109 protein-coding genes (2 of these 109 cut by a window edge) are annotated in these 115,343 nt (G+C 37.9%); 16 read left to right on the forward strand and 93 right to left on the reverse strand.

Translation table 11 applies throughout. From position 1 onward, the window contains the following. Positions 1-1,221: the 3' portion of a two-component system histidine kinase PnpS gene (gene pnpS / locus IGK03_RS07380; protein ID WP_010713362.1), read on the forward strand. The gene continues 555 nt to the left of window position 1, outside the view; the window shows 1,221 of its 1,776 coding nt (coding positions 556-1,776); the start codon falls outside the window, past its left edge; its stop codon occupies positions 1,219-1,221. 41 nt (positions 1,222-1,262) lie between these two features. Here the strand turns inward: pnpS and IGK03_RS07385 are convergent, their stop codons facing one another. The 4 genes from IGK03_RS07385 to IGK03_RS07400 form a co-directional block, all read right to left on the reverse strand. Beyond that, positions 1,263-2,153, reverse strand: a complete 891-nt coding sequence (locus IGK03_RS07385) for a phosphate ABC transporter substrate-binding protein PstS family protein (RefSeq protein WP_002374731.1) — start codon at positions 2,151-2,153, stop codon at positions 1,263-1,265. 110 nt (positions 2,154-2,263) lie between these two features. Continuing rightward, entirely contained in the window at positions 2,264-3,442 is a 1,179-nt protein-coding gene (locus tag IGK03_RS07390; RefSeq protein WP_002365726.1) for a pyridoxal phosphate-dependent aminotransferase, read from the reverse strand. 161 nt (positions 3,443-3,603) lie between these two features. Beyond that, positions 3,604-6,294: an alpha-mannosidase gene (locus IGK03_RS07395; protein WP_202334839.1), complete on the reverse strand. Its 2,691-nt coding sequence runs from the start codon at positions 6,292-6,294 to the stop codon at positions 3,604-3,606. A gap of 11 nt (positions 6,295-6,305) precedes the next feature. Continuing rightward, the gene (locus IGK03_RS07400; RefSeq protein WP_002357422.1) at positions 6,306-7,595 is read right to left on the reverse strand and encodes a glycoside hydrolase family 125 protein; all 1,290 of its coding nucleotides are present in this window, start codon (positions 7,593-7,595) and stop codon (positions 6,306-6,308) included. A gap of 156 nt (positions 7,596-7,751) precedes the next feature. On the opposite strand from IGK03_RS07400, the gene IGK03_RS07405 reads away from it, so the two are divergent. Continuing rightward, entirely contained in the window at positions 7,752-8,798 is a 1,047-nt protein-coding gene (locus IGK03_RS07405; RefSeq protein WP_016618346.1) for a GntR family transcriptional regulator, read from the forward strand. 48 nt (positions 8,799-8,846) lie between these two features. Here IGK03_RS07405 and IGK03_RS07410 read toward each other — a convergent pair whose 3' ends face one another. The 16 genes from IGK03_RS07410 to IGK03_RS07485 form a co-directional block, all read right to left on the reverse strand. Further along, a complete protein-coding gene (locus IGK03_RS07410) occupies positions 8,847-9,776 on the reverse strand; it encodes a LysR family transcriptional regulator (protein ID WP_002361904.1) in 930 nt (309 codons plus the stop codon). An 18-nt stretch (positions 9,777-9,794) separates the two neighbouring features. Continuing rightward, on the reverse strand, positions 9,795-10,508 hold the full coding sequence (locus IGK03_RS07415) for a carbonic anhydrase (RefSeq protein WP_002382382.1): 714 nt from the start codon (positions 10,506-10,508) through the stop codon (positions 9,795-9,797). Positions 10,509-10,690: 182 nt separating this feature from the next. After that, positions 10,691-11,323 (reverse strand): orotate phosphoribosyltransferase, encoded by a 633-nt coding sequence (gene pyrE, locus IGK03_RS07420; RefSeq protein ID WP_002357418.1) that lies wholly within the window; start codon positions 11,321-11,323, stop codon positions 10,691-10,693. 1 nt (position 11,324) lies between these two features. Next, positions 11,325-12,038, reverse strand: coding sequence for an orotidine-5'-phosphate decarboxylase (pyrF, locus tag IGK03_RS07425; protein ID WP_002357417.1), 714 nt, complete (start codon positions 12,036-12,038; stop codon positions 11,325-11,327). Further along, a complete protein-coding gene (locus tag IGK03_RS07430) occupies positions 12,028-12,966 on the reverse strand; it encodes a dihydroorotate dehydrogenase (RefSeq protein ID WP_002379493.1) in 939 nt (312 codons plus the stop codon). Before IGK03_RS07430 ends, pyrF begins: the two co-directional genes overlap by 11 nt. Continuing rightward, the gene (locus IGK03_RS07435; protein ID WP_002365731.1) at positions 12,963-13,754 is read right to left on the reverse strand and encodes a dihydroorotate dehydrogenase electron transfer subunit; all 792 of its coding nucleotides are present in this window, start codon (positions 13,752-13,754) and stop codon (positions 12,963-12,965) included. Before IGK03_RS07435 ends, IGK03_RS07430 begins: the two co-directional genes overlap by 4 nt. Positions 13,755-13,861: 107 nt before the next feature. Further along, positions 13,862-17,044 carry a carbamoyl-phosphate synthase large subunit gene (gene carB / locus IGK03_RS07440; RefSeq protein WP_202334840.1) on the reverse strand — a complete coding sequence of 1,061 codons (3,183 nt, stop codon included), beginning with the start codon at positions 17,042-17,044 and terminating at the stop codon, positions 13,862-13,864. Further along, entirely contained in the window at positions 17,044-18,123 is a 1,080-nt protein-coding gene (locus tag IGK03_RS07445) for a carbamoyl phosphate synthase small subunit (protein ID WP_002360175.1), read from the reverse strand. The genes carB and IGK03_RS07445 overlap by 1 nt, the downstream gene beginning before the upstream one ends. 2 nt (positions 18,124-18,125) lie before the next feature. Next, positions 18,126-19,409 (reverse strand): dihydroorotase, encoded by a 1,284-nt coding sequence (locus IGK03_RS07450; RefSeq protein ID WP_016618342.1) that lies wholly within the window; start codon positions 19,407-19,409, stop codon positions 18,126-18,128. Positions 19,410-19,417: 8 nt separating this feature from the next. Beyond that, positions 19,418-20,344: an aspartate carbamoyltransferase catalytic subunit gene (locus tag IGK03_RS07455; RefSeq protein WP_202334841.1), complete on the reverse strand. Its 927-nt coding sequence runs from the start codon at positions 20,342-20,344 to the stop codon at positions 19,418-19,420. A 13-nt stretch (positions 20,345-20,357) separates the two neighbouring features. Further along, entirely contained in the window at positions 20,358-21,641 is a 1,284-nt protein-coding gene (locus IGK03_RS07460) for a solute carrier family 23 protein (RefSeq protein ID WP_202334842.1), read from the reverse strand. 13 nt (positions 21,642-21,654) lie between these two features. Continuing rightward, a complete protein-coding gene (gene pyrR, locus IGK03_RS07465) occupies positions 21,655-22,194 on the reverse strand; it encodes a bifunctional pyr operon transcriptional regulator/uracil phosphoribosyltransferase PyrR (protein WP_301280621.1) in 540 nt (179 codons plus the stop codon). Positions 22,195-22,532: 338 nt separating this feature from the next. Further along, on the reverse strand, positions 22,533-23,438 hold the full coding sequence (locus tag IGK03_RS07470; protein ID WP_002371061.1) for an RluA family pseudouridine synthase: 906 nt from the start codon (positions 23,436-23,438) through the stop codon (positions 22,533-22,535). After that, positions 23,425-23,901: a signal peptidase II gene (gene lspA, locus IGK03_RS07475; RefSeq protein ID WP_002366774.1), complete on the reverse strand. Its 477-nt coding sequence runs from the start codon at positions 23,899-23,901 to the stop codon at positions 23,425-23,427. The genes IGK03_RS07470 and lspA overlap by 14 nt, the downstream gene beginning before the upstream one ends. A gap of 5 nt (positions 23,902-23,906) precedes the next feature. Next, entirely contained in the window at positions 23,907-24,611 is a 705-nt protein-coding gene (locus IGK03_RS07480; protein ID WP_002360173.1) for a CBS domain-containing protein, read from the reverse strand. Positions 24,612-24,715: 104 nt separating this feature from the next. Continuing rightward, positions 24,716-26,386 carry a formate--tetrahydrofolate ligase gene (locus IGK03_RS07485; RefSeq protein ID WP_002365735.1) on the reverse strand — a complete coding sequence of 557 codons (1,671 nt, stop codon included), beginning with the start codon at positions 26,384-26,386 and terminating at the stop codon, positions 24,716-24,718. Positions 26,387-26,564: 178 nt separating this feature from the next. Here IGK03_RS07485 and IGK03_RS07490 point away from each other — a divergent pair, with 178 nt between their 5' ends. After that, positions 26,565-26,771, forward strand: a complete 207-nt coding sequence (locus tag IGK03_RS07490) for a cold-shock protein (protein WP_002357404.1) — start codon at positions 26,565-26,567, stop codon at positions 26,769-26,771. 104 nt (positions 26,772-26,875) lie between these two features. Here the strand turns inward: IGK03_RS07490 and IGK03_RS07495 are convergent, their stop codons facing one another. Beyond that, the gene (locus IGK03_RS07495) at positions 26,876-27,337 is read right to left on the reverse strand and encodes an EbsA family protein (RefSeq protein ID WP_002357403.1); all 462 of its coding nucleotides are present in this window, start codon (positions 27,335-27,337) and stop codon (positions 26,876-26,878) included. Between the two features lie 100 nt (positions 27,338-27,437). On the opposite strand from IGK03_RS07495, the gene IGK03_RS07500 reads away from it, so the two are divergent. Next, on the forward strand, positions 27,438-27,845 hold the full coding sequence (locus tag IGK03_RS07500) for a ribonuclease HI family protein (protein ID WP_002357402.1): 408 nt from the start codon (positions 27,438-27,440) through the stop codon (positions 27,843-27,845). 129 nt (positions 27,846-27,974) lie between these two features. Here IGK03_RS07500 and ybaK read toward each other — a convergent pair whose 3' ends face one another. The 8 genes from ybaK to IGK03_RS07540 form a co-directional block, all read right to left on the reverse strand. Continuing rightward, positions 27,975-28,490 carry a Cys-tRNA(Pro) deacylase gene (ybaK, locus tag IGK03_RS07505; RefSeq protein WP_025186625.1) on the reverse strand — a complete coding sequence of 172 codons (516 nt, stop codon included), beginning with the start codon at positions 28,488-28,490 and terminating at the stop codon, positions 27,975-27,977. Then, a complete protein-coding gene (gene aroD / locus IGK03_RS07510; protein WP_010712514.1) occupies positions 28,487-29,248 on the reverse strand; it encodes a type I 3-dehydroquinate dehydratase in 762 nt (253 codons plus the stop codon). Before aroD ends, ybaK begins: the two co-directional genes overlap by 4 nt. A 155-nt stretch (positions 29,249-29,403) precedes the next feature. Further along, positions 29,404-31,188: an ABC transporter ATP-binding protein gene (locus IGK03_RS07515; protein ID WP_002374713.1), complete on the reverse strand. Its 1,785-nt coding sequence runs from the start codon at positions 31,186-31,188 to the stop codon at positions 29,404-29,406. Continuing rightward, entirely contained in the window at positions 31,188-32,939 is a 1,752-nt protein-coding gene (locus IGK03_RS07520) for an ABC transporter ATP-binding protein (RefSeq protein WP_010713354.1), read from the reverse strand. Before IGK03_RS07520 ends, IGK03_RS07515 begins: the two co-directional genes overlap by 1 nt. A 197-nt stretch (positions 32,940-33,136) precedes the next feature. Beyond that, positions 33,137-33,355, reverse strand: coding sequence for a YneF family protein (locus IGK03_RS07525; protein WP_002357397.1), 219 nt, complete (start codon positions 33,353-33,355; stop codon positions 33,137-33,139). Between the two features lie 193 nt (positions 33,356-33,548). Continuing rightward, the gene (locus tag IGK03_RS07530; RefSeq protein WP_075578534.1) at positions 33,549-34,442 is read right to left on the reverse strand and encodes a deoxyribonuclease IV; all 894 of its coding nucleotides are present in this window, start codon (positions 34,440-34,442) and stop codon (positions 33,549-33,551) included. A gap of 10 nt (positions 34,443-34,452) precedes the next feature. Continuing rightward, entirely contained in the window at positions 34,453-34,920 is a 468-nt protein-coding gene (locus IGK03_RS07535; protein ID WP_010707518.1) for a DUF1801 domain-containing protein, read from the reverse strand. Then, positions 34,920-35,582, reverse strand: a complete 663-nt coding sequence (locus tag IGK03_RS07540; protein WP_010713352.1) for a YdeI/OmpD-associated family protein — start codon at positions 35,580-35,582, stop codon at positions 34,920-34,922. Before IGK03_RS07540 ends, IGK03_RS07535 begins: the two co-directional genes overlap by 1 nt. Positions 35,583-36,018: 436 nt before the next feature. Here IGK03_RS07540 and IGK03_RS07545 point away from each other — a divergent pair, with 436 nt between their 5' ends. Beyond that, complete coding sequence (locus IGK03_RS07545; RefSeq protein WP_002393362.1) at positions 36,019-36,309, forward strand: hypothetical protein; 291 nt, start codon at positions 36,019-36,021, stop codon at positions 36,307-36,309. Positions 36,310-36,564: 255 nt separating this feature from the next. On the opposite strand, the gene tyrS is transcribed toward IGK03_RS07545, so the two are convergent. Beyond that, positions 36,565-37,827, reverse strand: coding sequence for a tyrosine--tRNA ligase (tyrS, locus tag IGK03_RS07550; protein ID WP_002357324.1), 1,263 nt, complete (start codon positions 37,825-37,827; stop codon positions 36,565-36,567). Between the two features lie 184 nt (positions 37,828-38,011). On the opposite strand from tyrS, the gene IGK03_RS07555 reads away from it, so the two are divergent. Then, positions 38,012-40,414 carry a transglycosylase domain-containing protein gene (locus tag IGK03_RS07555; RefSeq protein WP_202334843.1) on the forward strand — a complete coding sequence of 801 codons (2,403 nt, stop codon included), beginning with the start codon at positions 38,012-38,014 and terminating at the stop codon, positions 40,412-40,414. A gap of 186 nt (positions 40,415-40,600) precedes the next feature. On the opposite strand, the gene IGK03_RS07560 is transcribed toward IGK03_RS07555, so the two are convergent. The 3 genes from IGK03_RS07560 to ccpA all read right to left on the reverse strand — a co-directional run bounded on the left by IGK03_RS07560 (position 40,601) and on the right by ccpA (position 43,577). Continuing rightward, positions 40,601-41,701, reverse strand: coding sequence for an ABC transporter permease (locus IGK03_RS07560; RefSeq protein WP_010713350.1), 1,101 nt, complete (start codon positions 41,699-41,701; stop codon positions 40,601-40,603). Next, positions 41,694-42,386, reverse strand: a complete 693-nt coding sequence (locus tag IGK03_RS07565) for an ATP-binding cassette domain-containing protein (RefSeq protein ID WP_010713349.1) — start codon at positions 42,384-42,386, stop codon at positions 41,694-41,696. The genes IGK03_RS07560 and IGK03_RS07565 overlap by 8 nt, the downstream gene beginning before the upstream one ends. 189 nt (positions 42,387-42,575) lie before the next feature. After that, on the reverse strand, positions 42,576-43,577 hold the full coding sequence (gene ccpA / locus IGK03_RS07570) for a catabolite control protein A (RefSeq protein ID WP_002357319.1): 1,002 nt from the start codon (positions 43,575-43,577) through the stop codon (positions 42,576-42,578). Between the two features lie 214 nt (positions 43,578-43,791). Here ccpA and IGK03_RS07575 point away from each other — a divergent pair, with 214 nt between their 5' ends. Then, entirely contained in the window at positions 43,792-44,895 is a 1,104-nt protein-coding gene (locus tag IGK03_RS07575) for an aminopeptidase P family protein (RefSeq protein ID WP_202334844.1), read from the forward strand. A gap of 120 nt (positions 44,896-45,015) precedes the next feature. On the opposite strand, the gene IGK03_RS07580 is transcribed toward IGK03_RS07575, so the two are convergent. The 6 genes from IGK03_RS07580 to hprK all read right to left on the reverse strand — a co-directional run bounded on the left by IGK03_RS07580 (position 45,016) and on the right by hprK (position 50,013). Beyond that, positions 45,016-45,603 carry a YtxH domain-containing protein gene (locus IGK03_RS07580; protein WP_002381831.1) on the reverse strand — a complete coding sequence of 196 codons (588 nt, stop codon included), beginning with the start codon at positions 45,601-45,603 and terminating at the stop codon, positions 45,016-45,018. A 15-nt stretch (positions 45,604-45,618) separates the two neighbouring features. Next, the gene (locus tag IGK03_RS07585; protein WP_002357316.1) at positions 45,619-46,050 is read right to left on the reverse strand and encodes a DUF948 domain-containing protein; all 432 of its coding nucleotides are present in this window, start codon (positions 46,048-46,050) and stop codon (positions 45,619-45,621) included. 177 nt (positions 46,051-46,227) lie between these two features. Beyond that, positions 46,228-47,124, reverse strand: a complete 897-nt coding sequence (gene galU, locus IGK03_RS07590; protein WP_002357314.1) for a UTP--glucose-1-phosphate uridylyltransferase GalU — start codon at positions 47,122-47,124, stop codon at positions 46,228-46,230. Positions 47,125-47,135: 11 nt separating this feature from the next. Next, positions 47,136-48,158, reverse strand: a complete 1,023-nt coding sequence (locus tag IGK03_RS07595; protein ID WP_010713347.1) for an NAD(P)H-dependent glycerol-3-phosphate dehydrogenase — start codon at positions 48,156-48,158, stop codon at positions 47,136-47,138. Between the two features lie 68 nt (positions 48,159-48,226). After that, on the reverse strand, positions 48,227-49,060 hold the full coding sequence (gene lgt / locus IGK03_RS07600) for a prolipoprotein diacylglyceryl transferase (protein ID WP_016618333.1): 834 nt from the start codon (positions 49,058-49,060) through the stop codon (positions 48,227-48,229). Positions 49,061-49,077: 17 nt separating this feature from the next. Further along, positions 49,078-50,013 carry an HPr(Ser) kinase/phosphatase gene (gene hprK / locus IGK03_RS07605; RefSeq protein WP_002357309.1) on the reverse strand — a complete coding sequence of 312 codons (936 nt, stop codon included), beginning with the start codon at positions 50,011-50,013 and terminating at the stop codon, positions 49,078-49,080. A 209-nt stretch (positions 50,014-50,222) separates the two neighbouring features. Between hprK and IGK03_RS07610 the strand changes: the two genes are divergently transcribed. Further along, a complete protein-coding gene (locus tag IGK03_RS07610) occupies positions 50,223-51,185 on the forward strand; it encodes a GIY-YIG nuclease family protein (protein WP_202334845.1) in 963 nt (320 codons plus the stop codon). A 34-nt stretch (positions 51,186-51,219) separates the two neighbouring features. Here the strand turns inward: IGK03_RS07610 and IGK03_RS07615 are convergent, their stop codons facing one another. The 16 genes from IGK03_RS07615 to IGK03_RS07690 form a co-directional block, all read right to left on the reverse strand. After that, positions 51,220-51,576: a phage holin family protein gene (locus tag IGK03_RS07615; protein ID WP_002357307.1), complete on the reverse strand. Its 357-nt coding sequence runs from the start codon at positions 51,574-51,576 to the stop codon at positions 51,220-51,222. Beyond that, positions 51,576-51,899, reverse strand: a complete 324-nt coding sequence (locus tag IGK03_RS07620) for a PspC domain-containing protein (protein WP_002357306.1) — start codon at positions 51,897-51,899, stop codon at positions 51,576-51,578. Before IGK03_RS07620 ends, IGK03_RS07615 begins: the two co-directional genes overlap by 1 nt. 74 nt (positions 51,900-51,973) lie before the next feature. After that, positions 51,974-53,575, reverse strand: coding sequence for a daptomycin-sensing surface protein LiaX (liaX, locus tag IGK03_RS07625; protein WP_002360155.1), 1,602 nt, complete (start codon positions 53,573-53,575; stop codon positions 51,974-51,976). 208 nt (positions 53,576-53,783) lie between these two features. Continuing rightward, positions 53,784-54,461 carry a phosphate signaling complex protein PhoU gene (gene phoU, locus IGK03_RS07630; RefSeq protein ID WP_002357304.1) on the reverse strand — a complete coding sequence of 226 codons (678 nt, stop codon included), beginning with the start codon at positions 54,459-54,461 and terminating at the stop codon, positions 53,784-53,786. Between the two features lie 14 nt (positions 54,462-54,475). Further along, on the reverse strand, positions 54,476-55,234 hold the full coding sequence (pstB, locus tag IGK03_RS07635) for a phosphate ABC transporter ATP-binding protein PstB (RefSeq protein ID WP_002357303.1): 759 nt from the start codon (positions 55,232-55,234) through the stop codon (positions 54,476-54,478). A gap of 10 nt (positions 55,235-55,244) precedes the next feature. Beyond that, on the reverse strand, positions 55,245-56,054 hold the full coding sequence (gene pstB, locus IGK03_RS07640; RefSeq protein ID WP_002357302.1) for a phosphate ABC transporter ATP-binding protein PstB: 810 nt from the start codon (positions 56,052-56,054) through the stop codon (positions 55,245-55,247). A 16-nt stretch (positions 56,055-56,070) separates the two neighbouring features. Next, positions 56,071-56,955: a phosphate ABC transporter permease PstA gene (pstA, locus tag IGK03_RS07645; RefSeq protein ID WP_002357300.1), complete on the reverse strand. Its 885-nt coding sequence runs from the start codon at positions 56,953-56,955 to the stop codon at positions 56,071-56,073. Then, positions 56,955-57,875 (reverse strand): phosphate ABC transporter permease subunit PstC, encoded by a 921-nt coding sequence (gene pstC / locus IGK03_RS07650; RefSeq protein ID WP_002357299.1) that lies wholly within the window; start codon positions 57,873-57,875, stop codon positions 56,955-56,957. The genes pstA and pstC overlap by 1 nt, the downstream gene beginning before the upstream one ends. Before the next feature lie 122 nt (positions 57,876-57,997). Beyond that, complete coding sequence (locus IGK03_RS07655) at positions 57,998-58,852, reverse strand: phosphate ABC transporter substrate-binding protein PstS (RefSeq protein WP_002357298.1); 855 nt, start codon at positions 58,850-58,852, stop codon at positions 57,998-58,000. Positions 58,853-59,027: 175 nt separating this feature from the next. Then, a complete protein-coding gene (gene ftsX / locus IGK03_RS07660; protein ID WP_002360154.1) occupies positions 59,028-59,912 on the reverse strand; it encodes a permease-like cell division protein FtsX in 885 nt (294 codons plus the stop codon). After that, positions 59,905-60,591: a cell division ATP-binding protein FtsE gene (gene ftsE / locus IGK03_RS07665; protein WP_002361935.1), complete on the reverse strand. Its 687-nt coding sequence runs from the start codon at positions 60,589-60,591 to the stop codon at positions 59,905-59,907. Before ftsE ends, ftsX begins: the two co-directional genes overlap by 8 nt. Positions 60,592-60,696: 105 nt before the next feature. Further along, positions 60,697-61,798, reverse strand: a protein-coding gene (gene prfB, locus IGK03_RS07670; protein ID WP_100068981.1) for a peptide chain release factor 2 whose coding sequence is annotated in 2 segments (ribosomal slippage) — positions 60,697-61,725 and positions 61,727-61,798 — 1,101 coding nt in all. Because the reading frame shifts where the segments join, the coding sequence is not laid out codon by codon here. Between the two features lie 76 nt (positions 61,799-61,874). Further along, the gene (secA, locus tag IGK03_RS07675; RefSeq protein WP_002381826.1) at positions 61,875-64,412 is read right to left on the reverse strand and encodes a preprotein translocase subunit SecA; all 2,538 of its coding nucleotides are present in this window, start codon (positions 64,410-64,412) and stop codon (positions 61,875-61,877) included. Between the two features lie 255 nt (positions 64,413-64,667). Beyond that, positions 64,668-65,219, reverse strand: a complete 552-nt coding sequence (gene hpf, locus IGK03_RS07680; protein ID WP_002357293.1) for a ribosome hibernation-promoting factor, HPF/YfiA family — start codon at positions 65,217-65,219, stop codon at positions 64,668-64,670. A gap of 138 nt (positions 65,220-65,357) precedes the next feature. After that, positions 65,358-66,044 (reverse strand): ComF family protein, encoded by a 687-nt coding sequence (locus IGK03_RS07685; RefSeq protein WP_033596563.1) that lies wholly within the window; start codon positions 66,042-66,044, stop codon positions 65,358-65,360. Beyond that, positions 66,034-67,350, reverse strand: coding sequence for a DEAD/DEAH box helicase (locus IGK03_RS07690; RefSeq protein ID WP_049096032.1), 1,317 nt, complete (start codon positions 67,348-67,350; stop codon positions 66,034-66,036). Before IGK03_RS07690 ends, IGK03_RS07685 begins: the two co-directional genes overlap by 11 nt. A gap of 271 nt (positions 67,351-67,621) precedes the next feature. Between IGK03_RS07690 and IGK03_RS07695 the strand changes: the two genes are divergently transcribed. Further along, positions 67,622-68,338 carry an AAA family ATPase gene (locus tag IGK03_RS07695; RefSeq protein WP_049096030.1) on the forward strand — a complete coding sequence of 239 codons (717 nt, stop codon included), beginning with the start codon at positions 67,622-67,624 and terminating at the stop codon, positions 68,336-68,338. Between the two features lie 324 nt (positions 68,339-68,662). Here IGK03_RS07695 and IGK03_RS07700 read toward each other — a convergent pair whose 3' ends face one another. After that, positions 68,663-68,998, reverse strand: a complete 336-nt coding sequence (locus IGK03_RS07700) for a PTS sugar transporter subunit IIB (protein ID WP_002360150.1) — start codon at positions 68,996-68,998, stop codon at positions 68,663-68,665. A gap of 120 nt (positions 68,999-69,118) precedes the next feature. Further along, complete coding sequence (locus tag IGK03_RS07705; protein WP_002357286.1) at positions 69,119-69,406, reverse strand: DUF7662 domain-containing protein; 288 nt, start codon at positions 69,404-69,406, stop codon at positions 69,119-69,121. A gap of 69 nt (positions 69,407-69,475) precedes the next feature. Here IGK03_RS07705 and IGK03_RS07710 point away from each other — a divergent pair, with 69 nt between their 5' ends. From IGK03_RS07710 to IGK03_RS07725, 4 genes are all read left to right on the forward strand, one after another. After that, the gene (locus tag IGK03_RS07710; RefSeq protein ID WP_016616883.1) at positions 69,476-70,210 is read left to right on the forward strand and encodes a YigZ family protein; all 735 of its coding nucleotides are present in this window, start codon (positions 69,476-69,478) and stop codon (positions 70,208-70,210) included. After that, entirely contained in the window at positions 70,200-70,433 is a 234-nt protein-coding gene (locus IGK03_RS07715) for a DUF2829 domain-containing protein (RefSeq protein ID WP_002357284.1), read from the forward strand. Before IGK03_RS07710 ends, IGK03_RS07715 begins: the two co-directional genes overlap by 11 nt. Before the next feature lie 62 nt (positions 70,434-70,495). Then, on the forward strand, positions 70,496-71,281 hold the full coding sequence (locus IGK03_RS07720; protein WP_025188830.1) for a 3-oxoacyl-ACP reductase: 786 nt from the start codon (positions 70,496-70,498) through the stop codon (positions 71,279-71,281). 145 nt (positions 71,282-71,426) lie between these two features. Then, positions 71,427-71,948: a QueT transporter family protein gene (locus IGK03_RS07725; protein WP_010707505.1), complete on the forward strand. Its 522-nt coding sequence runs from the start codon at positions 71,427-71,429 to the stop codon at positions 71,946-71,948. A gap of 39 nt (positions 71,949-71,987) precedes the next feature. Here the strand turns inward: IGK03_RS07725 and IGK03_RS07730 are convergent, their stop codons facing one another. From IGK03_RS07730 to IGK03_RS07795, 14 genes are all read right to left on the reverse strand, one after another. Next, a complete protein-coding gene (locus IGK03_RS07730) occupies positions 71,988-72,722 on the reverse strand; it encodes a hypothetical protein (RefSeq protein WP_078127096.1) in 735 nt (244 codons plus the stop codon). Between the two features lie 20 nt (positions 72,723-72,742). Beyond that, on the reverse strand, positions 72,743-73,072 hold the full coding sequence (locus IGK03_RS07735) for a DUF1648 domain-containing protein (protein WP_002380370.1): 330 nt from the start codon (positions 73,070-73,072) through the stop codon (positions 72,743-72,745). A gap of 128 nt (positions 73,073-73,200) precedes the next feature. Further along, positions 73,201-74,448, reverse strand: coding sequence for a phosphoribosylamine--glycine ligase (gene purD / locus IGK03_RS07740; protein WP_010823738.1), 1,248 nt, complete (start codon positions 74,446-74,448; stop codon positions 73,201-73,203). Between the two features lie 18 nt (positions 74,449-74,466). Further along, positions 74,467-76,053 (reverse strand): bifunctional phosphoribosylaminoimidazolecarboxamide formyltransferase/IMP cyclohydrolase, encoded by a 1,587-nt coding sequence (purH, locus tag IGK03_RS07745; RefSeq protein WP_373888167.1) that lies wholly within the window; start codon positions 76,051-76,053, stop codon positions 74,467-74,469. Next, positions 76,005-76,577: a phosphoribosylglycinamide formyltransferase gene (gene purN / locus IGK03_RS07750; RefSeq protein WP_002366811.1), complete on the reverse strand. Its 573-nt coding sequence runs from the start codon at positions 76,575-76,577 to the stop codon at positions 76,005-76,007. The genes purH and purN overlap by 49 nt, the downstream gene beginning before the upstream one ends. Beyond that, positions 76,574-77,605, reverse strand: a complete 1,032-nt coding sequence (gene purM, locus IGK03_RS07755; RefSeq protein ID WP_049096018.1) for a phosphoribosylformylglycinamidine cyclo-ligase — start codon at positions 77,603-77,605, stop codon at positions 76,574-76,576. The genes purN and purM overlap by 4 nt, the downstream gene beginning before the upstream one ends. Position 77,606: 1 nt before the next feature. Next, entirely contained in the window at positions 77,607-79,046 is a 1,440-nt protein-coding gene (gene purF, locus IGK03_RS07760) for an amidophosphoribosyltransferase (protein WP_002382407.1), read from the reverse strand. Beyond that, on the reverse strand, positions 79,022-81,241 hold the full coding sequence (gene purL / locus IGK03_RS07765) for a phosphoribosylformylglycinamidine synthase subunit PurL (protein ID WP_033625008.1): 2,220 nt from the start codon (positions 81,239-81,241) through the stop codon (positions 79,022-79,024). Before purL ends, purF begins: the two co-directional genes overlap by 25 nt. After that, positions 81,238-81,912, reverse strand: a complete 675-nt coding sequence (gene purQ, locus IGK03_RS07770; RefSeq protein WP_033625010.1) for a phosphoribosylformylglycinamidine synthase subunit PurQ — start codon at positions 81,910-81,912, stop codon at positions 81,238-81,240. The genes purL and purQ overlap by 4 nt, the downstream gene beginning before the upstream one ends. Further along, the gene (purS, locus tag IGK03_RS07775) at positions 81,913-82,164 is read right to left on the reverse strand and encodes a phosphoribosylformylglycinamidine synthase subunit PurS (protein ID WP_002357271.1); all 252 of its coding nucleotides are present in this window, start codon (positions 82,162-82,164) and stop codon (positions 81,913-81,915) included. Between the two features lie 13 nt (positions 82,165-82,177). After that, positions 82,178-82,891 (reverse strand): phosphoribosylaminoimidazolesuccinocarboxamide synthase, encoded by a 714-nt coding sequence (gene purC / locus IGK03_RS07780; RefSeq protein WP_002357270.1) that lies wholly within the window; start codon positions 82,889-82,891, stop codon positions 82,178-82,180. A gap of 151 nt (positions 82,892-83,042) precedes the next feature. After that, positions 83,043-84,167: a 5-(carboxyamino)imidazole ribonucleotide synthase gene (purK, locus tag IGK03_RS07785; protein WP_033625011.1), complete on the reverse strand. Its 1,125-nt coding sequence runs from the start codon at positions 84,165-84,167 to the stop codon at positions 83,043-83,045. Next, a complete protein-coding gene (gene purE / locus IGK03_RS07790; RefSeq protein ID WP_033625012.1) occupies positions 84,160-84,648 on the reverse strand; it encodes a 5-(carboxyamino)imidazole ribonucleotide mutase in 489 nt (162 codons plus the stop codon). The genes purK and purE overlap by 8 nt, the downstream gene beginning before the upstream one ends. A 172-nt stretch (positions 84,649-84,820) precedes the next feature. Next, entirely contained in the window at positions 84,821-85,687 is an 867-nt protein-coding gene (locus IGK03_RS07795) for an SPFH domain-containing protein (protein ID WP_002366818.1), read from the reverse strand. A gap of 149 nt (positions 85,688-85,836) precedes the next feature. On the opposite strand from IGK03_RS07795, the gene IGK03_RS07800 reads away from it, so the two are divergent. Further along, complete coding sequence (locus IGK03_RS07800; RefSeq protein WP_202334846.1) at positions 85,837-86,712, forward strand: NAD(P)H-hydrate dehydratase; 876 nt, start codon at positions 85,837-85,839, stop codon at positions 86,710-86,712. A 97-nt stretch (positions 86,713-86,809) separates the two neighbouring features. On the opposite strand, the gene IGK03_RS07805 is transcribed toward IGK03_RS07800, so the two are convergent. From IGK03_RS07805 to IGK03_RS07820, 4 genes are all read right to left on the reverse strand, one after another. Next, on the reverse strand, positions 86,810-88,450 hold the full coding sequence (locus tag IGK03_RS07805; RefSeq protein WP_430602195.1) for a peptide ABC transporter substrate-binding protein: 1,641 nt from the start codon (positions 88,448-88,450) through the stop codon (positions 86,810-86,812). Between the two features lie 61 nt (positions 88,451-88,511). Then, a complete protein-coding gene (locus IGK03_RS07810) occupies positions 88,512-88,832 on the reverse strand; it encodes a cupin domain-containing protein (protein ID WP_430602197.1) in 321 nt (106 codons plus the stop codon). A gap of 133 nt (positions 88,833-88,965) precedes the next feature. After that, positions 88,966-89,985, reverse strand: a complete 1,020-nt coding sequence (locus IGK03_RS07815; protein ID WP_049096011.1) for a branched-chain amino acid aminotransferase — start codon at positions 89,983-89,985, stop codon at positions 88,966-88,968. A gap of 192 nt (positions 89,986-90,177) precedes the next feature. Beyond that, positions 90,178-90,630, reverse strand: a complete 453-nt coding sequence (locus tag IGK03_RS07820) for a DUF2188 domain-containing protein (RefSeq protein ID WP_010707489.1) — start codon at positions 90,628-90,630, stop codon at positions 90,178-90,180. A gap of 178 nt (positions 90,631-90,808) precedes the next feature. On the opposite strand from IGK03_RS07820, the gene IGK03_RS07825 reads away from it, so the two are divergent. Continuing rightward, positions 90,809-91,420 (forward strand): lipoprotein, encoded by a 612-nt coding sequence (locus IGK03_RS07825; protein ID WP_002382413.1) that lies wholly within the window; start codon positions 90,809-90,811, stop codon positions 91,418-91,420. Between the two features lie 46 nt (positions 91,421-91,466). Here IGK03_RS07825 and IGK03_RS07830 read toward each other — a convergent pair whose 3' ends face one another. The 17 genes from IGK03_RS07830 to IGK03_RS07910 all read right to left on the reverse strand — a co-directional run bounded on the left by IGK03_RS07830 (position 91,467) and on the right by IGK03_RS07910 (position 113,450). Next, positions 91,467-92,111, reverse strand: a complete 645-nt coding sequence (locus IGK03_RS07830; RefSeq protein WP_049096009.1) for a DUF998 domain-containing protein — start codon at positions 92,109-92,111, stop codon at positions 91,467-91,469. Between the two features lie 120 nt (positions 92,112-92,231). Further along, positions 92,232-93,386 (reverse strand): AI-2E family transporter, encoded by a 1,155-nt coding sequence (locus IGK03_RS07835; RefSeq protein WP_430602200.1) that lies wholly within the window; start codon positions 93,384-93,386, stop codon positions 92,232-92,234. A gap of 240 nt (positions 93,387-93,626) precedes the next feature. Beyond that, positions 93,627-97,601 carry an endo-alpha-N-acetylgalactosaminidase family protein gene (locus IGK03_RS07840; RefSeq protein ID WP_154052160.1) on the reverse strand — a complete coding sequence of 1,325 codons (3,975 nt, stop codon included), beginning with the start codon at positions 97,599-97,601 and terminating at the stop codon, positions 93,627-93,629. 150 nt (positions 97,602-97,751) lie between these two features. Continuing rightward, positions 97,752-98,159, reverse strand: coding sequence for a PTS sugar transporter subunit IIA (locus IGK03_RS07845; protein WP_002361967.1), 408 nt, complete (start codon positions 98,157-98,159; stop codon positions 97,752-97,754). Between the two features lie 19 nt (positions 98,160-98,178). Continuing rightward, entirely contained in the window at positions 98,179-98,988 is an 810-nt protein-coding gene (locus IGK03_RS07850) for a PTS system mannose/fructose/sorbose family transporter subunit IID (protein WP_002357254.1), read from the reverse strand. Then, positions 98,975-99,874: a PTS mannose/fructose/sorbose/N-acetylgalactosamine transporter subunit IIC gene (locus tag IGK03_RS07855; protein WP_002357253.1), complete on the reverse strand. Its 900-nt coding sequence runs from the start codon at positions 99,872-99,874 to the stop codon at positions 98,975-98,977. The genes IGK03_RS07850 and IGK03_RS07855 overlap by 14 nt, the downstream gene beginning before the upstream one ends. A 13-nt stretch (positions 99,875-99,887) precedes the next feature. Then, positions 99,888-100,367: a PTS system mannose/fructose/N-acetylgalactosamine-transporter subunit IIB gene (locus IGK03_RS07860; RefSeq protein ID WP_202334847.1), complete on the reverse strand. Its 480-nt coding sequence runs from the start codon at positions 100,365-100,367 to the stop codon at positions 99,888-99,890. Then, positions 100,364-102,178 carry a glycoside hydrolase family 35 protein gene (locus IGK03_RS07865; RefSeq protein ID WP_025188927.1) on the reverse strand — a complete coding sequence of 605 codons (1,815 nt, stop codon included), beginning with the start codon at positions 102,176-102,178 and terminating at the stop codon, positions 100,364-100,366. Before IGK03_RS07865 ends, IGK03_RS07860 begins: the two co-directional genes overlap by 4 nt. Positions 102,179-102,210: 32 nt before the next feature. Then, positions 102,211-103,152 (reverse strand): hexose kinase, encoded by a 942-nt coding sequence (locus IGK03_RS07870; RefSeq protein ID WP_010706669.1) that lies wholly within the window; start codon positions 103,150-103,152, stop codon positions 102,211-102,213. Positions 103,153-103,167: 15 nt separating this feature from the next. Continuing rightward, entirely contained in the window at positions 103,168-104,163 is a 996-nt protein-coding gene (gene lacD / locus IGK03_RS07875; RefSeq protein ID WP_002357245.1) for a tagatose-bisphosphate aldolase, read from the reverse strand. 22 nt (positions 104,164-104,185) lie between these two features. Further along, positions 104,186-105,358 (reverse strand): SIS domain-containing protein, encoded by a 1,173-nt coding sequence (agaS, locus tag IGK03_RS07880; protein WP_010707482.1) that lies wholly within the window; start codon positions 105,356-105,358, stop codon positions 104,186-104,188. A gap of 11 nt (positions 105,359-105,369) precedes the next feature. Further along, positions 105,370-106,101, reverse strand: a complete 732-nt coding sequence (locus tag IGK03_RS07885; protein ID WP_002360115.1) for a GntR family transcriptional regulator — start codon at positions 106,099-106,101, stop codon at positions 105,370-105,372. A gap of 384 nt (positions 106,102-106,485) precedes the next feature. Next, positions 106,486-107,388: a glycosyltransferase family 8 protein gene (locus tag IGK03_RS07890; protein WP_202334848.1), complete on the reverse strand. Its 903-nt coding sequence runs from the start codon at positions 107,386-107,388 to the stop codon at positions 106,486-106,488. Further along, positions 107,378-108,223 (reverse strand): glycosyltransferase family 8 protein, encoded by an 846-nt coding sequence (locus IGK03_RS07895; protein WP_010823749.1) that lies wholly within the window; start codon positions 108,221-108,223, stop codon positions 107,378-107,380. Before IGK03_RS07895 ends, IGK03_RS07890 begins: the two co-directional genes overlap by 11 nt. A 499-nt stretch (positions 108,224-108,722) precedes the next feature. Then, positions 108,723-110,783 carry an LTA synthase family protein gene (locus IGK03_RS07900; protein WP_202334849.1) on the reverse strand — a complete coding sequence of 687 codons (2,061 nt, stop codon included), beginning with the start codon at positions 110,781-110,783 and terminating at the stop codon, positions 108,723-108,725. Positions 110,784-110,825: 42 nt separating this feature from the next. Beyond that, entirely contained in the window at positions 110,826-112,214 is a 1,389-nt protein-coding gene (locus IGK03_RS07905; protein ID WP_289857967.1) for an MFS transporter, read from the reverse strand. Positions 112,215-112,595: 381 nt separating this feature from the next. Beyond that, positions 112,596-113,450: a LysR family transcriptional regulator gene (locus IGK03_RS07910; RefSeq protein ID WP_075578544.1), complete on the reverse strand. Its 855-nt coding sequence runs from the start codon at positions 113,448-113,450 to the stop codon at positions 112,596-112,598. 391 nt (positions 113,451-113,841) lie between these two features. On the opposite strand from IGK03_RS07910, the gene IGK03_RS07915 reads away from it, so the two are divergent. Then, positions 113,842-114,672, forward strand: coding sequence for an MBL fold metallo-hydrolase (locus tag IGK03_RS07915; protein WP_070415799.1), 831 nt, complete (start codon positions 113,842-113,844; stop codon positions 114,670-114,672). Between the two features lie 147 nt (positions 114,673-114,819). Here the strand turns inward: IGK03_RS07915 and sprE are convergent, their stop codons facing one another. Further along, on the reverse strand, positions 114,820-115,343 hold the 3' portion of the coding sequence (sprE, locus tag IGK03_RS07920) for a serine proteinase SprE (protein ID WP_202334850.1). Its footprint extends 331 nt past the window's final position; only the last 524 of its 855 coding nucleotides appear in the window; its start codon lies beyond the right edge, outside the window — the gene reads right to left on this strand; the stop codon is at positions 114,820-114,822.

Genomic DNA, 115,343 nt, shown 5'->3' on the forward strand with positions numbered 1-115,343 from the left:
ATCTTTTTATTGTTACGGCAAAAAAATCAACCGCTAGTGACTGTCTTACCGATTCTTAAACGAATGCTTAAACATCCAGATGAAAATCGATCCATTATCCAGCAATCTTCTGAATGGAATGAACTTTACGAAACTATTAACTTACTGAGTCAACAAGTAAGTCAAACGTATAAAGCGTATACGTCTGCGGATGAACAATTTCACGAACTTTTAGATGAGTTGATGATTGGTGTCTTTATCATTGATACGCAAGGACGGCTTCGTCTGTTGAACCCTAAAATGCAGGAAATGTTAGGACTCTCTGCTAAAAATATGCAAAGCAATTATCTTGAAGTGATTCAAGACGCCGATTTGATTCATTTAATCCATCAAGTCGTTGCTGAAAAAAACAGTTTACATCAAGAAATCACTGTGACACAAGGACCCACACCTTTACGCTTAGATCTTTCTCTTCGTTACTTGGATGATCAAAGCGCCAATGATTATCAAGTGTTAGGAATTGCCTATGATTTAACGCGCGTTCGCCAACTAGAAAAAATGCAAAAAGATTTTGTATCAAACGTGTCTCATGAATTAAAAACGCCTGTCACTTCTCTTTTGGGCTTTACCGAGACACTCATAGACGGTGCCAAAGAAGATCCGGAAGTCCTTGATCAATTTTTGCACATCATGCAAAAAGATGCCCAGCGTCTGCAACAATTAATTCAAGAAATTTTAGAACTTTCTCGGGGCAGCGCAACAATTCCTTATGCAGAACAAGAAATTACTTTAGAAAAATTTATTACAGAAATTCTCGGCTCTTATCAGCAACAATTGGTAGCAAAACAGCTGAAAACAGTCGTTCATGGTCTGCCAGAGAGCCAGTTTTTCACCAAATACGAATTGTTTTATCCAATCGTGAAGAATCTAATTGAAAATGCCATTCAGTATTCCCAAGAAAATGGTCAGATTACTATTTCTTATGCTATAGAAAATCAGCAATTACGTTTATCTGTTCAAGATACTGGCATTGGCATTAGTCAAAAAGACCAAGAACGGATCTTTGAACGGTTCTATCGTGTCGATAAAGCACGTAGCCGTCATTCTGGTGGCACCGGTCTAGGTCTAGCTATTGTCCAAAATTACACAGAATTATTAGGCGGTAAAATCGCCATTGATAGTCACCTAGGCTTAGGGACCACTTTTACAATCACCTTGCCTTTAACAAAAAAAGAAGCCTAAAAAAACTCAGCCAATCCTGTTTATTGGCTGAGTTTTTTTGTTTATTTTTCAGTTACTTTTCCATTTACATCACGTTCTACTTGCATATCTGTGATGGCTAAATAACCTAAGTCTTTGACAATTGTTTTTTGAACATCATCGGTGACCATATAGTCTAAGAAGGCTTTTACATCTTTATTAGGCTCCCCTTTTGTATACATATGTTCATAAGACCAGATTTTCCATGAATTGTCTTTCACGTGTTCTTCTTTTGGTTCAACACCATCAATGCTTAAGGCAACGGTGGAATCATCCATATAAGAAAAAGCTAAATAGCTGATTGCTCCTGGTGTTTGTTCAACAATTTTACGAACTGTTCCCGAAGAATCTTGTTCTTGTGATTGAACTGGTTTAGCTCCATCTAAGCCCCATTTTTCAAATGTTGCTCGGGTGCCACTTCCGTTTGCGCGGTTTATTACGACGATTTCTTGATCTTTGCCGCCCACTTCTTTCCAGTTTTTGACTTTGCCAGTAAAGACATCAATCAATTGTTGCTTCGTTAAATTCTTCACGCCGACTTCTTTGTTGACCACTGGTCCCATACCGACCACGGCCACCCGATGATCGACTAATTTAGAGGCATCCACGCCATCTTTCTCTTCGGCAAACACATCGGAATTTCCAATGGTCACTGCGCCATCTGCAACTTGCGAAAGTCCTGTTCCGCTGCCGCCACCTTGGACAGAAACTGTATAATTAGGATGTTCTTGTGTAAATTGATCTTTCGCAGCATCTACTAACGGTTGTAAAGCGGTGGAACCAACAGCGACAATTTTAACTGGTTTGTTACTATCCGCTTCGCTGGATTTTTCAGTTGTGCCTCCTTGAGCTCCGCACCCAGTTAATAATAACCCTAGACTCAGCATAGTTGCTGCAATTACACGTTTTTTCATCTTTGCACTTCCTTTTCAATTAGTTACAAGTTTAGTCTACCAAGACTCTGTTAATTCTGTTTCAATTAAATGTAAATAAAAGGTAAAGGTGTGTAAAGAATCTATAAAGGCTAGTGCGTTACACGTTGTGTCGCCATGTAATGTGCAATTCGTTCCATGGCCGTTGTTAATTTATCCATATCGGACGCATAACTAATTCGGACGTATCCTTCTGCTTCTGGACCAAAAGAAATACCTGGAATCAACGCTACTGCTTCTTTTTGCGCTAAATCAATACAAAATTTCATAGAATCTTGTTCATAACCAGTAGGAATCTTAGCAAAAATATAAAAGGCGCCATTTGGACGTGCAACCTCAAACCCCAATTGAGTCATCTGTTCATAAACAAAATCGCGCCGTTTCCGATACTCTTCTTTCATAATTTCAGCATCATGCATTCCTTCGATTAAGGCACGAACAGCCGCTTTTTGAGACACTGTTGCAGCCGCAGTAACTAAATACTGATGAACTTTAATGATCTCCGCTGTTAAAATCGCTGGTGCAAAAATAAAGCCAATCCGCCAGCCTGTCATGGCATGTGATTTCGACAAACCGTTAATTAAAATCGTTTGGTCACGTAACATTTCAGCAATCGAAACATGACTCTCATCATAAGTTAACTCACTATAAATTTCATCGCTGATCACAAAAATGTCGTATTTTTTTAGAACATCAGCAATTGCTTGCAACTCTTGGCGATTATAGGTGACACCAGTTGGGTTGCTAGGATAATTTAAAATAATTGCTTTGACTTGTTCCCCATGCTCGGCCATTGCCGCTTCAATCATTTCAGGGGTCAAGACAAAATCGTTGTCTCGTGTGTCCAAATATACCGGCTCCGCCCCCGCCAATGTAATAATTGGTTCATACCCTGGGTAAATAGGTGCTGGCAATAGCACTTTGTCACCTTGTTCTAAAATTGCTAATAACGAAGCTGAAATCGCTTCTGTTGCTCCAACTGTTACTAAAATTTCTGTCGCAGGCTGGTAAGTCAAATGGTACTTTTCTTTCATAAAATAAGCGGCTGCTTCACGGACATCTAACAAACCAGACATCCCTGTATAATGAGAAAAATTCGCATCAATTGCTTCTTTGGCTGCTTTTTTGACATGCTCAGGTGTGTTAAAATCCGGCTCTCCTAGCGTTAATTTTAAAATACCTTCAATTCCTGAGACTTGTTCGTCAAATTGACGAATTAAAGAAACAGCAATTTTATTTACTTGACGATTAAAACGATTGGTTAAATCCATTTAGCTTCACTCCTTCAGTTGACGTTATAGTAGCACAAATTGACCGTAAAATGAATGATTTTCTCATTGTTTCGCTAGATTTTTATTATAAATATCTCAAAAAAACGACAGAGAAGAAAATAGGAGAACTTTGTCCTTTTCAACAAAGTTCTCCTATTTATTTATTTTTCGAAACGCCATGTCCGAATTTCAAACGGACGTAATGGTGCATCAACTTCTATCGCCGGTGTCAACGGTTCTTCTAATACATTTGTTAAACAAGTCGCTGGTTGTGTCTCTTTGTGAAGTTCACAAGGAATATTTTGCGCTGTTAGATTAAAGCCACGAACGACTAAATGATTCGTTTGCTCTTGACGTTTAACGGCTGTCCAACCAATTGGTCCTTCTGCCGTTGTCAAATAAACATGGTTCGGTGCTAGTTTACCTTCATGACGCGCAGTAGTAGCTGCAGTAAAAGGAATTTGTGCACTATAGGCTTGTTGATACGTAGCAAAGCGTTCTTCTGGTTTTCCATGCAATGACAAACCATATTTAAAGGTATATTCTCCTTGGCATTGTGCTTCTGGTGTCGCAAAATAGCCCCAATCACCTAGTTCGCCAACACAACGAATTAATGTGACCGCAATGGTTCCATCTGCTAAGACTTCATACTCATTTAAGCCTTCATTGAAGATAGTCACGCCTTTGTTTTGGTCATGAACATTCACAAACGCTTGTTGGTGCTGCGGGTTTGTTGGATTTTCCCATGTGTCGCTTACTTGATTTGGTCGTGTCACGACTTCATAAATACTATCCGCTTCATGTGTTTCTGTGACCATGCCAGTTGGGAAAAGCACGCGTAAACGATGATCTTTGATTTGATTGTTAATGGTTGTTTCAAAAAATAATTGGTTACTTTCTTTGATCATTGTAACCACTGTCGTTATTTCGAACGGGCGAAGCGTCGTTGAACGTTGTGCTTGGCGTTCTCTAAACTCACGAACAGCCTTTTGTTCTTCTTCTAATCGTTCATCTGCTGAAACTGGTAACATGACGGTTTGTTTAATTTGATAACTTGCTTTTACAGGGGAATTTTCTTTATTCGTAATTTCAGCAGTTACATTTTCGGTTGTAATTCCTTGGTCTTCGATCGGTTTGAAAAAGATATATTCATTCCCAATGTCGCCAGTATCTTCAAATGTTAACAATTTTGAAAATGTTTCTCCTGTTTTTTTGTCAGCAATGGTTAAGCTACCATTGTTTTCAATTTTCACTTGAATAAATTCGTTTTCCATTTCATTTGTTGCTGGTTGAGCCAAAAGACTTCCTTCAAAAGCTTTCGTTTCTCCTTGAATCAATGCAAAGCTATCCCAAGAGAATGGCGCCATTTCTTTGACAGATAATTCGACCGTTAAGTATTTAGCCATGTACGGTTGGCGGAAAGCATCTTTAGGTAAATCGTAACCAAAACGAACATCTTCTTTGACAATACGGCTTGCAACGGCTTGTCCTGTTGGATCAATCACTTGATAATCTGGGGTGGCTTTTTGTTTTAATTCATGATAAAGATCTTCAGGTTTTCCTGTATAAAATGGCAATCGTTCAATCTCCACTTCCACAGTGACAACCTCCGTTTTCTGATAGCCACTAGTATTAAATAAAACAAACGGGTGCGCTTTTTCTGGGAAAACACTTGTATCAATTGCTTCTGTTAATTGTCGTGTTGCTTCATCTGCTAAGAAATGCCCGACATCATTGGCATTTTCAAAGCGAGTCATCATGCCTCGGTGAACCTCGTCGACAGAACAGCCACAAATACTATCGTGCGGATGGTTTTGAAGCAATGTTTTCCAAGCATAATCAAATTGGTCATGTGGGTAGTCGCCAGTTACTTCGTAAGCCATCGCTGCTAAAGGTTCTGAGATATTTTCTAATTGGCGTTGGACTTTTGTGTTCCACTGTTTTAAATAGACGCGAGCAGAAGAAGTATTGGCTAATGTGTACCAGCCATCCGTTTCTTGACTCGTTAATTCACCTGTTACTGTTCCTAAATCTTCTGGTAACTCCTCTTGAACAGCTTTCAAATAGTCATCGAAATTGGAATGAATAAATTCATATTCTGGGAATAGTTCATTGGCTAAAGCGATGGCCTTAGTAATATCTCTTTGTACCGGTTGGTGGTCGACCCCATTCATCATCAATAAATGGTTTGTGGAAGCGTAACGTTCCACATCAGCCAATTTTTGTTTCCAAAAAGCGATTGCCGCTTCTTTTTCTGAAGGAATTTCGTTCCCGTTACTATACCAGTTTGCAAAAAGCAAGCCGAAAATTTTGGTTTGGTCCGGACCTTCCCACCACATTTCAGAATATTGTGAGCTATAGTCGCTTTCTAAGACTTGATTATCAAAGCCAATCGGTTTCACCCCGCGTCCAAAGGCAGCCGCAGGCAGATTTGCTAATTGCATCATTTGAGGTGTTTGACCCATGTTACCAAATGTATCTGGGAAGTAACCTAATTGAACTGGTGCTCCCCATTTTTGACTTTCTAAATGCCCAATCAGCATGTTTCGAACATTGGATTCAGAGCTAATTAAAAAGTCATCTTGTAAAATATAAAATGGTCCGATTTTTAGTTTGCCTGCTTGGACAGCTTTTTTCACGGCTTCTTTTTTCTCTGGGCGAACTTGTAAATAGTCGTCTAAGATAATCGTTTGTCCATCTAAATGGAAACTGTTAAACTCTGGATCATTTTCAATTAAATCTAATACATTATCCACTAATTCAATTAAGCGCATATGATGTTCTTCATAAGGAAGATACCATTCACGATCCCAATGACTATGGGAAACAATATAGACTTTTTTCTTTGTCATCACTTTTCCTCCTATTTTTCCACTCGGATGTCAAAATAATCCATAACTAATTCACAAAACATCATATTAGCCCATGAAAACCATTCTCTTGTATAATTTTCAGGATTATCTACATCAAAACCTTCATGCATCAAATGAGTCCCCGCATCTGTGGCAACCAATAAATCTAAAATTCGTTCTTTTTCTGCTTTATCTTTGGTTGTCATTCCTTCCATTGCTAAAGCAATCGGCCACACGTAATTTTCTGGTGTATGCGAGCTACCAATCCCTTTTGCGTATTTGCCTTCATAGAAGTAAGGATTTTCTTTACTTAATAAGGTTTGACGCGTTGTTAAATATTGTTCATCCTCTGTTGAACAATAACCCAGATAAGGGGCTGCTACTAAATTGGGAACATTACTGTCATCCATCACGCTTGCATTGCCTAAGCCATCCACTTCATACGCATAAATCGTTTCGTTATTTTGATTTTTTGTTCGTCCAAATGTTTGAATGCCTTCTTCAATCTCTTCTTGTAATTTTTTAGCAATCGCCACAATCGTAGCATCTTCTAAAACATCCGAGAAAATTTCTTGAATATAGCCTAAAATTACGACTGCAAACATATTAGAAGGAACTAAGTAACCATATTGGCAGGCATCATCACTAGGACGGAAGCCTGACCATGTCATCCCTGTTTTGCCAACTGGCGTTCCTTTCCCTGCTTCAACCAACGTATCTTCTTGACGCCACGTATCTCGTTCAAATAAATAAGGTGACTGTGCGTGATCTTGTTCTGTTGTGAAAACGTTGAGAATTTTTTTGACGCCTTCCACAAAATCTGAATTAAATTGTTCGGTCATCCCAGTATTTTTATAAAGTAAATAGGCTAATTGGACCGGGTAACATAATGAATCAATTTCATATTTCCGTTCCCAAATCCAGCCATTCATTTCGGTCTTATCAGTTTGATGGCCTGCATGATTATCTGTTTCATTAAACGCATTGGCATAAGGATCAATGCAAATATAACGAAACTGGCGTTTAACCAAACCAGCAATCATTTGAGCAAGGTCTTCGTCTTCTTTCGCAATCACTAAATAGGGACGAACTTGTGCTGTTGAGTCTCTCAACCACATTGCTGGAATATCGCCTGTTAATAAAAAGGTAGTACCATCTTCTTGACGTTTCACTGTTGTTAGTAAAGTATTGGCAAAGGCCGCCTGAAAGTTTTTTGCCCAATCTTGATGTGCTTCACCGCATTTTTCTGTAATTGTCTCCATAAATGTTGCTACGGATTTTGGAACTTCTGTATAAACCATTCTCGTCACCTCTTAAATTTGATATATCATTTCACAATTGAATTATAGCGTTTACATTTCACTTTGTCTAGTGATTTCGATCATTTTTTTCATTTTAAAACCAATTAATTTATGGTAAACTATAAATAAGATATATCTTATTGTGAGGTGAAATGAATGAAGCAACCATTATATCAACAAATTATTGATTATTTACAAAATGAAATTGATTCAGGGCGATTGCCTGTTGGAGCGCAAGTGCCTACCGAAAAAGAATTATCGGCTCAGTTTAACGTCAGTAGAATTACGTCCAAACGAGCGCTAACTGAGTTGGAAACGCAAGGCGTAATCCAACGTCACCAAGGAAAAGGAAGTTTTGTTCAAGCACCAAAGCATCCTCTTCATACCTCTTTAAATAAAGTTCTTTTTTTATTGCCATTTGCAGACGATTTATCAGTAGGAAATTTCTATAGCGGTTTGGCCCCTACTATTCAAGCAGCTGGTTTAGAAGTCTTTATGACCTCGCCTAATTTTTTGAGAGAGAAAAATGCTGCGGACATTGTGAATGAGTTTGCCGGGCTTGTCTATTATGCTGCTACTAGTAATGACTACCTCGACTTACTGTTCGAGTTGGCTTTGATGAATTTTCCAGTCGTTGTCTTGGATAAAAAGATCCATGATTTGCCTTTTGCAACCATTCAATCAGACAACTTTGCTGGTGGTAAAACAGCAACCGAACGCTTAATTGGCTTAGGACATACAAAAATTGGATATATCCTTTCAGGAAGTCCGGCCCTACAATCCGTTCGGCAACGTTATTTAGGTTATCTCCAAGCTTTAAAAGAAGCCAATCTGGCGTTTCATACAGCAATCACGGAAACCAATCTCTTAGATGAACACAACTTTAAACAGTATTTTGAGGCGCACCAACTCACAGCCGTGGTCTGCGATAATGACTTCAGCGCGTTACATTGTTTACGAAACTGTAAAAACATAGGTATTCATGTGCCAAAAGAATTATCGATTATTGGTTTTGACGATATTCAAGCAGCAGCATTTGTCGAACCGCCATTAACAACCATGGCGCAAGACTTTAAAGAAATGGGAAAACTAGCTGGCGAAGTGTTATTACAAACGATGCAACAAGATCTTCAAATCATAGAAGACATTCAAGTGCCTGTCACATTAATTGAAAGAGAAACCATTTCTACTGTTTCAAAATGAGCCAAAAAAGAAGGAACTATCAGTCAAATCACTGATAGTTCCTTCTTTTTATTCCTTAGTGCTAAATGTTTTGGTATCTACCTCTTTTTTAAACAACGCTTTTAGTTCTTTGATAAAGTAGCGACCAATCGGACTGATTTCCCGATTTTTGGGAAAGAGTAAACAAATACGATTTTCCAAAGCTGGCGCCAATGGCACTAACCGAATTTCTTTCTTCGTAAAACCCGTTACGACTCCTGAACCAGAAGCATAAGCATTGGTTTCTACCAACAAATTCATCAAGGTTCCACGATCTGTAGTATGAATGACCGATTCCTGTTCAGGAATTTCAACTAAATCTTCAGAAAAATAGGAAAAATTGCTTCCTTCTTGATTAAAGCGGACTTGTGGATAGGGAACTAATTCCTCTAAATGAATTTCTTTTTGCTTGGCTAAAGGATGATGATTTCCTAAAAAAATGTGTGTATTAAAAGTACTAATTACCTCGTAGGCTAGATTAGCTTGTTCTAAATACCGTTCAATACTGACACTATTTTGTTCATTTAAATAAATAATCCCCAACTCACTGTGAAATCCTTTGACGTCTTCAATTACTTTTAAGGTCGTGGTTTCAAAGACACGAAAATCTTTATATTGATCCCCATACTTTTTAAGAACTTTGGCAATTACCTCACCTAAAAAATCGTAATGTTGCGAAGAGATGGAGAATCGTTCGCTGGTCACTGTCTCGCGATAGCGATTTTCCAATAACTCCATTTGAACTAAGACTTTCTCTGCTTGTTCTAAAAAAACCATTCCTTCTTCTGTTAAAAAAGCGCCCTTATTGGTACGTAAAAAGAGGGAAATCCCTAGTTCTTCTTCTAATTCCCGAATACTATTTGACAAGCTAGGTTGTGTAATAAATAGTTTTTTGGCTGCTTCCCGAAAACTCCCATTGTTAGCTATGGCAGCAACATACTTCATTTGTTGAATATTCAACACTTTTTCCTCCACACACTAATCATTTGAAAAATAAATCTTACGCCCATTCAACGGCTGAAGGGGCCGATTGTTAAAGGCCAACATACCTTCCTTGATCTTATTTAAAAAGGCTTGATCCATTTTTTGAATGGTATCAAATACAAACCATTTCACTGGACCCTTAGTTGGCGGTGTTGTTAACGAGCCTACATAATGGTAGTGTAGACGCTCCTCTGGTAAAAAGATTGACGGATTAAACCATTGTTGGTGCGTGCCGTTTTCCCAGTCCATCGGATGATTCGCTTCTGAAAAACGATTTTCTTCCTCAGTGATGGTAAACAGGCAACCGACAACTAAATTTTCGCCAGCATCATTCATATGAACCAAATGGAATTCTAGCGGATACTGCTTTCCCGACAGCAAATGTTCGCTAGGCATATGAAAATGGATATCGGTTAAATGATACGCAACATTTTCAAACATTACGTAACTTTCCGTATTTGGTGGTACAAAATGAAACGTATTTTTGAATTCCTTTTCAGTGAATTCTTCTTTTTTATAATGAAACGTAATCTGAGAATTTACTGTCTCAGCACTTTCTTTTTCTAAAGCAATTGGCGATTGATAAGCAAACTTAGCACCTTCTGCAAACCAGTCACATAGCGTATGCCAATGTTCTGGTCCATCGTTGCCTGTATAGCTCCATTCAACGTCCATATTTTTTATTTTTTTCATACACTCTTCCTTCATTTCCACATAGTAATCAGGTAAAACTCATGTTAAAACTCTATCCTAACATCTTTTCTACGTCAAACAAAAGAACTTAGATCATTACGCTCCTCGGCAAATGACCTAAGTTCTCCTACCGTTAAATCTGGTTACCGAAAATGACACTAAAAATCAGACGACAAGAACCATCTTTAGTGCAACGGTTATTTGCCCCAGTTTTCAGGATCTTTTTTCCATTCTTGTAATAAGGTAACATCTTTTTCTTCGATATAGTTTGCTTCTAATGCAGCATCAATTAAAGTTGAATAATTGGTTAACGTTAGTAACGTCATCTGTTTATCTGCAAAATTTGCCGTTCCTTTGGGTAACTCATAAGTGAAGATTGCCGCAACGCCTAAAACCGTTGCTCCTTCACGTTCCGCCGCTTCTGCCGCTTCTAACACGCTACCGCCTGTTGAAATTAAATCCTCGATAACTACCATTTTTTGTCCTTCAGAAATTCGGCCTTCAATTTGATTCCCTTTGCCGTGATCTTTGGCTTTACTGCGGATATAAACCATTGGTAATCCTAAAATATCGGCTACCCATGCCGCATGTGGAATCCCTGCGGTAGCTGTCCCAGCAATCACTTCGACTTCTGGGAAAGTCTCTTTAATTTTTGCCGCTAAGCCTTCTGCAATTTCTTTACGCACAGCAGGATAACTCATCGTGATACGGTTATCACAATAAATCGGGCTTTTTATGCCACTAGCCCAAGTAAAAGGCTCATTAGGGTTTAAAAATACCGCTTCAATATCTAATAAATCTTTGGCAATCTTTTTTGCTACTTTTGTCATGTTACTTTCCGCTCCAGTCTTTTTTGATTTCTTGATAGGCTTCATAAGGATTTTCTGCTTGGGTAATAGGTCGGCCAACAACGATATATGTGGACCCGATTTCGCGAGCATGTTGCGGCGTAACGACCCGTTGTTGGTCACCTACTGCACTTCCTGCTGGACGAATACCAGGTGTTAAACAAATAAACGTCTGCTTGGTTGCTTCTTGAATACCACGTGCTTCTAATGCTGAACAAACCACGCCATCCAGACCCGCTTTTTCCGCACATTTAGCATAATGAATGACACTTGTCTCTAAAGGAACGTTGATTAATTGATCATGGTGCATCTCTTCTTCACTAGTAGAAGTCAACTGGGTTACAGCAATTAACTCAGGAACCTTAGCGCCTGGCTGAGTCCCTTTGATTAGACCTTCCTTAGCTGCTTGCATCATTCGAACGCCCCCTGCTGCATGGACATTGGTAATGGCAACGCCTAATTTTGCTAAATTTGTCATCGCTTTTTCCACAGTATTCGGAATATCATGTAATTTTAAATCCAAGAAAACATCGTGCCCTTGTTCTTTAAGCCAGCGAACAATCGCTGGTCCTTCTGCGTAAAAAAGTTCCATCCCCACTTTAACAAACAAGGCTTCTTCCTTAGGAAATTTTTCTAAAAAAACAGCCACTTCTTTTTGCGTGGGAAAATCTAACGCAATAATTGGTCTATCGTGCATTTTGCTGCCCCTCTCTCACTTCTTTAATTAATTGTTCCAACGATTCAATACCTAACTCTTCCATTCGCTTAGGTAATCCGTCAATCAACTTCGGACAAATGTATGGATCTGTAAAGTTGGCCGTACCAACCCCGACAGCGCTAGCACCTGCCATGAACATTTCCAAGACATCATCCACTGTTTGAACACCACCCATTCCAATAATTGGCAACTGAGAAACACTGGCTACTTGTCGGATTAAGCGAATGGCAACAGGTTTAATGGCTGGGCCAGATAGTCCACCAGTTTGATTGGCTAAAATAGGTTTTCTCGTTTTTAAATCAATGCGCATCCCTAGCAATGTATTAATCATAGAAAAACCGTCTGCACCCCCTGCTTCAATTGCTTGGGCGATTGGCACAATGTCCGTTACGTTTGGTGATAGTTTAACATAAATCGGAACAGAGGCGACTTTTTTGACTGCTTGTGTTAATTGAAAAGCAACCTCTGGATCTGTACCAAAAGCTATGCCGCCATGTTTCACATTAGGACAGGAAATATTCAGTTCAATTGCTTTGACGTTAGGCGCTTGCCCAATTTTTGCGCAAACAGCCACATAGTCCTCTTCGCAAGCACCTGCAACATTTGCGATAATCGGTAAGTTAGGGTATTTTTCTAATTTCGGTAATTTTTCTTGCATAACCACGTCTAAGCCTGGATTCTGCAATCCAATGGCATTTAGCATACCACTAGGTGTTTCAGCTACACGTGGTGTGGGATTTCCATATCGTGCTTGGGGCGTTGTTGCCTTAATCATAATTGAACCTAATTGATCAAGGTCATAATAGTTAGCATATTCTTCCCCGAACCCAAAGCAACCACTGGCGGGAATAATTGGATTTTTTAATGTTAAACCTGGAATTGAAACAGCTAAAGGATTTTTCATCATAAGATAACCTCACTTGCTTTAAAAATCGGACCTTCATCACAGACCTTGACACTTTTTGCTCCAGTAGTGTCTCCTTTTTTATGGCAAACGCAGGCATAGCAAGCCCCAATTCCACAGGCCATCCGTTCTTCTAAAGAAAGGTAAACGTGTGGATGTGTTGGAAATAAAGAATCAATTGCTTTTAACATACCATTCGCACCGCAAGCATACACTGCATCAGGGATCCGTCCTTTTGCTAACGCTTCTGACAATAAACGGCCCACGTTGCCATGAGCGCCAAACGAGCCGTCATCTGTGGCAAAATGTGTTTCTCCTAATGCCATAAATTCTTGTTGGTAATAAGCAACCTCTTTTGATGCATAACCAAGAAAATGAATCACTTTCACGCCTTTTTCATTGAGTTGTTTTGATAATTCATACAATGGGGGAATCCCGATTCCTCCGCCAACGATAAAAGCAGTTTGACCAGCTGCTACGGTAGTTATATCAAAGCCGTTTCCTAAAGGACCTAAAATATCTAATTGTTCACCAGCCTTCATGGTGGCAAACACTTCCGTTCCAGCGCCTTCGACTCGATAAATCAAACGACAGGTTTCATTCGAATGATCAATTTGGTTGATGCTAATCGGTCGCCGCAAAAGTAAATCTGCACGCGGAACCTTGATATGCACAAACTGTCCAGGTCGTGTCATCTCTTTCACTAACTCGCCTTGTAAGTCTAACTGATAAATCCGTGGCGCTAACTGTTTTTGAGCTACAATGGTCATCATTTCTTGCTTTCTCTGCATCAGTATCCTTCACTCCTTTATTCTCTGATTCCCCTATAAATGATTTTCTATTTCTTCGTAAAAGAATCTGGAACAGTCCTCCTCAGACGATTGTTCCAGATTTTTGCTTAAATGGCTTCTGTCGTAAAGGCTCTTGATTCTAAAACTTTTAAAATCGCATTCGCTGTGTCAAGTGAGGTAAACAATGGAATCCCATGTTCGACTGCTTCCCGACGGATTGAAAAACCATCTTGGTTGGCACTGGAACGATTTTTATCCATGGTATTGATTACCACTTGTGCATTCCCATTACGAATGACATCCAGCACGGTTTCCCCTTCAGGATTAGAAATTTTCGTCACTTTCTTAACAGGCAACTGATGCTTCGCTAAAAAGTCAGCGGTTCCTTCCGTTGCGACTAAACTATAGCCAATTGCTGAAAAACGCTTAGCAATTTCTAAAGCCTCTTCTTTTGTTTCATCAGCAATGGTGAAAAGTACAGCCCCATAACTTGGCAAATGCAAGCCAGATGCTTCAAAGGCTTTATACAAGGCTTTTTCTAAATAATAATCACTACCCATAACTTCCCCAGTTGATTTCATTTCAGGCCCTAAGTACGTATCTACTTTTTGTAGTTTCGTAAAGGAGAACACAGGGGCTTTCACATGAACTTGTTTACTTTCAGGATATAATCCATCTTGATATCCTAGGTCAGTCAGTTTCTCACCAAGAATCGCTTTTGTAGCAACTTGGGCCATCGGAATCCCTGTGATTTTACTTAAGAAAGGAACTGTTCGACTCGCACGAGGATTCACTTCAATCACATAAACACGATTTTCATGAATAACAAATTGAATATTCATCATACCTACACAGTTTAAACCAAGTGCCAGTTTTTTTGTATAATCGGCAATCGTTGCTTGAATTTCTTGAGAAAGATACTGCGGTGGATAAACCGCCATTGAATCACCAGAATGAACGCCAGCTCGTTCAATATGTTCCATAATCCCTGGAATTAGTACTGTTTCACCATCACAAATGGCATCAACTTCACATTCTTGTCCCAATAAATAGCTATCAACCAAGACAGGATGTTCTGGAGAAGCTTTGACTGCATGTCGCATATAATCTTCCAAATCCTTTTGATTTTCGACAATTTCCATTGCACGACCACCTAAAACATAACTTGGACGCACTAAAACGGGATAGCCGATACGATCAGCAATCACGACTGCTTCTTCTGCACTTGTGGCCGTATCTCCTGGTGGTTGAGGAATCGCTAACTCTTGCAAAGCTTGTTCAAATAAATCACGATTTTCCGCACGATCTAAATCTTCAATCGTTGTTCCAAGAATTTTAACGCCTTGTTTTGTGAGCGGCTCAGCTAAATTAATCGCTGTTTGTCCACCAAATTGGACGATCACGCCAATCGGATTTTCTAAATCAATCACATTCATGACGTCTTCTAAAGTTAATGGCTCAAAGTATAATTTATCAGAAACAGAGAAATCTGTTGAAACTGTTTCAGGATTACTATTCATAATAATTGCTTCATAACCAGCCGCTTGGATCGCTTTGACAGAATGAACCGTTGCATAATCAAACTCGACCCCTTGACCAATGCGAATGGGACCAGAACCTAATACTAGTACAGAAGGCTTTTTCGAAACATTGCTTTCGTTTTCCACTTCATACGTGCTATAAAAATAAGGCGTGTGTGATTCAAACTCTGCAGCACACGTATCCACCATTTTATAGACGGGCACAATTTGATTGGCTCTGCGGAAGTCAGCGATGGCTTGTTCTGTTTGTCCCCAAAGTGCTGCGATTTTCCGATCAGAAAAACCATTTTGTTTGGCTTCTTTCAAGACAGCTACGTTGTCCACGTGACTTTCAAGGGTCGTTTCAATTTCGATAATGTGTAAAAGTTTATCCAAGAAGAATAAATCAATTTTCGTTAAACTTTGTAATTCTTCGATGCTATATCCTCTACGAATGGCTTCTGATAAGTAGAACAATCGATCATCTTGCGCATAGACCATTTTCTTCGTTAATTCTAAATCACTGACATGACTTAGTTCTGCTAACTCGTTGTGATAAGCACCAATTTCTAAAGAACGAACTGCTTTTAATAAGGATTCTTCAATATTGCGGCCAATTGCCATGACTTCCCCGGTTGCTTTCATTTGTGTTCCTAGTTCTCGAGCACCTTTTTCAAATTTGTCAAAAGGCCAACGAGGAATTTTGGAAACAACATAGTCCAAAGCGGGTTCAAATTCGGCATAAGTGGTTCCAGTAACTGGATTTTTCATTTCATCTAATGTTAAACCAACAGCAATTTTTGCAGCTAACTTCGCAATGGGATACCCTGTGGCTTTACTAGCAAGTGCAGATGAGCGAGAAACACGAGGATTCACTTCAATCACATAATAATTAAAGCTATGCGGGTCCAAAGCTAATTGAACATTACAGCCACCTTCAATTTTTAATGCACGAATAATTTTCAAAGACGCATCTCGCAACATTTGGTATTCATAATCTGATAGGGTTTGACTCGGAGCAAAAACAATCGAATCCCCAGTGTGAATGCCGACAGGATCAAAGTTTTCCATGTTACAAACCACAATCGCATTATCAGCCGAATCACGCATCACTTCATATTCAATTTCTTTAAAACCAGCAATACTTTTTTCAATTAAACATTGTGTAACTGGTGATAATTTCAGACCATTTTCAGCAATTTGGCGGAGTTCTTCTTCCGTATCGCACATGCCGCCGCCTGTTCCACCTAAAGTAAATGCGGGACGAACGATAATTGGATAGCCAATTCGTTTGGCAAAAGCCACGGCTTGTTCCACCGTATTGACAATTTCACTTTCTGGAATCGGTTGTTCTAATTCTTCCATCAATTGTTTAAATAAATCACGGTCTTCCGCTTGGTCAATCGCACTGAGCTTTGTTCCTAGCAATTCTACATTTAGCTCATCTAAAATTCCTGATTCCGATAATTCCATCGCCATATTTAATCCAGTTTGACCACCTAATGTTGGTAGAAGAGCATCAGGACGTTCTTTTCGCAAAATTCTTGAAACAAATTCTAAAGTAATCGGTTCGATATAAACATGATCCGCGATTTCCTTATCGGTCATGATAGTCGCTGGATTTGAGTTTACTAAGACAACTTCATACCCTTCTTCTTTTAGCGCTAAACAGGCTTGTGTGCCTGCATAGTCAAATTCTGCTGCTTGTCCAATAATGATTGGTCCTGAACCAATCACCATGATTTTCTTGATGTCCGTTCGTTTTGGCATTAGTTTTGCTCCTTCCATGCATCCATTAATTCCATAAATTCGTCAAATAAATGAAGACCATCGTGCGGTCCTGGAGCCGCATCTGGGTGATATTGCACAGTAAAAGCTGGATAATCTCGATGACGCACGCCTTCAACCGTTCCATCATTGACTTCCACGTGGGTCACAAGTAATTTTTCTGGATCAATTGTTGCTTCATCTACGGCATATCCGTGGTTTTGTGAAGTGAAATCAATGCGTCCTGTTGCAATTTCTCGTACAGGATGATTCAAACCGCGATGTCCAAACTTCATCTTATACGTATCCGCACCATTTGCTAATGAAAATAACTGATGACCTAAGCAGATGCCGAAAATTGGAACTTTTCCTTGGATTGCTTGAATCATTTCAATAGCTTCAGGCACATCTTTGGGATCTCCAGGCCCATTTGTCAACATGACACCATCGGGACTTAATTCTAAAATCTCTTCGGCCGTTGTATTATAAGGCAACACGGTTAAGTTGCATTGCCGTTTTGATAATTCTCGCAAAATACTATGTTTCAACCCAAAATCAACGACGACCACATTACGCCCAATACCTGGACTCGGATAAGGCTTAGTGGTGGAGACTTGTGCCACTTGATTTTTCGGCATGACTGTCGCTTTTAATTGATCAAACGCATGCGGCAAATCATCCACGGCATCAATGATGCTCCCTTTCATTGTTCCAGCTGATCGTAACTTACGAGTCAGCGCACGCGTATCAATTCCTGAAATTCCCGGAATCCCTTTGCGCTTTAAAAATTCATCCAAGGTCATTTGTTGACGCCAATTTGAAGCAACCCGCGCATGCTCTTTAACAATGACACCTTTACAGGTTGGTGCAATGGATTCATAATCATCTCGGTTGACCCCGTAATTTCCAACTAATGGATACGTAAAAGTAATCATTTGTCCATTAAAACTTTGGTCAGTAATTGCTTCTTGGTAACCTGTCATGCCAGTAGTAAAAACAACTTCTCCTACTACATTGCCTTCTGCACCAAACGCTTTCCCTTCAAATACTGTTCCGTCTTCTAAAATCAATAACCTTTTCAAACCTACTGCGCCTCCTCCGACCAAGCTAATGCTCCGTCAACAAATGTCATAAGTGTCTTTCCTTTGACTGTCCACCCTGTAAATGGTGTATTGACAGCCATTGATTCAAATGCTTCTGCATCAATTGGTGCAGCTGTTGCTAAGTCAAAAACTGCAATATCTGCTGGTGCACCAATTGTTAGTGTTCCTGCGTTTAATCCAAAAATTTCTGCCGGTTTCTCTGCCATCCAATCAATCACTTGTTCTAATGTGAAAATGCCTGTTTCGACAAAGTTCGTATAAATCAATTGGAAGGCCGTTTCACTACCGACAATACCAAAAGGTGCGTTTAAAAATGATTGTTGTTTTTCTTCTAAACCATGGGGCGCATGGTCGGTAGCAATACAATCAATCGTGCCATCTAACAAACCGTCAATCAATGCTTGTCGATCTGCTAAACCACGTAATGGCGGGTTCATTTTCCAAAACCCTTCGTCACCAGGAATATCCTCATCGACTAAAATTAAATGGTGTGGCGAAACTTCGGCTGTTACGTGAATCCCTGCTTTTTTAGCATCCCGAATAACGCGCACGCTTTCTTCTGTTGAAACATGACAAACATGATAATGAACGCCTGTTTCTTTTGCTAAAGTAATATCCCGAGCAATTTGTGAAGCTTCCGTTGCACTTAAAATCCCTGGTAGGCCTAATTTCTTAGAAACTTCTCCTTCATGCATCACACCACCAAATAATAAAGATTCATCTTCCGTGTGCGCAACAAGTGCCATATCTAATGCAGCCGCTTCTTTCATGGCTAAGTACATCGTTCCTGCCGTTTGGACACCAACACCATCATTCGTAAATGCAAAGGCGCCCGCTTCTTTTAAGGCCTTCTGATTGGTTAAAACTTCACTCCGTAGCTCTTCTGTAATGGGGGCATATTGTAAAACTTTCACGACTGCATCTTTTTGAATTAAGTCGTAAACCTCACTTAATTTTTCAGCCGTATCTGGTACTGGATTCAAATTGGGCATTGCGCAAACCGTAGTAAAACCACCGCGAGCAGCAGCTTTACTACCCGTTTTAATCGTTTCTTTATACGTAAAGCCTGGTTCTCTAAAGTGAACATGCACATCGACCAAGCCTGGCGTGATTAGTTGCCCGTTCGCATCAAACACTTGCTCAAAATCTGCTTCGTCAAACGATTCTCCGATTGCGTGAATCACACCATTTTCTAGCCAAAGTGCTGCCTCAATCAATTGATTCTCTTTTTTGATGATTTTCCCATTCTTAATTAACGTCTTCATTTCTCCACCTAGGCCTTTCCATGTAAAATTGCTTCTAAAATTGCCATGCGCATAAAGACTCCGTTACTCATTTGCGCGACGATTCTTGATTGCAGACTTTCCACTAATTCATCTGCCAGTTCAACATCCCGATTGACTGGCGCTGGATGCATAATAATTGCGTGTTTCTGTAAACGAGTTGCCCGTTCGTTGGTTAAACCATATTCCAAATGATAGCCTTCTTTTGAAAAACTTTCCTTACCATCATGACGTTCGTGCTGCACGCGAAGCAACATCATCACATCGACTTTTTCAACAATTTCATCTAATGGCACATATTGTCCATAGACATCAAACTGATGATCGTACCACTCTTCTGGACCTGAAAAATAAATTTCAGCGCCTAAACGGTTTAATAACTGCATATTTGATTTAGCAACGCGAGAATGTGTAATATCTCCCACAATCGCCACTTTCAAGCCTTCAAATCCACCAAATTCTTCATAAATGGTCATCAGATCCAATAAACATTGTGTAGGGTGTTGTCCACTCCCGTCCCCACCGTTAATAATAGAACATTGAATCGTTTTACTTTGAATCAATTCATCGTAATAATTTTCTTTACCATGACGAATGACTGCTACATCTACACCAATTGCCGACATCGTTAGTACTGTGTCGTATAACGTTTCTCCTTTTTGAACAGAACTTCTACTTGCTTCAAACTCAATCACTTCTAAGCCTAATTTTTTCTCAGCTACCTCAAAACTTTTATGTGTTCGAGTACTATTTTCAAAAAACAAGTTTGTTGCAAAATATTGACGTTCTTCTGGGTGCCATTTTGTCCCCTGTTTAAATTCTCCTGCGCGACGGATTAACCCCATGACTTCACGGTCGGTTAAAGCCTCAGCAGTTAAAAGATGTTTTAAACTAATTCGTTCAGATGTAATAATCATTCGTCCAGTCCTCCTACTGTTCTTCGCTACGTGCGTTTTCCGGTAAAATTAAATTCAAAACAATTCCTAAGACGGTTGCTAATGCCATTGAAGACAATTCAAAGGTTCCTACTTTGAAGACTAAGCCACCAATGCCGATGACTAAAATTACTGAAGCAATCAATAAATTCTTTTTCTTATCAAAATTAATCTTATTATCGATTAAGATTTTCAAACCACTTGCGGCAATCACACCGAACAAGACGAAACTAATTCCTGAAATAACTGGTCCTGGGATACTTAGAATCAAGGCACTTAATTTTCCAACAAATCCTAAAGCTACAGCGAACACCGCGGCTCCACCAATCACGAAGACACTGTGTACTCTTGTAATTGCCAGCACGCCGATATTTTCACCATAACTTGTAACTGGCGGTCCACCAACAAAACCTGCTACAATTTGCGCTAAGCCATCTCCCATTAAAGTTTTAGATAAGCCTGGGTCTTGGAAAAAGTTGCGCTTGGTTAACTTATTCAAGACCATTAAATGACCAATATGTTCTGTCATTGTTACAAAAGCAATTGGTGCCATTGTTGTAATGGCATTTAAATACAATTTCGGTTCATATTGAACAAAAGGTACTTCAAAATTCGGTAAAGCAAACCAAGCAGCTTCTTTAATAGGGGTTAAGTCAATAATTCCGAAAGCTAAAGCGACTAGGTACCCACTGACAATTCCCAAAAGAATTGGAATTAATCCTAAGAAGCCTTTGAAAAACATGTTGTAAAAAATGGTTAAGCCTAAAGTAATCAAGGCTACGGCAATATATTTAAAATCATAAACGTTGTTGTTATACATTGCGTTATTTGCGGCATTAGCTGCCAAGCCTAAACCGATAACCATCACGACAGGTCCTACAACGATAGGCGGTAAAATTTTATCCAACCAGTCAGAACCAATTTTTTTAATGATTAATGAAACGATTAGGTATACCAAACCAGTTGTCATAGCACCTTGGGCAATGGCTGGATAACCATCACTCTTCATTAACATCTGCATCGCTGCAATAAAAGCAAAGCTACTGCCAAGATAAGCGGGGATTTTTCCTTTTGTAGTAATCAGATAGACCATTGTTCCTAATCCTGAACTGACTAACGCAATCCCTGGGTCAATTCCCACTAAGATTGGTACTAAAACCGTTGCGCCAAACATCGTAAATAAATGTTGTAAACTTAGGCCAACCCAGTGAAAAGCTTGCGGTCTGTCTTTAATATCTAAGACTGCATCCTCATTTCGAAATTCTTTTTCTGACAACATTGTTCACTCCTTTTTATTCGTTTCCTTTACTGATCATAATACGATCTGCGCCGTCACGCTCTTCCATTTCCACAATAATTTCCTCAGTTTTTGATGTTGGAATATTTTTTCCTACATAATCGGCACGAATCGGTAGTTCCCGATGCCCACGATCTACTAAGACTGCTAAAGAGATTTTTCTTGGACGACCTAAATCCATAACAGCGTCCATCGCAGCACGAATGGTCCGGCCCGTGTACAAGACATCATCCACTAAAATAACTTCTTTACCTTCAATTGAGACTGGTACGTCAGAAGAATGTAATTCAGGTTCCTCCATATCTTTCACATCATCACGATACAAAGTAATATCTAATTCACCAACTGGCACGTCAATGTCTTCTAATTGTTTTAAGCGTTCGGCTAGACGCTGTGCAATGTATATCCCACGCGTTTTAATTCCTACTAAAACAATGTCTTGAATTCCTTTGTTTCTTTCAATAATTTCATACGAGATTCGAGTAAGCGCTCGTTTCATTGTGACTGCGTCAACAACTTCTTTCTTTGGCATAATAATTTCCTCCTCATTTCTTTTTTATCTACGTCCTCGCTGTCTTGGGGTCAGCGATTCTTCCTTCAATTGAGCAGCTGAAAAATAAGTGGATTTTTATTGAAATTGTCCTGTTATTTTTTCCAACAAAAAATCCTCCTACCCGTATGAGGATAGGAGGATGTTGGTTACAGTTTAAAAAGGTACAAGGGTACCATGTAGCCCACACAACTTACTAACTAAGCGCACCTAGTGTTCTTTTGCATGATTCCTTCTTAGCCTCACGGGACTAAACTTAAAGGTTACAGTTATTTAGTTATTTTTCTTCTTAAAAAAGAGTTTACCTCTTCTTCAGAAAAAAATCAATGATTATTTCTTAATTGGTGTAAAGTTTTTTCAAAAACTTCTGGTAAAGGTGCTTCAAAGACTAATTGTTCACCTGTAGTAGGATGTGTAAAGCCTAATAACTTCGCATGTAAAAATTGTCCATTGCCAGGCAATGTTTTTTTCGGTCCATATAATGGATCTCCAGCTAATGGATAACCGATATATTTCATGTGAACACGGATTTGATGTGTCCGGCCTGTTTCTAGTTGTAATTCAACTAAGGTAAATGCATCAAAACGCTCTAAAACAGTAAAATGCGTGACTGCTTCTTTACCGCCTTCAATGACCGCTTGCATTTTTCGGTCAACCTTGGAACGACCAATAGGCGCATTTATCTCTCCCTTATCGTGAGGAATAACACCGTGGACCAAGGCGACGTATTTGCGTAACGATGTTTTTTCTTTTAGCTGTTTCGCTAATGATTCATGGGCTTGATCATTTTTAGCCACCATCAATAGCCCCGAAGTATCTTTATCAATTCGATGAACAATTCCGGGTCGCACCACATCATTAATCGCCGATAAGTGATCCGCATGATGAAGTAACGCGTTCACTAATGTACCATTGGGATGCCCTGCCGAAGGATGAACAACCATGCCTTGAGGTTTGTTGACGACAATCACATCATTGTCTTCATAAACAATGGTCAAAGGAATATCCTCTGCTACCATATCTAGAACTTCTGGTTCAGGAATTGTTACAACAATTTCATCGCCTGCTGTAACTTTGTAATTTGCGCGGACCGTTTCACCGTTAACTGTTACGTGTTTTTCTTTTAACCATTGTTGAATTTGCGAGCGGGAATGATTGGGTAAATGTTCACTTAATACTTTGTCAATCCGGCCTTTTTCTGTTTGAATCGTTACGTTAATTTGTTCCATTTTTGCCTTCCTTTGCTGCTTTTTCATCTAAAATCAAATAAATAAATATACAAATAACGCCGACCACTAACGTACTATCTGCAACATTAAAAATAGGAAAATTCATAAAATCCGTTTGGAGCATGTCCACCACGTAGCCTAAACGTACACGATCAATAAAATTTCCAATGGCACCTGCTAAGACAAAAGATAAACCTACAGAATACCAGACACTCTTTTTATAATTCTTAATTAATAAATAAATAATCACGACACTAACAATTACTGTGATGACATAAAAGAATATCATCTTTCCTTCTAATAAGCTCCAAGCAGCTCCGGTATTTCTTAAATGGGTCAGCGACAAAAATCCAGGAATGAATTCTTTTGTTTCACCCAAAGAAATGTTTTGGACCGTCAAATATTTGCTCCATTGGTCAAGCCCTACTAATAAGGCACTGATTAAAAAATATACTACTAACAATCGCGTCATTCCTTTTCTCTATGAATACTTGCTAAATCTCTTGGTCGAACAATGCCTACTAACTCACCATTAGGATGGCCACTTTTACTAATAAGCACAGCTTCTAAGCGTGGCTGCTCCCGAAACATTTGTTCAACTTCAAAAACGGTTGCTTCAATTGAAACAAATTGATAGTTGCTGCGTTTATAATTTGATGCCAACAATTCTCGCACCGTTCGGTTGGCAATGTGAACTTCGCCTTTGGTGCTCTCAATGGCAAACCATACACCAATCCCTCGAACCGTGATTAATCCTTTAAATACACCTTTTTCATAAATCGGAAATTGAGAATATTGTTTTTTTGCAATAATCGTTAATAACGTTTCTAAAGAAGTGGTGATTTCAAAAGCTGTAACACGTTTCGCAAATTTAGGCACTACTTTTTCTGGTTTTGTTAAAGCTTGTTCAATCGTTTCAATTCGTTGAACTGCCCATTCGTTTGGCTCTGCAATTACAAAATCATCAGCAATTCGCTCATGAACGATGGCATTTCTTAACTGAGCCATTTGAAGCAAATCCTCTTCAAATTGAGCAATCTGTCCTTTTTCTTTTCGGGAAAGACGTCTTGTCATTTCACTGAATCCCATATTGACAGGATTATTCAGTCTCTCTCTCATCCACTTTTCAATGCGATTAAAGTGTGCTAAAAATGTATCTGCTCGTTCCCCCATAGTCGTTGCTCCTTATAATAAACTACGCAATAAATTTCCGTCATTATTTTTTATTGAGCTACTTTCAAGTATATACTAAAAATAGGTCTCAGGAAAGAGTGGCTTTAAAAGAGACCGCTCGCTTGACCCGTTTCGTCCACATCCATATTTAACGCAGCAGGAACTTTCGGCAAGCCAGGCATCGTTAAAATGTCACCCGTTAACGCCACGATAAACCCTGCACCGATTTTTGGAACTAGCTCACGAATCGTAATCGTAAATCCTTCTGGCCGTCCTAATTTTTGAGGATCGTCAGAAAGTGAATACTGTGTCTTCGCCATGCAGATTGGTAATTGATCCCAACCATTTTTTGTAAAGTCTGCAATTTGCTTTTGTGCTTTCGGAGAAAAAATCGCCTGTTCCCCGCCATAAATCGTTTGTACAATGGCTTGAATTTTTTCTTCAATTGTTTGGCGAGGATTATATAAAGGTTGAAACTGTTTTGTATTGGCTTCAATCTCTGCTACTACTGTTTTCGCTAGATTCGTGCCACCTGCGCCACCTTGCGCCCAAACACTTGTTAACTCGACGGGCACGCCTAACGCTTGGCATGCTTCTTTCAATAGTTGAATTTCTTTTTCTGTATCCTGTGTAAACTCATTAATTGCAACAACTACTGGTACATCATAACGTTGCATGTTTTGAATATGTTTTTCTAAGTTGGCAAAGCCTTTTTGTAACGCTGGTAAATTTTCTTCTGCTAACTGATCTTTCGCCAAACCGCCATGCATTTTCAACGCGCGAATCGTTGCCACAATCACAACGGCATCGGGTGCTTTCCCTAAAGAAGGTACTTTAATATCTAAAAATTTTTCGCCACCCAAGTCGCCACCAAAACCTGCTTCTGTTACGACATAATCCCCTAGATGCAAAGCCGTTTTTGTCGCTAAAATACTGTTACATCCATGAGCGATATTGGCAAAAGGACCACCGTGAACAAAAGCTGGAGTTCCTTCAATCGTTTGAACTAAATTAGGTTTTAAGGCGTCTTTTAATAATAAAGTCAGCGCACCTGCCACGTTTAAATCTTTAACCGTCACCGGCTCTCTTTGGTCATTATAGGCGACAATAATCCGACTTAAGCGTTCTTTTAAGTCCGTTAAATTTTGCGCTAAACAAAGAATCGCCATAATTTCGCTTGCCACAGTAATATCGAAACCGTCTTCTCTTGGTACACCTTGGAAAGGACCGCCTAAACCAACAACGACCTGTCTGAGCGCACGATCATTTAGATCCACTGCCCGTTTCCAAATCACCCGTCGAGAATCAATCTTTAATTCATTTCCTTGCTGTAAATGATTATCTAGTAACGCAGCTAAGGCATTATTGGCTGTCGTAATCGCATGCATATCACCAGTAAAATGCAAATTGATTTCTTCCATTGGTAATACTTGTGCGTAACCGCCACCTGTTGCGCCACCTTTAATCCCCATCACAGGACCTAATGATGGTTCTCTTAGGGCAATAACTGTTTTTTTATTGATTTGATTTAATGCATCTCCTAAACCAATGGTCACGGTTGACTTTCCTTCTCCTGCTGGCGTTGGATTAATCGACGTAACGAGGATTAATTTACCTTCTGGTTGCGCTTCTAAGGATTGAAGCGTTGGAAAATCTATTTTCGCTTTGTATTTTCCATAAAGTTCGAGCGAATCTTCTGAAAGACCGATTGTTTCGGCAATCTCTTGAATAGGTTTTAATGTTGCTGCTTGTGCAATGTTAATATCTGTCTTCATAACGGACCCCTTTTCAATTCTTTATCGTCTTTGTGACACATTGTTTCTTTTAAATTATAGCTTGTATTGAATAGAATGGCTAGAATAACCTTTTTTAAACAACCCAACCATTGACGTTTGGTAGCCTTTTCTCGTATAATGAAAGTGTCTTTACAAATCTAAAAGGAGCGTGAATTGGATGCAAAAAGGAATTGTCAAATGGTTCGATAACAGAAAAGGTTATGGTTTTATCGTTTACAACGAAGAAGATGAGATTTTTGTCCACTTCACTGCTATAGAAGGTGACGGATTCAAATCACTTGATGAGAATCAATCTGTAGAATTCGAGATAATGGAAGGCAATCGTGGGCTACAAGCAGCACATGTCAAAAAAATAGATAACTAAAAAAGCTGAACCAACAGCGCTTAGCTCCAAAAAGTAAGTAAACGTAGCGTTTGTTTCAGCTGATTATTTTAAGATTTTGAGAGTGGGTCACCAGTCGTTTCGACTTATGACTCACTCTTGTTTTTTTCTTCTTTTTTATGAAGGCCCAAAGAATGATCTTCTGCTACCTTCAATTCAGGCTTTTTTACCTTAAGTGCCTCAAGAAATAACGGAATCGTTTTCTTTTTCATTAAAAAGACTTTTGAGCCTTCCTTAAATTCTGAGGAAAAAATTTCGATGCTTTTTTCATTGTAGGTTACTTTTTCTATCTGAGAAAGCGGAAGTGCTTTTTTGCGAAACCACAAAACATCTCTGACAATTAAAGATGTTTCTGTCATATTAAAAGACCGCGCAATTCCTAGATAAGCAAACACAAAAAATGGAACCATCACCAGATTACTAATCAAGTAAGGACCATTATTTTCCAATGCTAAAATTAAACTAATAAATAATATACAAAATGTGCAAGACCAGTAAATAATTGTTGATGCTAATTCTGGCTGCCAATAAAATTTCTGTTTTTTCATAAAGTGCCCTCACTACTTCTGGATCAACGCCGCTAAATTTAAATATGTTATAATAGTAACATACTTTTTTTAAGAACAAAAAGAAATTAGGAGTAATTTTATGTTAAGAATTTATGTAGATGCGGCAACAAAAGGCAATCCAGGTGAATCTGGCGGCGGTATCGTTTACCTCACCGACCAATCGCGGCAACAATTGCATGTGCCTTTAGGCATTGTTAGTAATCACGAAGCCGAATTTAAAGTGCTGATTGAAGCTTTAAAACAAGCGATTGCCAATGAAGACAATCAACAAACCGTTCTTCTCCACTCAGATAGTAAAATTGTTGTCCAAACAATTGAAAAAAACTATGCTAAAAATGAAAAGTACCAGCCTTATTTAGCAGAATATCAACAACTAGAAAAGAATTTCCCTTTGCTCTTAATCAAATGGCTACCTGAAAGTCAAAACAAAGCGGCCGATATGCTCGCACGGCAAGCATTACAAAAATTTTATCCCAATAAAAAGTAGCACTGTTTACTTAATGCTTTTCCTTTATTAATTTGATAATTAAACACGTGGAGCAAAAATCCCTAGTGATTTTTGCTCCACGTTTAAAAACAGATAAACGGTTCTGTCTCAACCTCTTCTTATAACCACTTATTCTTCTGTCGTTATTCCCGCAAATTGTCCATTGGTTAGCGAAAGGATTGCTTCAGGAGCTAATTCAATTTGCATGCCACGTTTGCCTGCAGAAACAATAATTGCAGAATATTGTTGAGCTTCTTCAGCTAAATAGGTGGGAAATTGTTTTTTCATCCCAATTGGTGAACAGCCCCCACGAATATAGCCTGTGGTTGCTTCTAAATCTTTTAAGTGAAGCATTTCTACCTTTTTATTGCCACTAGCTTTCGCTAATTTTTTTAAATCTAATTCTTGATTACCAGGAATGACAGCCACGACTGGACCTGTTTTATTACCTACTGTAACCAAGGTTTTAAAAATTCGTCCTTTATCAATACCTAAACTTTCAGCGACACTTTCTGCACTTAAATGATCTTCACTCCAAGCGAATTCATATTCTTTATATGGTACTTTATGTTGTTCCACCATGCGCATCGCATTCGTTTTTTGTTGTGTTTTTTTCTTTGCCACTTTTTTCACCTTCTGAATCACTTGTTTTGTTCGAATGTCTTTAAATAATTTCTTAATACTTGTACGGATAGTTGGCCTGGTGCAGACGCTTGCTGGGCGGAGCCAAAAGTTAGTGCCGATCCGAACAGTTGACCTGTTACGCGACTAATCATCCCTAACTGTCCCATTGACATAGTAACGATTGGGACGGATGCATAATGGGTGTACATTTCATTGGTTGCTGAAAGTAACGTAAGTACATCTGTCGCATCTTGTGGCATCACAGCTATTTTACAAATATCCGCCTGACGCATTTGCATTTGGCGTAACCGTGCGACAATCTCCTCTTGCGACGGTGTTTTCTGAAAGTCGTGATTACAGAGAACAATTTTAATCCCCGCCTTTTTAGCTTCGTGAATTAACGTATCTGCCGCCAGCGGATTCGCAAATAATTCAATATCTAATAAATCCAACGCACCTTTTTTCACTAATTCATGATACAAAGCAAAATAATTTTCCTCGGAAAAAGCCATTTCGCCGCCTTCTTTTTGTGTACGAAAAGTTAACAATAACGGTTTTTGCCCCAACCGTTCCATTACTTGTTGTGAAAGATTACATACATCGGAAAAATCAGCGACATTTTCATAATAGTCTAAACGCCATTCCACCAAATCACAATCTAGTGTTTGGCTCGCCGTTGCTTCGGCCAAAATATCCTCGGCTGTTCGAGCAACAATGGGCACCACAATTTTGGGATTGCCTTCACCTATTCGCACATTTTTGACTATAACTGGCTTCACAGTTCCACCTAACTTCCTCGTTTATTTTTCTCTCTTCATATCATACCATTTCTCTTCTTTTTTGCAATTTAAAGAGCTACAAAGACACCTAGAATTAGGAATTTCCTAACACTAAATGCCTTTGTTTGGGTTATTTAACTCTTTCTGTTGTTACGTTAAACTTCCGTACTTTGTAACTGATACATATCCGCATAAAGGCCCCCTTCTGCCAGTAACGTTTCGTGCGTTCCTCGTTCTACAATCTGCCCTTTGTCTAAAACTAAAATCAAGTTTGCATCACGAATCGTCGAAAGGCGATGCGCAATCGCAATTGTCGTTCTTCCTTGTCGCATTTTGGCTAATCCTTCTTGAATCAATCCTTCTGTTTCTGTATCAATATTAGCGGTTGCTTCATCTAAAACTAAAATTTTGGGATCAGTTACAATTGTTCGTGCAAACGAAATTAATTGACGTTGTCCGCTAGAATAACTCGCTCCTCGTTCAATGACTTTCGCATGATAGGTATTGGGTAACGTGTGAATAAATTTATCCGCCTGAACAAATTCCGCAGCCTGTTTAATTTGTTCATCTGTGATGTTTGGATTCAGTAAACGGATATTTCCAGCAATATCTCCATAAAACATGAAAGCATCCTGTAATACCAAGCCCATCTTTTCCCGTAATTCTGTCATGGGAAAATCACGAATGTCACGATCATCAATTAAAATCTGCCCTTCATAAAATTCATAGAAACGCATGAGTACATTAATAATTGAACTTTTACCACTTCCAGTATGACCGACTAAAGCGACGGTTTCCCCGGGATTTGCAACAAAGCTAATATTTTTCAATACTTCGTTTTTGCCGTCATAAGAAAAAGTAACATTACGAAATTCAATTTTCCCGCGAATAATTTCCCCATTCGCACCTACTGATTGTTGCGGTGTTAATTCTTCCGTATCCATAATTTTTAAAATACGACTACCTGCGACAATCCCATCTGTAAAGATACTTAGGAAGTCCATCATTTGTGTCATCGGATTAAAAAAAGCTTGGACATACGTTACAAAAGCATAAATCATTCCCGCTTCTACAGGAGAATGTAAAGCATCGATGCCAAACATAGTTAAGGCCAATGCAATCGCCAACGTATACAACAAATTAATGATGGGACTTAATAATAACGAATTCATACGAATCATTGCTACTCGTGTTTTTAAATAGTCATCATTGGTTTCTTCAAATTCTTTTTCCAAACGTTTTTCTTGGCGAAATTGTTGAATGATTTGCATACCAGAGATGTATTCATTTAGTTTGGTGTTTAATTGACTTAATTTTTCCCGCATACTGCGATATAATTTTGAACTAAATTTTTGGTAATACCAAATTACAACTAATAAAATTGGCAAGAAAATTAGACAATAAAATGAAATTTCTGGACTGAGTTGAAACATTGCAAAAAATGACGAGATTACGGCAAAAATTCCTGTAATCACCATTAGGAATACATACCAGAATTCAAACAATGTTTCTGTATCGTTGGTAACACGAGACACCGTCGAACCCGCTGGTGTTTGATCAAAATAACGCATACCTAAAGTGTGTAATTTTTCAAATAATTTCACTCGTATATATTGATACGTTTTTAAAGAAGCCATCGAATACAAATACCATTGGAAAAACCAAACAATACTTTTGACAATGACACCAAAAAAATAAATAGCAGCAAAAGTTAGAATCACTTGCATTGTAGCAGTTTTAGGCGTTAAATAATTATCCATAAAAACTTGAATGACTCTAGGCAAAAGAATATTGATAATTGATAAGCCAAATGCAAAGAGAATAGCTGTGTAAAACATGCGTCGAAACGGTTTGGCAAAACGAAACAAACGCTGAACAATCGTTAATTGTTCTTTCAGCGGTAACTCTCTGGACCATTCGGATTGATACTTTTCTTCCATTAACTCTCACTCCCTTCAATTTTCGCTTCTAATTGCTGTTTTTCCCACATCCGCTGATACCAACCCTTCTGAGTCAGTAACTCCTGATGTGTCCCCCGTTCAATAATTTTCCCTTCATCCAACACTAAGATTTCTTTTGCATGCATGACACTACTTAAACGATGCGCTGTAATAATAGTGGTTTTTTCTTGGCGCGTTTCTTTTAGATTTGATAAAATCGCCTCTTCAGTCTTCGCATCGACTGCAGATAAGGCATCATCTAAAATTAACAATTCTGGTTCAACAATCAAGGCCCGTGCAATAGAAATCCGTTGTTTTTGTCCTCCAGAAAGCGAAACGCCACGTTCCCCAACCATTGTGTCATAGCCTTCAGGGAATGCTTTAATTTCTTGGTTAATAAATGCTAATGCTGCCGCTTGTTCAACTGCTGCTTGTTCCAAGTCTGGTTTAGCAAAACGAATGTTATCTCGTACCGTCATGGAAAAGAGAAAATGGTCCTGTGGCACGTACCCCATTGCACCCATCAATGCATCTAATGTGTAATTTTTAATGTTATGTTTTCCAAAGAAAATCGTTCCTTGGTATTGGTCATATTCACGCATCAACAATTTCAAAATAGTGGTTTTACCAGCGCCTGTTTTGCCAACAATCCCCAAGGTTTCTCCTTCTTGCAACGAAAATTGGATATTTTCCAAAGCCACCGTCTCTTCTTTTGGATAAGAAAAAGAATCAATCTTCATTGAAATTGTCCCTTGCGCCATTGTTTTGATGGCATCTTTTCGTTCGATAATATGCGTTTTTTCATGTAATAATTCGTTCACACGATCGTAACTAGCATTCCCACGTTCTAACACATTAAATAAGCGCCCAATCGCAAACATTGGCCAAACTAGCATCCCAATATAGGCAATGAAAGAGACCAACTGACCTAAACTAATCGTTCCTTCCATGATGAAACGACCACCAATAATAATTGTCAAAACATAAGAAACACCAATAATCAGCGTAATAAACGGATCAAATAGTGCATCTAAAAAGTTCGTTCGTTTATTTTTGACGATAGCATCATCAATTTTCTCTGTAAAATCAGCAAGATCTTCTTTTTCTTGCCCAAATGTTTTAATGACTTTAATTCCAGTGATACTTTCTTGTGTTTTATCATTAATCGCTGAAAAAGCAGCTTGTGAATCTCGAAAGGCATCATGCAACTTAGAACCTAGAACTCGTGAGGTGACCGCTAATAAAGGCAGCGGTAATAAAGCAATTAATGTTAAGCGCCAATCGACAAATAGAACCATTGCGATAATCGTTGTTCCTCCCGTAATCACAGAGTCAGCAAATGTTAAAATCCCAGCTCCAGCCACATTTTGGATGGCATTTAAATCATTGGTTGCATGCGCCATCAAGTCACCTGTCCGATATTTCTGATAAAAGATGCTATCCATTTTTGTGAAATGATGAAATAATTGAGTCCGTAGCTCTTTTTCCAAACGAGCGGCACTCCCCCAAATATGCATCCGCCAAATATATCGAAAAAGATATTGGGCAAGCCCAGCACCAATCAAGAGTGCAACCCACACGATAATTTTCGTTAAGCGAATTTCTTTGTTAACGATTTCATCTACAACGACGCCAATAACTTTGGGCGGGACTAATTGAACAAGAGCGACCATCATTAATGAGAAAACCCCAATAATATAACTTTTTTTCTCTTGCTTAAAAAACCAGCCTAATTTTTTGAATATGGACATTCAGTTGTCCCTCCTTTTACTTTGTTGTTCTACGAAGACTACTTTCGAGCTAGAAGGTTTCTTCGTTATTGTTGTTTTTGATTAAACGTCTCGCTCTTTTCCTCCTAGATTATCCTATTCTCCCGCAAAACAACAAAAAAACGGACTGAAAATCAGCCCGTTTTTACACTTATTCATGATTACCTGAATAACCTTTACTATTTTCCTTGGTTTTTCATTTGTTGCATCATTTGTCTAACCTTTTTCTCTGACGGTTTTTGACCCATTGATGCCATCATCATGCGTAACATATCCTCATTAACGGGAGGATTTTTTTTGAAATAATCTTGCATATATTTGCGTGCAAGGAAAAAGCCCCCTGCAGCGCCTACTAATAAAGCGATTACTGCGATTAATACTACCCAACCTGTTGCCATTGAAACTCTCTCCTCTCCGTATAGTTTTGCTCTCAATGAATTATTTTACTAGAAATAGCAAAAAAAGAAAAGTTCTTTTTGCGGGATTTCTCTTAAATAATGAAAAAAGTCTGATTTTTTTGCAAAATAGTGATTAAAAGTCAAAAATATACGCTCTTAAAGGTCAATAGGACCTTTAAGAGCGATTGTTGCTTTAGTTTTGTCCTTGAATTTTTTCTAATAATTCTGGATCAAATGTTTGATTTTTTAACATCGCAATTTCAAAGCCGTAAGGGGCCTTTTTATTTTTTTTGTCTTCTCCGACATAAGGTGTTTCTAAAATTTTTGGTAAAGCAGTTAATTTTTCATGGTGAACCACACCGTTTAAAGATTCAAAACCAATAGTGCCAAAACCAATATTGGCATGACGATCTTTATGTGAGCCCATAGGATTTTTAGAATCATTCACATGAATGACTTTTAAACGATCCAATCCGATAATTTTATCAAATTCAACTAATACGCCATCAAAATCATCTTTTACATTATAACCTGCATCATTAATGTGGCAAGTATCCAGAGTGACAGAAAGTTTATCATTTAGCGTAACTCCGTCAATAATCGCAGCTAGTTCGTCAAACGTACGGCCGATTTCGGTCCCTTTACCAGCCATTGTTTCTAAAGCGATTTGAGGGATTTGCTCTTTCCACAAGACTTCGTTTAGACCTTTAACAATTTGTTTGATGCCGGCTTCTGGACCTGCGCCAACATGCGCACCTGGGTGTAACGTGATTTGCGTTGCTCCCAACGCTTGTGCTCGCTCAATTTCTTGTCGCAAAAAGTCAACGGCAAAACCGAAATTTTCCGTTTTGATTGTATTGCCTAAATTAATAATATACGGGGCATGAACGACGATATTACTTAAATTGTGTTCCTTCATAAACGCTTGCCCAGCTTCAATATTCATTTCTTCAATCGGTTTCCGGCGCGTGTTTTGTGGCGCACCTGTATAAATCATAAAGGTTGTTGAGCCATAACTAGCCGCTTCCTCGGCAGAGCCTAATAGCATTTTCTTGCCACTCATACTAACGTGTGATCCTAATAACATGTGGTTCCTCCTAATAATTCTTCTTTTTCTTTTGGTAGTGTTGATACTGTTGCAGCCATTCTTCAAGCGTGATTTTTGTTACTAATTCGCCAATTAGTTCATAGGGTATTCGCTTAGGATTAGTGAAGCGAAGACAACTTTTCCCCATGTTTAGCTTTGTTGACACTTGTTCCTGATAGGCTTCTTGAAACCAACTTCGGACGGCTTCATTTCCCATTAATCCCATGTGATATAAAGCTACTTGCCTTTTAGTAGCGCCTAAACTGATAAATGGTAACGGCTCATCACCACGGTTGAGATAGCCTTCTGGAAATACTGAAAGCGGCACAACAAAGGTTGGCATGCCATATTGCATTGTTAATTCAAATCCTGCTGGCAAATTTTGCGAAACGGCGTCTAATACTTGCTGATAAGCAATTCGCCATTTTGGTTCGACTGTTTCGATGTATGCTGTAACTGTTTCAATTAACTGCGCCATTATTTCTTCCTTTGCTGATAAAGAGCTTTGGTTTTATAGCCTTCTTTTAAAATGGCTAACATTTCAGTTTGCCGCTTTTTCCGTGTCTCCGCTCGCTTTGCACTAAATACATACCGCGCCCACTCTTTTTGATAACCAGGCGTTAATGCAGCGAATGTCGCTGCAGCAGCTGGTTCTGTTTGTACCAACGCTTCAATTTCTGGTAAATATTGAACATAATCCCCAACAGCAGAACTGGTCTGATTCTTCGCTGGCTTTTTAAGAACATTCTTCATGCCGACAACCGTAAAAGTCTCATCTAAACTAACCATGCGATTAAATTTTAAGGTTGAGCCTTTAATATACCCATCTGCCTCGTTTACTTGTAATGTTGGAAAAATTTCATCTCGGTGGACAAAGGTTGGATACATTTTATTGCCTTTTTTCGGATAAGCCACATATAACAACCCATTTTCTACTAAATGTTGACCTTCAATCACCATTGAAACAATCTCTTGAAATTCCGCCATCGTTTTCACAAATGCAAAAATCAGCTCAACTGGTTCTGAGGGTAATTGCTGCGCGGCTGAAGCAAATTCAGATAGATACTCTCCCTGTGGTCTATTTAAAGTAACTAGTTGCTGATACTTCGTTAAGTTTAACTTTTCGACAATTGATTTCATAACCTACTCCTTATAGCGACTGCACTTTTTATTCTAGCATAGCACAAGTTATCTGTAATTGAATATGCCCAATAGTAAAAAAGAGTTTTTTGTAACATTTGTCCTTTTGATTTTCAGCTTTTTATTTCAATACTATCTTGACAAAGGACTTTTCTTACAGTCCTCCTTATTGTTGATACAACAATACCCACCCATTACTTTTCTAATATAGTCTATAACAAATTTGAATTTTTATTGTAGACTTTTGTGAACATTGATATACTATCTTTATCGTCTATATGCTTTAACCAATACTTTTCCTTAATGAATCACCATAGAGAGGAATAATAGTCTAACTTTATTAGTGATTAACACTTTGGACATTCACAAAAAGCTTGAAGCAATAAATATATTAGCAATAATAATTTTACTGGAAAGGTGGTGAAATAGAGTGGGAATGTTTACAAAAGGACAAAAAAGTGCTGCAGAATCTATTTATCAAAAAGAAATAAAAAAATTTTTAAAACCTAAAGATGGTTTAACTCATCTAGTTATGGTAAATAGTTTTAGTAAATGGATTAATCAAAATTTTGGCTGTGAGGACAAATACACTACGCAAATTGATGAAATAATATCTTCTATGCAGTTAGATGGTTATGAAATTGTTGATATAAAAATTGATTCACTACAAAATCAAGGTCTGTCAGGATCTATGGAAGGTTTCCATACAGTAATATTATACAAGTAAGGATTGGCTATCTGTAGTGAGACTTAAAAATTAGACAGAATACCGACCAGAGAAACTTGGTCGGTATTTTTATATAATAAACCGTTCAAGATAATGTTGGTGACTATTGATTCTAGTACTATAAGCAAAACTTTATAAAAAGACTTGCTTACATTAAGGTAAACAAGTCTTCCTAAAGCAAAATATTAAGCTAGTATTAACTGTTAACTATTATTTTTAATTTATAAACCGTATAAGATTGAAGTTCACAGTGTTTTAGTATTTTAACAAGAAATATTTTTTCTTCCCGCGACGAATCACAGTAAATTGTCCTTCAATTTTATCAGTTTCTGTCAATTCAGCTGCTAAATCTTGTCTACGTTCTCCATTGACGTAAATCGCTCCATTTTGAACATCTTCACGGGCTTGACGTTTGGATGGTTCTATTTTTGAGGTAACTAATAAGTCGACTAAACTTAATTGATCCTCTGGTTGCACCTCGTACGTTGGTACATCTTTAAAGCCTTGTTTAATTTCTTCTGCTGTTAAGCTTTGGATATCCCCGCTGAATAAAGCTTCTGAAATTTTAACCGCTTGATGATAGGCTGCTTCACCGTGGACTAAAGTAGTCACTTCTTTGGCTAACGCTTTTTGCGCAGCACGTTGACCTGGGTTCGCTGTAAATTCTTCTTCAATTGTTGCAATTTCATCCAATGTTAAGAAAGTAAAGTATTTCAAGAATTTCACGACATCACGATCATCTGTGTTAATCCAGAATTGATAAAATTCATATGGCGAAGTTTTTTCCGCATCTAACCAAACTGCGTTTCCTTCTGTTTTACCAAATTTGGTACCATCTGCTTTTGTAATTAAAGGCATAGTTAAGCCAAATCCTTGAACTTCTTGTTCTCGGCGTAATAATTCAATCCCTGAAGTAATGTTCCCCCATTGATCACTGCCGCCTAATTGCAATAAACAACCTTCTGTTTCGTACAATTTCAAGAAATCATACGCTTGTAATAATTGATACGCAAATTCAGTATAAGAAATTCCTGTTTCGATTCGGCGTTTCACGCTTTCTTTACTCATCATATAGTTAATTGTAAAGTTTTTTCCAACATCACGTAAGAAATCAATTAATGAAAGCTCTCCAAGCCAATCATAGTTATTTGCTAGAATCGCTGGATTTTTTTCATCTTCAAAATCGATAAAACGTGACAACTGGCCTTTAATACTTTCAGACCAAGCTTTCACTGTATCAAGTGTGTTTAAACTACGTTCTGCATCTTTGAATGATGGATCACCAATCATGCCAGTTCCGCCACCAACTAAAGCAATGGGCACATGGCCATTTTGTTGGAAACGACGTAACATAAGAATTGGCAGTAGATGCCCGATGTGTAAACTGTCTGCCGTTGGATCAAAGCCGATATATAATTTAACAGATTCTTCATTTAATTGTTTTTGTAAGGCTTCTTCATCTGTGACTTGGTAGACCAACCCACGGGCTTTTAATTCTTCAAAAAAAGCTGAATTCATGATTTTCCTCCTATAGTAAAACATAATAATAGATCAAATTCCCCTATTCATAGTAACCGATTCTGTCACACTTGAAAAGTCAAAAAATGAGATTTCCCTATTTTCTCTTAAGTTTTTTCAACAAAAAATGGCAATTGGTGTAGAAACTATTCATAGAAGCTTTTTTTTGCTATAATAACACAGAATGTATCATTTTATTGAGGTGAAGCTTTTGAAAAATAATTCAAGTAACAATAAGCAAAAACCAACGACCTCTTCTGGCGGCAATGTCTTTTTACTTATTTTAAATGTCATTATTCGCGTTTTTCAGTCATTAGTGGTTTTTGGGGTTATTCTGATTGTCTTAGGTGGCTCTCTTGGCTTAGGTATCGGAATGGGATATTTTGCTTTTCTAGTTGAAGATACACAGCCCCCAACGAAGGAAGAATTGCAAAAAGAAATCAGTGATATTACCGAAGTGTCAAAAATGACTTACGCAGACGGTACCCCGATTGCTAACATCAAATCAGATTTAATTCGGACACGAATTAATGGCGATCAAATGTCTCCATTGCTAAAAAAAGCCATTATTTCAACAGAAGATGAATATTTTGAAGAACATCATGGGGTGGTACCAAAAGCGCTAGTTCGAGCGCTGATTTCTGATGCGACAGGTATCGGCGGTTCTTCTGGTGGTTCAACATTGACTCAGCAATTGGTCAAGCAACAGATTTTAACTGACGAAACGACTTTTAAACGGAAAGCCAACGAAATTTTATTAGCTTTACGTATTGAAAAATACTTTTCTAAGGACGAAATCGTGACAACTTATCTAAATGTCTCCCCTTTTGGTCGTAATAACAAAGGTGAAAATATTGCAGGCGTGGAAGAAGCAGCCAAAGGACTCTTTGGTAAAAGTGCCAAGGACTTGAATCTTCCTCAAGCGGCCTTTATCGCAGGACTTCCCCAAAGTCCCATTGTTTACACGCCCTATACTAACACCGGTGCCTTGAAAGACGATTTGTCTTTAGGCATGAAGAGAAAAGATTTTGTTCTTTTCAGTATGTACCGAGAAAAAGCTATTTCGCAAAAGGAATATGAAGAAGCCAAAGCTTACGACTTGAAAAAAGACTTTTTACCAACTGAGCAGGCCAATGTCAATACAGAAGGCTATCTATACTACACGGTGTTAGATAAAGCAGTTGAGATTGTCATGGATTTAGATATGAAGAAAGCTAAAGTTAATCGTGATGATTTAGATCAAGTTGGTTTAAATCAATATAAAGAACAAGCACGTCGCGAAATCCAGTCGCAAGGCTATACAATCCAATCGACCATTGATCAGAATATTTACAACACGATGCAAACCGCTGTCGCAAATTATGGTTATTTGCTTGATGATGGCACTGCAGATGTCAATGGGAATACAATGATTGAAACTGGCAATATTTTAATGGATAACGCTACTGGTCGTATCCTCGGTTTTATCGGCGGCAGAAACTTCGATATTAATCAAAACAACCATGCCTTTAATGCCGATCGTCAAGTTGGTTCTACGATTAAACCAATTTCTGTCTATGGCCCTGCGATTGATCAAGGACTCATTGGTTCTGAAAGTCGTCTGGCCAACTACCCAACGACTTATGCTGATGGTCGTGAATTTGTTAACTCAACAACTGTGGATTTAAATCAATTCGTGACTGTTCGGAATGCCTTGAATTGGTCTTTCAATATCCCTGTCGTTCATGTTAATAATGAGCTAAGGAAAAAAATGGGTGATGATAATTTTTCTTACAATCACTACTTAAGTAAAATGAACTATCCAGCTTCAGATGCTTGGGCTTACGAATCTGCGCCATTGGGTCCAGTAGAAACAAATGTTGTAACTCAAACAAACGGTTTCCAAGCGCTTGCTAACAAAGGGAAATATCAAAAAGCCTACATGATTGAAAAAATTACAGACAATAGCGGACATGTGGTCTACGAACACAAAGATGAAGGAACGCAAGTTTATTCACCGGCGACCGCTTCTATTATGAATGACTTGTTGCGTTCAGTGGTGGATTCTGCGAATACGACAAAATTCAAACCAACGTTAGCTGGCTTGAATCCTCATTTAGCCAGTGCTGATTGGGTCGGAAAAACTGGGACAACTGATGAGTTTAAAGATTCATGGCTGATTGTCTCTACTCCAACTGTGACACTAAGTTCTTGGACGGGACATGATCTACCAGCGCCAATGACGACAACCAGCGGCGACAATAACGGGAATTATATGGCGAACTTAGCTAATGCGCTGTACTATGCGAATCCAGAATTGTTTGGCATTGGTCAAAAATTTGAATTAGACCCAAGTGTCATTAAATCAAAAGTTTCTGAATTTACTGGTGAAAAACCTGGCTCAATTACCTATAATGGTGCTAAGTTCAATACACCTGGCAAAACAACGACTTCATACTATGCCAAAGATGGTGCACCACAAAGTACCTATAAATTTGGGATCGGCGGAACAGACAGCAATTACGCTTCTTACTGGGGAAATCTTGCTCCACGTGCCACTACAAATAATAATAACAATAAAAACAACGATAATAAAAAGAACAACTAAAGAATTTGGTAAGTTAAGCTTGCAACCAAAATTATGTAAAAAAGTAGAGACGTAATCCATCAATTGATGAATTACGTCTCTACTTTTATTGCTTCTCTTATTCTTTACCATCGATACTAGCTCTAGCTATTCAAAAAATAGCTCCTACATCTAATGAAATAATATGCAGCAATCAACCTATTTTAACTAAAATAATCCCTTTCTGTTTCTCAAAACAATAGCAGATACTATTAAACTTATTAATACATAGACAACTATCATCTTTAAAGAAAAATCAAATGTAAGACTTATCTCATCCATCGGCTCATACCCATTTCCTCCATTAATAATTTTAGGAAAATTCATATAAGCTGTAAAGAAAAATTTATTGGAAATCAGGCTAACTCCTGAAGATAATACCACACCAACAATTAGCAAGCTATGAACAATCAAATTTCCAGTAAATAGTGAAAGCAAGAAACTGAATACTGTCAATGCTAATAACAGCATACCAAACATAATTAGGCTTCTCGACAAATAGTTAGAAAGAGAAATGATTGTAACACTTTGTCCCTTTTCAATAATCGCGACTGGATAATCAGGGTTTCCCAGACCATTTTTGAAAAATGCACTGATTACAGAAAGAAAGATTGACAGATAAGAAACTAATCCGATTGTAAACAAAATACTACTTATTTTAATAGAATATTTTTTCCATAGTTTTAAGGGAAGGCCATTCCATAAAGAAACAGTATTTTTTCTTTTTTCTAAAGTTGCGAGCGCTATAATCATTAAACTAGGGATAATTAATAATAATGTGTATGGAAAATCCATCGATAAAAGAAAACCTAGGTAATTCAAAGCAGGCATTTTAGCAACTTCAGAAGAATCCACTTGTTTGATCCTGTTTTCAGATAAATATTGTAATTCTTTGACTCTTTTTTGTTGCTCAATAATTGGTATACTATACAACGTTCCTTTTAACATTGCATTTAAATTACTTTCTTCCAATTTTTTCTCAGCTTCTAATAAAGCCCATTCATCACCAATTTTGATGGCATTAATTGCTTTCCTTAATTGCTCACTTTCATCTTCTATCTCATTTAAAGTTTCTTTTGCTGCAGGTTCATTTTTCATTTTTTCTTTCGCTTGTTCGTTATTTTTGATTCGGTTTTCATATTGCATTTCTTTAAAAGAAAGTTGTTGGGGTTGAGCTAGCAACGGATAAATTAACATTAAAATAAAGGCTACAAACACAAACCACAGACTCTTCTCTTTCAATATTTTTATCGTTTCTATCTTAAGCATTTCTCTCTTCTCCTCTTAAATATAAGTTATCATATTGTTCACGTAAAGAAAGGTTACGTTGATCATTCTCAACCAACTTTTTATTTTTCATAAATAAAATACGTGTACATGTGTGTTCAACATTATACAAATCATGAGAAGATAAAATAACTATTTTATCTTTGGAAACTATTTCTTTTAAGCACATTATGAATAAACTAACACTAGTAGGATCCAAGCCATTAAAAGGTTCGTCTAACAAAAGTATTGTTGCATCACTTGCTAGGTACATCGCTAATAATACATGTTGTTTCATTCCGAGAGATAATTTTTTTATTGTTCTATTTTGATATTCTTTCATCTTTAATTGTTCAAAAATATGCTCTATATCGCTATTACTTTTCCAAGCGGCTTTAATATATTCAAGATGTTCTTTCGGCGTCAAATAATCATATAAATTTTTACTACTTTCAAGAAAAAATAGTTCTTTTAAATACGTTGCACTTCTACTATTGTAATCAATCTTATTTAAACTAATATTTCCATTTTTTCTAGGGATTAAACCAGATATAGCATTAAAGAACGTGGTTTTTCCAGTTCCATTAGGAGCAACTAAGCCAATTATTTCACCAAATTCAGCGTGCATAGATAAATTTTCTATAATTGTTCTATTACCATACTCGACAGTTAATTCTTTTACCTTCACAGAAACACCTCTTTTTTTAATCTAAAGATACCATAAGCAATGCTTTACCGACCGATTTTCTAATCAACTTAATCTTATTTTAATTTTCAATCTTACTGTGTATTAATAGCAGAATGCAAAAAAGGACAAGAAGAAATCATTTTCATGATTTCTTCTTGTCCTTTTTTGCATTTCTAGTAGAATTTTCTCTTATTTTGTTGAACCTTTTTGATCAATTCCATAAGGTAAAACAACTGTTTTTTCTTCAATTTCTTCTTTGTTCATTAGTTTTGTTAATAAGCGCATTGACACGGCACCGATATCATATAAAGGTTGTGTAATACTTGATAGACGTGGACGAGAGACTTCTGTAAGCAATGAGTTATTGCTTGTAATGATTTCAAATTCTTCTGGAACTTTCACACCAGCATCTAGCATCCCATCTAATAAACCAATCGCTAGCTCATCATCTGTAACAAAGGCAGCTGTTGCTCCACTGTTACGGACACGCTCAGCCAAATTAATACCTGCTTTAAATTTATATTCAGATTCAAAAACTAAGCCTTCATTATAAGACAAGCCATTTTCCGCTAAGGCTTCTTTGTAGCCTTTCATTCGGTTTTGACCATTAATTGGATCGATTAATGCACCACTAACAAAAGCAATTTTTTTGTTCCCATTTTTCGCTAAAGTCGCTGTTGCATCTTTCGTTGCTTCTGTGTAATCAATATTAACGCTACCAACTTGTTCGTCTGGATCAATTGAACCTGCTAAGACAACAGGTGTTTTTGAACGTGAAAATTCACCACGAATATCATCTGTAATGCGATGACCCATAAAGATAATCCCATCTACTTGCTTGGCAAGTAAATTGTTTAATACAGTAACTTCTTTTTGATCGTCTCCATCTGAATTAGCTAAAATGATATTATATTTATACATTGTAGCCACGTCGTCAATGCCACGTGCTAATGAAGCAAAAAATGCATTACTAACATCTGGAATAATGACACCCACTGTTGTCGTTTTTTTACTTGCTAAACCACGTGCGACTGCGTTAGGACGGTAATCTAAGCGATCAATCACTTCTAAGACTTTTTTACGCGTTGCTGGTTTTACATTGGGATTACCATTGACAACACGAGAAACAGTAGCCATAGATACATTTGCCTCTCTAGCAACATCATAAATTGTAATTGTTTGTTTTTCCATGTTTCTTCTCCTATAAATATGAATTTGTTCTCATTTTCTGAAAACACTGTTTACATTTCTTTCCTAGCCTAGAATATCAAAATTCTTCTATTTTTGCAACCGTTTTATCGTTTTTTCATGAAAATTTACTTTCCATTTCAAAAGGAACTTTTTGTCATTTCATGTTATGATAGTACTGTGATTCACTTCAGAATAAAAGAAAGAAGGATGTTTTATGAATCAAGAAAAAATTGCCGATTTAAAAAATTGGATGCACCAAGAAAAGATTGACTTCACTTATATTAGTGATCCTGGTCATATCGCTTACTTTTCCGGTTACGAAAGCGAACCTCATGAGCGCGTGTTAGCTTTGTTTATCGCTGCGGACGACCAATCATTTTTATTTACACCTGCATTAGAAGTCGAAGATGCCGAAAATAGTAGTTGGACTTATCCCGTTTATGGTTATTTAGATAGCGAAAATCCTTGGGAAAAAATTGCGGCTTTATTAAATAAACGGACACAAGGCACACCACGCTTTGCTTTAGAAAAACAAGCTCTTTCTTTAGCTCGTTTCGATCAATTGAAAACCTATTTCCCAGCTAGCGATTTTTCGCATGATGTTACGCATTTAATTGAAAAACTTCAATTAATTAAAACAGAACCTGAAATTCAACGTTTACTAGAAGCTGGTAGTTGGGCTGATGTCGCTTTTGAGATTGGCTTCAAAGCAATTCAAGCAGGCGTTGCGGAACAAGAAATTGTTGCAGAAATCGAGTATCAATTAAAACGTCAAGGTATTCGCTCAATGAGTTTTGATACGTTAGTCTTAACAGGAAAAAACGGAGCTAGTCCTCACGGGGTACCTGGCGAAACAAAAATTGAGCCCCATGACTTAGTGCTATTTGATTTAGGTGTTGTTCATAATGGCTATTGTAGTGATGCCACACGAACAGTCAGCTACTTGGAACCTTCTGATTTCCAAAAAGAAATTTATGGAATTGTTTTAGAAGCACAATTAGCAGCAACTGAAGCGGTGAAACCTGGTGTTACAGCAGGCGAATTAGATGATATTGCCCGAGGTGTAATTACAAAAGCTGGTTATGGTGAATACTTTAACCATCGCTTAGGCCATGGCATTGGAACCACTGTCCATGAATACCCATCGCTAGTTCATGGCAATGATTTAGTCATTGAAGAAGGTATGTGTTTCTCTATTGAGCCCGGTATTTACATTCCTGGAAAAGTAGGCGTTCGTATTGAAGATTGTTTACACGTAACGAAAACAGGCTCCGAACCATTCACTAAGACAACCAAAGAATTGCAAATTATTCAATAGCATAAAAATAAAATGAGGCCATCAGTCAACCGGACTGATGGCCTCATTTCTAAATTTTAAGGTAAGCCGCTGAACAAAAGCAACACGATCCGTTGCTAACTTTCATAAGCTAAACACTTGTTACCCTTTAAATTCTTTTTTTACGTCTTTCGCTGCATCTTTAACATCTTCTTTTGCTTCTGCAGCTTTTTCAGGAACATCTTTGGTGGTTTCTTTTGCTTCATCGACACCAGCAGAAACAGTTTCTTTGGCCGCTGCCGCAGAATCTTTAACGTCAATATAGATATCTTCTGCTGCATCTTCGGCAATTTCACCTAAATCTTCTGCGTGATCTTGAGCATCGTCAGCTGCTTTTTTAAATTGATCAGATAAATCACCTGTTTGTTTTTTAAAGTTATCAAGCATGTCGCCAGAAACACCTTGTGCTTTATCCAATGAATCTTTTGTTTTTTCTTTGACAGAACCTGCCAAATCAGAGGCTTGATCTGATAAAACGCCGGCTTTTTGTTTTGCGATTTCTGTTAATTCTGTTCCTTTTTGAACAGCATAATCTGTGTAATCTTGCGCTTTGTTTTTTAAATCATCTGTTTGATTTGATAAATCATCACGTAATTCTTTACCTGATTTTGGTGCAAGTAATAATGCGGCAACGGCTGCTGCTGTTCCACCAATTACTGCTCCTAAGAAAAATCCGCCTTTTTTAGCCATAAAAATCTCCTCCAATTAGTTATTTGTTTTTTTATTTTTTGAACGCATTGCTCTAAAAGCAGAACCGCCTACTTTACTCACTAAACCAGCTTTCGCTGTGCCTTTCCCTACGGTTCCTACCTTTGTAATCAAATGTTTACTTGAGGTGTTCAATTCAGAGACACTTTCGCTTAAATCAGCAACGGCCGTAAACAACGGATCAATCGTTGCCACTTTTTGATTCACATCTGTCAATAGTTCATTACTTTTAACAAGCAAGCCTTCCACTTGGCGACTCAATACATTCACATCGCTAGTCACGACTTTGATTGTTGTATTTGTTTCATCAATTGTATCTTCAATTTTTGAAACAACTTGAGAGACTTTATATAACACAAGTACTAAAAAGATGACTAAAACAACAAATGCTACCGCTGCAATTAAGGCAGCAATTTCCCCACCTGACATATCATTACTCCCCTCTGAAATTTTATTTATAATCTTAGGATAACACCAACTTATATTTTTCACAACTCATAAAGCTAAGAATGACAATTTATTTTATAAAATTCTCATGCCCTTTTCTTTAAGAAAAAAAGCGTAAAATTTCCTTCTAACGAATTGAAATTTTACGCTTATTTTTATTTATTTTTCTTTTGGTTGCTCTTTTTTCGCTAATTGAGCACCTAAATTAATAATGTATTCTCGTAAATTATCTTTTACTTCTGGATGAGTCAAACCATATTCAATGCTTGTTTTCATAAACCCAAATTTATCGCCAACGTCGTAACGTTCTCCTTTAAACTCACGAGCAAAAACGCGTTGTGTTTTATTTAAAGTGTCAATCGCATCTGTTAACTGAATTTCGTTACCAGCGCCTGGTTTTTGATTTTCAAGTACATCAAAAATTTCAGGGGTTAATAAATAACGGCCGATAATCGCTAAATCACTTGGTGCTTCCTCGGGTTTTGGTTTTTCAACAAAATTCTCGACATTGTATAGTCCTTTTTCGATTTCTTTTTCTGGGTTGATAATACCATATTTTGAAGTATCTTCATGGGGTACTTTCATTACCGCAATTGTCGAAGCATGTGTTTGTTCGTAATCATCCATTAATTGTTTCGTTAATGGCACTTTATCTTCCATTAAATCGTCGCCTAACATCACGACAAAAGGTTCATTGCCAACAAATGCTTTCGCTTGTAAAACAGCGTGTCCTAAGCCTTTCGGATGGGATTGACGAATAAAATGTAAATTAACATCCGTTGTTTCTTCGACTAATTTCAATAAATCGGTTTTATTTTTTTCTTTTAAATTATTTTCTAGTTCAACATTTGAATCGAAATGATCTTCAATCGGACGTTTGGCTTTGCCTGTCACAATTAAAATATCTTCGATTCCTGAAGCTAGTGCTTCTTCTACAATAAATTGAATCGTTGGTTTATCAACAATCGGTAACATTTCTTTTGCCATCGCTTTGGTAGCCGGCAAGAAACGTGTTCCTAACCCAGCTGCTGGAATAACTGCCTTTTTAACTTTCATCTTTTTTCCTCCTAAAAATCAAGTGTAAATTCGTTTTCGGTTTTGCCATCGCGCAACATGATTTCTTTTGCTGCTTGTTGTACATCTTCGTCATTGTACAAGACATTGTAGATTGTTTCTGTGATTGGCATTTCGACTTCTAGTTGTTGTGCCAATTCATAGGCTGCTTTAGTTGTTGAAACACCTTCCACAATCATGCCCATGTTTTCTAAGACTTCATCTAACTTATGGCCTTTTCCTAATAAATTACCCGCACGCCAATTTCGAGAATGGACACTTGTACAAGTAACAATTAAATCCCCAACACCACTTAAACCAATAAATGTTAATGGGTTTGCTCCCATCGCAACCCCTAAACGACTAATTTCTGCTAAACCACGAGTCATAATTGCCGCTTTGGCATTATCACCAAAGCCTAAGCCATGAATCGCTCCGGCGCCCAAAGCAATAATATTTTTTAAGGCCGCCCCTGTTTCTACACCAATCACATCATCATTCGTATAAATTCTAAAGTAATCATTCATAAACAACTCTTGCACATACACAGCGTCTGCTAAATTTTCGCTTGCTGCTGTAATGGTTGTAATGTCATGAACAGCGACTTCTTCTGCATGGCTTGGACCAGATAAAACCACAATCCCTTGCCGTTTTTCTGCTGGAATCTCTTCCGCTATCACTTCTGAAATCCGCTTATGTGTACCTTGTTCGAGCCCTTTACTTGCATGAATAATAATTGGTTTTGTTTTTAAATATTGGGCCACTTCTTGTGCTACTGAACGAATGGCTTTAGTTGGTACCACAAACAGTACCGCATCCACATCTACTAAAGCAGTGGCTAAATCAGTGGTTGCCTGAATTGAAGTAGGTAAGATTAATTCTGGTAAATAATGTTTGTTGGTATGTTTTGTATTTATTTCATCGATTTGCTCTGGTTTATTTCCCCAAATACAGACCTCGTGTCCATTTTCGGCTAATACTTGAGCTAAAGCTGTCCCCCAGGAACCTGGTCCTAAAACAGCGACTTTTTGTTTCATCGGTGAAACTCTCCTTTCGCTAAACAACGTTGCTTCTCTAGTTTACCATATTCTTCGATCAAGTTGGATTAAGAAGTTGTTATTTTTTTCTTTTGTTTCTCCCGATTGTAAAATTTCAAATTGGGATTTCTTCTACGAACGATCACAATAACAATTGCTGCCACGAACATCACTAAAGACAACAATTGTGAGACACGAATATTACTAAACGCATACAAACTGTCCATCCGTAACCCTTCGATGAAGAAGCGGCCGAAAGAATACCATATTATATAACCTAAAAAGACTTCGCCTTCTTTTAAAAAGTGTGGCTTTTTGCGTAATAACACTAAAACGATAAAGCCTAAAACATTCCAGACAGATTCATATAAAAATGTTGGTTGATGATACGTTCCGTTGATATTCATGTTATCAATGATAAACGATGGTAAATGAAGATTTTCTAAAAATTGTCTGGTGGTCGCTGGCCCATAGGCTTCATGATTCATAAAGTTGCCCCAGCGACCAATTGCTTGCGCTAAAATCACACTTGGTGCGGCAATATCTAAAAAAGTCCATGTAGAAATGAAACGATGACGCGTAAAGAAAAACAGCGCCAGTCCCCCACCAATAAGACCACCATAAATCGCTAAGCCACCATTTCGAGTAAAGAAAATTTCAATCGGATTGTCTACATAATCTTGCCATTGAAAAGCGACGTAATACAAGCGCGCGCCAACAATTGCTGCAGGTAATCCCCAGAGCATAAAGTCAAAGACATCATCTTCTTTTAAACCAACACGAACGGCTTCACGACTACTTAGCCAAACAGCTAAAGCAATCCCTGAAACAATAATAATTGCATACCAATAGACGGGAATACCGAAAAGGCGAAATGCAATTGAATTTACTTGAGCTAACATCATCACATCTTCTCCTTCTATTCTCCTGAATTTTCTTCAATCAAACGGGTTAAGCGCTCTTCGAACGTTTTTGTTGCATCATAGCCCATTGTTTTCGCGCGGAAGTTCATTGCTGCCACTTCAATAATAATGGCCACATTTCGGCCGGTCTTAACAGGAATACGAATCTGAGGGACATCAACGTTAGCTATTTCAACCATTGCATCATCACTACCGAGGCGATCATATTTCTTGTCTTTTTCCCACGCCTCTAAATAAACGACCAATTGAACTTGCATAAAGCCACGGACCGCACTAGCTCCAAACAGGTTCATGACGTCAATAATTCCAATACCACGAATTTCAATTAAATGCTGCAAAATTTTTGGTGGCTCTCCCACCACGGTTAATTCATCTTGCTGATAAACATCGACACGATCGTCTGCGATTAGCCGATGTCCACGTTTAATAAGCTCTAAAGCTGTTTCACTTTTACCAATACCGCTATCTCCTTGAATCAAAACACCAAGTCCGTAAACATCAACTAAAACCCCATGGACACTTGTCCGAACAGCTAAACGGCCATCTAAATAACTGGATAGTTCCCCTAGTAAACGGGAAGTTGAAATCGGTGAACGTAATACAGAAACCCCATTTTCTTTTGCTGCTGTAATTAATTCTTCGGGGATTTCTAGTCCTCTGGATACTATAAAGGCTGGAGTATCTTTCGCACATAAACGGCGCATCACTAATAAACGCTCTTCAGGCATCATTCGTTCCGCAAAGGTAATTTCTTTGCTCCCAAATAATTGTAAACGGTCATGGGAATAATAATTAAAATACCCAGTTAATTCTAAACCTGGCCGGGAAATTTCACCAGTTTTAATTGTTCTATTTAAGCTTTCTTCATCTCCATATACTACTTCTAAAGAAAGATTTTCTACCAGTTGATAAATCTTTACCACTTCTGTCATATCGAATGTCAGTCCTTTCTGCTACTTGTTATATTTTATCATTTAAAAATACAAGTTTCTAGCTATTCACTAGATAATTCCTAGAATTATCATATTTCAAAAAAATGAAACTATTTTTCAGTGAAATTACCTATGCTATTTCTGTTACTTGACTATTTCAGAAAACTTTGTATACTTGAAGCCGATCCTTTTAAGAAAGGAGGAAACTTATGAAAGAATATTTAAAGGAAAAAGCCCATCAATTACCGTTAACGCCTGGTGTTTATTTAATGAAAGACGCAACCGACACAATTATTTATGTGGGTAAAGCCAAAAAATTAAAAAATCGCGTGTCGAGCTATTTTATTAATAGTCATCAACATTCTCGAAAGACGATGCGTTTAGTCAAACAAATTATAGACTTCGATGTTCTCCATACTGACACAGAATTGGATGCGCTCCTCCTAGAATGTCAACTGATTCAACAGTATCGGCCGCGCTACAATCGCCAAATGAATGCTTATGAACAATATTCTTATGTATCGGTAGCCGTTAATGAGCGGCAATTAGAGATTAAACTCTTAAATATTCCCACTAAAGAGAACTGTTTTGGTCCTTATTCGATTCGCCGAAAATTAAACCGTTTAAAAATAATTTTGGATAGTATCTACGATCTCGTCCCAACCAACTATTGGCATCAAACCTTTCAAAAAGAGAGTGCCATTCCGACCGAACTATTTCAACAAGAATTGTTCGACTTTTTCCATAATCAAGGACGAGAACCAATCAAACGAATTGCTCAACAAATGCAAGAAGCTGCTGAAAAACAAGCCTTCGAAAAAGCGGCAAAACTCAAAGAAGATTGGCTCTTTTTGAAGCGCTTTGCAAACCAAAATCAACGAATTAGTCAAGCTAACCAACGAGATTGGCAACTGATGTGGTTACCTTGTCAGAAAAAAATCAAATACTATTTAATTTACCAAGGCTTGGTGGTAGCAACACGTGTTGTTACTAAACAAACGTTTCAAAAATATCCACCGCTTGAACTAGCAAAAAAAATCATGCCCAAAAAACCACCGAAAACAATTGAGCATTACTCGAAGCAACAAGTTGATTTTTTAAACATTTTATATGGCTATATCAGCCGCCATCCAGAATGTCACCTAGAAAATTTAACCATCGAAAAAGCCTGAAGAACGCATTTTATGCTACGTTCTTCAGGCTTTTTTATTCATATTTAGATAAATTGTGATCCGTAACGATCGTATTGACAATTGACATAATTACAGCCATTAGCACCGCTGCCCAAAAACTTGAGAAGCCAAAGTTCATTTCCCCCACAAAAAACGAGGTCATTTGTAAAATCGCTGCATTGACGACAAAGCTAAATAGACCAAACGTTAATAAAGTAAATGGGAGCGACAAGATTGTTAAGACTGGTTTCACCAACATATTTAGGATTGAGAGAACAAAGGCGGCAATAATTGCAGGCATTATGCCTCTCACATGAATCATGCCAGGAAAAACAACTGATAAAGAAATGAATGTCAGTGTATTAACAACCAATCGCTGAAAATATGTCATTAAAAGTCACTCCATTCGTCATCATCAATTTTTTCCGCTTCTTTACGTTGCTTTTTATTGGCAGCATAAGGATTTTCATTGCGAACATTTCTATTATAAGGATTTTGATGGCCGTAGCCGCGATCGCTTCCTGTTCTTCCAGAAGGGATCAAGACTGCTAAGGCAATGTATAAGAGAATGCCTGGAAATCCTGCTGAGAAAAAGCTGAGCAAGACATAAACAACACGAATAATTGTTGGGTCAATTCCTAGCCAATCAGCAATCCCAGCTAAGCTTCCTGTTAAAACCACGTTATTCGGAGATTTTGTTAGTTTTCTTTTCATATGTTTTCACCTCGTCTACTAAATTTTACACTAGAAAGGCTGATTCGTCAGCCCATCTAGCTTAAAATTGTTAATTATTTATCCGTATCTTTTAGGAAAATACTTCCCGTTGTTGTAGAAGCATTAATTTGAGCCATTGATTCTTCCAGTACACGTCTAAAATGTAATTGTTGATTGCCGCGATCTTTCTTTTCACGAACAACTTCAATATCTGTTAAACGGCTGTTAATACTACCTAAATTCGTTTTCACTTGCCCTTCAACACCTAAGTCATTTGGCAAGGCCAATTTGATATTCCCATTTGCAGAGCTTGCTTCAACACGGCGAAGCGTTTTTTCTTTAGCTGTAATGCGGATATCTCCATTAATCAGAGAGACACTTAGACTTTCTGGTGCCGCGGAAATAGACACATCACCATTGACTGTTTCAATAATGTTATCTAAAATCGTTCCTTCTAGGACTTTAATTTCACCATTCACGCCTTCAATTTCTAACATAGTTGCATCAATTTTTTTAAACGTAATCGTCCCATTCGTTGATTTTGTGTAAACATCTTTCGCTGTTAACTCTTCTACTAAGACATTTCCGTTTAATAATTTAACAGATACATGATCGTAAGTGCGTTTTGGTAAATAGAACGTTAAATCTGCTTTCACCCGTTTGTTTGGCACTTGGAAAGAAATCGTTTCATCATCCACATCAATGTCACTTCGTTCTAAGAAAGCTTCCATTGGTGAATCTCCTGCCATTTTACCATATAATTTGATTTTTGCTTCGACTTTCACATCTTCTTGATCCCAAGTTTTGAAAACCACGGTACCATTTGCTACCTTGACATCAATTAAACTTGCTTGTGGATTTGGATAGTTAAACTCATGTTCAAACTTAGTTGTTGCCACACCAGGAACTTTCATTTTAATGTCTTTCCATTCCACATTATCATTCATGGTATCACTGAAAGAATTAAATGTTTTTTTCAAGAATTCTCCCACTTGGCCGCCAACTTCGGCAACTTTGCCGCCGACTTGGTTAAAGGTGTCTGTGGCTTGATCTTTCCACTCTTCAGAGAATTGAGAAGAAACTTTTTCTTTTGTATCATTCCATTGACCTTTCCATTGTTCTTTACGAATGTTTTTTAGTTCTTCTTCCAGTGCTGTTTTTTCAGTACTTTGAGTCGCTAATTTTTCTTCTAATTGTGCAAGTAAAACGTGCAAGTCTTTTCGTTGAACTTGTTCATCTTCTGTTAATGCATCTAATTCTTCTTTTGTATCTAATGTTCCAATTTCTTCTGCGACTTCTTTAATTTCTTCTTTGATGCCGGCAATTTCTGCGTTGACTTCGTCCAATTCAGCCGAAGCACGATTGGCTTTTGTTGCTAACTCATCAAGAATTCTTTCTAAGTTTTCACGATCTTTTTCTGCACTGTCCTGTGTATTTTCTTCAAACGAATCAACAGTAGGTCCTTCTGATTCGCCTTTTTCTAATGCATCCATTAAATCTGCGACTTGATCTTCTTTATTTGTTGTTCCAATATTTTGTGTATCAACTTTTTCAGCAGCTTTTTCGATTTGTTTTTCATCTTTTTCAGTTGCCATATTTTCTAATAAAATTAACGCTTCTTCTGACGTTAGAATACCTTTTTTCACTAATTCTAATACGCGTTCTCTTTCTTTCATGGATATTGCCTCCTTAGCAAATTTTTCACTCAATAGTGTTTTCCTTACATGCATTATTATGCCTTGTTTTTGATCATTTGTCATAGGACTTAAGAACGATTTCTTCTCATTAGTAAGGACTAGTTTTATAAAATCAGTTCATTTTATGCTAAAAAAACTAGGAATTGGTCTAAAAAAGGCCGTCTCCTAGTTTTTTTATTTGTTTTTCTTAAAATTGTTCGTCACGATTACTATTCAATTCGGTAATTTTACCAGTTGCCAAGTAAACAATCCACTCACAAATATTTGTGACATAGTCGCCAATTCTTTCCAAGTATTGTGCCACATGTAGATAATCAGTTCCGCTAATGACCGTTTCTGGATTAGCTTTCATTGCTTCTACGGCATGTTTGTAAATACTATCGAAATATTCATTAGTACGATCATCCATTTGTGCAATCATTCGTGCATCTTTTTGATCCGTTTTAACATAGGCGATTAAAACATTATCCACCATTTTTTTCACATAATCAGACATATCTGAAATTTCTTTTTCGATTTCAGGAATACGTGTTTCTCCTTTTAAGCGAATCGTTGATTTAGCAATTGAAACGGCATGGTCCGCCATTCTTTCTAAATCCGAACTAGCTTTCATAACAGTAATAATCATACGTAAGTCTGTTGTCACTGGTTGTTGTAACGCAATCATTTCAAAACTCTTTTTCTCAAGTTTGACTTCCATATCATTAATTTCAATATCGCGATCAATCACTTCTTGAGCCAATTTTTTATCATGATTAATATATGCCTTAACAGATTTATGGACGGCACTACTAACCATCATACCCATTTCATAAAATTGATTGTGCAGATTCAATAGTTCTTCTTCAAATTGTGTCCGTAACATTCTTTTTCCCCCTTTTAACCAAATTTACCAGAAATGTAATCTTCTGTTTGTTTTTCTTTTGGATTTAAAAATACTTTTTTCGTGTCATTAAATTCAATTAAATCACCTTGTAAAAAGAAGGCCGTTTTATCAGAGATCCGTGATGCTTGTGACATATTATGTGTCACCATAATCATGGTATATTTCTCTTTTAATGTTAACAGCATGTTTTCAATTTTACCACTAGAAACTGGGTCCAAGGCGCTAGTTGGTTCATCTAATAAAATAATATCCGGTTCCACAGCTAAAACACGAGCGATACAAACCCGCTGTTGTTGTCCACCAGAAAGTGAAAGTGCACTTTTGTGAAGTTTATCTTTGACATCCTCCCAAACGGCAGCAGCTTTCAAACTGGTTTCAACTGCTTCATCTAAGACTTGCTTGTCTTTGACTCCTTTTAGGCGCAAGCCATAAATCACATTTTCATAAACTGAAAATGGAAATGGATTAGGTTGTTGGAAAACCATGCCAATTTCTTTACGTAATTCAACGTTATCTGTTTTCGGTCCATAAATATCTTTTCCTTTATAGACAACACTTCCAGTAATAGTTACGTCTGGGATTAAATCATTCATACGATTCAAGCAACGTAAATACGTTGACTTCCCGCAACCAGAAGGACCAATCATGGCAGTTAATTCTCCTTGATTAAAAGTTAAATCAATGCCTTTCAATGCTTCTTTTTTCCCGTAATATAAATGTAAATCTTTTGATGAAATAATTTCTTTGCCCATCTTGCTCCTCCTAACCAAAATGTCCTGAAACGTAGTCTTCCGTTGCTTGAATTTTTGGTCGTGTAAAGATTTTTCTTGTATGGTCGTATTCAATGACTTTACCCATATAGAAGAAAGCTGTATAGTCACTAATCCGCGCCGCTTGTTGCATGTTATGTGTCACAATGATGATCGTGTAATCATCTTTTAAATTCACTAACGTTTCTTCAACCGTTCCTGTTGAAATCGGATCTAACGCGCTTGCCGGTTCATCTAACAATAAAATATCTGGTTTCATCGCAATTGCCCGAGCGATACACAAACGTTGTTGTTGCCCACCAGACAGAGCTAAGGCGCTTTTGTTTAAGTTATCTTTCACTTGATCCCAAAGTGCGGCTTGCTTCAAACTTGTTTCAACGATTTCATCTAATTTTTTCTTATCCTTTTCACCATGCTGTTTCAATGCGAATGTGATATTTTCATAGATAGATTTACTAAATGGATTGGGCCGCTGAAAAACCATGCCAATGCGTTTTCTCATTTCGTAGACGTCAACTTCTTTCGTATTGACATCGACATCTTTATACATGATTTTTCCAGTAACACGTGAATTGGCAATGCCATCGTTCATACGATTTAGCGAACGTAAATACGTGGATTTACCGCAACCAGAAGGTCCAATTAAGGCGGTTATTTTGTTCTTTTCAAATTGCAAATCAACACCTTTGATAGCCTCATTGTCCCCGTAAAAGACATGTAAGTCTTCCGTGTGTAACGCAATCGGGTCTTTTTGGCTATCTAGTTGAAGTAAATGGGTATCATTTAAATTGTATTCTTTCATGCTAATTCCCCTAACATTAAGCTGATGTCATTCTCTTATAAAGACGGTTGCCGATAAAGCGAGCGCCGAAATTGAAAAGTAAAACTACTAAAATTAACACAGCGGAGGCACCTGCTGAGACCGCAGCGCCATCTGGCATCGTTCCTTCGGTATTAATTTTCCAAATATGCACAGCCAACGTTTCCGCTTGACGGAAAATACTAATTGGACTTGAAACGCTCAATGGATTCCAATTACTGAAATCTAAGGCAGGTGCGCTTTGTCCTGCTGTATAAATTAGCGCAGCGGCTTCACCGAAAATCCGACCAGAACTCAAAATAACACCTGTCAAAATTCCTGGTAACGCTTCTGGCAAAATAACTTTTTTAACTGTTTCCCAACGTGAAAGACCTAAGGCTAACCCCGCTTCACGCTGTGTATAATGAATGGCTTTCAAAGATTCCTCAACATTTCTAGTCAATAATGGTAAGTTAAAAAATGTTAATGCTAACGCACCTGATAAGATTGAAAAGCCATATCCGATTTGTACAACGAAAATCAAGAAGCCGAACAGCCCGACAACAACGGAAGGCAATGAACTTAAAATTTCAATCGAGGTACGAATTAAATCAGTTAACCAATTCTTTTTCGCATATTCCGATAAGTAAATTCCAGCACCCAATGAAATTGGAATACTAATAATCATTGTAATCAATAGTAAATATAGTGAGTTGAAAAGCTGAATACCAATCCCACCACCAACTTGATAGGCTCTGGATGGTTGTGTTAAAAATTCCCACGAAATATGTGGAATTCCTCTAGCTAAAATGTAAATCAGTAAGGCCGCCAAAATTAAAACAATGACGCCAGATACGGCATATAAGATACCTGTTGCGATTTTATCTGCTTTTTTTGCATTCATTATTTTAAGGCTCCTCTCTTACCGATAATTCGGATAACAATGTTGAATAGTAAAGACATCAACAATAGAATCAAGGCTAAAGACCAAAGAACGTTGTTTTCTACTGTTCCCATAATTGTATTCCCAATCCCCATTGTCAAAATACTTGTTAGTGTCGAAGCTGGTGTCGTCAAACTAGTTGGCATCACAGCTGCATTTCCGATTACCATTTGGATTGCTAAGGCTTCACCAAACGCACGAGCCATACCAAAGACAACCGCAGTTAAAATACCAGGCACAGCTGCCCGCAAGACAACTTTATAAATCGTTTGCCAACGCGTAGCACCAAGCGCCAACGACGCTTCACGATAATGTCGAGGTACGGCTTTTAATGCATCTACGGTCATTGTAGTAACCGTTGGTAAAATCATGACAAATAGCACAAACGTACCAGCTAAAATACCGAAGCCAGTTCCGCCAAAGATTGAACGGACAAAAGGAACAATGACAGATAAACCAATAAATCCATAAACAACAGAGGGAATCCCTACAAGTAATTCAATAACTGGTTGTAAAAATTTTGCTCCTTTTTTAGGTGAAATTTCTGTCATAAAAACAGCCGCTCCAATCGCAAATGGCGTCGCAACAATCGCTGACAAAAACGTTACAATAAAGGAACCCGCAATCATCGGTAAAGCCCCAACCATGGGTTTACCGTCTGCGCCGATATCACTTGGGTTCCAGTTTGTTCCAAATAAGAAATCAAACACGTTAATCTTATCTTTAAAGAATGTAGCAAGTCCTTTACTTGCAACAAAATAGAAAATTGAAACAACCACTGCTACAATTAAGGCAATACATAGGAAACTAATAAATTTCCCTCGTTGCTCCATCTTGGCTCTTTTCGATTTTGTTAATAATTTTTTCTGTACATCTTCCAAGAATATTTCCTCCTCAAACAATCCAACTTTTACAGATAAAAATAGTGTACCTTTTTTACATCAATTTGTTTTTAATAACATGTAAATTTTATGTTAAGTTTGTAAATTTTGTGTTAAGAGAATTATTTAATGACATTTCCTTGCCAATCCCGTTCAATTTCCATTTTCGAAACAGGAATATACCCTAATTGACCAATCACACGTTCTTGGATATCATCTGACAACATAAAGTCTAAAAACTCTTTGGTTAAATCACTTGGATTTTTACGAGTGTACATGTGTTCATAAGACCAAATAATCCATTTATTGTTCATTACATTTTCATCTGTTGGCTGAACACCATCAATACTTAACGTAGCTACTTCATCAGTAACATATGAAAATGCGGTATAACTAATCGCTCCTGGTGTATCAGAAACAATGGAACGAACCATGCCGCTGGAATCTTGTTCTTGCGCACGAATGGCTGTTTTATCTCCCAAGACCCACTTTTCAAAAGTAGCGCGCGTACCACTACCGGCCGCTCTGTTCAAAATAACAATTTTTTGGTCTTTCCCGCCAAGTTCTTTCCAGTTTGTTACTTCACCTAAAAAGATTTTCTTTAAATTTTCCATTGAGATATCTTTGACACCGACATTTTTGTTAACGATTGGTGTAATCCCAACGACAGCAACTTTATGATCAATTAAGTCTTCCGCTTTGATGCCCTTTTTCTCTTCTGCAAATAAATCAGAATTACCAATGTCTACCGCGCCAGATTGGACTTGACTCAGACCTGTTCCGCTTCCGCCACCTTGGACATTAATAAATCTTCCCGGATTTTGGCTTTGATATTCCTCACTCGCTGTCTCTACTAATGGTTGTAAAGCTGATGAGCCTACCGCTGTGATGGATTCACCACGATCAATCCATTTTGCACATCCTGTTAAAGTAAGTATACTTGCCAAACCAATAAATAATAGCAATCTTTTTTTCATCGATTCATTATTCCTCCAATTAATTTCAATCTATTCTATTTTACCATTATATGTAGGACTTGAAAATTATAAGTTATCAATTTGTTGGTACAACTGAGAAAACTCTTAAATTAAATAACAAGTATTTTAAAACTAAAACAAAAAAAACTCTCCAAAATGGAGAGCTTTTTTTCGTTTAAATTTTCAAGAAACGACGCATTGAAATAACTGAACCTAGTGATCCAATAATCATTCCTGTTGCAATCATTAATAGATTGACTTTCCAGATAAAATCTTCTGGACGAATTAATGAATAATTCGAACGCAATAACTGCGGGTTAAACATGTTATAAACTTGATGGTAGCCTAACGTCATAATGATGACTGGCACGATTGCGCCAATCAACCCAATCCAAGCACCTTCTAAGAAGAACGGCCAACGAATGAAACTGTTTTTCGCTCCTACAAGACGCATAATTTGGATTTCTTTTTGACGAGATAAAATCGTAATCCGAATGGTGTTGGAAATTAAGAACACTGCAACGAATAAAAGTAATGCAGCAGCTGCTAAGCCCCAAGTTCGAACGGTTTGAGCGATTTTAAAGATTTTGTCTGAGTTTACACCACCGTAATCGGCTTTAAAAACACTTGGGAATTTAGCTGCTTGTTTCGCAATATCTTTCGTGTCTTCTGGTGTTTTTGCACGGACATAATACACATCGTATAATGGGTTACTGTCGCCTTCGAAAAGATTCCAGGCATCCCCCATTTGTTCTTGGATTTTTTTCAATTGTTGATCTTTGTTTGAATAAGAAATATCTTCAACATTGTCTAATCCTTTAAGTTGTTTTTCTAATGTTTTCATTTCATTTTGTTTTGTACCAATATCGACAAAAACTGACACTGTCACGTTTTTTTCGACATCATCAGCAAGTTTCGTTGCATTAAAAATAACGCCCATAAAAATACCAACTAAAACTAATGTAATTGTAACCGCACTTGCTGAGGCAACAGTCATCCAACCGTTCCGTTTTAAACTTTTGATACTTTCAAATAAATGAGAAAAGAATGTTCTAATCATCGTAGCCGTATTCTCCTTCCACTTGGTCACGGATAATGCGACCATTTTCAATGGCAATAACACGGTGACGAATCGTATTTACAATTGTACTATTATGCGTTGCCATCACGACTGTTGTTCCTTGTGCGTTAATCCGGTCCAACAATTTCATGATTTCCCATGAATTCTCTGGATCTAAGTTCCCAGTTGGTTCATCGGCAATTAAAACTTTCGGTGTATTTACGATTGCTCGTGCAATGGATACCCGTTGCTGTTCCCCACCAGAAAGTTCGCTTGGAAAAACACGTACCTTATGTTTTAGACCGACTAAATCTAAAACTTCCATCACGCGTTTTTTGATTTCGCGAGGACGTCGTCCGATAACTTGCATCGCATAGGCCACGTTCTCATACACAGTTTTCTTTGGTAATAGTTTATAGTCTTGGAAAACGATGCCGATTTCACGACGTAAATAAGGAACTTCTTTATTTTTTATTTTCATTAAATCATGACCTGCAACTGTCAAATTACCTTTTGTTGCTTTTTCTTCACGATACATTAATCTAATAAAGGTTGATTTCCCTGCACCTGAGGGACCAACCACATAGACGAACTCGCCTTGGTCAATCTCTACTGAAATATTCCGAATCGCTGTTGTACCATTCGAATATTTCTTCATTACATCTTTCATTTCAATCATGGCGTTCTCTCCATCTCTTTTTTCTTCAATCCTACTTATTATAACATGTGAATATTGCAAACTTCTTGCATTAAGTTACATTTTTATTTCAATTTAATGAAGAGCTTAACTTAAGCGCTGTTTTAAGTAGGCATCAATGAAACCATCAAGGTCCCCATCCATCACAGCTTGTACATTGCCGGTTTCGTAATTTGTCCGATGGTCTTTGACCATTGAATACGGATGGAACACGTAAGAACGGATTTGTGAGCCCCAGCCAATTTCCATTTGTTCACCACGTAAACTTGCTGCTTCTTGGGCTTTCTTTTCCATTTCCAATTGATATAATTTGGCTTTTAACATACTCATTGCTTGCTCACGGTTTTTTAATTGAGAACGTTGTGCTTGGCTTGCGACAACGGTACCTGTTGGAATATGTGTGATTCGAACAGCCGATTCTGTTTTATTAATATGCTGACCACCGGCACCACTTGCTCGATAGGTATCAATTTTTAAGTCATCTGGATTGATTGCAATCTCTATTGTATCGTCTAATTCAGGCATTACATCAACTGAACAAAACGAAGTATGACGGCGTTTAGCGGAATCAAAGGGCGAAATCCGCACAAGACGATGGACACCTTTTTCAGATTTTAGGTAACCATAAGCATTGTAACCTTTGATTAATAAGGTGACACTTTTAATCCCTGCTTCATCTCCAGCTTGGTAATCCAACGTTTCAACTTGGAAACCGTGACTTTCTGCCCAACGTGTATACATTCGTAAAAGCATACTTCCCCAGTCTTGTGACTCAGTACCACCGGCACCAGGGTGTAATTCAATTAGGGCATTATTATGATCATATGGCTCATTTAGTAGTAAGGATAGCTCATACGTTGTTAAACGTTCTTGCAAGAGATGAATTCTTTCTTCCAATTCTTCTTGAATCTCTGTATCATATTCTTCTTGTTGTAATTCAAACATCACCGTTAATTCGTCAAGTTCCTCAGAGAGCTGATGAAATTGTTGATATTTTTCTTTCAAACTATTGGTTTCGTTAATTAGCTTTTGAGCCGTTTCTGTGTTGTCCCAAAAACCAGGTTCTCCCATCCGATTTTCCGCCTCGGCAATGTCTTCTTCTAACTGGTCTAAGTCAAAGAGACCTCCTGAAGCTAGTAATTTTTTGTGTCATTTCGTCTAATAATGTACGAATTTCTGGGTTTTCCAAAATGATTCCTTCTTTCTCTTTATTGTAAAAAGAGCAAAGGCGGGACAAATTGCCCCACCCTGCGTTTTTTCTTTAATTAAGCGTTTCTTCCATGACAATTTTTGAATTTTTTGCCACTTCCGCATGGGCATAAATCATTACGGCCCACTTTTTTATCTACACGCACAGGTTGACGCTTCGCACTTGTGTTGCTTTGTGCAGCTGCATCTTGTTCTGTTTCTGGATGTTCCGCTTGTCCTTGAGCTACTTGCTCACGTTGGACATTTTGGCGAATTTCCGATTTCATGAATAAACGTGTTACTTCATATTCGATTGAACCCACCATATTGTTATACATAGAATAACCTTCTGTTTGATATTCTACTAATGGGTTGTTTTGACCGTACGCACGTAAGCCGACAGATTGGCGTAATTGATCCATTGCATCAATGTGATCTGTCCATTTAGTATCGACGACACGCAAGATGACAACTTTTTCAAATTCTAGCAGTTGTTCTTGACCATTCAATTGTTGAGATTTTTCTTCAAATACTTCTTGCGCACGTGCCACTAAGTAGTCTTTGATTTCTTCAGCTGATTTATTTTCTAAATCTTTTTTAGAAATCGTATCTTCATGGACAAGTGTTGAGGCTGCAAAATCGACAATCCCATCTAAATTCCATTCTTCTTTTTCTAATTGTGTATGGCTATCCACCACTCGGCCAATCGTCCGTTTTACCATGCCCATCAATACATCAGACAAGTCATTTTCTTCCATAATTACTTCTTGTCGTTGCGCATAAATAACTTCACGTTGCTCGCGCATCACGTCATCGTATTGTAAGACATTTTTACGTGTGTCATAGTTATTTCCTTCCACACGTTTTTGAGCAGACTCTACTTGGCGAGTAAACATTTTACTTTGAATAACTGCATCTTCTTCTTGCACATTCATTCGTTCTAAGAATGTTTTAATTCGTTCTGAACCAAAGCGTTTCATTAAGTCATCTTCTAAAGATAAATAAAATTGTGAAACCCCTGGATCCCCTTGACGTCCTGCACGTCCACGCAACTGATTATCAATACGACGTGACTCATGACGTTCTGTCCCGATAACCGCTAGACCACCTAGTTCAAGTACACCTAAACCAAGTTTAATATCCGTTCCACGACCAGCCATATTTGTTGCAATTGTAACTGCGCCTTTTTGACCGGCATTCATAATGATTTCGGCTTCTTTAAAGTGATTTTTCGCATTTAATACTTCATGAGGAATTTTAGCTGCGTTTAATTTATCCGAAAGTAATTCTGACGTTTCTACCGCAACAGTCCCCACCAACACTGGTTGTCCTTTGTGGTAACGTTCTTTAATATCTTCCACCACTGCATTAAATTTACTTTCTAAGGTTGGATAAAGTAAATCTGGACGATCGTCACGGATAATTGGACGATTGGTTGGAATTTGAATGACTTGAATATTGTAAATTTCACGGAATTCTTCTTCTTCTGTTTTAGCAGTACCAGTCATCCCGGCTAGTTTTTTGTACATCCGGAAGTAGTTTTGGAACGTAATCGTCGCCATTGTTTTTGTTTCATCTTCAATTTCGACGCCTTCTTTTGCTTCAATCGCTTGATGCAAGCCATCAGAATAACGACGACCATCCATGATACGACCAGTAAATTGGTCAACAATTAAGACTTTATTGTCTTGAACCACGTAATCAATGTCTAATAACATGATATAGTTTGCCCGTAACGCTTGATCTAAATGGTGCGTTAATGCTGTATTTTCAATATCGTACAGGTTATCCAATCCGAAAGTTTGTTCCGCTTTTTCAATCCCTGCTTCTGTTAAACCAATTGTTTTAGACTGAATATCAATTTTGTAATCTTCGTCTTCTTTTAAGCGTTTGACAAAATTATCGGCACGCGTATAGAGTGCTGTCGATTTTTCAGCTTGTCCAGAAATAATTAATGGGGTTCTTGCTTCATCAATTAAGATTGAATCCACTTCATCGACAATTGCATAGTTTAATGGACGTTGAACCATTTGGCTGCGATAAACAACCATGTTATCACGCAAATAGTCAAATCCTAATTCGTTATTTGTACTATAAGTGATATCACAGTTATACGCTTCACGTTTTTCATCAGAAGATTTAGAGTTAATGTTTAAGCCAACGCTTAAGCCTAAGAAATTATATAATTCTCCCATTTCGTTAGAGTCACGGGTTGCTAAGTATTCATTAACTGTAACAACGTGTACTCCTTCGCCAGATAGTGCATTCAAGTATACAGGCATTGTGGCAGTCAAGGTTTTCCCTTCACCTGTTCTCATTTCAGGAATGTTCCCGTCATGAAGCACAATCCCACCCATTAATTGGACACGGTATGGGAATAAACCTAGTACACGTTTAGCAGCTTCACGGACAACCGCAAACGCTTCTGGTAATAGTTCGTCTAAGGTTTCCCCTTTTTGATAACGGGCTTTAAATTCATCTGTTTTTTCACGTAATTGTTCATCGCTTAGTTGTTCCATTGCACTTGCATGTGCATCAATTTTATCGGCGATTTTTTCTAATCGTCTTAATTCTTTTTTATCGTTTTCAATCATTTTTTTCAAAAAATTTGCCATTGGTATCTGTGTTCCTTTCAATTACCTCTTTTTATTTTTGTATCCTTTTTGTACAAGAAGCACAATCTATCCGTTTTATTTTATCATTACTTGACGAGAAAGAAAACCATTTCTCTCTATTTTACAGACATTTTCCTTTAAAAGAGGAACTTTTAAAGTTATTTTATGTATTTCTTTATTTTTTCTTTACTCCGTGCTTTAAAGATGTTTAAAGAGCTGAAATGCACGAAGGCATTTCAGCTCTTATTTTAAGCTTTAGTCTGTTTCAATCAAGCCATATTTGCCATCTTTACGACGGTAAACAATGCTTGTTCCATTTGTTTCAGCATCTTCAAAAATGAAGAAGTTGTGTCCTAACATGTTCATTTGTAAAACAGCTTCTTCACTGTCCATCGGTTTTAATGATAGACGTTTTGTACGAACGATGTCTAATTCTGAAGGTGTTTCTTCTGTTTCTTCACCAACTAAGAAGACAGCGGCTTTTGTATTGTTACGTCCTGTTTCACGAGATTTTCTGTTGATTTTTGTTTTAAATTTACGAATTTGTCGTTCTAATTTATCGACAACCAAATCAATACTTGCGTATAAATCAGGTGACGTTTCTTCAGCTCGTAAAACTAGATAAGGAAGAGGAATAGTAACCTCGACTTTGGCTGTTTTTTCAGTGTACACTTTCAAATTCACGTGAACCGTTGCTTCAGGTGAATCGCTGAAATATCTTTCTAATTTACCGACTTTTTTCTCAACATAGTCTCGAATCGCTTCGGTTACCTCGATATTTTCTCCACGTACATTATATCTAAACATAACAATTACCCCTTTCATCTACCAGTAAAGAAAAGATTAAAGGACCACTCTTTAATTCCCTTCTTCTTAATTTCATTATATCGAATAATCTGGGTTTTGCCAACAAAATAGTCATCAAATTTATGAATTCTTTTCTTTTTATCGCGCGAGAGTAAACGTATTCAAACTTTTAGGATAACAGTCATTGATAACAGCCGCTGCGTGAAAAAGAGTTCGTCCAGTGGTATAGATGTCATCCACCAAAATAACAGAACATTTTTTTAATTTTTTTTGGTTTTCTTTTTGGATGGCAAATGGTTGTTGCAACCGCATTCTTTCCTTTCTAGTTTTCTTAGATTGCGGAACATTTTCCTCTTTTCTAATTAAAAAAGGGCTGTACGGAACATCAGCCGCTTCTAGTAAGCCAATTACTTGGTTGAAGCCTCGTTCTTGCATTCGTTTTTCGGATAAGGGCACCGGAATAATATAGTCCGCAGATTGTTGCTGAAAGTAAAAGTTGATTTCCTCGTTAAAACACATTCTTAAGCGATAGTCTCCTTGAAATTTATAGCGTTCCATCCACTCTTGCATTCCTTCATCATAATGAAACAACGCTGCATTATGAAAAGAATACTCTGGATAAAGCAGCTGCCACCTTTGACAATCAAAACAATAGCGCTCTTGGCTGACGCGACTACAGCCAAAACAAGTGCCTGTCATTGGCAGTTTCTGGAACTTTGCTTGGCAGTGCTGGCAAAGTGAAGGCCTCGCCCATTTTTTAAAACGTAAGAGCATTTTTAATGTTATCTCCAAACGAATGGGGCTTGCGCAATTTTTACAATCCATCTAACATCCCTCGTTTGTTAGCCAAGCGATTCATTTGCTTTATTTGCCGAATTGCCTCTTTCATGTCTCTTGTTTCCCCATCATGTAAAAATAAAACTTCGCCGTAATTGAATTCTTGTCTTCGATCGACTCGACCCGCAATTTGGACAAGTGTTGAAGAAGTGAAGACTCGATGATTGGCACCATAAACAATAACTGAGACTGCATCAAAAGTCACACCACGTTCTAAAATGGTTGTAGTGATCAAAATATCCGTTTTCTGCTGACGCATTGCTTGAACTTTTTCTAGACGAAGCTCATCACTACCATAAACGGCGACAACTTTTTTGTCGGAAAATCGCTCAGCTATTAATGCATGCAATTGGTGAATTAATGAAATACTTGAGCAAAATAGTAAAACTGAATTACGCACCAATAAACGTTTCAAATGATGTGCAATGATTTTAATATTTTTGCTAGAAAGACGTTGCCACGACTGAACCCAAAATCGGCGTGGCACAGGTAATGGCCTACGATGATATCTTGCTGGCAAAATACTGGCTGCTAACTTCTTTTGCTGTAAAAGCTTCCGCAATTCTTTCGTAGGCGTTGCTGTTAAGTACACCAAACTACTTCTTTTTTTTCGTGCGTTACGCACTCCATAATAAAGATGTTCGTTATTAACAAAAGGAAAAGAGTCGACTTCATCAACGATAAGTAAATCAAACGCTTGATGGAATTTCAATAATTGATGGGTGGTGCAAATCACTAGTTTCGTATAACGATACGCTTCTTGACTGTTTCCGTGGAGTAAAGCAATTGCTTCATGAGGAAAAACCGCTTGGATTCTGGGAAACAGTTCTAAGCAAACATCGACACGCGGCGAAGCCAGCGCAATCCGCCCCCCTTCTTGTAAGGTTTGGTGTAAAACAGCAAATAACATTTCTGTTTTGCCTGCACCTGTAACTGCCCACACTAAGCGATTCTCTCTTATTTTTGCTGTCTCACAAAGTTCAACCGAGATCGCTTGCTGTCCCTTTGTTAATTGTCCAGACCACTCAAAAAAGACAGTTCTTGGGCTATTGGGCCTTTCTGGTAAATGACAAAATTTTTGACAAGAAGTCACACGGCCTAATTGAATGCATGCATGACAGTAGTATGCATTTATCGCCAATCTGTTTTCTTTTTTGGATACGACTTCCCCGCACCGCTGACATTGAATTGTTAGGGGGGAACGCTCTAACATTGTTGGTAAATAAACCAGTTTTGTCTGTATTGAAGGTTCTGTTTCTTCAATAATTATTTTACGTCCATGCAAATCTTCCATGTTAACCACCTCAATTATAAAATACGCATTTCTCTAGCTTTTTTACGAAAAAGGAAATCTCCCACCGTTATCTTTCTATTCTTATCTAGTCGCTACCTACTAAACAAACTCTTGATACGCTTTATTGTTTACACGAATCTTCCACTTTCGACTTATCTATATGCAGATTTTTTATAACAAATTTATCTACCTTTAAAGAAAAATTAATGTTAAAGTATATCTAGTAATCCAAGCTTTAATTTGAAAAGACTAGAAAGGAGCAAGCTTTATCATGGAAAATATTTTTTTAAAAAGACTAGAATTCAAAGCTTTTGAAGAAGATTCTGTTTTTTCAAAAATTGAAGGGCTGAATAAATTTAATTCACTAAATTTTAAAAAACCTATTACTTTTTTTTCAGGTGAAAATGGAACTGGAAAATCCACTTTACTAGAAGCAATCGCAGTCAATTGGGGATTTAATCCTGAAGGCGGTAGTATTAATTTTAATTTCTCTACAAACGATACTCACTTGGATTTACATAATTATTTAACTGTTGCAAAAAGTGTAAAGCGTGCTACGGATGGCTTCTTTTTAAGAGCTGAAAGTTTCTACAATGTTGCTACATATGCAGAAAATATAGACTTAGATTTTTCTGAATATGGCGATAAATCCCTACATCATCAATCACACGGCGAAAGTTTTTTGAATCTGGTGAACCATCGGTTTAGAGGAAATGGTCTGTACCTGTTAGATGAACCTGAAGCGGCTCTCTCACCTCAACGCCAACTAACCTTAATGATATCTATAAAAAAACTAATTGATGAGGGGTCTCAGTTTATTATTGTCTCTCATTCACCTATATTACTTGCAATGCCTGACTCACAAATTATTTCTTTTGATAAAGATAGTCCTTTAGAAATCACGTATGAAGAAAGTATGCCTTATGAAATAACCTCATTATTTTTAAACAACAAAAACAGAATTCTCTCTCATTTATTTGCTGAATAAGTCTGTTATTCGAAATGCTTATGCCATACTATAATGACTCGTATATAAAAATATTGTTAATCATTCTTTGAATTACAACTTTCAGACTACGTAAAAAGGCGTTCATTATTCAGAAAATAGATTGTTAAGTATGTTTTTTTAGTATCTAGATTAAAGTAAAAAATTAAAGACAGTTGTCTTTCTCTAGCTCACAGGACTAATTTCGGCTCTATAATTTATGGAACTGATAAACTAGAATGACTGTTTCAGCTCAATTCCAATTAACTAAAGTCATAAAAAAAGACAAGTTGCTTTTTCGAAAATTCTCGAAAAAACAACTTGTTTTTACTCTTTTTTATCTGCTTGTGCTAACAAACCCAAGGCTTGTTCCAACACTTTTTCCCCGTTCATTAAGCCGTAATCAGACATGCTAATGACATCTGTTGGGATACCTTTAGGTGATAGACGCTTTTCAAAATCACTCTTCATATAACGAACTTGTGGACCTAACAATAACACATCGACTGGATTATTTTCTAAATTTGTTTCTGCTTCCGATGCAGAAGCCGCAAATATATGGGCATCTAAGCCTTGATTAAATGCTGCTTTTTGCATTTTTGTAACAAGTAAACTAGTACTCATTCCAGCGGAGCAAACTAACATAATTGTTTTTTTTGACATTTTAACAGCCCCTTTTACCATTGCCTTTTTCAATTTTCAACATTATCTATTAAAAATATTATAGTGTAAAGTTAATTTTTGTCAATCATTCTTGTTTTTTAAAGCGGATACAATCCTGGTTTAAACGTACCATGCTGACTTCAGCAATTTATTAAATACCACATATTCTTTTTCCAAATTCACTTGAACTACTTGGTAACTCGCATTCAACCAACCATAAGCGCCCTTTTCTGGATGCTTATAATCGTTCGCCCACCAATCGACATCTGTCTTAGCAGTTTTTGGTAAACCAGAATGAGGGAATAACAATTCATCAAACTGGGTAAAGGTCAAGGTAACTTGGGAACCGCCATTCGTTTTCAAATAATGAGTAATTGTATCATATTTTTTCTGTCGTGTATGTACCATTTCCAGCGCCTCCCTTTTCTCTATCATACCTTATTATAACGTTTTTTTCCAAAAAATCTCACAAAAAAGATGAGAGAAAAAGTTGCTATTCAGTTGATTCTTTTTTATACTGACTTTATTACGAGAGAAAAGGATGCCCATATGTTAGAAAGCTATATTACAGTCAAACAAGATGGTTTCAGCGAGATTGAAATCAAGAAATCGCGGTTTATCTGTTCTGTAAAGCGCGTAACATCAGAAGAAGAAGCAAAAGCCTTTATCGCCGCAATAAAAAAAGAACATTGGAAAGCCAATCATAATTGTAGTGCTTTTGTGATCGGCGAAAAAAATGACATTCAGCGGAGCAGCGATGACGGCGAACCTAGTGGCACTGCTGGTGTTCCAATGCTAGAAGTCTTAAAGAAAAAAGAGTTAATCAACGTAGTGGCTGTTGTCACTCGTTATTTTGGCGGAATAAAATTAGGCGCTGGCGGTTTAATCCGAGCATATAGTCATGCTCTTTCCCACACTTTAGATGAAATTGGTTTAGTCATTGGCAAATTGCAACAAGAACTATTGATTACGATCGCCTATCCTTTATTAGGAAAAGCCCAAGCCTTTTTGGAACATAGTCCCTACACGCTTAAAGAAACTATTTACACAGAGTCTATTCAGTTAATTTGTTTAGTAGATGAACAAGCAACAGAAACATTTATAGCTGAAATGACGGATCTACTTAACGGTCAGTTGACAATTGAAAAAGGCGCAACGAGCTATCACGAACTACCATTTAACGAAAAAGGAGCACAATCAAATGACATTTGAAGAAGTATTGCCACAGATTAAAGCAGGAAAAAAAGCCGTACGTAAAGGCTGGAGCGGTTTCGAACTTTTTATTGAATTACGTGATGAAATTGGCACCTCCGAAGGTGAATTTTTACAAGTTACCCCGTATTTTTTAATCAAAACTTCTGATGAAGGCTACAGCATGTTTTCACCAACACCTTGTGATGTCTTAGCAGAAGATTGGGTGATTGTTGAAGCATAACTACACACATAAGGTCTGGCAGATTACGGCGATTGCTCGTTCTTCCAGACCTTAATTTTTAAATGTTTAAAGGAGTTTTTCTTATGCCAAAAGAATTTGAAACAAAACGGGTGCTTGTAACTGGTGCAGCTTCAGGGATTGGCCAAGCACAAGCAATTGCCTTTGCTGAGCAAGGTGCTGAAGTTATTGGCATCGACCTAGACGAAACGGGGTTAAAGCAGACAGCCGCACTGGTTAACCCAGATTCTACTAAGCCATTTACTTATTTTGTCGGTGATGTGTCTTCTCCCTCATTTGTGCAAGCCACGATGAAACAAATTGTGAAAAACAACGGCCAAATTGATATTTTATTAAATACGGCAGGTATTTTAGATGATTATCGTCCTTCTCTAGAAACTTCGGAAGCTTTATGGGATCAAATTTTAGCAACCAATTTAAAAAGTGTCTTTTTAGTGACCAATGCTCTATTACCTTATTTCCTCCAACAAAAAAAAGGAGTAATCGTTAATATGGCATCTATCGCTGGCTTAGTAGCTGGGGGCGGCGGCGCAGCGTACACTGCCTCCAAACACGCAATCATCGGGTATACAAAACAACTTTCCTACGATTATGCCAAATTAGGCATTCGAGCAAATGCGATTGCGCCAGGTGCCATCCAAACACCCATGAACGCAGCTGATTTTGCAGGAGAAGGCGAAATGGCTACTTGGGTAGCACGTGAAACACCCGCGGGCCGTTGGGCGCAGCCACAAGAAGTAGCAAAACTTTCATTATTTCTAGCTAGTGATGACTCTGATTATATCCATGGCACAGTTATGACCATCGATGGTGGTTGGACCATGAAATAAAAAGACTTTACAGAGTGTCTGTTCTTCAGTAACATGTAACACAGTGAGGCAACTCACACCATAACACTTCAGTTGGCTTTACTGCCCTTCCTTTGGTTATGGTTATCACTAAAACACGTCGTTGTTTTATAAAGGAGAATCTTAAATGAATCATTCATCAAATCCACAAACCAGTACGTGGTCAGCTACGGCTTTGGCTAAAATGGCGCTAGTTACCGCTTTGTATGTCGTTGTCACTGTACTTCTCGCTCCGCTTAGTTTTGGTCCGATACAGCTTCGTCTTGCCGAATTATTTAATTATTTAGGCGTTTTTAACAAGCGATATATCTGGTCCATTACGTTAGGGGTTGCGATTGCCAATACCGCTTCGCCTCTTGGTATCATCGATATAGTCATCGGTAGCGCTGGGACGTGCGTAGTCTTATGGATTGCCTATTTTGCGACAAAAAATCAGCAAAATTTATTGATTAAACTAATGCTGACGGCCATTCTTTTTGCTTTGTCCATGTTCACTGTCGCCGGACCCTTAACGTTCTTTTATCAGTTACCTTTTTGGTACACATGGTTGACCGTTGGACTTGGTGAACTTCTTTCAATGACCGTCGGCGGCATCCTGATTTACGTATTAAATAAAAAAATACAGCTTGTAAAACGCATCGAAGAATAAAAAAGCGCTTGGGGTTTAAATCCCAAGCGCTTTTTAGCACTATCCTTTAGGTTGAATGAAGTCTGCTTGCCATTTTCCAAGAGATGGATTGTAATCAAAATACCAAAGTTGTGAAAAATATTGTTTTTGATGCTTGTATCCCGATAAAACACAACCGCTTTGAGTATCTTCCTCGTAGTCAATACAAGAAAAATGAAGCATCAGTGAAAAACTGTTTTCACTAATAGGATGATAATTCGAAGCTGGCGCTACTTTCACTTTTTTTACATAATTTCTGATGCCCGCTTGTTGATTTGCTTGTAATACTGCAAGATGTTTTTGATAAAGTTTTTCTGTATAGTTATCTTTGACTACAGACAAGTTTTCTTGATCCCACGCTTGTTGTATTTCTAAAAACGTTTGTTGTATTTCTTTTAAGAGTGCCTTTTTTTCTTTTGATGTTCCAGGTAATGCTGCCCACATTTCTTGAAAAGCGCCTTCATCAACTGGTTGATTTCTACGGCGTCTTTGCCAAATCATCACGCCCCCAAAAAGAACAAAAAACACTGTTGAAATTAAGCCTTCCAGTGGCGTTGTGTTGCTGGTCCCGGTCTCGTTATGATGAACATAACTTCTTGATCCATCACCGCTTGGCGAAAAACCATTCGAGGGATTACCCCCGCTAGGACTTTCTACACGTCCACCGCCGTAGCCACCAGCTACAGCCGCTGCTTGATTAGGCCATAAACAAAAGGCCATGGCACAGCCCACAAAAACCAAAATTAACTTTCTCATTTTCTCACCTTTCGACCCTTTCAAACCAACAAATGAATAAATAGACGCAGAATACTAAACAAAGCGCCAAGATTAACAATGATTAATAATACCTTCAGCCATCTGCCATATGGTTGTACTGATTGATAACTTCGTTGATAAATACTCAAGCCAAACAGGACCGCTGGCCACATAAATATACTAGATCTTGGGCCAAACGAATTACCCTCGCCCAAAAAATTCACATGAATGGGCACATGAGCTGGTAAATCAGGATAAACCACCGCACTTAATAACAGTAAACTGACTGCTAAAATACTTGTAACAATAAACAACCGCTGACTAACTTTTTCAATCTGCTTCTCTCTCATTATTTTAGCTTTCTCCTCTAGTTTAATGATGGATATACTTTCAGTTTATGCCTCCCTATCTGAATTTGCAATAAAAAAAAGACAAGGAAACATTCGATTAAATGTCCTTGCCTCTGTTTTTAAAAATCCTAAATCAAGCCTTTCACGCCTATATCTTTTCGGTAGTACATTCCAGGAAATGAGTAATTATCCAATGTTTGATAAACTTTTTTGCGGGCTTCTTCAAGAGTCGAAGCAGTTGCTTCTGCTAAAAAGATTCGTCCGCCAGCCGAAACCAGAGCCTGTTCTGAACGAGTTACCCCTGCATAATAGATGGTTTCACCAGACATTTCGGGTAATGGTAGATTTGTCTTGTATTGATTAGGATAGCCTTCTGCTGCTACAACAACACCAACACTCGCTAACTCATTCCATACAATCGTTGGTTGCTCTTTCGCCAGCAATGAAGAAATTATTTCTGAAAGGGGACTCTCTAAACGTGCCAACACAACTTGTGTTTCTGGATCCCCAAATCGAGCATTAAATTCAATAACCTTGGGGCCAGTTGCTGTTTGGATTAAACCAGCATATAAAATCCCTTGAAACGGACGTTTTTCAGCCACCATTCCTTTAGCAGTCGGTTTCAGGACTTGGCTAATGGCTTGCTGAACCGCTTCTTCTGGGATCTGAGGCACTGGTGTGTAAGCACCCATCCCCCCTGTATTCGGACCAGCATCCCCATCGAAAATCCGCTTATGATCTTGAGCAATCACCATCGGATATACCTTCTCATTAGAAACAAAGGCCATTAAGGAAAATTCTTCTCCTTGCAAAAATTCTTCGATTACGACCGTTTGACCGCTTACTCCAAATTGTTGATCCTCCATCATCGCAACTAGCGCCCGTTTTGCGGCTGCTTTTGTTTCGGCAACTACTACTCCTTTTCCAGCTGCCAAACCATCTGCCTTAATAACAATTGGTACGCCTTGCTGTTCAATATATTCTAAGGCAGGTGCCAAACGTCGAAAGACCCGATATTCCGCCGTTGGAATCTGGTATTTTTGCATAAAATCTTTCGCAAAACTTTTTGAACCTTCAATAATTGCAGCTGCTTTTGTCGGGCCAAAAATCAGTAATCCCGCTGCTTGAAAGGCGTCTACAATCCCTTCAATTAATGGCGTTTCTGGTCCGACGAATGTCCAATCAATCTGATTATCCTTCGCAAATTGAATTAGTTCCGTTTGCTGCTCTTCACTGATAGGTACGGTCCGAATATTATCACCACTCATACCAGGATTACCTGGTGCACAATAAACAGTCTTGACTTTGTCTTCTCGCTGTAATTTTTTGGCGATTGCATGTTCACGACCACCACGCCCAATCACTAATATATTCATCGGTTTCTCCTTTAAAAATTAATGTTTGAAATGACGAGTCCCAGTAAAAATCATCGCAATATCATAATGATTCGCTAGATCAATTGATGCTTGATCTTTAATGCTCCCGCCTGGCTGAATAATTGCTTGAATGCCATGTTGTGCAGCATATTCCACGCTATCTGCCATGGGGAAAAAGGCATCACTTGCTAAGACGGCCCCTTGTAATTTTCCAGCTGCTTGGGCTTGATCAACTGCAATTTTTACTGACCCAATTCGATTCATTTGACCAGCGCCAATCCCCACCGTTTGGCTTTCATTGGCTAAAACAATAGCATTTGATTTTACATGCTTGACTGCTTTCCAAGCAAAGTTCAATGCGTCTCTTTCAGCTGGTGTGGGTTGGCGCTCTGTAACAACTTGCCATGCTTGGTCATTTTCAACAACTGTATCCTGTTCTTGAATTAATAACCCGCCCATAACAGAAACTAATTCCACCGCTTTTTTTTCTTGAGCATGAAAATCTAACGTTAACAAACGAAGATTCTTTTTCTGAGATAACAGTGCCAAAGCTTCTTCCTCAAAACTAGGCGCAATAATTATCTCTAAAAAGATTTGATGCATTTCAGCCGCAGTCGCTTGGTCCACTGGACGATTCAAAACAACAATGCCACCAAAAATTGAAACTGGATCTGCTTCAAATGCCTGACGATAGGCTGCCAAAATCGTTTTTCCTGTTCCAATTCCACATGGGTTCATATGTTTAACAGCGACGACCGTAGGTTCTGTAAACTCGCTAGCAATCCGGAGTGCTGCATCAGCATCTCGAATGTTGTTATATGACAGTTCTTTGCCATGAAGTTGTCGAGCGGAAGCAATGGATAATGATACAGGTACAACGGATTGATAAAAGGTGGCTTGTTGATGGCTATTTTCGCCATAACGCAATGTTTGCTTACGTTCATAAGTAAGCGTCTGTTTCTCTGGTTCAGTTTCACCCACTTGCGTCGTTAAATAGTCAGCGATAAGCGCGTCATAAGCAGCGGTATGACGAAAGACTTTTGCTGCTAATCTTTTTCTAGTGGCTAACTGGCTAGTTCCAGTGCTGCTAATTTCACTTAATACCTGTTCATAATCACTAGGATCAACCACTGCTGTTACGTCTTGATAATTTTTTGCCGCTGAACGTAACATGCTAGGACCGCCAATATCAATCATTTCAATCGCTTCTGCTTCAGAGATCGCTGGTTTTAAAATTGTTTCTTTAAATGGATAAAGATTCACTACTACAAGGTCAATAAAGTGAATGCCTTGTTCAGTCAGTGCTTTTTGATGCGCTTGGTTTCCCCTTTTTGCCAAAAGTCCGCCATGGATATTCGGATGTAACGTTTTGACACGGCCATCTAACATTTCTGGAAAGCCAGTGATGTCGTCAATAGCAAGTGTCGGTACCCCCGCTTCTTCTAAGACAGTCCTTGTTCCCCCAGTGGAGATAACTTCAAAGCCATTTGCAACTAAGCCTGCTGCAAATGTTGTCACTCCTGTTTTATCTGAAACGCTAATCAATGCTCTTTTGGTCATTTCATTGTCTCCTTTACAATTTGTGAAATTATTTTTGGGTACCATTCGTGCTCAAGAGCATGAATTTTCTCTGTTAATGTGTCCAATGTATCTTCAGTATCAATCTTGGTGGTTGTTTGGAAAATAATCGGTCCTGTATCAACCCCAGAGTCAACATAATGGATAGTGATTCCTGTTATTTTCACTCCATAATGAAATGCCTCTTCAATTCCGTGAAGACCTGGAAAACTAGGTAACAGAGAAGGATGAATATTGACGATTCTCTTTGGATAAGCCTCCAGTAAAGTCTTGCCGATAATTCTCAAATAACCAGCTAACACGATTAAATCGATCTGATGCTCTTTTAAATGTTTCAACACTTGTTCCTCATACTGCCCGCGAGATGGAAAATCAGATGGTGAAAAGCAAACAACGGGAATCTTGCGTTTTTGGGCACGGGTCAATACATAGGCTTCAGGCTGGTCACAAAAGACTAAGCTCAACTGCCCTGCGATTTTTTTTTGGGAAAAAGCTGCAGCAATCGCCTCAAAATTGCTACCATTGCCAGATGCAAAAACAGCTATCTTCATAAGGATTCCTTAAAAATAACGGCTTTCGTTTTCCTAGGTACCAAACGACCAATTTCAAAAGCTTCTGGCAAAAGCTCCTGAACTTTTTCAACATGCTCTGGACTCACCGCTAAAATCATCCCTAAGCCCATATTGAAAATTTCATACATTTCTTCAGATGGAATTTCACCGTATTTTTGAATCAATTTAAAAATTGGTAGCACTGGCCAACTATTTAATTGAATCTCTGCAGCTAATGAAGAAGGAAACATTCTTGGTAGATTTTCTAAAAACCCGCCGCCAGTAATATGCGCAGCCCCATGCACGAGTCCTGCTTTTAACAATGGCAATAATTCCTTCACATAAATTTTTGTTGGTGTTAATAATTCTTCCCCTAACGTTTTGGGTGCCAATTCTGGAAGCTTGTCCGTTGTTTTAAACGAATGTTTCTTAAAAAAAACATTTCTTACTAACGAGTAACCATTAGAATGAAGACCACTTGAAGGAAGACCAATCAAGAAATCGCCTTCTTTTACGTTACTTGGTGTCAAGAGTTGACTTTTTTCAGCAATACCCACGGCAAAACCAGCCACGTCATAAGCATCTGCTTCATACATATCAGGCATTTCAGCTGTTTCGCCCCCAATTAAGGCTGCATTCGCCTCACAACAGCCAGTCGCAACACCCGCAACAATTGCTTCAACTTTAGCTGGATTAACGGTCCCTAACGCTAAATAATCTAAAAAATATAACGGTTCGGCGCCTTGTGCGACGACATCATTGACACACATTGCTACACAATCAATTCCGATTGTCTCGTGTTTCTGTTCTTCAATTGCCAAGAGTAACTTTGTGCCTACGCCATCCGTTCCTGATACCAAAACTGGTTCTTTAAGCTTGTAACTACTTAAATCAAAACAACCACCAAAACCACCAAGCATGCCCAACGTTCCCGTCCGTTGTGTCTTTTGGCTATGCTTTTGAATTCGTTCCACTACTTCGTATCCTGCCTCAACATTTACGCCAGCTTTTGAATAGGCATTTTCCATGTCAATTCCTCCTAGTTTCTTTTTTCAAGGATGCTTGATATTGTTCTTCATAATCATACAAAGGCGTTGGATAGTCTCCATTAAAGTAAGCCATACACAGCCCAGAATAAGGAGCATCATAATTTAATTGAATCCCATCAATCAGGCCTGCTTCACTCAAAAAAGCCAGCGAATCTGCGCCAATCTGCTCTTTGATCTCTTCAATTGAATAGTTTGCCGCAATTAGTTCGTCCCGCGTCTGTATATCAATGCCATAAAAACACGGATATTTTAATGGTGGTGAAGCAATTCTGACATGAACTTCTTGCGCTTCTGCTTCTTTTAATAAATGAATAATGCGCCGAATAGTGGTCCCGCGAACAATCGAATCATCTACTAAAATGACTTTTTTTCCTTTGACCACGCCACGAACTGCCGATAGTTTCATACGGACACCTTGTTCTCTTAATTCTTGTGTCGGCTGGATGAATGTTCGAGCGACATATTGATTTTTTACTAAACCTAGTTCGTAAGGTATCTGTGCTTCTTCTGCATAGCCGCTAGCTGCAGACAATGACGAGTTCGGTACACCAATTACCATATCAGCTGCGACTGGACTTTCGATTGCCAAGTTCTTCCCCATTCTTTTACGAGCTGTATGCACATTAACTCCAGCAATATTTGAATCTGGTCGTGCAAAATAAATATATTCCATTGCACAAATTGCCGGTTGGACTTCCGTAGTGAAAACCTCTATTTTCAAGCCTTCATCAGAAATGATGACTACTTCACCAGGTGCCACGTCTTGAATAAAGCGAGCCCCAACTGTTTCTAATGCACACGTTTCGGATGCCACAACGTACGCCCCATTGTTCATTTGTCCGATGGAGAGAGGGCGAAAGCCGTTGGGATCCAGTGCAGCAATCATCATCGTTTCTGTTAATAAAAGATAAGCAAAGCCACCCTTAACCAAATTCAAGCTCTCTTTTAATTTATCGAGAAACGAGGCAGCAGTGCTTTTTCGAATCAAGTGCATTAAAATTTCAGTGTCTGAATTGGAATGAAAAATAGCGCCTTCTCTTTCTAGTTGTTTTCGTAAACGCTTGGCATTTGTCAAATTGCCATTGTGTGCTAACCCAATTTGACTATCATAAAATTTAAATAAAAATGGCTGAATATTATCCACGCTACCCGTACCAGCGGTTGCATAGCGTACATGACCAATAGCCGCCGTTCCTTCTAACGCATTCAGTTGTTCTTGCTTTTGGAATACTTCTGCTAACAAACCTAAATCACGGTGGCCATCTAATTTCCCAGAATTGTTCGCCACAATTCCCGCGCCTTCTTGGCCTCGATGCTGCAAGCTGTGTAAACCAAAATAGGTCACTTGTGCCGCATCAGGATGACCCCAAATACCAAAAATACCACACTCTTCATTTAAGCTTTTTGCTTCATAAGACATGGAATCGCATCCTCCCATAAGGCTTTGGCTTCTTTTGTTGAACAATTGATCACATCATCTAACGCATGAATGACCAAACCAGTTTCAGTCACTTTCCCAATATGTTGAGCTTTTCTTCCGATAAGTGTTTCAAATGCTTCTTGATGCTGGGGACTAACTGAAAGAATAAAACGGGATTGCGTCTCCGCAAATAGATATTCTTTTTTTAATGGCAGTGTCACCTGTAACCCCAGTTCGTTAGCAAAAGCCGACTCGGCTAAAGCAACGGCAACGCCGCCTTCAGCGCAATCATGCGCGCTAGCAACTAGGCCTGCTTGAATTGCTTTTAAAACTAATTCTTGGTTTGCTTTTTCCTCTTTTAAATCAAATGAGCGTAATTGCCCTTCAATTCGACCCAGTTGCATTTTTTGAATTTCTGAGCCGTTAAAATCTGCGTGGGTTTCACCGATGAGATAAATTAAGTCATCCACTTGTTTAAACGCTTGTGTGGTAATTTGTGAAACATCTTCAATCACGCCCACCATGCCGATCATTGGCGTTGGATAAATGGCTTGACCATCTGTTTCATTGTAAAGAGAGACGTTCCCTGAAATCACGGGTGTTCCTAGCTGACGGCAGGCTGCGGCGATTCCATCCGCTGACGTCCATAATTCCCAAAAACTTTCTGGTTTATCAGGGGAACCATAATTCAAACAATCAGTGATAGCCAAAGGTTGTGCTCCACTTGCTACAATATTACGGGCTGCTTCTGCAACCGCAATTTGCCCACCTATTTCAGGATTTAAATACAAATAACGGCTATTACAATCTGTCGTCATCGCTAAGGCTTTATTGGTGCCCCGCACTCTTAAAACAGCTGCATCACTTCCTGGTTGCACCACTGTATTCGTTTGTACTTGACTATCATAGGTTTCGTAAACTGATTTTTTCGATGCAATCGTTGGCTGTTGCAATAGGCGTTTTAATAATTCCGTGCTATTCGTAATTTCTGGAATGAAGGGCGCTAATTTTTTAAAAGCACGCATCCGCTCTGGTTCTTGATAGGCTTTCTGGTAGACAGGGGCTTCTTCTGCCAAAGCATCTACTGGTACATCTGCGACTATTTTGCCACCGTGAAAGACACGATACTGTCCATCATCTGTTACGGAGCCAATCGCTACCGCTTCTAAGTCATACGTTTGAAACAATTCACAAACTTGCTGTTCTGCTCCTTTTTCCACACAGATTAACATCCGTTCTTGGGACTCAGACAAGAGCATTTCATAGGGGCTCATCTGCGTCTCTCTCTGCGGAACTTTATCCAGCTCTAGAATCAAGCCTGAACCTGCTTTTGATGCCATTTCAGCACTTGAAGAAACCAAGCCAGCCGCCCCCATATCTTGGATGCCGATTAAAATATCTTGATGATTTTTGATTAAATCAAGACAAGCTTCCAATAATAATTTTTCCATAAACGGATCACCTACTTGTACCGCAGATCGTTGCTGTTCTTCACCTTCACTAAATTCTTCTGAAGCAAAGGTCGCACCGTGAATTCCATCTCGTCCTGTTTTCGCACCTACGTAAAGAATGCTATTTCCGACGCCTTTTGCTTGGCCTTTTTGAATCTCATCATGACGAATCAATCCCACACACATAGCATTAACAAGTGGGTTTCCTTGATAACATGGCTCAAAAGCAATTTCACCGCCAACGGTTGGAATACCAATACAATTTCCATAACCGCTAATCCCCGCCACAACTTCTTGAAACAAATAACGTGTTCGTGCATCCGTCAGTTCGCCAAATCTTAGCGAATCCAGTAAAGCAATCGGCCGCGCCCCCATACTGAAAATATCGCGAATAATTCCACCAACGCCTGTAGCTGCTCCTTCGTAAGGTTCTACTGCAGAAGGATGATTATGGCTCTCTGCTTTAAAAACAACAGCTAATCCGTCACCAATATCGACAATCCCAGCTCCTTCACCAGGGCCTTGAAGCACTTGTGGCCCTTCCGTCGGAAACTTTTTTAAAACGGGCTTGGAATTTTTGTAAGAGCAATGTTCACTCCACATCACGGAGAATAAGCCAGTTTCTGTATAATTAGGTTCTCTTTGCAAAATGGTCTCAATCTGATGATATTCTTCATCTGTTAGTCCCCATTCTGCATACAACCGTGTCTCCTTGATTTCTTTTGGTGTTGGTTCATTCATCATTGGCTTAATTCCTTTCCAAAGTTTTTAATGATTGAAGCAAAAAAGCTGCGTCCATCTGTTGAACCTAACAATTCTTCCATCGCTCGTTCCGGATGAGGCATCATTCCTAGAACATTGCCCTGTTCATTACAAATACCAGCAATATTCTCAAGACTACCGTTCACCTTTTCTTGATACGTAAAAACAATTTGGTTCTTTTCTTTCAGCTCTTTCAACGTTTTTTCATCACAATAGTAATTCCCTTCGCCATGCGCTACTGGTAAATGTATCGAAACATTTTCAGGATACTCGCTTGTAAACTTTGTGTGCGTATTCACTTTCAATGGGACACTTTTACAAATAAAACGAAGCGAATCATTTCTTAACAACGTACCAGGAAGCAAGCCAATTTCTGTTAAAATTTGAAAGCCATTACAAGTACCAAAAACCATTTTGCCTTCTGTAGCAAAGCGAATCACCTCATTGATAATTGGCGAAAACCGAGCAATTGCACCACAACGTAAGTAATCGCCATAAGAAAAACCACCAGGCAACAATACGCCATCAAATTTTGCTAAAGAAGTGGCATCGTGTCGGACAAATTCTGCATCGACGCCCATCACCTCTTTGACAGCCCACAATAAGTCTGCATCACAATTGGATCCTGGAAAAACAATCACTGCCAATTTCATTTAAATTTCCTCCAAAGATAAAATTTCAAAACGATAGGATTCCATATTTACATTGGCTAATAGTTGATCACAAATTTGTTCAATTTTCTCTTCAATTGCTTCTGTCTGCTGGACGTGCATTTCAAAATACTTACCGACACGGATTTCGGCTACTTCTGTAAAACCAAGCCGATGGACTGCTTCCTTAACCGCTTCACCTTGGGGATCCAAAATTGATTCTTTATACGTAACATAGACTTTGACAAAATACATACGCGCTTCCTCCTCAATTAGCTGTTAGTAAACGTTGTAAAACTTCTTCATATACAGGAACTATTTCTCCTAATTCACGGCGATAAACATCTTTATCCAGATGTTCGTTTGTGTTTAAATCCCATAGACGACAGGTGTCTGGAGAAATTTCATCTGCCAGTAACAATTGATTGGCCTTCGTCCGACCAATCTCGATTTTAAAATCGATCAAACAAATATTGAGGCGTTGAAAGAGTTGACTAAGCGCCTGATTAATTTGTAAAGCCAATGCTTTAATTTCCACAATTTCAGCAGGAGTGGCTACTTTTAGAAATTGAATATGGTCTTCGTTAATAAAAGGATCATCCAGACGATCTTCTTTGTAATAAAATTCAATAATGGGCGTCACTAATTTAGTGCCCTCTTCAATCGCTAAACGCTTTGAAAAACTTCCTGCCGCATAATTACGTACGACAACTTCCAAAGGAATCATTTCTACGGCCTGAATTAATTGTTCGTGTTCAGATACTTTTTTGATAAAATGATTGGGAATCTTCTGTTGCTGTAAATGTTCAAAAATTAGACTAGTGATTTGATTATTTAAAGCGCCTTTCCCAAGAACTTTGTCTTTTTTTTGACCGTTTAAAGCTGTTGCTTGATCAAGATATTCCACAAAAAGAACCGCTGCATTTTCTGTTTGATACAACTTCTTCGCTTTTCCTGTATACACAAGTGCTTTCTTTTCCATTCTTTCCCTCTTCTCGTTAGCTTCATGAACGCTATTCTTTCTAAGTCAGCTGATTCACATCAGTTAAAAACTTACATTAGTTACAAAAAAACAACAATCGTTCGTGTTTGTTGAATGTAAAAATAAAAAACTTGCTTGGAGCAAGCATTTATTAAGTTACGTTCCAAATACCAACAGTCTCAATTTCCTTTAACGTTTCTGATAAACAAGGGGTTGTAATGGTGACGTGGCCCATTTTTCTGCCAACTTTTGATTCGGCTTTTCCATAGTAATGGACTTGCCAAGTGGGTTTTGACGTGCATAACTGGTAGCTTTTTTCTAAGTGTTCACCTAAGAGATTCACCATAACCACTGGTTGAAGTAACTGGGGTAACCCAATGCCCCAATTGCTAATCCCTCGAATATGCGCATCAAATTGACTAAATGAGCAAGCTTCAATAGAGTAATGACCTGAGTTATGAGGCCGTGGCGCTAATTCATTGACGTACAACTCTTCTGAATCCGTTAAAAACAGTTCGATAGCTAAAACCCCAGATAAATTTAATTCCTCAGCAATGTGTTGCGCCAATTCCGCTGCTTTTTGTTGCACATTCTCAGAAATTCGAGCTGGCACAATTGATTCATGCAAGATATTCTTTCGATGAATGTTTTCAGATACAGGAAAGCTTTGGTAACCATGCTTATTCCCTGCAACGATGATTGAAAGTTCTTTAGTGAAAGGCACCCACTTTTCTAATTCACAAGTGGCGTTAGCTAATAATTCAGTCGCTTGGGAGAAATCTTCTTCGCATTTTAAGACGACTTGTCCTTTTCCATCGTATCCACCTTGAATAGTTTTTAAGACACATGGAAAACCAATCTTTTCTGTTGCTTGTGGCAGCTCTTTCTGACTTTTCACTTCCGCAAAAGAAGCAATCTTACAGCCAATCGATTGAAGAAACGTTTTTTCAAGCAATCGATTTTGAGTAATTTTTAACAATCCTGTTCCTTGTGGCAGCTTTTCTAGTGGGATGGCCTTTTCTAGGGAGGCCACTTCAATATTTTCAAATTCATAGGTGATCACATCGCATAACTCTGCTAGTTCAGTTAAAGCAGATATCTGATCAAAGGCTGCCACAATTTGACGGTCAGCTACTTGACCAGCTGGACTATTGAGCATCGGGTCCAACACAATCATTTGGAAACCCATTTTTTTACCACTCATGACTAGCATTCGCCCTAACTGTCCCCCACCTATAATGCCAATAGTTGCTCCGACTTTTAAAGGTTTATTCAAGTTGTTCCCCACTTTCCATAACCGCTTTTTCCAATGATTGTCGTCTTGCTTGGATTCTTTCTGCTAACTGTAAATCATCAATACTTAGTATTTCTGCAGCTAATAACCCAGCATTGGTAGCACCTGCTGAGCCAATCGCAGTTGTTGCTACAGGAACTCCCCCTGGCATCTGCACAATAGACAACAGTGAATCAATACCGTTTAATGTTCGTGTTTTAACTGGAACACCAATGACAGGTAAGGTTGTCTTTGCAGCTACCATCCCTGGTAAATGGGCCGCTCCACCAGCGCCAGCGATAATAACCTTCAATCCTTTTGTTCGTGATTCCTCTGCAAAACGAAACATCAAATCAGGGGTCCTATGTGCTGATATCACTCGTTTTTCATAAGGAATTTCCAACTCTTCCAACACAAGACAAGCAGCTTTCATCGTTGCCCAGTCTGAGGTACTTCCCATAATCACAGCGACTAATGGTTTCATGAATGTAATAACTCCTTCCGCCTTTTTTCACTGTTATTCTAACAATGAGAAAAAGAGATGTCAAAGAAAAACCGAAATATTATAGATTAAAATTATATAATATTCGTGTTTATCAAAAAAAGAGCCATCGGAAAGATGACTCTTTTTTGCTATTTTTAGCGTTGCTTCCTCTTTAAGAAGAAACGTCGCCTGTATTAATAACTGGTTGTGTGCCCTTATCAGTAATGATTGAGACTAGTAAATTATTAATAAGTTGTACTTTTCGTTCGTCGGTAAAATTAATTTCTTGCCCTTCTTCAATCTGTTCTAAGGCCATTTGTGTCATGCTTACCGCACCTTCAACAATTGTTTGTCGAGCCGCTAAGATTGCTTTTGCTTGCTGTCTTTGCAACATGGAGCTAGCAATTTCAGTTGCATAAGCTAAATGATTCAACCGTGTTTCGATAACCTCTACACCAGCCACTGCTAAGCGTTCTTGCAATTCTTTGGTTAACTCCTCGGAAATTTGTTCGGTATTTCCTCGCAGAGTTACATCATTATCTGAAAAAGTGTCATAAGGATATTGTGTTGCTACATGCCGGATTGCCGTTTCGCTTTGAATTTCCACAAAGTCTTGATAATAATCGACATTAAATAACGCCTTAGCTGTATCGACTACCCGAAAAACGATGACCGCAGAGATTTCGATTGGATTCCCGTCAGAGTCATTGACTTTTAATAGAGAACTATTGAAATTTCGTACTTTCAAAGAAATGTTCATTTTTTGCGTAAATGGAATGGTAATAAACAACCCATTTTCTTTAATCGTACCTAAGTAGCGACCAAAAAATAAAATAGCTTTCGCCTGATTGGGACTAACAATGGTTAAAGAACTTAAAAATAAAATAGCCCCAATTAACAAAATAATACCTAAAACTACAAGAACTCCATTGGTATGACTCGCTCCATAAATAAATAAACCAATTCCCGCAATTAAAATAACTAATAAGCTCGCAATTCCTACGTAGCCACTCATATAAAATGTTTTTTTCTCTTCCATCTGTTTCACTCTCCTAACTCATTTATCTGGTCCTTATTATACACCTCATTGCCTTCAATAGAGTAACTTTTAACATTAAATAAACTGATTTTTTCGGGGCTCTTGTAGTATACTGAGAACAAAGAAATCCCAAGAAAAGGAGTGATAGAATGCGCTATTTAAGCAAGGACATTTTAGAGGAAGTCATCACTCAACGCCCCTCCGACTCTTATAAAAGTAATTTTGGGCGTGTTGTATTAATCGGAGGAAACCGACAATATGGCGGAGCCATCATCATGAGTACCGAAGCGTGTATCAATAGTGGCGCTGGTCTCACCACTGTGATTACTGATGTTAAAAATCACGGGCCTTTACATGCAAGATGCCCAGAAGCGATGGTCGTGGGCTTTGAAGAAACAGTCCTTCTGACGAACGTCGTAGAGCAAGCGGAGGTTATTTTAATTGGTCCAGGTTTAGGCTTAGATGCTGCTGCACAACAAATATTAAAGATGGTACTCGCCCAACATCAAAAAAAACAATGGTTAATTATCGATGGCTCAGCAATTACCCTGTTTAGCCAAGGCAATTTTTCCCTTACCTATCCTGAAAAAGTTGTTTTCACACCTCATCAAATGGAATGGCAACGTTTGAGTCACTTACCTATTGAGCAACAAACACTGGTAAATAACCAGCGCCAACAAGCAAAATTAGGCAGTACGATTGTTTTAAAAAGTCATCGCACCACAATTTTCCACGCAGGAGAACCTTTTCAAAATACAGGCGGCAACCCTGGGATGGCTACTGGCGGAACTGGGGATACCTTGGCTGGCATCATTGCTGGTTTTTTAGCTCAGTTTAAGCCGACAATTGAAACCATTGCTGGCGCCGTCTACTTACACAGTCTCATTGGAGATGATTTGGCCAAAACTGACTATGTTGTTTTACCAACGAAGATTAGTCAAGCCTTGCCGACATATATGAAAAAATATGCCCAGCCCCACACTGCACCTGATTCTGAACTATTAGAACAGAAGCGTTCGAGATAAAACCCGAAAAGGCTAAATGGTGACAAATTTTGGGTTAAAAAGCAGGATTTAAGCCTGGGCCGAAAATCAAAAGCGATTTTCAGCCCAGGCTCTCTTTTTATTTTTCCTTATAAACATTTTTTAACGTTAATGGAGCGCCAAAGGTATGAAAATTCAAGCCTTTGACTTTATCATTTTGCAGGACTGTTTGTTCATTTTGGCTAAGTGGAATCATACCAACAGTCGTTTCAATCACTTCTTTTTCAGCTGCAATCAGTGTCGCCCATCTTTTTTCTGGCTCTAAGGCATAGGTTGTGGCTGCTTCATCTAATAATTTGTCATAGACAGGGTTCTGATAATTGCGATCATTGCCCTTGTATAAAGTCATCAGGGTAGAAATAGGATCTTGATAGTCTGGTGTCCAGTAAATTAAGAATAAATCATAGTCACTTTCTCGCCCAAAGTTCAATGCAGCTTCGGTCGGCAATGCGGTTAGCTCTATTGTCAAACCAGGAAACAGTTCTTGTAGCGAGCCTTGCAAACTTTCACCAATTTTTTTGTAAGAACCATCATCTGTTACCATCAATTCAACGTTAACCTTTTCTCCTAATTCTGCTTGTGCTTTTTTCCAATAACTTTGCGCTTTTTCTTTGTTATAAACCATTAAATTACCTGCTTCTTGACGAAAATCGAGACCCGTTGTGGGATTCGCCACAAAGCCTTCCGTAATCGCACCATGTAAAGCTTTAGAACCATCTGCAATAATATTATTGACTAGATTTTCTTTATCTATTCCTAAAGCCAATGCTTTACGCAGGTTTTCGTTTGCAAGCGGCGTTGCTTGCCCTTTCCGTTTTTGATTTAAGCGTAAGTAGTTCATTGTCGCTGTTGGGTACGAATGATACAGCGTATTATTTTTATTCTGTTGCGCCAGTTCACCACTTAGTGTAGCCACATTTAATTGTCCATCTTCAAAAAGATTCAATGCAGTAGATGTTTCTTTGATAACCGTATAATTGATAATGTCTGAGCGCACGTTCTGGCGATCCCAATAGCGATTATTCTTTGCTAGTTGCCAGTCCATCTTTGTTTGCTGCCAATCTTTTACCACGAACGGGCCATTATAGACGACTTTATCACTAGCAGTTCCATAGTCCGCACCAAATTGTTCGACTACTTTTTGATTTTGCGGGAAAAATGTAGGAAAAGCTAACAAGGACGTAAAGTACGGTTTTGGCTCTTTGAGCGTCACTTTTAATGTATAATCATCCACAGCTGTGACACCTAGTTCATTGGGTGCTAATTTCCCAGCTGAGATTTCTGCACCATTTTGAATTGTTTCAACGATGAGGAAGCTATAAACAAAGCCGTTTTTAGGATCAATCATTTTTTTCCAAGCATATTCAAAATCATGTGCTGTGACAGGATCATCGTTACTCCAAACCGCTTCTTTTCTCAAAGAAATCGTGTAGGTTTTTCCATCTTCTGAAATCATCGGCAATGCTTTTGCTACGGCTGGTACCAATTGGTCTTGTTCATCTAAACTATATAACCCTTCAAACGCTGCTGTTTGGACAATAGCATCTGGAAAATCCAATAATACAGAGGTGTTGAGCGTTGTTAATTCCGAGGGTGACATCAGTTGAACAGCTTCTTTGGTATTTTTCTGTTTCTTTTTATTTTCATTTTTATTGGTACACCCAGCTAAAAATCCTACCAATAAAATACAAACCATTGTGATTTTTAAATACTTTTTCATCTTCTTTCTCCTATAACTCTTCATTTTTTATGCTTTTACTTACAGAAAGACAGCTCCCCTTTTATTTTGTCCTTTCCACAAGCATCCAGACAACGACCGCTGGCTCCAACCCATCATTATAATTAATGTGCCCTTCACCAGCTTCAATTAATTGGGCTTGTCCAGCTCTTCCAACTAAGTCTTGACCATCTTCTAAAATCGTATGTGCTTCGTCAGAAATCACATAAGAATATTCATCCTGTTCGTGGCGAGCATATCCAGCTAAAGGCCGTTTTTCACCAGGCTGTAATGTAATAATGCCCATTTGAACTTGTGTATTTGGTTGGTTTTCTTTATCAAAAAAAATCGTCATTTCTTCTGATTCTGCTGATTTAATAAGCAATAGCTTTCCCTCCTTTTTTAAATCTTGTATCTTCCATTATTCCTTTAAATAGAATCAAAGTCAATCTTTTTATAGAAAATTCTGAATATTCTACACAAAAAAAGAGAGCATGAATTCTCTCTTTTTTGTCTCTTTAAACTTTTACAATCCAGCCTTCTGGCGCTTCTTTGTCACCAAACTGTATGCCAACCAGTTCATCATATAGTTGCTTAGTCACTGGTCCAACTTCCGTTTCACTATAAAATACATGGAAATCTGTGCCGTTTTGAATCCCACCAATAGGAGAAATAATCGCCGCTGTGCCACAAGCACCCGCTTCGGAGAAGTCCGCTAATCGATCAATGTAAACGTCTCCTTCAAGCGCCGTCATCCCTAAACGTTCTTTTGCTAGCGTCAATAATGAATATTTAGTAATACTTGGCAAAATAGACGCTGATTTCGGCGTAATAAAAGTACCATCTTTGGTTATGCCAAAGAAATTGGCTGCACCAACTTCTTCAATTTTCGTATGCGTATACGGATCTAAATAAATGCAATCACTAAATTCTTTCTCATGTGCTTCTGCACCTGGTAAAAGACTAGCTGCATAATTGCCCCCCACTTTAGCGGCCCCAGTTCCTCGACCCGCCGCTCGATCATAGTCAGAAACAATAAAGTTGGTTGGTGCTAAACCATTTTTAAAATATGAACCAACCGGCACGCAAAAAATAGAAAAAATGTATTCTTTGGCAGGTGCTACGCCAATATTATCGCCGACACCAATCATATAAGGGCGAAGATACAACGTACCGCCCGTTCCATATGGCGGTAAATAAGCAAGGTTGGTTTTCACCACTTCTTGACATGCAGAAACAAAGGTTTCTACTGGTACTTGTGGCATCAGTAGACGCGCACAACTTTTTTGTAACCGTTTGGCATTTTCATCTGGACGAAACAAATTGACAGAACCATCTGCACATTGATACGCTTTTAATCCTTCAAAACATTGTTGGCCATAATGTAAAGCAGGCGAACCTTCACTAATCGTTAACTGATTGTTATCTGTTAGCGTGCCTTCTTCCCACTTGCCATCTCGCCAATAACTAATATAACGAAAGGGCGTTTTAATGTAAGAAAACCCTAAATTATTCCAATCAAGATTGGCTTTTTCCATTGTCGTAGCACCTCAATTATTTTGATTTTTTATCTTAATTAGTGTAATTGTACCCATCAAAAACTAGAAAAGCAAGCCTTATTCTCATTCTTAACTTTTGTTATTTTTTCTTACTTGTCCATATTTCCCTCGCCAAAAAAAACCTTGATAACCGTTTCTTCAATTGCAACGGAATATCAAGGTTTCGAAAAATTATTCAGTATACTCTTTGGTTTCTTGTAACGTACCATCTTGCTTATAGATTTTCAGCTTTGTTTGCTTATTCCGAGCAATTTCTTGAGCTCGTTCAACCGCCTCTTGTTTGTGGGTAAATGTATTGCTTGCTTTTTCAGCGCTGTCTGAAATCACCAACCATTGGTTGTCTTTATATTTAACGTTGACAGCCGCCGTTAATAATTTTCCAGCATGTTTATCCTGTTTATGCGAATCTTGTTTCGTAGGATTTGCTTCATGTTCGAAGGCCTTTTTGTCTGCTGCACTTGCCTCTTGATACCATTTCTCCGCTTGACTAATCGCAATTGGAATGGCACGATCATCAGGGTAGCCATCCGCAAGCAACGCATTGCCAATATCTATCGCTTTTTTCCGAATCAAAGGTGCTAAATTTTTCATTGATGTAGGATAATCATTCATATTCCAAGGCATCAAAATCTCCTCCTTAAATTCTGTCTATTACTAGCTTACTACAGAAAAGGAACATTTGAAAAAGAAATGATTACTTTGAATATTTCCTGAACATTCTTGAGAGAATAAACCTAATTTCCCGTTGGCCAAACTTCTCAATCTTTGAGTGTATGATTACTCATTTCCCTTTGAATCAGTTATGATAAAGGAAGAAATAAATAAATTTTTTGGAGGGATTTTCATGAAAATGTCTAAAGTACTCACCACTGTTTTGACGGCAACTGCTGCTCTTGTGCTTCTTAGTGCTTGTTCATCTGATAAAAAAACAGATAGTAGTTCTAGTAGCAAAGAAACAGCTAATTCAAGTACAGAAGTAGTCTCTGGTGCTTCAATTAGTGCCAAACCTGAAGAACTCGAAATGGCGTTAAGTGATAAAGGAAATTGGATTGTCGCAGCTACTGACAATGTCACTTTTGATAAAGAGGTAACAGTTGCTGGTACTTTCCATGATAAGGGGAAAGATTCCAACGATGTCTATCGTAAATTAGCGCTTTATTCTCAAGATGATAATAAAAAAGTAACTGCTGAATATGAAATCACGGTTCCTAAGCTAATCGTTTCTTCTGAAAATTTCAACATCGTTCACGGGACTGTCAAAGGTGATATTGAGGTGAAAGCAAATGGCTTTACTTTAAATGGTACCAAAGTTAATGGCAATATTACTTTTGATAAACAAGAATACAAAGATTCTGCTGACTTAGAAAAAGATGGTGCCACTGTTACTGGTGAAGTCACCGTAGCCAATAATTAAGTCATTACCAAACAATTTTAACTAGTAAAAAACCAATGACAAATGTTCAATCAAATTTGTCATTGGTTTTAGTTTGTAAACACAGTGCCAGCATTGGTAGATAATTACAAAATGAACTCACTCTTTGCCATAAACCTAAATAATTAAATGGTTTTACCTGTTGTAGCTGTGGAATCCTTGCTAAGCCATATAAGCCGGCTGCAAGCATACATAAAATAAACAAAAAGCCAAAAAGGTTTTTATTTTTTTGCGAACCGTATTTACTATAGATAATGGTTAAGACGCCTGATAACAACAAAAAGCCTGTATAACCGACTGCTGATCCTCCGTTATGAAGCGCGGCAGCAACTGTGCCAGTGCTTGAAGTGTCTACGCTGAAGAGCCCACTGAAAATACAATCAAATAAACCATAAGCGCCAATCATTGCCACTACTAACCAAGCACCTTTTTTCGTTTTTCTGGAAAAAATAGCATAGATCCTAGGTAAACTTGCTAACATCAACATTCCCGCAATGATAGTTAACCGATTAAAGTTTTCCCTAACTGGACTATTCACATCACCTAATAAGCTAATTACTTCTGTCAATTGATTGTAACCTTGATCTTTGAATCCGACATAATAAGGTGTAAAAAAATCAAGTAAGACCCCTAAAACTAAAAAATAGCCGCCATATTTTTTTAAAAACTGCATCTATTCACCTCAATTTTGATTTTCTATTTACTTTAAGTATAGCATATCAAAAATTCCAAATAATGAAACTTTCTTTTCCACTAAAAAACTTTTCGTCAGCGCGAGACGAAAAGTTTTACTTTAGGATTCAATAGAATCTACAATCTTATCATTTTCTTTTGATTCATTTAGCCACTCCGAGACAATAATTTTAATGATTGCAGCAACAGGAACTGCTAAAAACATCCCTAAGACGCCGAAGTACGCTCCCCCAATCGTGATTGAAACAATAATTAAAATCGGATTGACATTTAGGGCATCTCCCATAATTCGAGGACCAATAATATTGCCGTCAATTTGTTGTAAAATTAATAAAACTAGTAACACCGTAATGGCTTGAGTAACACCACCTGTGAAAAGCGTAATCATACCAGCAACAATTGACGCAAAAATCGAACCAAAATAAGGAATCATATTACAAATACCTAATAAAATCCCCAAAGTCACAGCAAATTTCACATTCAAAATACTTAACAAAATCGTTGATGAAACGCCAATTATACAAGCATCAAGAAATTGGCAACTGATAAATTTATAGAAAATTTTATTCGTTGTATTTAACCAGGTTTGTGTTTGCTTGTACACTTTTTCAGACAGCAATTTGTGGGCGGCCTTTTCAACAAATGTCAAAATAGATTGCTTAAATACCAGCGCATATATTGAGATAATCAACGTTAAAAATGCATTTAAAAAGAATGAGGAAACATTTTTAGTCAACGTTCCTAATGAAAATAACGCTTGTGTCCATTGATTAAAAAAACGTTCCGGCGACAAATCTTTAAGGACACTATTTAAATATTTTTCAATCGCGGCTGTTTTTAAAATCCCTTTATCTTCTAAACTCATCACAAACTGAACCATGTGATCATAAAAAGTGGGTAAAGAGTTTGCTAAATCTACTAAATTACTAATGAGTAGCGGAACGATATAGTTTAATGTCAAGACAAAAATAAACAAAATAATCAGGTACAAAAGGAGTACACTCAAGCCGTGTTTCGCTTTTTTAACGACTGGTAAAGGAACTCTTTCTAGTAATCCCTCGATTTTTTTCTGACTTCCACTCAATAAATAAGCAATCACGAACCCAGTAATGAATGGGGATAAGATGCCTAACAAACCCGAAACACTATGGACAAAGTGCTGATAATTCGTGATTAATAAATAGCCAACAATCAGCGCCATTACAAATAAAAAGCGGACAACCCAGTAATTCCAATCAACATTGTATTTCTTCAATCACTTCACCTCTAAATAAATTATGCCTATCATTGTAATTGTAAACGATTTGTGGCAAAAGGCAAGTTTGTCCATTCGTTCTTGATGAAATACACAAAGAAGCCTGACACTTTAAAAAATGTGTCTGTTTATTCTGCAGTATAAAAATGAGGCACTAGACCTTGCTTCTTTTCATAAAAGAAGCAACTTGGGCTACAAGTACGTTTAACTTGTAGCCCAAGTTGCTTAGATAGACTAAATTTATTTTTTCGATTCCACTGTGACCGTAAAGTTATCCATAATGAAATCTTTATCGGCACCTGTTGTAAAAATACCAAACGTAGTGTTTCCTGAAGCATCCCCAATTATTTCTGCTTCATAATGCTTGGTTTGACCATCTGCTGCTGTCGAAGTCAACTCACCGACTGGCTTAAAGTCATTGTTATTTTTCAACTCCCCATTAATGGTCCCAGCAGTAAAGACATTTTCACCATCAGTTTGATAATCAAACTGGACCGTATATTTCTTGTTCGGTTCAAATTTAATATTTTGCGGAATTGTTTGAAGCATCAATCCTGCTCCTTGTTTATGGGCTTTCAAGGACCAGTTGCCTTCTAATACATCTGAAACAAGGTTTCCATTCCAACCATATTGTGTGTAAGGTTCATTTCTTTCTGATAAATGAATCCGTGGATCTTCTACACCACCAGCTGAGCCTTTAACAAACGGATATAACCCAACTGCTTGTGTGTCTTCAAAATCTTGCTTAATAACTGTTTGTTTGTCTGGGTTCATGATATCCGTTTGACGCTCAACAATTCGTAAATCATCAAATTTTGTAACGGAATTGCCTTTATCAACCGCTAACGTCACCGAGCCTTTTTTGGCATTATCTGGGATTTCAAAATCAATTCGCATATTTTGCATATACTGCGGATTTTTCCTGCTTGTATGGTTAATATCTGCCTGAATATAGTTTTGGGCAACCGAATTATTCACTGTCCGCGTATATTTTTTTCCACCAATTTTAACAGTTACTGTGGCTTTGCGATCATGTGTTTCTGTGTTTAGATACAAACTATATTTTCCTGGTTTAGGAAGATTGATGTCTTGTTTGATTTCGGTTCTTTCTTTTTCTGAACTAAAGACATAATCACCGTTAGCATCTTTTTTAACCTCTCCATCACCTCGGAAAACTTTCCAGTTATTTTTCAAGGTATTGGCTTCATTAAATCCAGGATCTTTAAATGGTGTTCCTGTTCCAAATGTCATCGGTTCAATACTGTCAGGTTCAGCAATGACATACGGTGTATTAGCCTCGGCTTGGATGGTCACTTGGTTATTTGTAGTGGCAATTGCGCCTTTGTCAATACGCCCTTGATCTGTTAATTCATATAAATGTAAATTCGTTTTTCCTTGCATTTTCTTATCCAATGACCAAGTGCTGGTACCGCCTTTTGGATTCCAGTGATATAGTTTGTCTTGACCATTGACATTCCAAGGCAGTAGATACGCATCACCTTTTAGAACTTCTGTCTCATTTAACGTAATGCTTCTTGGCGAATTAGCATCTGCTTGAGTAACGGTCACTTTTTCAGCACCGTTCGCTAATTTAATTGTGCCATAGATTTGACCATCTGCTGCTGTTGTAGTTTCCCAGTTTGTAATTTGGTAATGTTGTAAGAACTTAGTTGGGACATTAATGGCAAAAGTTTTTTGGCGATAGGTATTAAAATTGGTTTTACCCACCCAACCTTCATAGGCTTCAAATTCAGCTCCACCTAACAAAGGGTTGTCGGAAATAATCCAAGTGTCTTTTTGGTGATTCCGAATAAAACGAACGATTGTACTGTTAAAGCCTTTCGTTGTTGTACCGCCGTAATCTTTTTCTGCAGACCAATGGTTCCAAACCGAGTCATACTCTAAAGCATTCGGAAATTCATTGGTTGTAAACCAACCGAGTGAATTAATTTCTTTACTTAGTTGACGACTTGCCCAACCTGATTCGCCTTGATTGCCCCAAACATCAACATAAATATAATCTAGATTCGGTGCTTTTTGTTTTAATTCTTTAAAGCGCTCATAACGACGACCACTCAATGCATCGGGTCTTTGTTTAATAAAATAAGACGGATCTAACCAATCCCAGCCACGCTTCGTTGGATCAACTAATTCCTCATTAAATCCTTTTGCTTCTGGGTAAGACTCGGTGTCATTAATATGCACACCGAAAACGGCATTTAATTTATGGCCTTCATCAATTAATTGATTCAACGCTTGTTCCCCACCAGGTCGCTGACCAATAGCACCGTAATCTGGATGTGCAGAATCATGTCCTTCATTTTGATACCCTTTTAGTAAATTCATTTGTCCTAATCCATCTGTTAAATTGTAAATGCGTTTTGATTCGTCTAACGTCACTAAGAATGGGTTTGTCGCCTGACTAGCAAAGTTAAAAGGAATCCGTTGGTTGACTAATTCAGGGACTTTTTCCGCGCCCATTGGGTTATTCATAATTGAACGGAACCCAATTGCCGCATCTTGCCAATCCACCCGATTGTCGTCGTTGCTATCTTTTGAGAATTTAACTTTCACTTCTGGTGTTTCTCCAGTTGTGTAATTTTCCGGTGCATCAAATGGTCGATAGGTCCATGCCCCACTTGACAAGGTTGTTACAAAACCAGTCGCCGCTTCTTTTGTTTGTTTATGGATTCGATTGTTGTCACTACCATCGACAGAGCCGTCTCCATAGGCGTTCGTCCAAAAACTTGCAGCATAATTCGCTGTATTTAAGAAACCATACATATATTTTTTCGTTTCTTCTTGGCTTGTTGTAGTTAAATCTTGGATAGTATCACCATTTTTATTTCCGTTATTTGCATTTGTCCCAGTATTCATCACAACGCCAGCAAAAGTCGCCCCTTCATCTGTACTATTGACAGAAATCAAGCCTTGATTTGGAATTGAAATTGTGTGTATTTTGGTTCCTTCTTCACGAATATCTGAGAGTTTCATAGCTAATTCTTGGCCTTCGGAAACAGTCAATGTCGTTGTGAAACGCAGGCCAATTTCTGGGACAGCTACGTTATAAACGGCTTGATTTGCTTCACTCTTTTGTTTTTCAGCAGTTGCTTTATATGCTTTGCCATCAATCATTACTTGGTCAATTTTCTCGTGTTGGCCATTAAAAATCACTTGATTACTCTGAGGGTCTTCGTAGCGAATAATTCGTGGAAATTGTGGATCAACCACGGCTGTTAAATCTGCAGAAGAGATTTTGTCGCCTTTTTCAGCTTCATTGTCTTTAGCAACAACAACGCTGGCTTTTGCTTTGATGTTTGTATTTTCCAAAGTACCGTCGACTTCAAAAGTCCCTGGTTCTTTGTATGCATCAGGATCGATTTCATCCCAACGGACTGCTTCATTGGCTTCTTTACCAGTATTATAGGTCACTTTTACTTGTTTCGGTAATTTTGGTGCGACACCAATTTTTGTAAAAACTTTGACTGGCGCAATTTGTGTCACTTCTGGCACAATTTCTGGAATGCTATCTACGGGGCCATTTTTAAAATAGTCATAATTGACAATTTTTTTGTCGTACCACAAACGGACACCCACATGTCCGGCTTCTGTTGGAATTTTGTCTCCGTTGGCCAAAACAGGTTCTCCTTCGTAAATCAACGTGGTGTTAAGCCAGATAGTAATTTTTTCACCAACATAACGTACTTTCAACAAATAATTCGTATCTTCATTTAACGTTGGCCCAGAAATCGAATCATTCCACGAATTAGGGCTTTCAACTAACCATTTGCCATTCGCGTTGTAGCCTACAAAAACCCAGCTATCTTTGGTATTACCACGAATAATCACACCCGTTCGACCGCTTCCAGCAGTGTATTTAAACTTTGTTTCTACTTCACCATCAGCTAATTTAGGGGAATCTAAATTTAAAGATACGGCATTATTACCTGCTGCTGCATCTCGTGAAATCGCCAATGACTCTCCTGCTAATTCTCGATTTGTTTTACCAATCACATCTTGCCACTCACCAATTTTCCCTCCTGGAAAATCAGATTGCCACAATTTTTCTTCTGTTGCGGCAGGTTCCACCATTGATGAGCTTGTTTCAGTGCTGCTGTTTGTTGTTTCTTCTGCAGACGTACTTAATGGTACTAAAATCGTTGCGCTTGCCAATAGTGTCAATGTACTAAATCGTTTTATTTTTCCATGTTTCATCTGATAAATCAGCCCCCTAACATTTTTTGAACACGCTTTCATTATTAACAATTAAAGGGGCGTTCCAAAAATAAATTCTTTTATTTTTGGAACGTCCATCTCTAAATCATTCTCTTAAAAACTTTGATTACTTACGACAACAAGTCAGAATTATTCATCCTCGTCATCTACTGCAACATTTAGCAGCAATTCGTTGACTTTCACAATACTTTCTGCTGATTCCTTAACATAGTCACCTTCAATCGCTAATAAACTTGCATTTACATAGCTGATAACCATCGGTAAATTCATTCCAGTATATAAGTCAAACGAAGCACCTTGCATAATTTTTTTAGATAATATATTACAAGGTGTCCCCCCTAATAGATCAGCAAAGACAACAAAATCTTCTAACGATTCCGTAATCGCTTCAAATTTTTCTAAAAAGTCAGCTTCACCTTCTTCTGGTAATAAAGCAACAGTGGAAATTGTTTCTTGCGGTCCCATAATCATCTCCGCACTTTTTTTCAATTCCTCGCAAAAACGGCCATGACTTACTAAAACTAAATGTTCACTCATCGATTTTCTCCTGTCTTACTTATTTTGAAATAACACCTAACGCAGACAATGCGACACAGACAATTAATACGATAAAAATGGCTTTAGTAGACGTCATATTCTTTTTACCTAGCATCCAATAAACGCCACCGACAATTCCTGCAGGAAGTAGGCGTGGTAAAATCATATCCAAGTTATTTTGCATGTTAAGTGTTACATCCCCAATACTTGGTGCCCATGATAGTTTCACATTAACCATCGTTGCCACTAAAGCGCCAACCATGAAGACCCCTAGTAAAGTTGCAGCGTCTGTTAAGGCAGTTAAGCGGTGTTGCATAGTTGTTACCAAAGAAATTCCTTCGCGATACGCAAATTCCAATTGTTTCCAACGGAAGACCATCACGGCAATTTGAGCAACAATCCAGATAAAGATACCAGTTGGGTTGCCATTAATCGCCATGTTGGCAGCTAGCGCCCCAAAAATAGTTGGAATTAAAGCTGCGAAAATTGAATCCCCAATTGCTGCAAACGGTCCCATTAAACCAGTTTTCAAACCTGAAACTGTTTGTTTTCCAGCAATGCCTTCTTTTTCTTCAATGGCCAAATCGATCCCTGTAATAATCGTATTAAAGAAGTTTGAAGTATTGAAAAATTGCGTGTGTGTTTTCATCACTTCTTTTAATTCAGGCGTATCATCCCCATAAATTTTACGCAATTGTGGCAAAATCGTATACAAGTAACCTGATCCTTGCATTCTTTCGTAGTTCCAACCTAATTGGAAAGTAAACAAGCTTCTGCGATTAATTTGTTTAAAATCTTCTTTCGTCAATTTATAATTAGATTTCGTCATCTTCAATCTCTCCTTCGTCTGAATCATTCGCTGCATGTTCTTTTTTGGCTGCTGGCCCACTCGGAATCATTTGACCATTTTTGTAGCTAATTGCGGCTAAAGCGAAACCAATTAAAGCGACTGCTAACATTGGTAGTGCGTTAAATACACCACTGAAGTCTTTCACAACGCTCGCAACAGATGTTCCTAAAAGTTGCATGTTTGTAAAGATTGTTCCTAGTAAAGCAGTTACAGTGAAACCAAGAATTAAATAAGGGAAATGTTTTTTCACTGGTAAGTAACGTAGTAAAATTGCAAAACCGACCGCTGGTAAGACCGCCCCAGCAACAGACAAGCCATCACCTAACCATTTCAAATCGCCATTTAGGACAGATACAACTTTTTGTACTAAACCACCACCAAAAGCAAGTGCTAAGAAGACTGGAATCATTCGAGAAAGAGACCAAGGTAAGGCACCCATTAAGAAGTTACGTTCAATTCCTTTGTAGTTCATATCTTCGACCATTTTATCAATTCGATGTGCAAAGTAGGTATTCGCAAAACGAGCCAAAATGTCTAATTGAATCATTAAACTAGCAACTGGTACTGCAATAGCAGCGATTGCTTGTTCAGGGTTCATTCCTAAAGACACAGAAAATGCTGTGGCAAGAATCGTACCTGAGTTAGCATCAATTTTGGAGGCACCCCCGAAAGTCCCAACTCCTAATACAGTTAATTGCATACTTCCACCAATAATAAGTCCTGCTTTAATATCCCCCATCACTAATCCTGCAAAAAGACCTGCAAACACTGGCGCACTTAATGAAGAATAAATTTGTAATTCATCTAAAATTTGGTATCCTGCGTATAATGTTAATAATAAGATCTGCCACCATAAGATATTCATTTTTTGTTCCCTCCTATTTTGTTATCAAACTCATAAAGTCTTCCGCTTTGTCACTTGGCACCATTTGAGCAATCAGATGGACACCTTTATCATTTAACTCTTTAAAAACCTCAATATCTTGATCGACCACATTGATTGACTTAGTAATCGACCGTGTTTCGTTTGTTTGAGACATGTTCCCAACATTGATTTCTTTAATCGGCACCCCAAGTTCTACTAGTTTTAATAAACGATCTGGTTTCCGTACCACAATTAGTAAACGTTGTGAGTCGTATTTTCCTGCTAAAATATTTTGAGCAGCTTTTTCAACTGGTAACACGCTTAGTTTCACGCCAGCTGGTGTTGCTAATTTCAAGCCACTTTTTTCAATGGCATTCCCTGCAACCTCATCATCAACGACCATAATTCTGGAAATATTCAATTTTGTCGCCCATAAATTTGCCACTTGTCCATGAATCAAACGTCCATCAATTCTTACGCCAATAATACTCATTGTAATCCCTCTTTCATTTCTTTATATAGTGGTTCTTTTACTAACTGAATTTCTGGTTGGTACGTTCCTTCCGTTTCAAAAATGACGATCTCATTTTGCCCTTCTTTTAATAATCCTTTGGGAATATATAAGGAAAGCGTCGGACCAACATTCCAGAAACGACCAAGATTGGTTTGGTTAACAAAAACAATTCCTTTGCCGAATTTAGAAACATCAATAAATGTATCTTTCACTTCTGCTAACTCCACATGATACTGGTAAAAGCTTGGTTGATCAGGCTGCCATTCTCTTGAATAGTCTACCTGTTCACAGCTTGTCATAGGTAAACAATATTGTTGCCATTGCGTCATAAAATGTAAATCTGCCATGACACCCGTTCGAATCCCTTTTTTCTGAGTATCTGCAAATAGTTTATGCCCGTAATTGACACGACCCATATTTTCCATTAAAATATCGATTTGATTATTCTCTTGCGGCAGTGTAACGTAAATATCTTCGCCAATTTCCGTTTGATATTGCGTTGCTTGATGTACCTGATTGACAAATAATTGCAGACGATCACGACCGTCAATCACTCTTAGCTTTTCTTCTGCAGCATCTTTTTCAATGCTTGTTCGGTAAAGAAGATAGCCGGTATTTTGTCCTAATTGTTCCATGGTTTGCGGATAAACGCTGACCACTGGCTGACTAATCGTTTCTAAAGTCGCAAACAAACTCACTTTGTTGGTTAAAGGAATTGCTGTTTGCGCAAAAGAATCTTTTACTAATGGTTCAGCTTGTGGTAACGCAGGGTACTCTTCGTGAAGCATTTTTTGTAACGCAAAATACTTTTCGGTTGGGTTCCCTTGTTCATCAAGTGGCGCATCATAATCATAGGAAGTGATTTGTGGTAAATCAATGGTTCCTCGTGCGGAGCAGCCATTCATAAACCCAAAATTGGTGCCGCCATGAAACATATATAAGTTGATACTGCCTAATGCTAATGCTTCTCTAACTGATTCAGCCAATTCTTGCGGATCTCGTTTAATAATTGGCTCTTTCCAACGATTAAACCAGCCATCCCAAAATTCCATACACATTAGCGGCCATTTTTTACCATGTTCTTCAAAAAAGGCTTGCATCATACCGAAATTTTCTTTGGCTTTTGAGCCAAAATTTCCGGTTACTAAAATATCATCTTCAATCATGCTGCCTGCCCGCAATGTTGCGCGCCATGGCCCGTCAGAAGTAAAAAATGGTGCTGTCACGCCGCGTGCAATCATCAAATCGCGAATCGCCCGTAAATACGCTTTTTCTTCGCCAAATGAACCATATTCGTTTTCGATTTGAATCATTAAAATATTGCCACCGTTAGCAAGTTGATGCGGAACAATTTTTTCCATTAAAACATCATAATATTCCGCAACATGCTTCAGATAGGTTGGATTATTCGAACGCATCCGTCCTGGTTCATTTAATAGCCAGGCTGGAAAACCGCCAAACTCCCATTCTGCACAAATATAAGGAGACGGCCGCACAATCGCATATAGTCCAAGTTCTTGTGCTAATTTTAAAAAGCGCTCCAAATCTAATATTCCCTCAAAATGAAATGTTCCTTTTTGCGGTTCATGTAAATTCCATGGTACATATGTCTCAACTGTATTAAAGCCTAAAGCTTTCAAGTTATAAAGTGAATGATACCAATCTGAGGGATCTACACGAAAATAATGAATGGCGCCTGATAAAATTTTAAATGGTTGACCATTTAAAAGAAACTCCTCTTTAATTTCAAATCTGTCCACATTGCCACCCTTTCTAGTAAACGCTTTCAATTACTGGATAATTGCTAAATAAAGAAAGCTCTTTATTTAGCAATTTCAACTACTTGGATGTTCATAAGATGTTTCTTCACGTTCTCTACATCTACATGCCCAGTCATTCTTTCTTGGGCATTAGCCATTCCAGCCGCCATGCCCCATTTTAGCAGTTCGGCCGCTGGGGCATCCTTGGCTAGTCCATAGGCAAGACCAGCAATGGTTGCATCTCCTGAACCAACAGGATTTTTAGCTTGAATCGTTGGAATTTTTACACGATAGAATTGATCGTGATGTTTGGCAATTGCACCATCTTTTCCTAAAGATATGACAATCCATTCAATTCCCGCAAACATTGGTTTTGTTAAAGCTGTTTGTACAGCTGCTAATGGATTTTCTGAAAAATCTTGCCCTAGCAATCCTTCTAGTTCCTCTAAATTAGGTTTAATTAAATACGGTTTCCATGGTCCTTGAAGAACTTGCCTTAAACTATCACCAGAAGTATCTAGTAGCACTTTAACCTCTTGTGCGTGAGCTTTTTGAACTAATTCTTGATAAAAATCTGATGGTAATCCTTTCGCTAAACTGCCAGAAATTGTGACAATTTCTGCTTGCTTAATTAATTGATCGAAATTTTCAAGGAAGTTACTGATTTCTTCTGGGGAAACAGTTGGTCCAGCTTCTAAAATTTCAGTTTGATTCCCCTCGTGCAAAATCGCAATCGAATCACGTGTTTCTTCTTTGATTGACGTAAATGCTTGGGGGATGTTTGCTTTCTTTAACTCATTTGCAATAAACGCCCCATGAAAACCACCAAGAACGCCGGTAGCGATAACATCTCCACCTAAATCATGAATAACGCGAGTGACATTTAGTCCTTTGCCACCAGGGGTTTTGGTCACCTGACTGGTCCGATTAACGGTATCAAGCTTTAGATGATCTAATAGGTAGGAGATGTCAATTGACGGATTCATTGTTACTGTTACTATCACAGCTATGCCTCCCAATTACCCTTCGTTTACTTGAACTTTCGCATGCCAAGAGCTGGCGGTTGCCGCGATGACTTCATTTAAACTTTCAATGTTTTCTCGGCCTTCTGTTTTTAACCAATCACAAGCCGCAGTTTCTCCTGCTTCAACGAAAGGTTTCACGCCATTTTTCCACGTAGCACGGCCACATAAAACACCATTAAATGTTGAACCAGCTTCTTTAGCGAAACGTAGTGTTTCTTGGAATAGCTCTGTTGAGACACCGGCACTTAAAAAGATAAATGGTAAATCAGTGGCTTGACTTTGTTCTAAGAAATAATTCGCCGCTTCCTCTTTTGTATACGCTGTTTCAGCCGGCGCAAAACCTTCTACAAAATTCATATTAACTGGAACTTCCACTTTCAATACATCTACTTTATATTGGGGTTTAGAAAATTCTTTCATCATTTCATTCACTTTATGCGGTTTAACTTTTGCATATTCTAAAGAAGTTGCATCTGCTATTTGTGCATCATAAGAAACTAATTCTAAGTAAAATGGTAGGTCTTCTTCTGCACATTCACTCCCTAAGCGTTCAATAAATACATGTTTTTGATGATTGATTTCTGGATCCTCATCCACATCATAGTAGAGTAAAAATTTAATCGCATCTGCGCCTTCTTCTTTCAAGCGTAAAACAGACCAATCTGCTAGTAAATCAGGCAATCGTCCCGGAGTTGTTGCATCATAGCCCGTTTTTTCATAAGCGAGTAACAATCCAGCCTCGGTATCGCGTGCTTTTGCAGCAGGCAATCCATATTCTGGATCCAATAAAATGGCGGACGCATAAGGTGTCAATTCTTTCGAGACTAATTCTTTAAACGTTTCAATTTGTGCATCAGTTGGCTCTACATCTAGCGCTTTGATCATTTTTTTCAAGGCACCTCGTTGATCAATGGCTAATGCGCTAATGATTCCTTCTTGGGTTGACAAACGATCCATTGCCGCTTTTTTTCCAGCTGTTAACGTAAGCATAGTTCCTCCTCCAAATGTTGTATTATTTATAGTCATAAATCGTTACACCTTTAACCACACGATTCACTGTACCTGTCGGTGAAGGGGTATCCGGTTTATTTCCAACTTTAATAGATGTTAAAAGTGCGACTGTTTGGGCTACCATGATATCTGCTAATGCTAAATAGCCATCAGGTAATAGAGCAGTTTCTGCGGAATATTCAATAGTTGAACCTGAGAAATTACGTTTGCCAGGTTGAGCAATCGCAAAAACACCCGCCGCAATTTCGTCACCGTGAACTTCTTCTAAGATATCCAAGTCATAATCTCTTGTGTATGGTGTATTATTAACAAAACCAAACATTATTGTTTTTTCATTAATAAATGATTTTGGTCCATGACGGAAGCCCATAGAAGAGTCAAAAATTGTGGCAACTTTACCGGCTGTTAGTTCTAAGATTTTTAATTGCGCTTCTCTTGTCAAACCAGCTAAACTTCCAGAACCAACATAAACAATTCGTTCAAAATCAAGGTTAACAATTTCATTTAATTCTTCTTCACGGGATAGCACTTCTTCACCTAATTTAATTAGAGCGGTTACATAATCTTGTTTTTGCTCAAAAGCTGTTTGATCAAAGAGTAGTAATGTACCCAAGGTCATGCAAGAAAAGCTACCAGTCATCGCAAAACCACCATCATTGGAACGTGTTGGCATTAAGAATAAAAAGCTGTTTTCTTCTTTTTGGCTTATTTGTGCCAGTTGTCCTTCTTCGGCACAAGTAATCGCTAAATGATGAATTGTTTCAACCACTTGATTAGCTACTTCAACTGCCGCTAAACTTTCAGGACTATTTCCACTTCTTGCAAACGAAACTAACAATGTTGGTTCGTCTTTAATCAGATAATCTTCTGGTTTGGCCACAATATCCGTTGTCCCAATACTTTCGAATGAAAAGGCTTGTGTGTCGCCGTGTGCTCGGAGATAAGGTACAACCGTATCACCGACATATTGTGAAGTCCCTGCTCCTGTAAAAATTACTCTTGTGCGTTTTCCTTGCGCTTTGGCTTGGACTTCTTTTAAAAAGTTTTCCAAAGCTGTTTGATTTTCATAATAAAGTGTCACGGTTTCTTGCCAAAGCTCAGGTTGCTGACGAATTTCACGTGTTGTGATTTCCGCTCCTAGTTGTTCTAGTTCTTCTTTTTCTGCTGTAAACATACTTAACTCTCCTAACTATTCCGAATATGGCGTATCTGATAATGAAATTGGTCTGCTCGTGCCACACTCAACGTAAATTCAATAATTTCATTTTTCATGTTATATGTCTGCCGTGCTAAATGAAGGACTGGCGCTCCTTCTGGAATCATCAATAATTTGGCATCTTCTTTTGACGCAATGCTAGCGTATAATTCTTCATCAGCTAAACGAACGGTTTGCTTAAAATCTTCCGAAAATAGATCATATAATGGTTTGCTACGTAGTAATTGATCCGTGAGTGATAAGAAAAATTTCACAGGCAAGTATGTGTCTTCAACCATTAATGGCTCGTTATCAGCAATCCGCAACCGACTTAATTTAAAAACTGCCTCTCCTAACGAAAGATTCAAATGCTGACAAATAAATTTATCCGCTTCCAATTTTTCGAAGGATAATATACGGGTATGTGGTTTTCGACCCAGTCCTTTCATTTGTTCTGTAAAACTATATGCGCCAGCTAAATCAGCGGCCTCTTTTTTTATATCTGAAACAAATGTTCCTTTGCCATGACGACGATAGATGGAACCTCTATTTTCTAGTTCTTGTAGCGCTAACCGGACCGTCGTCCGACTCACTCCATATTGTGCAGTCAATTCACGTTCAGAGGGCAACTTGTCATGAGGAATCATGCATGTTTCGATTCGTTCCTGCAGCAAATCAACAAGTTGATGATACAAAGCTTTGTTTTTAAAGGCATTTTCCATAACTTTCTCCTTTACCCTAACTGGTTATAACCACAAACCAATAGTACGGTGGTTTTTTTTATTTTGTCAATAAAAAGTATTAATAAATATCTTCATACCGCTATAACCTTGAAATGACAACGTTTACATTTTTTTATTTTTCTTTATTGTAATATTTTTTTCCTCAAGAAATTATTTTTTATAAAAAACCACCCTTAAATGTGATACCAGTTGCTGGCTTTATTTTAAATAGACAAAAAAGAGTATGAGACAAAAATCACTTTAGATTTTTGTCTCATACTCAAAATCTGAAAAACAGTTCTATCCCGACTTCTTCGTTTCTATTGTTTGGTTCTGGCAACAACTAACAAGTAACTGATTTTACGAAATCCATGAAAATATTCATTATTGAGCATATTCAATCCTTCTGCTAATTTTCGTATAAGATAAATATTGATTGAATGTGTTGACACAACGAAAGGCCGTCCTGTTCGCATATTGATCATAATAACGCTTGGTATACCACTGAAATTCTTTCGTCCAAGGTTTGACATGGCCAGTAAAGTGGATAATGGATGGTGCTCTTCTCGTTTCGTCATATTGTCTTTCTCCATAAATAGTTGGATGTTTTTTCGCTTTTGACAGAATATAACCTTGGGCATTCCACTTAGGATGTAACTGGGTCCAACGGTCGTGTAAAACCGCATTCAATGCATCTTGATCATGGAAACGTAATTTATCTGGATTTTCTTCAATAAATCTTAAGACTTTAGTGGTTACATCTAAATTCAACCATTTTTTAACATCGATTAGCAACAAGCCTGAGTTAAAATAACACATAGATTCTGCAGGAATCGCCATTTTTTCCAAACGTTGATGGAACCCTGCATCTTCCACAGCGGCGATGATATTTTCACCTAAATCAACTGTCCATAATTTTGCGACATCATCTAAGGCAATCATGTCACAATCCATATACAACAGCCGTTCGATCTGGCTTCTTCTAAACAACTCTGGAATAGCAATCCTGTAGTAAGCTGTTTTGGGAATTCGCTCACTGGTTACAACATTTTTGAAAAAATGGGGGTTGATTTTTAAAAATGTTAACTCTGCATTGAGTTGGGTATGTTTAATCGTAAAGTACAGTAGTTGCTTGCTTTCAAAATTGATATTGTCATCAATCACATAAAAATGAACAGCTGCCGCTGAAGGACTATTTTCTAAAATTGAAACAAACATAGCAGCAAGATGCGGTACAAAGTTGGTATTGCAACATGAGACAATCGCTAATTCTTTTCTATTTTCCATTTCTTGCACCTACTTTCTTTAACTTGTTTAGATAAAGAGCTGTATAAGGATGATTTTCTAACGTATTCCAAGGTTTATCGTGTCCAGTAAAATGAATAATCGCTGGCTCTTGATTTCCCGCTGTATATAATTTTTGATAGGCTTCATTAGGCGCTTCATGACGATTAAAAACTAAAGACGTCTGCATATTCCATCTTGGTTCTAGAGCTAGCCAATCTTCATAAAGAACAGCGTTTAAAGCATCTTGATCATGATAAACTATGCGGTCCCCATTTTCTTCTAGATACTGAATTGTTTTTTGCGTGATTGCTTTCTCGTTCCATCGGTCAATATCAATAATCATAACTCCTGAATTAAAATAATAATCGGAGGAATCGATGCCCAAACGTTTCAAGGCATATGCTTGCCCAGGATCAATAACCGCGCCAATCGTTTGGTTCACTAATGGCGTATCATACAACTGGACAATATCATCTAAAACAAGCGTATCTGCATCTAAATAAAGAACCTTTTTATAGCTATATTTTTGTAAAAGTGACGGTAAAGAAATGCGTAAGTATGCGGTCGTTGTAATATGATCACTCACTAAAAAATTTTGATACACTTCTTTGTCTGCTGTTAGAAATTCAACAGTTGCATTTTGTGAGTTACTACTAACCGTTTCTCGGAGTGCTTTTTTGCTAGATAGCGACAGCCCATCATCAATCACATAAAAATGAACAGATCTCTCCGCATGACAATTTTCTAAAACAGTTGTCATCATTACATTCAAATAAGGAGCATAATTTTCGTCTGAAGCTGTCACAATTGGCACAATCTTCTGATTTTTTCTCATCAAAACCACTCTCCTCTTTTATTTTTATAGCTAAGTTCCTATTCAGAATAGGCCCTGAAAAACTTATCTGCAAATCATATGCTCATTGTTTTATAATATAATTATAATAAAAATATATTTTATGGCTATAAAATAATTTTGTTTTCCGTTAACAACTATAAAAAAACAACATTTCTCTTACTTTATCCTCAAAAATACTATTTATTTAATACTTGTTTTACTAATTTTTTTATCTAAAAATCCGCCTGTTGTATTTTCTGTTGATGATAATTTTAAAATGTACAGCGAAACTTAATATAAATTCTAAACTGACTTCTTACTCAATAAAAGAGCGAAAAAGCCTGGGACAAAAATCACTTTGGATTTTTGTTCCAGGCTCAAAACCGGATAAACGGCGGGAACAGAACCAATTCCTTCGAAAATAAACGGCTCTGTTCTGACCTCTTTCACTTCATATATGATTCTCTTTCCCTTCCAAAAGTTATCCTTCTTAAATGATCTATGGCGTAGTCGGATAATTTTGGACTGTCGTTTGATTGCCATTTTGACTAAACAAGCTAGTTGATTGTGCATTTTTTTGTTTTTCTACTTCTAAGACTTTGTTTTTTTCAAAAGCCACATCATAGTTGTAGTCCTTTGGTTGCACTTCTTGGAATCCTTGTGGTTTATAAAAACGTAAAAGGTTTTCCTGATTTAATTTGTCAGATAAACTTAACGATTTTTTCACCCAATCGTTATCTTTCGTGACTTCTGCTTTTAAATCTGCTGGAACTTGGTCTAATTTTTTCCCTTGATTATTGTAGATTTCCCCACCTAGATAAGAAAATTGAGGCGTTACAAAATCGCCATTTCTAAAAGGAACCACTTGTTTATATTGAGGAGATAAAAGGTCCGTGCCAAAATGGATATAATTTTTATCATCGACACCTAAAAGATGGTACAGTGTCGGTAAAACGTCAATTTCCCCACCATATTCGTGCATGATTTTCCCTTGCGTATAGCCTGGCATGTAAAACATCAAAGGTACTCTTTGCAATTGCGCATTATCATAGTTTGTCCACGTTTTTGGATCGCGGTTGAAAGCTTTACATAAGTCCTTGTTGTTTGCATCTGAAATACCGAAGTGATCACCATAAATAACAAAAATAGAATGATTATATAAACTTGTTGTTTGCAAGTAATGGAAAAATTGTTCTAGCGATTGATCCAAATAGTGCGCTGTTCGAACATAATCATCCACAATCGAATTGCCTGTGTTCAATTTAGGAAACGGGAAGTTTTGGTCATCCGTATAATAAGGGGTATGATTGGTCACAGTTAAAAACTTCGCATAGAATGGCTGCTGTAAATGCTCAAGCTCACTAGCTGATTCACGCAACAATTGTTTATCTAAAATACCGTAACCTAGCATTTTGTCATCTTTTGAAAAATATGACCGATCAAAAAAGTATTGATATCCTAAGTTTTTATACACATGGTCCCGATTCCAAAAACTCCCCACATTTCCATGGAAAACAGCGGTTGTATAGCCTTTTTGTCCTAAAACAGCGGGAGCTGCTTCGAAAGTATTGTCTGATCCTAATTGTGTAAAAAGAGATCCTTGCGGGAGCCCGAATGTTCCTGTTTCTAACATGTTCTCCGCATCACTCGTTTTTCCTTGCCCTACTTCATGAAAGAAATTATCAAAACTGATTGTCGCTTTGTTTTGATAGAGCTGATTTAAAAACGGTGTAACCTCTTGGCCTTGGACTTTCATATTAATCAAAAATTGTTGAAAACTTTCTAAATGAATCACAAATACATTTTTTCCTTTGGCAATCCCGGCATACTGTGGATTAAGCGGTAAATTGTTTTGCTTGGTAAATTTCATGATTTCAGGTAATTCGTTTGAACTAGCTTCTGCTCTTACCTCATTTGACATGGCTGTTTTGACACCATCGATGGCTGTGAATGCATCCAAGCCAAGATATTTTACAATATAATTACGGTCAAAAATTCTTTGAAGCAATTGAGGACGATCGGTTTCGCTTAAAAATAAGTTAACCGAAAAGAGCAAGACACTTAAACAACTAATTGAGATCGCCAATCTTCTGTTGATAGGTTTGGTCACAAAGACTTGATGATTCCGTCGCTGTTTAAAAGAGCAAAATACCAAAACGAGCAGCACTAAAGTATCTAGCCAATAAAAGACATCGTGGACTCTCATTAAAGCAAGTAAATCACCAGAAATCCCTTCTGAAACTTTTGAAAAGCCAAAAACAGATTGGATGGTAATAAAGTCAGTGAATTCACGATAAAAAATAATATTCAAATATAAAATTAATGTATTTAAAACATTTAAAAGAGTTAAGCTAAGCATAAATGTTTTATGCTTTTTAAAATACAAACTAAAGCCAAATAATAACAGCGTAGTAGCAACTGGATTGAACCATAAAATTTCTCGCTGGAGACTGCCCTTAACGCCCAATGAGAAATCTAGGTAATACGCCAGAATCGTTTTTGCCCAAAAGAGTAAAACAAAAAATAAAAAGAGTCCTAATCGGTTATTTATTTTTTTCATCTAAGTTTGTCTTCCTTTCCCTTCAAAAAAAATCTTGATTTGTTAAAAATAAAACCTAACTCTGCGCAATGACTTTTTCGCTAGCGGAGAATTGGATAAATAACTTAAAAAGATAATCGCAATGGCGCAACATCCAAATAAAAGCCATACGTTTGTAAAAGGTGTTCGAGTAAGCGAACTAGTAATAGGCTTTGTAATTAAAAGACTTGGTAGCGCAACCCCTAAAGAATTGCCAATTTGCTTACATGTCACCGCAATGGCTGCTGCCGTTCCTGACTGAGAAAGTGGCATTCCTTCAATCGCTGTAATGGTAATCGGTGAATTTAACATCCCAAACCCAATGCCTAAAAAGATATAAATAACAAATAAAATAATCATAGGCGTTGTTTTAGTTACAAATAATTGTAAAAAGCTAACAGCCAACATTGAAATACCACAAAGCATAATAGGACGTTTCGTTCCTATTCTCCCTACCATTTCGCCAGCTCTCGGTGCAACAAGAAAACTAACAAAAGCCAAAGGAATGGTTGATAAGCCAGCTTCCAACGGGCTGAAGCCTCTCATTTCTTGCAAATATAGCGTGTTTAAAAATAAATAACCGTTATATATGATAAAGCCAAAAATAGCTAAAAAAGAAGCCGATGTAAAGGGAATAGATAAAAAGAAGCGCGGATTGATTAACGGATTGTCAATGTTATATTCATAAATAAAGAAAATAACAATGGCTAAGCAGCCGATTATCCCAGTACTTAAAATATCTGGCGCGAAAAGCCCTTTTCTAGGTAGTCCGATAATGGAATAGATAGAACTAAATAGAAAAAGAATCATCAATGCTTGACCAACAAAATCATTTTTCACCGTCTTCTCTACTTTTGACTCAGGTACAAACTTTTGTGTAAGGATGATTGCCGTAGCAATGATCGGTACATTAACAAAAAAGACATACCGCCAGCTAAAATAAGAAACAATCAGTCCGCCAATAATCGGGCCCATTCCTAAGGAAATCCCTGTAACAGAGCCCCACAAGCCAATTGCTTTCGCTCGTTCTAACTTTTCGGTAAATACCTGTGTAATAATAGACATTGCTACTGGATTTAACATAGAACCACCAATTCCTTGCAACATGCGAAACGCAATCAATTGCCCTGGGGTTTGCGAAATCCCACATAGGAAAGACGCTAAACCAAAACAGGCTAAGCCCAATTGAAGGACTCGTTTACGGCCAATTCGATCTGCTGTAGACCCAGATAACAACAATAAGGATGCTACCATTAAAGTGTACCCATCTGTTACCCACTGTAATGTAGACAGATTCGTGTGAAAATCACTTTGAATGGATGGTAACGCCACATTGACAACCGTAACATCCATGGTCACTACAAACAAACTCATGCAACAAGTATACAAAATAACTTTTTTTCTATCGATCATAAAAACAGTCCTTTCTAGCAACTACATAAAACAGGAAAAGCAACAATGACACTTAAACTTCTAACGACACGATTATCGCAAGTACTCACGTATCAACAGTTCTTTATATTGCTTGCCATTTAGTTATTTTATACTTAAAAAAGTAAATCTTTAGATAGCCAAACTATACACCAGAACCCTTTTAAATTGAACCGTAATAGATACGATTTATCGATTCTTAAGTTATTAAATAATTGAACATTCCGTTCAGAAATATCGAACAGTCCCATAATTGAGCATCTCTTTTAAACAATGAACACCAAAAATAACCTTATCCGCAGTAGAAGTAAATCCAAGCGAATAAAGCTATTTTTGGTAACTATTCCAAAGTAATTTTAATGGCTAAGTCTCTAGCAACTTTTGTAAAGTTGCCTTGATTTGACCAGGTTGGACAAAAACCGAACTGGAAACATTTCGGTATAAATAAAATTTTTGTTTTCGTTCAATCGGTAAAAAGAAGAGTTTAGAATCAATTTCCTGCAGTTGTTCTTTCCGAAGAGAGATTGCCGCATAAACTCCTTTACTTTTTTCAATGAGACGAGTAAGCATCAACGTATCGTAGCAACAAACAAGCGGACTTGTTAATTGCAACATTTCTAGCACACTCTTGGTAGCTTCTAAATGATCTAAGTGATGAGGCAAAAATAGAAATGGATAGTTGGTCAAACAGCTGAAGCCTTCTTCCTCAATTTCTTGTTTAATTTCTCTTGAAACACAAAGATACATTTTTAGTTCAATTAATTGTTCTTTCTTTAAAACTGGACTATTCACATCTGCAGAAGTAATCACAAAATCCAACTCATGATTCTCCAATTTATTCAATAACTCAAACGATGAACCATGGTAACATTCCCAAAAACGATTCAGTTGATCCCCATTTTCTGTCACTTTATACATCAAGGACGTATTTCCAAAACCTAAACGCATCACTGGATTCTCAATCATTTCATGCAAATTAAGTTTCATTTTCTTGGCCTCGTTTAAAATGATATATACAGATTGGACGATTTTATCACCATAGGAATTTAACGTCAAAGAATTCCCGTTACGGTCAAAAAGTAAATGGCCCAATTCACTTTCCAAATCTTTTAATGACGCACTTAAGGTTGATTTACTAACATGGAGTTCAGAGGCTGCTTTGGAAATACTATTATATTTTGCAATGGTATAAAAATATTCTAATTTTTCAATAGTCATCTTTTGTCATCCCTTTTATTCAAATTCATTTGCCCACGTAACCTGTTCAAAACACGCCTCACTCTTTATCAATAGCGTAGTTATTTTTGCTCTAATAAGCTATGTCCATCTTGTTATTTTTCTATAACTAATAGCAGATGGATATGAAAGTGCCTTTGGTAAAACTTTTTTTCGGAAACAGTACGAGCATTCGCAGTAAATTCAGCTTATTAACAAAGGCGTCTAGCTTTTTCTATTTTACGCAAATTTACTTAAGAAATTCCATTTCAATTCTTTTCTAAAAAAGGTAAGATGGACACAACAAATGTTTCAGTTTCCATGCCCATTTACTTTAAGGTTCAGCGTTATCTACTAAGTATGAAGAATGTCAAAGAAAGGTTAGGTACTCCCAATGAAAATCAACTATTTAGGTACGGGTGCAGCAGAACGGATTCCAGGAATTTTTTGTAATTGTAAATTATGTAAGTACGCTCGAGAGAAAAAAGGACGAGAAATTCGTACACAAACTCAATTAATTATTGATGATGTCCTGCTGATTGATTTTCCAGGGGATTCTTATTTACACCTGTTGCAGTACGACTTGTGTTTTGCAGAATTTAACTCTTTACTAATCTCTCATTGGCATTCCGATCATTTTTACGGCGAGGATTTGGCTTATCGAATGTCTGGTTATGCATTAGATATTCCCAATCGTTTAACTGTTTACGGAAATGAAGCAGTTAAGACGTTTTATCAGCGCGCCTTTGATTTAGAAGGTCGCCAAGACGATACCCGATTACAGTATCAGGTTATTCAGCCCTACAAATGTTTTACTATTGCGAACTATACGATTTATCCCCTTCCTGCACAACATGGAAATTTCAGTGAAGATTGTTTTATTTTCGTTATAGACGATGGTAAAGATGCTTTTTTATCCACCCATGATACAGGTTACTTTACGTCAGAAATGTTTGAATATCTTGAAAAGAGCCACTTACTTCTTAGTATTGTTTCTTTAGATTGTACTAGTCAAACAAACGAAACTGGCAATAGTCATATGAATTGGGAAGAAAATTTAAAATTAATTGCAGAATTAAAAGAAAGAAAACTCGTCACAGATAAAACGATTTACGTTGCCAACCATTTTTCTCACAATGGCGGCTTGTCTTATGCGGAGATGGCGGCTTTATCTCAAAAGCATGAAATCATTACGAGTTATGATGGTTTAGAAATACTAACTTAATCGGATTATTTGCCTTCTTTTCAGCACTATTATATGCTTTTAACCGATAATTACAAGGTACTTTTATCGTAACTTACACTATCTTAAAAAACAAAAATACTCGAAATTTCCCGTGATTCTGGAAATTCCGAGTATTTTTATGGTTCTTTACGCTGCTGGCACAGCGGATAAACGTTTATTTTCTTCTTCATCCACTCGATTGACAATAAAGTTATAATTCACTTCATTTAGTCTTTGACCATGATTTCCTGTTTGCTTAATACCCCCATTGGAATGAACACCAACTACTTCAAACCGAGCATTATAGATTGGTGAACCAGATTGACCACCGGTTGTATCGATATCATAAAATAGTAATGGATTTTCTAAGTCTGTAAAGTTAGATGTGAACAAATCATTTTCATGAGACCATTGTGTGTGGTTTTTCTCACCTGGATAGCCTGATATTGTGACATGGGTATCTGAAGATTCAAACTTTTTCAAAACAAATGGCGTTAAAATTTCTCCCAACTCTGGGCCATCTGGACGATCGTTTTGTTTGCCGACAGTCACTACCGCAATATCCGCATTCGGGGAAAAAGCTACATCAATCACTTTGAATTTGCCAAATGGTGTCGCACTGCCATCTCGACCTGGATAAAACCAAGCATCATCTTTGGCATTCGGATTTA

It is taken from the genome of Enterococcus sp. DIV2453a (assembly GCF_050533535.1).
GTDB classification, from domain to species: domain Bacteria; phylum Bacillota; class Bacilli; order Lactobacillales; family Enterococcaceae; genus Enterococcus; species Enterococcus faecalis.

What these genes read in the sequence shown, in the direction of transcription:
- IGK03_RS07840 (WP_154052160.1), bottom strand. Translation starts at nt 97,601, where the DNA reads ATGAAACATGGAAAAATAAAACGATTTAGTACATTGACACTATTGGCA.
- IGK03_RS07685 (WP_033596563.1), bottom strand. Translation starts at nt 66,044, where the DNA reads ATGGATTGTAAAAATTGCGCAAGCCCCATTCGTTTGGAGATAACATTA.
- IGK03_RS07655 (WP_002357298.1), bottom strand. Translation starts at nt 58,852, where the DNA reads ATGAAAAAAAGATTGCTATTATTTATTGGTTTGGCAAGTATACTTACT.
- IGK03_RS07710 (WP_016616883.1), top strand. Translation starts at nt 69,476, where the DNA reads ATGAGAGAAAAAGTTGCTATTCAGTTGATTCTTTTTTATACTGACTTT.
- IGK03_RS07585 (WP_002357316.1), bottom strand. Translation starts at nt 46,050, where the DNA reads ATGTCAGGTGGGGAAATTGCTGCCTTAATTGCAGCGGTAGCATTTGTT.
- IGK03_RS07520 (WP_010713354.1), bottom strand. Translation starts at nt 32,939, where the DNA reads ATGTCCATATTCAAAAAATTAGGCTGGTTTTTTAAGCAAGAGAAAAAA.
- IGK03_RS07575 (WP_202334844.1), top strand. Translation starts at nt 43,792, where the DNA reads ATGAATCAAGAAAAAATTGCCGATTTAAAAAATTGGATGCACCAAGAA.
- purC (WP_002357270.1), bottom strand. Translation starts at nt 82,891, where the DNA reads ATGGAAAAGAAAGCACTTGTGTATACAGGAAAAGCGAAGAAGTTGTAT.
- IGK03_RS07705 (WP_002357286.1), bottom strand. Translation starts at nt 69,406, where the DNA reads ATGGTACATACACGACAGAAAAAATATGATACAATTACTCATTATTTG.
- IGK03_RS07395 (WP_202334839.1), bottom strand. Translation starts at nt 6,294, where the DNA reads ATGACAAAGAAAAAAGTCTATATTGTTTCCCATAGTCATTGGGATCGT.
- IGK03_RS07845 (WP_002361967.1), bottom strand. Translation starts at nt 98,159, where the DNA reads ATGAGTGAACATTTAGTTTTAGTAAGTCATGGCCGTTTTTGCGAGGAA.
- pstB (WP_002357303.1), bottom strand. Translation starts at nt 55,234, where the DNA reads ATGGGCAAAGAAATTATTTCATCAAAAGATTTACATTTATATTACGGG.
- IGK03_RS07610 (WP_202334845.1), top strand. Translation starts at nt 50,223, where the DNA reads ATGAAAGAATATTTAAAGGAAAAAGCCCATCAATTACCGTTAACGCCT.
- agaS (WP_010707482.1), bottom strand. Translation starts at nt 105,358, where the DNA reads ATGTTTACAGCAGAAAAAGAAGAACTAGAACAACTAGGAGCGGAAATC.
- IGK03_RS07405 (WP_016618346.1), top strand. Translation starts at nt 7,752, where the DNA reads ATGAAGCAACCATTATATCAACAAATTATTGATTATTTACAAAATGAA.
- IGK03_RS07450 (WP_016618342.1), bottom strand. Translation starts at nt 19,409, where the DNA reads ATGAAGACGTTAATTAAGAATGGGAAAATCATCAAAAAAGAGAATCAA.
- IGK03_RS07815 (WP_049096011.1), bottom strand. Translation starts at nt 89,985, where the DNA reads ATGGAAAAAGCCAATCTTGATTGGAATAATTTAGGGTTTTCTTACATT.
- purS (WP_002357271.1), bottom strand. Translation starts at nt 82,164, where the DNA reads ATGTATTTTGTCAAAGTCTATGTTACGTATAAAGAATCAATTTTGGAT.
- lacD (WP_002357245.1), bottom strand. Translation starts at nt 104,163, where the DNA reads ATGCTTACGTTAACAGCTGGAAAAAAAGCGGCAATGGATCGTTTGTCA.
- IGK03_RS07435 (WP_002365731.1), bottom strand. Translation starts at nt 13,754, where the DNA reads ATGCAGAGAAAGCAAGAAATGATGACCATTGTAGCTCAAAAACAGTTA.
- ccpA (WP_002357319.1), bottom strand. Translation starts at nt 43,577, where the DNA reads ATGGAAAAACAAACAATTACAATTTATGATGTTGCTAGAGAGGCAAAT.
- pyrF (WP_002357417.1), bottom strand. Translation starts at nt 12,038, where the DNA reads ATGCACGATAGACCAATTATTGCGTTAGATTTTCCCACGCAAAAAGAA.
- IGK03_RS07390 (WP_002365726.1), bottom strand. Translation starts at nt 3,442, where the DNA reads ATGGATTTAACCAATCGTTTTAATCGTCAAGTAAATAAAATTGCTGTT.
- IGK03_RS07455 (WP_202334841.1), bottom strand. Translation starts at nt 20,344, where the DNA reads ATGATTATTACATCTGAACGAATTAGTTTAAAACATCTTTTAACTGCT.
- IGK03_RS07470 (WP_002371061.1), bottom strand. Translation starts at nt 23,438, where the DNA reads ATGGAACAAATTAACGTAACGATTCAAACAGAAAAAGGCCGGATTGAC.
- IGK03_RS07795 (WP_002366818.1), bottom strand. Translation starts at nt 85,687, where the DNA reads ATGGAAGAGAAAAAAACATTTTATATGAGTGGCTACGTAGGAATTGCG.
- IGK03_RS07400 (WP_002357422.1), bottom strand. Translation starts at nt 7,595, where the DNA reads ATGGTTTATACAGAAGTTCCAAAATCCGTAGCAACATTTATGGAGACA.
- IGK03_RS07700 (WP_002360150.1), bottom strand. Translation starts at nt 68,998, where the DNA reads ATGTCAAAAAAAACAATTATGTTAGTTTGCTCCGCTGGAATGAGTACT.
- IGK03_RS07540 (WP_010713352.1), bottom strand. Translation starts at nt 35,582, where the DNA reads ATGAAATCAATTGTCGAAAAGTTAAACTTAACGAAGTATCAGCAACTA.
- ftsX (WP_002360154.1), bottom strand. Translation starts at nt 59,912, where the DNA reads ATGATTAGAACATTCTTTTCTCATTTATTTGAAAGTATCAAAAGTTTA.
- purN (WP_002366811.1), bottom strand. Translation starts at nt 76,577, where the DNA reads ATGAAGATAGCTGTTTTTGCATCTGGCAATGGTAGCAATTTTGAGGCG.
- pyrE (WP_002357418.1), bottom strand. Translation starts at nt 11,323, where the DNA reads ATGACAAAAGTAGCAAAAAAGATTGCCAAAGATTTATTAGATATTGAA.
- hpf (WP_002357293.1), bottom strand. Translation starts at nt 65,219, where the DNA reads ATGTTTAGATATAATGTACGTGGAGAAAATATCGAGGTAACCGAAGCG.
- IGK03_RS07910 (WP_075578544.1), bottom strand. Translation starts at nt 113,450, where the DNA reads ATGACTATTGAAAAATTAGAATATTTTTATACCATTGCAAAATATAAT.
- IGK03_RS07525 (WP_002357397.1), bottom strand. Translation starts at nt 33,355, where the DNA reads ATGGCAACAGGTTGGGTAGTATTAATCGCAGTAATCGCTTTATTAGTA.
- IGK03_RS07545 (WP_002393362.1), top strand. Translation starts at nt 36,019, where the DNA reads ATGTTTACAAAAGGACAAAAAAGTGCTGCAGAATCTATTTATCAAAAA.
- IGK03_RS07480 (WP_002360173.1), bottom strand. Translation starts at nt 24,611, where the DNA reads ATGGGGGAACGAGCAGATACATTTTTAGCACACTTTAATCGCATTGAA.
- IGK03_RS07515 (WP_002374713.1), bottom strand. Translation starts at nt 31,188, where the DNA reads ATGGAAGAAAAGTATCAATCCGAATGGTCCAGAGAGTTACCGCTGAAA.
- purQ (WP_033625010.1), bottom strand. Translation starts at nt 81,912, where the DNA reads ATGAAATTGGCAGTGATTGTTTTTCCAGGATCCAATTGTGATGCAGAC.
- pstB (WP_002357302.1), bottom strand. Translation starts at nt 56,054, where the DNA reads ATGAAAGAATACAATTTAAATGATACCCATTTACTTCAACTAGATAGC.
- IGK03_RS07530 (WP_075578534.1), bottom strand. Translation starts at nt 34,442, where the DNA reads ATGTTATTAGGATCACACGTTAGTATGAGTGGCAAGAAAATGCTATTA.
- IGK03_RS07490 (WP_002357404.1), top strand. Translation starts at nt 26,565, where the DNA reads ATGCAAAAAGGAATTGTCAAATGGTTCGATAACAGAAAAGGTTATGGT.
- ftsE (WP_002361935.1), bottom strand. Translation starts at nt 60,591, where the DNA reads ATGATTGAAATGAAAGATGTAATGAAGAAATATTCGAATGGTACAACA.
- IGK03_RS07485 (WP_002365735.1), bottom strand. Translation starts at nt 26,386, where the DNA reads ATGAAGACAGATATTAACATTGCACAAGCAGCAACATTAAAACCTATT.
- IGK03_RS07580 (WP_002381831.1), bottom strand. Translation starts at nt 45,603, where the DNA reads ATGGCTAAAAAAGGCGGATTTTTCTTAGGAGCAGTAATTGGTGGAACA.
- IGK03_RS07855 (WP_002357253.1), bottom strand. Translation starts at nt 99,874, where the DNA reads ATGAATATCTTATGGTGGCAGATCTTATTATTAACATTATACGCAGGA.
- IGK03_RS07720 (WP_025188830.1), top strand. Translation starts at nt 70,496, where the DNA reads ATGTTTAAAGGAGTTTTTCTTATGCCAAAAGAATTTGAAACAAAACGG.
- IGK03_RS07850 (WP_002357254.1), bottom strand. Translation starts at nt 98,988, where the DNA reads ATGACGAAATCTAATTATAAATTGACGAAAGAAGATTTTAAACAAATT.
- IGK03_RS07800 (WP_202334846.1), top strand. Translation starts at nt 85,837, where the DNA reads ATGCGCTATTTAAGCAAGGACATTTTAGAGGAAGTCATCACTCAACGC.
- purF (WP_002382407.1), bottom strand. Translation starts at nt 79,046, where the DNA reads ATGTCTTATGAAGCAAAAAGCTTAAATGAAGAGTGTGGTATTTTTGGT.
- IGK03_RS07915 (WP_070415799.1), top strand. Translation starts at nt 113,842, where the DNA reads ATGAAAATCAACTATTTAGGTACGGGTGCAGCAGAACGGATTCCAGGA.
- IGK03_RS07885 (WP_002360115.1), bottom strand. Translation starts at nt 106,101, where the DNA reads ATGGAAAATGCCTTTAAAAACAAAGCTTTGTATCATCAACTTGTTGAT.
- liaX (WP_002360155.1), bottom strand. Translation starts at nt 53,575, where the DNA reads ATGAAAGAAAGAGAACGCGTATTAGAATTAGTGAAAAAAGGTATTCTA.
- IGK03_RS07500 (WP_002357402.1), top strand. Translation starts at nt 27,438, where the DNA reads ATGTTAAGAATTTATGTAGATGCGGCAACAAAAGGCAATCCAGGTGAA.
- IGK03_RS07555 (WP_202334843.1), top strand. Translation starts at nt 38,012, where the DNA reads ATGTATCATTTTATTGAGGTGAAGCTTTTGAAAAATAATTCAAGTAAC.
- IGK03_RS07595 (WP_010713347.1), bottom strand. Translation starts at nt 48,158, where the DNA reads ATGAAACAAAAAGTCGCTGTTTTAGGACCAGGTTCCTGGGGGACAGCT.
- galU (WP_002357314.1), bottom strand. Translation starts at nt 47,124, where the DNA reads ATGAAAGTTAAAAAGGCAGTTATTCCAGCAGCTGGGTTAGGAACACGT.
- tyrS (WP_002357324.1), bottom strand. Translation starts at nt 37,827, where the DNA reads ATGAATTCAGCTTTTTTTGAAGAATTAAAAGCCCGTGGGTTGGTCTAC.
- IGK03_RS07725 (WP_010707505.1), top strand. Translation starts at nt 71,427, where the DNA reads ATGAATCATTCATCAAATCCACAAACCAGTACGTGGTCAGCTACGGCT.
- IGK03_RS07460 (WP_202334842.1), bottom strand. Translation starts at nt 21,641, where the DNA reads ATGTTGTCAGAAAAAGAATTTCGAAATGAGGATGCAGTCTTAGATATT.
- hprK (WP_002357309.1), bottom strand. Translation starts at nt 50,013, where the DNA reads ATGACAGAAGTGGTAAAGATTTATCAACTGGTAGAAAATCTTTCTTTA.
- IGK03_RS07615 (WP_002357307.1), bottom strand. Translation starts at nt 51,576, where the DNA reads ATGACATATTTTCAGCGATTGGTTGTTAATACACTGACATTCATTTCT.
- purH (WP_373888167.1), bottom strand. Translation starts at nt 76,053, where the DNA reads ATGGTACCCAAAAATAATTTCACAAATTGTAAAGGAGACAATGAAATG.
- IGK03_RS07860 (WP_202334847.1), bottom strand. Translation starts at nt 100,367, where the DNA reads ATGAGTATTATTGGCGTAAGAATTGATGGACGTTTGATTCATGGACAA.
- carB (WP_202334840.1), bottom strand. Translation starts at nt 17,044, where the DNA reads ATGCCAAAACGAACGGACATCAAGAAAATCATGGTGATTGGTTCAGGA.
- IGK03_RS07535 (WP_010707518.1), bottom strand. Translation starts at nt 34,920, where the DNA reads ATGGCGCAGTTAATTGAAACAGTTACAGCATACATCGAAACAGTCGAA.
- IGK03_RS07905 (WP_289857967.1), bottom strand. Translation starts at nt 112,214, where the DNA reads ATGATCGATAGAAAAAAAGTTATTTTGTATACTTGTTGCATGAGTTTG.
- IGK03_RS07825 (WP_002382413.1), top strand. Translation starts at nt 90,809, where the DNA reads ATGATAAAGGAAGAAATAAATAAATTTTTTGGAGGGATTTTCATGAAA.
- phoU (WP_002357304.1), bottom strand. Translation starts at nt 54,461, where the DNA reads ATGTTACGGACACAATTTGAAGAAGAACTATTGAATCTGCACAATCAA.
- secA (WP_002381826.1), bottom strand. Translation starts at nt 64,412, where the DNA reads ATGGCAAATTTTTTGAAAAAAATGATTGAAAACGATAAAAAAGAATTA.
- IGK03_RS07730 (WP_078127096.1), bottom strand. Translation starts at nt 72,722, where the DNA reads ATGAGAAAGTTAATTTTGGTTTTTGTGGGCTGTGCCATGGCCTTTTGT.
- purD (WP_010823738.1), bottom strand. Translation starts at nt 74,448, where the DNA reads ATGAATATATTAGTGATTGGGCGTGGTGGTCGTGAACATGCAATCGCC.
- IGK03_RS07820 (WP_010707489.1), bottom strand. Translation starts at nt 90,630, where the DNA reads ATGCCTTGGAATATGAATGATTATCCTACATCAATGAAAAATTTAGCA.
- IGK03_RS07690 (WP_049096032.1), bottom strand. Translation starts at nt 67,350, where the DNA reads ATGGAAGATTTGCATGGACGTAAAATAATTATTGAAGAAACAGAACCT.
- purM (WP_049096018.1), bottom strand. Translation starts at nt 77,605, where the DNA reads ATGGAAAATGCCTATTCAAAAGCTGGCGTAAATGTTGAGGCAGGATAC.
- IGK03_RS07900 (WP_202334849.1), bottom strand. Translation starts at nt 110,783, where the DNA reads ATGAAAAAAATAAATAACCGATTAGGACTCTTTTTATTTTTTGTTTTA.
- IGK03_RS07890 (WP_202334848.1), bottom strand. Translation starts at nt 107,388, where the DNA reads ATGGAAAATAGAAAAGAATTAGCGATTGTCTCATGTTGCAATACCAAC.
- IGK03_RS07715 (WP_002357284.1), top strand. Translation starts at nt 70,200, where the DNA reads ATGACATTTGAAGAAGTATTGCCACAGATTAAAGCAGGAAAAAAAGCC.
- IGK03_RS07895 (WP_010823749.1), bottom strand. Translation starts at nt 108,223, where the DNA reads ATGAGAAAAAATCAGAAGATTGTGCCAATTGTGACAGCTTCAGACGAA.
- IGK03_RS07430 (WP_002379493.1), bottom strand. Translation starts at nt 12,966, where the DNA reads ATGATGAAAAATCCTTTAGCTGTTTCAATTCCAGGTTTAACATTAAAA.
- IGK03_RS07560 (WP_010713350.1), bottom strand. Translation starts at nt 41,701, where the DNA reads ATGCTTAAGATAGAAACGATAAAAATATTGAAAGAGAAGAGTCTGTGG.
- IGK03_RS07695 (WP_049096030.1), top strand. Translation starts at nt 67,622, where the DNA reads ATGGAAAATATTTTTTTAAAAAGACTAGAATTCAAAGCTTTTGAAGAA.
- IGK03_RS07620 (WP_002357306.1), bottom strand. Translation starts at nt 51,899, where the DNA reads ATGAAAAGAAAACTAACAAAATCTCCGAATAACGTGGTTTTAACAGGA.
- purE (WP_033625012.1), bottom strand. Translation starts at nt 84,648, where the DNA reads ATGAAACCATTAGTCGCTGTGATTATGGGAAGTACCTCAGACTGGGCA.
- pstA (WP_002357300.1), bottom strand. Translation starts at nt 56,955, where the DNA reads ATGAATGCAAAAAAAGCAGATAAAATCGCAACAGGTATCTTATATGCC.
- IGK03_RS07830 (WP_049096009.1), bottom strand. Translation starts at nt 92,111, where the DNA reads ATGCAGTTTTTAAAAAAATATGGCGGCTATTTTTTAGTTTTAGGGGTC.
- IGK03_RS07495 (WP_002357403.1), bottom strand. Translation starts at nt 27,337, where the DNA reads ATGAAAAAACAGAAATTTTATTGGCAGCCAGAATTAGCATCAACAATT.
- purL (WP_033625008.1), bottom strand. Translation starts at nt 81,241, where the DNA reads ATGATGAATGAACCAACACCAAAAGAAATCAAGGAGACACGGTTGTAT.
- IGK03_RS07385 (WP_002374731.1), bottom strand. Translation starts at nt 2,153, where the DNA reads ATGAAAAAACGTGTAATTGCAGCAACTATGCTGAGTCTAGGGTTATTA.
- IGK03_RS07415 (WP_002382382.1), bottom strand. Translation starts at nt 10,508, where the DNA reads ATGAAGGAAGAGTGTATGAAAAAAATAAAAAATATGGACGTTGAATGG.
- IGK03_RS07735 (WP_002380370.1), bottom strand. Translation starts at nt 73,072, where the DNA reads ATGAGAGAGAAGCAGATTGAAAAAGTTAGTCAGCGGTTGTTTATTGTT.
- IGK03_RS07805 (WP_430602195.1), bottom strand. Translation starts at nt 88,450, where the DNA reads ATGAAAAAGTATTTAAAAATCACAATGGTTTGTATTTTATTGGTAGGA.
- lgt (WP_016618333.1), bottom strand. Translation starts at nt 49,060, where the DNA reads ATGTTAGCTCAAGTAAATTCAATTGCATTTCGCCTTTTCGGTATTCCC.